Origin of the sequence: Streptomyces fuscichromogenes, from assembly GCF_014645815.1 — a bacterium.
Lineage (GTDB): Bacteria > Actinomycetota > Actinomycetes > Streptomycetales > Streptomycetaceae > Streptomyces > Streptomyces fuscichromogenes.
Genome location: NZ_BMML01000002.1, coordinates 711450 through 793696, shown reverse-complemented (window position 1 = coordinate 793696; position 82247 = coordinate 711450). Strand labels below are relative to the sequence as shown.

The 82247-nt window shown below is 72.0% G+C and carries 66 protein-coding genes (1 of these 66 only partly in view); 41 read left to right on the top strand and 25 right to left on the bottom strand.

Features of this window, described 5'->3' with window-relative positions; genetic code table 11:
* Window positions 1-146: 146 nt before the first annotated feature.
* On the bottom strand, window positions 147-641 hold the full coding sequence (locus IEZ11_RS07140) for a DUF3145 domain-containing protein (protein ID WP_093503479.1): 495 nt from the start codon (window positions 639-641) through the stop codon (window positions 147-149).
* Window positions 642-891: 250 nt separating this feature from the next.
* Here IEZ11_RS07140 and IEZ11_RS07135 point away from each other — a divergent pair, with 250 nt between their 5' ends.
* The 3 genes from IEZ11_RS07135 (at window position 892) to IEZ11_RS07125 (ending at window position 4292) form a co-directional block, all read left to right on the top strand.
* Complete coding sequence (locus IEZ11_RS07135; RefSeq protein WP_189261713.1) at window positions 892-1791, top strand: SGNH/GDSL hydrolase family protein; 900 nt, start codon at window positions 892-894, stop codon at window positions 1789-1791.
* 35 nt (window positions 1792-1826) lie between these two features.
* On the top strand, window positions 1827-2798 hold the full coding sequence (locus IEZ11_RS07130) for an aldose epimerase family protein (protein ID WP_189261712.1): 972 nt from the start codon (window positions 1827-1829) through the stop codon (window positions 2796-2798).
* A gap of 252 nt (window positions 2799-3050) precedes the next feature.
* Window positions 3051-4292: a pyroglutamyl-peptidase I gene (locus tag IEZ11_RS07125; protein ID WP_189261711.1), complete on the top strand. Its 1242-nt coding sequence runs from the start codon at window positions 3051-3053 to the stop codon at window positions 4290-4292.
* Here the strand turns inward: IEZ11_RS07125 and IEZ11_RS07120 are convergent.
* Window positions 4282-5073 carry an EI24 domain-containing protein gene (locus IEZ11_RS07120; RefSeq protein WP_189261710.1) on the bottom strand — a complete coding sequence of 264 codons (792 nt, stop codon included), beginning with the start codon at window positions 5071-5073 and terminating at the stop codon, window positions 4282-4284. The genes IEZ11_RS07125 and IEZ11_RS07120 overlap by 11 nt on opposite strands.
* Before the next feature lie 183 nt (window positions 5074-5256).
* Here IEZ11_RS07120 and IEZ11_RS07115 point away from each other — a divergent pair, with 183 nt between their 5' ends.
* The gene (locus IEZ11_RS07115; protein ID WP_189261709.1) at window positions 5257-6417 is read left to right on the top strand and encodes a serine hydrolase domain-containing protein; all 1161 of its coding nucleotides are present in this window, start codon (window positions 5257-5259) and stop codon (window positions 6415-6417) included.
* Between the two features lie 171 nt (window positions 6418-6588).
* Here IEZ11_RS07115 and IEZ11_RS07110 read toward each other — a convergent pair whose 3' ends face one another.
* Entirely contained in the window at window positions 6589-7587 is a 999-nt protein-coding gene (locus IEZ11_RS07110) for an NADP-dependent oxidoreductase (RefSeq protein ID WP_189261708.1), read from the bottom strand.
* Window positions 7588-7677: 90 nt separating this feature from the next.
* On the opposite strand from IEZ11_RS07110, the gene IEZ11_RS07105 reads away from it, so the two are divergent.
* A complete protein-coding gene (locus IEZ11_RS07105; protein WP_189261707.1) occupies window positions 7678-8127 on the top strand; it encodes a MarR family winged helix-turn-helix transcriptional regulator in 450 nt (149 codons plus the stop codon).
* Window positions 8128-8174: 47 nt separating this feature from the next.
* Here the strand turns inward: IEZ11_RS07105 and IEZ11_RS07100 are convergent, their stop codons facing one another.
* Together IEZ11_RS07100 and IEZ11_RS07095 are read right to left on the bottom strand one after the other, a co-directional pair.
* Entirely contained in the window at window positions 8175-8648 is a 474-nt protein-coding gene (locus IEZ11_RS07100; RefSeq protein WP_189261706.1) for a carboxymuconolactone decarboxylase family protein, read from the bottom strand.
* Between the two features lie 194 nt (window positions 8649-8842).
* The gene (locus IEZ11_RS07095) at window positions 8843-9664 is read right to left on the bottom strand and encodes an SCO2400 family protein (protein WP_189261705.1); all 822 of its coding nucleotides are present in this window, start codon (window positions 9662-9664) and stop codon (window positions 8843-8845) included.
* Between the two features lie 201 nt (window positions 9665-9865).
* Here IEZ11_RS07095 and IEZ11_RS07090 point away from each other — a divergent pair, with 201 nt between their 5' ends.
* From IEZ11_RS07090 to IEZ11_RS07055, 8 genes are all read left to right on the top strand, one after another.
* Window positions 9866-11023 (top strand): mandelate racemase/muconate lactonizing enzyme family protein, encoded by a 1158-nt coding sequence (locus tag IEZ11_RS07090; protein ID WP_189261704.1) that lies wholly within the window; start codon window positions 9866-9868, stop codon window positions 11021-11023.
* The gene (locus IEZ11_RS07085; protein ID WP_189261703.1) at window positions 11020-12027 is read left to right on the top strand and encodes a zinc-dependent alcohol dehydrogenase; all 1008 of its coding nucleotides are present in this window, start codon (window positions 11020-11022) and stop codon (window positions 12025-12027) included. The genes IEZ11_RS07090 and IEZ11_RS07085 overlap by 4 nt, the downstream gene beginning before the upstream one ends.
* A gap of 113 nt (window positions 12028-12140) precedes the next feature.
* Window positions 12141-13118: a hypothetical protein gene (locus IEZ11_RS07080; protein ID WP_189261702.1), complete on the top strand. Its 978-nt coding sequence runs from the start codon at window positions 12141-12143 to the stop codon at window positions 13116-13118.
* A gap of 121 nt (window positions 13119-13239) precedes the next feature.
* On the top strand, window positions 13240-14349 hold the full coding sequence (chvE, locus tag IEZ11_RS07075) for a multiple monosaccharide ABC transporter substrate-binding protein (RefSeq protein WP_189261701.1): 1110 nt from the start codon (window positions 13240-13242) through the stop codon (window positions 14347-14349).
* A 32-nt stretch (window positions 14350-14381) separates the two neighbouring features.
* Window positions 14382-15932 carry a multiple monosaccharide ABC transporter ATP-binding protein gene (gene mmsA, locus IEZ11_RS07070; RefSeq protein WP_189261700.1) on the top strand — a complete coding sequence of 517 codons (1551 nt, stop codon included), beginning with the start codon at window positions 14382-14384 and terminating at the stop codon, window positions 15930-15932.
* On the top strand, window positions 15929-17173 hold the full coding sequence (mmsB, locus tag IEZ11_RS07065) for a multiple monosaccharide ABC transporter permease (protein ID WP_189261699.1): 1245 nt from the start codon (window positions 15929-15931) through the stop codon (window positions 17171-17173). The genes mmsA and mmsB overlap by 4 nt, the downstream gene beginning before the upstream one ends.
* Window positions 17174-17226: 53 nt before the next feature.
* Window positions 17227-18381: an aldose epimerase family protein gene (locus tag IEZ11_RS07060; RefSeq protein ID WP_189261698.1), complete on the top strand. Its 1155-nt coding sequence runs from the start codon at window positions 17227-17229 to the stop codon at window positions 18379-18381.
* 196 nt (window positions 18382-18577) lie between these two features.
* Window positions 18578-20260, top strand: a complete 1683-nt coding sequence (locus tag IEZ11_RS07055) for a pyridoxal phosphate-dependent aminotransferase (RefSeq protein WP_189261697.1) — start codon at window positions 18578-18580, stop codon at window positions 20258-20260.
* Window positions 20261-20502: 242 nt separating this feature from the next.
* Here the strand turns inward: IEZ11_RS07055 and IEZ11_RS07050 are convergent, their stop codons facing one another.
* The 3 genes from IEZ11_RS07050 to IEZ11_RS07040 all read right to left on the bottom strand — a co-directional run bounded on the left by IEZ11_RS07050 (window position 20503) and on the right by IEZ11_RS07040 (window position 24635).
* Window positions 20503-22113: a methyltransferase gene (locus tag IEZ11_RS07050; RefSeq protein ID WP_189261696.1), complete on the bottom strand. Its 1611-nt coding sequence runs from the start codon at window positions 22111-22113 to the stop codon at window positions 20503-20505.
* Window positions 22114-22169: 56 nt separating this feature from the next.
* Window positions 22170-23411 carry a 4-hydroxybenzoate 3-monooxygenase gene (locus tag IEZ11_RS07045; RefSeq protein ID WP_189261695.1) on the bottom strand — a complete coding sequence of 414 codons (1242 nt, stop codon included), beginning with the start codon at window positions 23409-23411 and terminating at the stop codon, window positions 22170-22172.
* 303 nt (window positions 23412-23714) lie between these two features.
* Window positions 23715-24635, bottom strand: a complete 921-nt coding sequence (locus IEZ11_RS07040; protein WP_189261694.1) for a UTP--glucose-1-phosphate uridylyltransferase — start codon at window positions 24633-24635, stop codon at window positions 23715-23717.
* Window positions 24636-24903: 268 nt separating this feature from the next.
* On the opposite strand from IEZ11_RS07040, the gene IEZ11_RS07035 reads away from it, so the two are divergent.
* A complete protein-coding gene (locus tag IEZ11_RS07035) occupies window positions 24904-25662 on the top strand; it encodes an intradiol ring-cleavage dioxygenase (RefSeq protein WP_189261693.1) in 759 nt (252 codons plus the stop codon).
* 54 nt (window positions 25663-25716) lie between these two features.
* Here the strand turns inward: IEZ11_RS07035 and IEZ11_RS07030 are convergent, their stop codons facing one another.
* Window positions 25717-26181 carry an ATP-binding protein gene (locus tag IEZ11_RS07030; protein ID WP_189261692.1) on the bottom strand — a complete coding sequence of 155 codons (465 nt, stop codon included), beginning with the start codon at window positions 26179-26181 and terminating at the stop codon, window positions 25717-25719.
* Here IEZ11_RS07030 and IEZ11_RS07025 point away from each other — a divergent pair.
* From IEZ11_RS07025 to IEZ11_RS07010, 4 genes are all read left to right on the top strand, one after another.
* A complete protein-coding gene (locus IEZ11_RS07025) occupies window positions 26180-27133 on the top strand; it encodes a helix-turn-helix domain-containing protein (protein ID WP_189261691.1) in 954 nt (317 codons plus the stop codon). The genes IEZ11_RS07030 and IEZ11_RS07025 overlap by 2 nt on opposite strands.
* Window positions 27130-27432 (top strand): DUF397 domain-containing protein, encoded by a 303-nt coding sequence (locus IEZ11_RS07020; RefSeq protein WP_189261690.1) that lies wholly within the window; start codon window positions 27130-27132, stop codon window positions 27430-27432. The genes IEZ11_RS07025 and IEZ11_RS07020 overlap by 4 nt, the downstream gene beginning before the upstream one ends.
* A 317-nt stretch (window positions 27433-27749) precedes the next feature.
* A complete protein-coding gene (locus tag IEZ11_RS07015) occupies window positions 27750-28289 on the top strand; it encodes a hypothetical protein (RefSeq protein ID WP_189261689.1) in 540 nt (179 codons plus the stop codon).
* Between the two features lie 50 nt (window positions 28290-28339).
* Complete coding sequence (locus tag IEZ11_RS07010) at window positions 28340-29107, top strand: transposase (RefSeq protein ID WP_189261688.1); 768 nt, start codon at window positions 28340-28342, stop codon at window positions 29105-29107.
* A gap of 13 nt (window positions 29108-29120) precedes the next feature.
* Here IEZ11_RS07010 and IEZ11_RS07005 read toward each other — a convergent pair whose 3' ends face one another.
* Together IEZ11_RS07005 and IEZ11_RS07000 are read right to left on the bottom strand one after the other, a co-directional pair.
* Complete coding sequence (locus IEZ11_RS07005; RefSeq protein WP_308426459.1) at window positions 29121-29774, bottom strand: hypothetical protein; 654 nt, start codon at window positions 29772-29774, stop codon at window positions 29121-29123.
* Between the two features lie 592 nt (window positions 29775-30366).
* Window positions 30367-31386: a WD40 repeat domain-containing protein gene (locus tag IEZ11_RS07000; RefSeq protein WP_189261687.1), complete on the bottom strand. Its 1020-nt coding sequence runs from the start codon at window positions 31384-31386 to the stop codon at window positions 30367-30369.
* 823 nt (window positions 31387-32209) lie between these two features.
* On the opposite strand from IEZ11_RS07000, the gene IEZ11_RS06995 reads away from it, so the two are divergent.
* Window positions 32210-33196, top strand: coding sequence for a GlxA family transcriptional regulator (locus tag IEZ11_RS06995; protein ID WP_189261686.1), 987 nt, complete (start codon window positions 32210-32212; stop codon window positions 33194-33196).
* 70 nt (window positions 33197-33266) lie between these two features.
* On the opposite strand, the gene IEZ11_RS06990 is transcribed toward IEZ11_RS06995, so the two are convergent.
* Window positions 33267-33935 carry a DUF4360 domain-containing protein gene (locus IEZ11_RS06990; RefSeq protein WP_189261685.1) on the bottom strand — a complete coding sequence of 223 codons (669 nt, stop codon included), beginning with the start codon at window positions 33933-33935 and terminating at the stop codon, window positions 33267-33269.
* A 182-nt stretch (window positions 33936-34117) separates the two neighbouring features.
* Entirely contained in the window at window positions 34118-34576 is a 459-nt protein-coding gene (locus IEZ11_RS06985) for an RrF2 family transcriptional regulator (protein ID WP_189261684.1), read from the bottom strand.
* A 73-nt stretch (window positions 34577-34649) separates the two neighbouring features.
* On the opposite strand from IEZ11_RS06985, the gene IEZ11_RS06980 reads away from it, so the two are divergent.
* Window positions 34650-37652: a glycoside hydrolase family 35 protein gene (locus IEZ11_RS06980; protein ID WP_189261683.1), complete on the top strand. Its 3003-nt coding sequence runs from the start codon at window positions 34650-34652 to the stop codon at window positions 37650-37652.
* A 53-nt stretch (window positions 37653-37705) separates the two neighbouring features.
* Here IEZ11_RS06980 and arfA read toward each other — a convergent pair whose 3' ends face one another.
* Window positions 37706-39217: an arabinosylfuranosidase ArfA gene (gene arfA / locus IEZ11_RS06975; protein ID WP_189261682.1), complete on the bottom strand. Its 1512-nt coding sequence runs from the start codon at window positions 39215-39217 to the stop codon at window positions 37706-37708.
* A gap of 324 nt (window positions 39218-39541) precedes the next feature.
* On the opposite strand from arfA, the gene IEZ11_RS06970 reads away from it, so the two are divergent.
* The 3 genes from IEZ11_RS06970 to IEZ11_RS06960 are packed head-to-tail and all read left to right on the top strand — an operon-like array spanning window position 39542 to window position 42793.
* On the top strand, window positions 39542-40165 hold the full coding sequence (locus IEZ11_RS06970) for a toxin-antitoxin system, toxin component family protein (RefSeq protein ID WP_189261681.1): 624 nt from the start codon (window positions 39542-39544) through the stop codon (window positions 40163-40165).
* A complete protein-coding gene (locus tag IEZ11_RS06965) occupies window positions 40162-41397 on the top strand; it encodes an MAB_1171c family putative transporter (protein WP_373294842.1) in 1236 nt (411 codons plus the stop codon). The genes IEZ11_RS06970 and IEZ11_RS06965 overlap by 4 nt, the downstream gene beginning before the upstream one ends.
* Window positions 41390-42793, top strand: coding sequence for an NAD(P)/FAD-dependent oxidoreductase (locus IEZ11_RS06960; RefSeq protein ID WP_189261680.1), 1404 nt, complete (start codon window positions 41390-41392; stop codon window positions 42791-42793). The genes IEZ11_RS06965 and IEZ11_RS06960 overlap by 8 nt, the downstream gene beginning before the upstream one ends.
* A 146-nt stretch (window positions 42794-42939) precedes the next feature.
* Here IEZ11_RS06960 and IEZ11_RS06955 read toward each other — a convergent pair whose 3' ends face one another.
* Window positions 42940-43791, bottom strand: a complete 852-nt coding sequence (locus tag IEZ11_RS06955; protein ID WP_189261679.1) for an SMP-30/gluconolactonase/LRE family protein — start codon at window positions 43789-43791, stop codon at window positions 42940-42942.
* Complete coding sequence (locus tag IEZ11_RS06950) at window positions 43788-44561, bottom strand: IclR family transcriptional regulator (RefSeq protein ID WP_189261678.1); 774 nt, start codon at window positions 44559-44561, stop codon at window positions 43788-43790. The genes IEZ11_RS06955 and IEZ11_RS06950 overlap by 4 nt, the downstream gene beginning before the upstream one ends.
* Window positions 44562-44737: 176 nt before the next feature.
* On the opposite strand from IEZ11_RS06950, the gene IEZ11_RS06945 reads away from it, so the two are divergent.
* On the top strand, window positions 44738-45313 hold the full coding sequence (locus tag IEZ11_RS06945) for a hypothetical protein (RefSeq protein WP_229712835.1): 576 nt from the start codon (window positions 44738-44740) through the stop codon (window positions 45311-45313).
* On the opposite strand, the gene IEZ11_RS06940 is transcribed toward IEZ11_RS06945, so the two are convergent.
* Entirely contained in the window at window positions 45294-46166 is an 873-nt protein-coding gene (locus IEZ11_RS06940; RefSeq protein WP_189261676.1) for an ATP-grasp domain-containing protein, read from the bottom strand. The genes IEZ11_RS06945 and IEZ11_RS06940 overlap by 20 nt on opposite strands.
* Before the next feature lie 126 nt (window positions 46167-46292).
* On the opposite strand from IEZ11_RS06940, the gene IEZ11_RS06935 reads away from it, so the two are divergent.
* From IEZ11_RS06935 to IEZ11_RS06890, 10 genes are all read left to right on the top strand, one after another.
* Entirely contained in the window at window positions 46293-47372 is a 1080-nt protein-coding gene (locus IEZ11_RS06935) for a MerR family transcriptional regulator (RefSeq protein ID WP_189261675.1), read from the top strand.
* Window positions 47373-47607: 235 nt separating this feature from the next.
* On the top strand, window positions 47608-48219 hold the full coding sequence (locus IEZ11_RS06930) for a class I SAM-dependent methyltransferase (RefSeq protein ID WP_189261674.1): 612 nt from the start codon (window positions 47608-47610) through the stop codon (window positions 48217-48219).
* A 101-nt stretch (window positions 48220-48320) separates the two neighbouring features.
* A complete protein-coding gene (locus IEZ11_RS06925; RefSeq protein WP_189261673.1) occupies window positions 48321-49796 on the top strand; it encodes an acyl-CoA synthetase in 1476 nt (491 codons plus the stop codon).
* Window positions 49797-49872: 76 nt separating this feature from the next.
* Window positions 49873-51204, top strand: coding sequence for a carboxyl transferase domain-containing protein (locus tag IEZ11_RS06920; protein ID WP_229712848.1), 1332 nt, complete (start codon window positions 49873-49875; stop codon window positions 51202-51204).
* 116 nt (window positions 51205-51320) lie between these two features.
* Window positions 51321-51701 carry a CU044_2847 family protein gene (locus tag IEZ11_RS06915; protein WP_189261671.1) on the top strand — a complete coding sequence of 127 codons (381 nt, stop codon included), beginning with the start codon at window positions 51321-51323 and terminating at the stop codon, window positions 51699-51701.
* Window positions 51698-53365: a VMAP-C domain-containing protein gene (locus IEZ11_RS06910; protein ID WP_189261670.1), complete on the top strand. Its 1668-nt coding sequence runs from the start codon at window positions 51698-51700 to the stop codon at window positions 53363-53365. Before IEZ11_RS06915 ends, IEZ11_RS06910 begins: the two co-directional genes overlap by 4 nt.
* Window positions 53366-53397: 32 nt before the next feature.
* Window positions 53398-54423 carry an AAA family ATPase gene (locus tag IEZ11_RS06905; protein ID WP_189261669.1) on the top strand — a complete coding sequence of 342 codons (1026 nt, stop codon included), beginning with the start codon at window positions 53398-53400 and terminating at the stop codon, window positions 54421-54423.
* A complete protein-coding gene (locus IEZ11_RS06900; protein WP_189261668.1) occupies window positions 54413-59554 on the top strand; it encodes an SAV_2336 N-terminal domain-related protein in 5142 nt (1713 codons plus the stop codon). The genes IEZ11_RS06905 and IEZ11_RS06900 overlap by 11 nt, the downstream gene beginning before the upstream one ends.
* Before the next feature lie 137 nt (window positions 59555-59691).
* Window positions 59692-60729 (top strand): rod shape-determining protein, encoded by a 1038-nt coding sequence (locus IEZ11_RS06895; protein ID WP_189261667.1) that lies wholly within the window; start codon window positions 59692-59694, stop codon window positions 60727-60729.
* Between the two features lie 124 nt (window positions 60730-60853).
* Entirely contained in the window at window positions 60854-61390 is a 537-nt protein-coding gene (locus IEZ11_RS06890) for a hypothetical protein (protein ID WP_229712834.1), read from the top strand.
* Between the two features lie 73 nt (window positions 61391-61463).
* Here IEZ11_RS06890 and IEZ11_RS06885 read toward each other — a convergent pair whose 3' ends face one another.
* Window positions 61464-62381: a DUF4231 domain-containing protein gene (locus IEZ11_RS06885; protein WP_189261666.1), complete on the bottom strand. Its 918-nt coding sequence runs from the start codon at window positions 62379-62381 to the stop codon at window positions 61464-61466.
* Window positions 62382-62641: 260 nt separating this feature from the next.
* On the opposite strand from IEZ11_RS06885, the gene IEZ11_RS06880 reads away from it, so the two are divergent.
* The 5 genes from IEZ11_RS06880 to fxsT all read left to right on the top strand — a co-directional run bounded on the left by IEZ11_RS06880 (window position 62642) and on the right by fxsT (window position 71248).
* The gene (locus IEZ11_RS06880; RefSeq protein ID WP_189261665.1) at window positions 62642-62821 is read left to right on the top strand and encodes a hypothetical protein; all 180 of its coding nucleotides are present in this window, start codon (window positions 62642-62644) and stop codon (window positions 62819-62821) included.
* Between the two features lie 159 nt (window positions 62822-62980).
* Window positions 62981-65131 carry a radical SAM/SPASM protein FxsBH, inactivated beta-hydroxylase extension form gene (gene fxsBH / locus IEZ11_RS06875; RefSeq protein ID WP_189261664.1) on the top strand — a complete coding sequence of 717 codons (2151 nt, stop codon included), beginning with the start codon at window positions 62981-62983 and terminating at the stop codon, window positions 65129-65131.
* Window positions 65128-65910 carry an AAC(3) family N-acetyltransferase gene (locus IEZ11_RS06870; RefSeq protein WP_229712833.1) on the top strand — a complete coding sequence of 261 codons (783 nt, stop codon included), beginning with the start codon at window positions 65128-65130 and terminating at the stop codon, window positions 65908-65910. Before fxsBH ends, IEZ11_RS06870 begins: the two co-directional genes overlap by 4 nt.
* 113 nt (window positions 65911-66023) lie before the next feature.
* Window positions 66024-67325: a TIR-like protein FxsC gene (locus IEZ11_RS06865; RefSeq protein ID WP_189261663.1), complete on the top strand. Its 1302-nt coding sequence runs from the start codon at window positions 66024-66026 to the stop codon at window positions 67323-67325.
* Window positions 67322-71248, top strand: coding sequence for an FxSxx-COOH system tetratricopeptide repeat protein (fxsT, locus tag IEZ11_RS06860; protein WP_189261662.1), 3927 nt, complete (start codon window positions 67322-67324; stop codon window positions 71246-71248). Before IEZ11_RS06865 ends, fxsT begins: the two co-directional genes overlap by 4 nt.
* A 24-nt stretch (window positions 71249-71272) precedes the next feature.
* Here fxsT and IEZ11_RS06855 read toward each other — a convergent pair whose 3' ends face one another.
* Entirely contained in the window at window positions 71273-72151 is an 879-nt protein-coding gene (locus IEZ11_RS06855) for an alpha/beta fold hydrolase (protein ID WP_189261661.1), read from the bottom strand.
* Window positions 72152-72315: 164 nt separating this feature from the next.
* Window positions 72316-73248 carry an anti-sigma factor RsbA family regulatory protein gene (locus IEZ11_RS06850; RefSeq protein WP_189261660.1) on the bottom strand — a complete coding sequence of 311 codons (933 nt, stop codon included), beginning with the start codon at window positions 73246-73248 and terminating at the stop codon, window positions 72316-72318.
* A 543-nt stretch (window positions 73249-73791) separates the two neighbouring features.
* Here IEZ11_RS06850 and IEZ11_RS06845 point away from each other — a divergent pair.
* A complete protein-coding gene (locus tag IEZ11_RS06845) occupies window positions 73792-74955 on the top strand; it encodes an FG-GAP repeat domain-containing protein (RefSeq protein ID WP_189261659.1) in 1164 nt (387 codons plus the stop codon).
* A gap of 4 nt (window positions 74956-74959) precedes the next feature.
* Here the strand turns inward: IEZ11_RS06845 and IEZ11_RS06840 are convergent, their stop codons facing one another.
* The 5 genes from IEZ11_RS06840 to IEZ11_RS06820 all read right to left on the bottom strand — a co-directional run bounded on the left by IEZ11_RS06840 (window position 74960) and on the right by IEZ11_RS06820 (window position 81289).
* Window positions 74960-76894, bottom strand: a complete 1935-nt coding sequence (locus IEZ11_RS06840) for a hypothetical protein (protein ID WP_229712832.1) — start codon at window positions 76892-76894, stop codon at window positions 74960-74962.
* A gap of 145 nt (window positions 76895-77039) precedes the next feature.
* Window positions 77040-78845 (bottom strand): HEXXH motif domain-containing protein, encoded by a 1806-nt coding sequence (locus IEZ11_RS06835; RefSeq protein WP_189261658.1) that lies wholly within the window; start codon window positions 78843-78845, stop codon window positions 77040-77042.
* Between the two features lie 22 nt (window positions 78846-78867).
* Window positions 78868-79047, bottom strand: coding sequence for a hypothetical protein (locus tag IEZ11_RS06830; RefSeq protein WP_189261657.1), 180 nt, complete (start codon window positions 79045-79047; stop codon window positions 78868-78870).
* Between the two features lie 77 nt (window positions 79048-79124).
* The gene (locus IEZ11_RS06825; protein ID WP_189261656.1) at window positions 79125-80234 is read right to left on the bottom strand and encodes an effector-associated domain 2-containing protein; all 1110 of its coding nucleotides are present in this window, start codon (window positions 80232-80234) and stop codon (window positions 79125-79127) included.
* Complete coding sequence (locus tag IEZ11_RS06820) at window positions 80231-81289, bottom strand: RBBP9/YdeN family alpha/beta hydrolase (RefSeq protein ID WP_229712831.1); 1059 nt, start codon at window positions 81287-81289, stop codon at window positions 80231-80233. Before IEZ11_RS06820 ends, IEZ11_RS06825 begins: the two co-directional genes overlap by 4 nt.
* Before the next feature lie 295 nt (window positions 81290-81584).
* Here IEZ11_RS06820 and IEZ11_RS06815 point away from each other — a divergent pair, with 295 nt between their 5' ends.
* A protein-coding gene (locus IEZ11_RS06815; protein WP_189261655.1) for a cation:proton antiporter crosses the window boundary here: on the top strand, window positions 81585-82247 show its start. 669 nt of this gene lie beyond the right edge of the window; the window shows 663 of its 1332 coding nt (coding positions 1-663); its start codon is at window positions 81585-81587; its stop codon lies off the right edge, out of view.

Genomic DNA, 82247 nt, shown 5'->3' with positions numbered 1-82247 from the left:
CAGACGCTCGACCATCAACACACAGCCAGGCTACCGGTATCGCCAAATGAGATGACCTCTAAAAGAAAGGGCGCCGCAGAGCGCCCCGTAAGGGGCGCGGGGAACTGCGCGAGCAACCACGACGGCGCCGCAGTCGGCATCCGGCGTCAGACCACCTGGTGGAGCCACCTCACCGGGGCGCCCTCGCCCGCGTAGCGGAACGGCTCCAGTTCGTCGTCCCACGGCTTGCCCAGCAGCTTGGCGATCTCGGCCTCCAGGGCCGTCTCGCCGCGCTGTGAGCGGGTCAGGGCGGCCCGCAGGCGGTCCTCCGGGATCAGGATGTCCCCGTGGATCCCGGTGACCGCGTGGAAGATGCCGAGGTCGGGGGTGCAGCTGTAGCGCTCGCCCTCGGCCTTCGCGCAGGGCTCGGCCGTGACCTCGAAGCGGAGCAGGTGCCAGCCGCGCAGCGCGGACGCCAGTTTGGAGGCCGTGCCGACCTCGCCCTGCCAGGAGAACTCGGAGCGCCAGGTGCCGGGGGCGGCCGGCTGGCGGATCCAGTCGAGGTTGACGCGCGTGCCGAGCACCCCGGCGACGGCCCACTCGACGTGCGGGCACAGCGCGCGCGGCGCGGAGTGCACGTACAGAACTCCACGTGTCGTCACCGGAACCTCCGGGCAGAGCGGGACATCTTGCTGGCTGGCTGGCGGCAGTGGCACGACGGCCGCGTTGATGGCGAGGCTACCGTGCGGCGGAGCAAGGAGTGTGACGTACCGTCCGTCCCACAGCCAGGAACCCCCGCCATTCACCCAGGGGGACGCTTGTACGGGGGTCGTCCGTTGCAGGCGCGGGGCGGGAACTCCCGCGCGTTGTTATGAAGGGGGACGAACCGGCCGAGGAGAGGACCGACGGGGTATGCGCAAGCAGCGACGCCGGCGTTCGCGTGCCCTGGTGGGCACCGTCGCCGTCACCGCCGCGCTGGGGGTGGCCGGATGCGACGTCCTGGGCGGCTCCTCCGGCACGACCGGCAGCGAGAAGACCCGGGCCTCCCGGGCCGTGCAGGTGTGGGACCGCAGCCCGGCGTCCATCGCGGCCGTCGGCGACTCCGTCACGCGTGGCTTCGACGCCTGCACGGTGCTGTCGGACTGCCCGGAGGTGTCCTGGGCGACCGGCACCAGCGACCAGGTGGACAGTCTGGCGGTACGGCTGCTGGGGCGGGCGGGGGCGGCCGACCACAGCTGGAACTACGCGGTGACCGGCGCCCGGATGGCCGACCTGTCGGACCAGATGGCCGAAGCGGTGGTGCACAGGCCGCAGTTGGTGACGGTGATGGCGGGGGCCAACGACGCCTGTCGTACGTCGGTGCGGGCGATGACCTCGGTGGCGGACTTCCGCGCCCAGTTCGAGGACGCGCTGGGCACCCTGCGCAAGGCGCTGCCGAAGACCCAGGTGTACGTGTCCAGCGTGCCGAATCTGAAGCGGCTGTGGTCCGAGGGGCGGACCAACCCGCTGGGCAAGCAGATCTGGAAGCTGGGCATCTGCCCCTCGATGCTGGCCGACGCGGACGATCTGACCAGCGTGGCGACCCTGCGCCGGGACAAGGTGCAGCAGCGGGTCGAGGAGTACAACAAGGTGCTGGCGGAGGTCTGTGCCAAGGACCGGCGGTGCCGTTTCGACGGCGGGGCGGTGTACGCGTACCGCTTCGGGACCGGTCAGCTCAGTCGCTGGGACTGGTTCCATCCGAGCACCGACGGCCAGTCGAAACTCGCGGCGATCGCCTACCGGACCATCACCGCGAAGGACCCGGTGGACTAGATCCGTGGACTAGACCCTTGGCTTAGGGTTTCCCCATGAGCGAACTTTTCGGCACACTTTCCGACGGCACCGAGGTGCACCGCTGGACGCTGGAGCGCGCGGGGACCCGGGTGCGGGTGCTGTCGTACGGCGGGATCGTGCAGTCGGTCGAGGTCCCGGACCGGACCGGGCGGACGGCGGACGTGGTCCTGGGGTTCGCCGGCCTGGACGGCTACCTGGAGAACCCGGGGCCGTACTTCGGCGCCCTGGTCGGCCGGTACGCCAACCGGATCGCCGGGGCCCGCTTCCCGCTGGACGGCGTGACCTACGCCCTGGAGCCGAACAACGCGCCCAACTCCCTGCACGGCGGCGCCCACGGTTTCGACAAGCGGGTGTGGGAGGTGACGGCCGTCGAGCACGGGGTGCGGCTGTCCCGGGTGAGTCCGCACGGGGAGGAGGGGTTCCCGGGGCGGCTGACGGTCACCGCGACCTACGTACTGGACCAGGCGGGCGCGCTGCACATCTCCTACGAGGCGGTCACCGACGCGCCGACCGTCGTGAACCTCACCAACCACAGCTACTTCAACCTGGCCGGCTCCGGGAACGCGGTCGGCCAGGAACTGCGGATCGCCGCCTCGCGCTACACCCCCGTCGACGGTGACCTGATCCCGACCGGGGTCCTGGAGGACGTCGACGGCTCCCGCTTCGACTTCCGTACGGCCCGCAAGGTCGGCTCCGGCTACGACCACAACCTCGTCCTCGACAAGGGGGTGACGGCGGCCCCGGTCGAGATCGCCGAGCTGCACGACCCGGCGTCCGGCCGCACCCTCACCGTGGCCACCACCGAACCCGGCATCCAGCTCTACACCGCCGAGCACCTGACCGGCCCGTTCGCCCCCGGCGACGGCGTCGCCCTGGAGACCCAGCACTTCCCGGACTCCCCCAACCGCCCGGAGTTCCCCCGCACCCGGCTGGATCCGGGCGCGGTGTACCGCTCGGAGACGGTGTACGGCTTCGGGGTGCGCTGACCGCGGGCGTCCGCAAGCCCCGGCCCAGGGGTCAGGTCCCGGACCGGGGCTGCTCGAAGGGGACTCGTCCCGGCACCGACCTTAGCCGTGGCCATACGGCCGCGGCCGGTGCGGGAGCGCTCCACCGCGATCTCGTACGAACCCTTCACAAACGCCCACGCCCCACGAGCACCATGGCACAGACCACTTCCGACAGGCGATACTGCGGCCGTCCGGCACCACGCACCCCACTGCGACGGAAGGCCAACTCCCTTGAGTTCCCTACGTGTTCGGATCGGCGTCCTGGGAATCGTGCTGCTGGCCGGGGCACTGGCCCCCGGCCCGGCACAGGCCGCGACCGCCCCCGTCCCCTCCCCCACCGTCGAGGAACAGCGACTCGACCAGGCGGTGCCGCAGGAGATACTCCGGCGGTCCGGGTTCGACGACGTGACGCCGGCGTTCGTACGGGCGCTGGAGAACGCCCGCTCCTACCCGCAGGCCCGGCGGATCGTCGTACGGGAGGGCACCGCGTTGTGGCGGCGGGCCGTGGACCGGGCGCAGGGGCGCGGGCCCGCCCGGGGGGATCTGAGCCGGGACGACGACCGGCCGCTGTACTGGGCCCGGCTCGGGATGACCCGGGAAGTGCGCACCTGGGGCCCGGGGTTCGGGGTCAGTGACCGGCAGCGGGCGGCCCTGCTGGACGTGCTGGAGCGGACCTCGCGCGGGCAGACCGACATCCGGTATCCCGGCAAGGGCGTCCGGCGGATACTCGTCACCGGGTTCGACCCGTTCACGCTGGACCGGGACATCCGGATCTCCAACCCGTCCGGGGCGAGCGCGCTGGCCCTGGACGGCACGGTGATCGAGACCTCCGAGGGGCCCGCGCGGGTCGAGACGGCCGTGTTCCCGGTGCGCTGGGACGACTTCGCGGCGGGGATGGTGGAGCGGACGCTGCGGCCGTACCTGCCGAAGGTGGACCTGTTCACGACCGTGAGCCAGGGGCGGGTCGGGCGGTTCGACGTGGAGCGGACGAACGGGGCGTGGCGGGGCGGCTACCCCGACAACGAGAACCTGGGCAGCACCGGGACCGTCCCGGTCGGCGACCCGGCCTCGCAGCCGCAGTGGACGACCACGACCCTGCCGTACGCCGCGATCGTGGCGGCGGGCACGGGGCGCTTCCCGGTGTACGACCACACCGAGGTGACCGAGATACCCGCGGGAGGGACCGACCCCGTCGTACGGGCGGACGGGCCCACCGCCGGGTCGACGGCGCGGGCCGGAGGCGGCGGGAACTACCTCTCCAACGAGATCGCCTACCGGGCCACCCTGCTGCGCGACCGCCTCGGACTGCACGACACGCTGCCGGGCGGGCATGTGCACACGCCGGTGCTGCAGTTCGGCGCCGGGAACACCACGGAGGTGACCGACCCGGAGTTCGTGCGCAACCGGGTGGACATCATCGACCAGGTGCGGGCGATCGTGACCGTGGCGGCGGACGCGAGCTTCAGGAGGTGACCGGCTGGTCCGCGTCCTGCGCGTCCTCGGCCGCCGTCTCCTCGCCCAGCAGGTCGCGGGCGAGGAGGGTGGCGCCCGCGACCGCGCCCGGCATCAGGAACACCGCGACGAACGGCACCAGGAAGGCCAGGCCCAGCGGGGTCCCGAAACCCCACACCAGGGTCTTGCGGGAGCGCAGCAGGGCGAGCCGGGCGCGCAGGTCGACGCCCCGGCGCTGGAGGGCGACGGCGGCGAGTTCCTCGGTGAGGAAGAAGCCGGTCACGAAGAAGCCGACGACGGGTACGGCGGTCTGCCCGACGAGGGGCAGGAAGCCTAGGGCGAAGAGCAGCAGGCCCCAGAGGCAGGCCCGGACCAGGACGCGCAGGCTGTCCCGGGCCGAGATCCACAGCTCGCGCCAGAACGGCAGCCCGGACTCGGGCGCGGTGCCGTCGGGCGAGACGTCCGCGTCGACCTTCTCGGAGAGGTTCTCGTAGAACGGCTGGCCGATCAGCAGCGTCACCGCGGTGAAGGTGAGAACGGCCAGCAGGAGGCCGAGGGCGAACAGCACGGCGGTGAGGAAGCCCCGGAAGAGGCCGAGCCAGGGGCTGGACCAGTCGTCGGCGAACGGGGTGGCCCAGCCGACGAAGTCCTCCCCCCATATCGCGAGGGCGAGCAGGGCCCCCGTGTAGAGGACGAGGGTGATCAGGCCGGGCAGCAGACCGAAACCGAACTGCTTGCCGTGCCGGCCGACCCACCGCTGGCCCTTGAGGAGATATCCGAAACCCGCCCCGAGATCACGCATGGCGAAAACTTTACCGGGGCGCGCGCCGGGCGCAGTGGCGTCGGGGACGCCCCCTGTGGCGCTGTTGAGTCGAACGGGTACGTCTCGCCGTACCGATCTCAGGAACCGGCAGACAGTTCGCCCAGGTGGGTAGGGCGTTGTTCACAGTGGGAGCTGCTTGCGCGGCTCGGTTGAGGAGAACGGATGACGCAGGAGATCACCGTCCAGGGCACGGTCGCGGAGGGCTTCGAAGCGGTGCGCGAGGAGTTCGCCACCTTCGTCGCCGGCGAACCGGCCGACTACGAGGGGCAGTTGTGCGCGTACGTCCACGGCCGGCGGGTCGTCGACCTGTGGGCCGGCGAGGGGGCCGGCGGGGACTCCCTGTACGGCGTGTTCTCGTCCACCAAGGGGGCGGCGCATCTGGTCGTGGCGATGCTGGTGCAGGACGGCACACTGGAGCTGGACCGCAAGGTCACCTACTACTGGCCGGAGTTCGGCGCCGAGGGCAAGGGGACGCTGACCCTGCGGGAGCTGGTCGCGCACCGGGCGGGCCTGGTCGGCACCGACACCGGGTTCAGCTCGCAGGAGCTGGCCGACGACCGGGCGATGGCGGAACGTCTGGCCGACCAGCGGCCGTTCTGGCGCCCCGGCACGGCCTTCGGCTACCACGCGCTCGTCATCGGCGCGCTCACCGGTGAGGTGGTACGGCGCGCGACCGGCCGTACCCTCCAGGACGTGTACGAGGAGCGGGTCCGGGCACCGTACGGCCTCGACTTCTTCCTGGGCCTGCCGACCGCCCACGAGCCGCGTTTCCGCACCACCCTGCCGATGCGGCCGACCCCCGAGCAGCAGACCCTGCTCGGCTCCCTGCCGTCCGGACCGCAGACCCTGGCCGGGATCGCCTTCAACGAGCACGCGGCCGAACCCACGGACCTGACGGCCCTCCCCAACGACCGGCTGGTCCGCGCCAAGGGACCGGCGTCCTTCGGCGGGGTGGCGTCGGCGCGCGGCCTGGCCGGGATGTACGCGGCCCTGCTCAGCGAGATCGACGGCGAGGCCCCGCTGCTGAAGGAGGACACGGTCGCGGAGTTCGGCCAGTTCCACTCGGTGGGGTACGACCTGGTGGCCCGGACCCACAGGTCGTACGGCCTGGGCTTCCAGGCGACGGCGGACGTCTGGCACCCGTTCCTGGGGGCGGGCACGATCGGCCACAGCGGAGCGGCGGGCTCCCAGGCGTTCGCGGACCCGAGGAGCGGGGTCGCCTACGGCTACACGCGCCGAAGGTTCGCGTTTCCCGGCGGGGCCGCACCGGAGAACGACCGCCTGGCGAGGGCCGTCCACGAGGCGGCACGCGAAACGCGCTGAGCGCCACCCACCCAAGGGGCGCGGGGAACTGAGCGACCAGCCACGAAGCACCCGCACCCGGCACTGATCCGGCACCCGGCACACGAGAGGCCGCACCCCACGTCCAAGGGTGCGGCCTCCGCAGAGCGCAACGAGCCGACCGGACCGGCGTCACGCGGCGGCGTCAGCGCGTCAGAGCTTGACGACCATCTTGCCGGTGTTGTCCCCGCGCAGGACCCCTAGGAACGCCTCCACGTTGTTCTCGATGCCCTCGACGACCGTCTCGCCGTACTTCAGCTGTCCGGAAGCCACCCAGGGGCCGACCTCGGCGACGAACTGCGGCTGGAGGTCGTAGTGGTCGCCGACCAGGAAGCCCTCGATCCGGCCGCGGGTCTGGATGAGGCGGGCGAGGTTCTTCGGGCCGGGGACCGGCTCGGTGCTGTTGTAGGCGGAGATCATGCCGCAGACCGCGATCCGGCCGTCCCGGTTCAGCTGGCCGATGGCGGCCTCCAGGTGGTCGCCGCCGACGTTGTCGAAGTAGACGTCGATGCCGTCCGGGGCGGCCTCGCGCAGCTGCTGGGCGACCGAGCCGTTCTTGTAGTTGAAGGCCGCGTCGAAGCCGTACTCCTCGACCAGCAGCTTGACCTTGTCGTCGGAGCCGGCCGAGCCGATCACCCGCGAGGCGCCCTTGAGCTTCGCGATCTGGCCGACCTGGCTGCCGACCGCGCCGGCCGCGCCGGAGACGAAGACCGCGTCGCCCTCCTTGAAGGAGGCGGTGCGCAGCAGGCCCGCGTAGGCGGTGAGGCCGGTCATGCCGAGCACGCCGAGGTACGTCGACAGGGGCGCGGCCGCCGCGTCGACCTTGACGGCGTTCTTCGCGTCCACGACCGCGTACTCGCGCCAGCCGAGGAAGTGCAGGACGTGGTCGCCGACCGCGATGCCCTCGGCGTTCGACTCGACGACCTCGCCGACCGCGCCGCCCTGCATGACCTTGCCCAGCTCGAAGGGGGGGATGTACGACTTCGCGGTACTCATCCGGCCGCGCATGTACGGGTCGACGGAGAGGTACTTGTTCCGTACCAGCACCTGCCCCTCGCCCGGCGTGCGGACCTCCGCCTCGACCAGGGCGAAGTCCTCGGGCTTCGGCCAGCCGACGGGACGGCTCTGGAGGTGCCACTCGCGGTTGATCATGACATGCGCCTTTCCGAAATACTTCAGTACCTGAAACAACCATGCTCCTGAATATTTCAGGATGTCAAGTAACGGGGTATCCTGGAGTTCATGTCCACCCCACAGTCCAGCCCAGCGAAGCCCCGCCGCCCCGACGCCCTGACCCTTGACGTCGTCGAGCTCATCGGGGACGTCGTGGCCCGTTTCTACGCGGACTACGAGGAGGCGGCCGGCGAGCACGCCCTCACCGGGGCGCAGGCGCGGCTGCTCAGCCTGCTGTCGCTGGAGCCGCTGCCGATGCGCAAGCTGGCGCAGAAGCTGAAGTGCGAGCCGTCCAACGTGACGGGGATAGTGGACCGGCTGGAGGCGCGCGGCCTCGTGGAGCGGCGGCCCGACCCGGCGGACCGCCGGGTGAAGCTGGCCGCGGCGACGGACGAGGGCCGCCGGGTCGCCCGCGACCTGCGCGACGGGCTGCGCTTCGCGCGCGAGCCGCTGGCCGGACTGTCGGACGAGGAGCGGCTGTCGCTGCGGGATCTGCTGCGGCGGATGCTGACGGCGTGAACGCCGAGAGGGCCGGCCCGTGACGGCGCCGGCCCCCTTCCGGAGAGTTACGCGAACCGGCCGGGCCGGTAGTCGCCGGCCTGGACCTGGAAGATGACGTTCAGCCGGTTGAAGGCGTTGATGACGGCGATGGTCGCCACGATCGCGATCAGCTGGTCGTCGTCGTAGTGCTTGGCCGCGTTCTCCCAGACCTCGTCCGGCACACCGCCCGCCGCGTCGGCGATCCGGCTGCCCTGCTCGGCCAGGTCCAGGGCCGCGCGCTCGGCCTCGGTGAACACGGTGGCCTCGCGCCAGGCGGCGACCAGGTGGAGGCGCTGCTGGGTCTCGCCGGCGGCGGCCGCGTCCTTGGTGTGCATGTCGAGGCAGTAGCCGCAGCCGTTGATCTGGCTGGCGCGGATCTTCACGAGCTCCAGGGTGGCCGGGGACACCCCCGCCTCCGCGGTGACCGCGCCCGCGGCGACGAAGTGCTTGACGAGCTTGTTCGTGAGGGGGCTGGCGAAGAGGTTCAGACGGGCTTCCATGGTGTGCTCCCTGTGGTGTCTCCCAGTGGGTTGCACACCTGTGACGGAGCGGGCGCGTCGAATGTGACAGGTTTGCTGGATTTGCTTTGGCGGTGGTTCGGGTGCGGGCCGGTGGGGGCTGGTCGCGCCCACGCGGCGGAGCCGCACATCGACACAGCCCCGCGCCCCTGCGGGGCGCGTTCAAGGGGCCCCGTCTACGTGCACCACCACAAGAACCGGTTGCACGTCTGGCTCGGCGAGGGATCCGGGGTCGGGTCCGAGGTCGTCGGGTCCGCCGCCGGGGTCGAGGGCGAGGTGGCCGCCGAGGTGGTCGCCGGGGCCGTCACCACGCCCGAGCCCGTCGTCGCCGACTGGGCCGACGGGTTCTTCGGGGACGCCGACGGCGAGTCGGACGCCCTGTCCTTCGAGGAGGACGGGGACGGTGACGCGGAGGGGTCGGCCGCGGCGGAGCCCGCCGCGCCGGACGCGGTGTCCGGGGGCTGGGCGGTGGTGCCCGGCGAGGCCGTCGACGTACCGCCGTCGGCCGTGCTGCCGCCCGCGGCCGCGTCCGGGGTCGTGAACGGTATGGCGTCCGTGCCGAGTTCGGCGAGGCTCAGGCCGCCCGCCGCCAGCACGCACGCCGCGGTCACCAGCAGGACCCTGCGGCGCCGCCGGCGATGGGCCGCGGCCTTGCGGTCGCGACGGCTTCCGTCGGGGCCGGACGGCTCCTCGGGATCCTCGGCGGGGCCCTCGGCGGCGCGCCCCCGGCTCCGGTCGCCGCGCCCGCGCGCCGCCCGCCGCCGATCGGCCCGGCCGCCTGCCGGTGCCTCGTCGTCCCCGTCGTCCCCGGCGCTCTCGTCACCGTCGTCGCCCGCACCGCCGTACCCGTCGGCGCCGGACTCCGGCTCCGCGTACGTCGCCGCATCCGGCGCAACCTGTCCCGGGGCGGACGCGCGTAGCGTTTCGACCGGTGTGCCGCACCCCGGGCAGGCGAGGGCGCCGTTGAGGTGCCGTCGGCACGGGTAGCAGAAGTCCATGACGCGGGAAGACTAGGTTCCCCACGGGTCACATAACCAGCCGCCTCTGTGAAGGTTCTGTGGGGGACCGAAAAACCTATCGCAAGCCTTGCCGAAACCGTTACCTGTTCGACCCATTGACACCTCCGCCGCCCCGTCCTTACTGTCACGCCAGCATTTCGAACGTGTGACGAAATCTCGAACAGCTGAAGGGCAACCGCCGTGCGCATCACCGGAATCAGCACACACGTGGTCGGGACGCCGTGGCGCAACCTGACCTACGTCCAGGTGCACACCGACGAAGGGATCACCGGAGTCGGCGAGACCCGGATGCTCGGTCACACCGACGCGCTGATCGGCTACCTCCGGGAGGCCGAGACCAACCACATTCTCGGTTCGGACCCGTTCGCCGTGGAAGACCTCGTACGCCGGATGAAGTACGGCGACTACGGCCGTGCGGGTGAGATCGTCATGTCCGGCATCGCCGTCATCGAGATGGCCTGCTGGGACATCAAGGGCAAGGCGCTGGGCGTGCCGGTGTGGCAGCTGCTCGGCGGGAAGGTCACCGACAAGGTCAAGGCGTACGCCAACGGCTGGTACACCACCGAGCGGACCCCGGAGGCCTATCACAAGGCCGCCCAGCAGGTCATGGAGCGCGGGTACAAGGCGCTGAAGATCGACCCGTTCGGCACCGGGCACTTCGAGCTGGACCACGAGCAGACCCTGTACGCCGTGTCCCTCATCGAGGCCGTGCGGGACGCCATCGGGCCGGACGCCGAGCTGATGCTGGAGATGCACGGCCGCTTCTCGCCCTCGACCGCGGTACGTCTGGTGCGCGAGCTGGCGCCCTTCAAGCCGGCCTGGCTGGAGGAGCCCTGCCCGCCGGAGAACCTGAAGGCGCTGGAGAAGGTCGCCGCCAAGGTGGACATCCCGGTCGCCACCGGCGAGCGCATCCACGACCGCATCGAGTTCCGCGAGCTCTTCGAGAGCCAGGCCGTGGACATCATCCAGCCGGACGTCGGCCACATCGGCGGCATCTGGGAGACCCGCAAGCTCGCCGCCACCGCCGAGACCCACTACGTCCTGGTCGCCCCGCACAACGTCGGCGGCTCGGTGCTCACCGCCGCCTCCCTCCAGGTCGGGTTCACCTCCCCGAACTTCAAGATCCTGGAGCACTTCAACGACTTCGCCGACGCCGAGATCAAGAAGGTGGTCAAGGGCGCGCCGGAGGTCGTGGACGGGTACTTCCACCTCTCGGACGCGCCGGGGCTCGGGGTCGAGTTCGACGCCGACGCGGCCGCCGAGTTCCCGCAGCAGCAGGCCCGGTTCGACCTGTGGGCCGAGGGCTGGGAGCAGCGCAAGCCGAAGGGCACGAAGTGAGCGCGTCCCAGGTCGTCGTCGAGGCGCCGGGCGTGCACCGGGTCGAGGCGCACACGCCCCGCGAGCCCGGCCCCGGCGAGGCGCTGGTCGCCGTGCACGCGGTCGGGATTTGCGGAAGCGACCGTGAGGTGTACCAGGGGAACCGGCCCGAGGGGTATGTGCGGTACCCGCTGACACCCGGCCACGAGTGGTCGGGGACCGTGTCCGCGGTGGGCCCCGGGGTGCCCGTCTCGCTCGTCGGCCGCAAGGTCGTCGGCGAGGGCTTCCGGAACTGCCAGGTGTGCGACCGCTGCCACGCCGGCGAGACCACCCTGTGCACCGACGGCTACGAGGAGACCGGCTTCACCCAGCCGGGCGCCATGGCCACCACCCTCACCCTCCCGGCCCGCCTGCTGCACGCCCTGCCGGACGACGCCGACCTCACGGCGGCCGCGCTCCTGGAGCCCGCCGCCTGTATCGCGGCGGCCGCGCTGAAGGGCAACGCGCAGCCGGGCGAGCGGGTCGCGGTGGTCGGCACCGGGACGCTCGGCATGTTCGCCGTGCAGTTCCTGAAGGCGATCTCGCCGGGTGAACTGCTGGTCGTCGGCACGCGCAACGACCGGGAGGCGCTCTCCCGGCAGTTCGGTGCCAGCGACTTCCGCACCAGGGACCAGGAACTGCCCGACGATTTCGACGTCGTGATCGAGACCGCCGGGTCCGCGTCCGCCGCGCGCACCGCCGCCTCCCTGCTCAGGCGCGGCGGACGCCTGGTCCTGACCGGTATCCCGGCCGCCGGCGCCGAGGGACTGGACCCGACCGACCTGGTCGTACGGCAACTGGAGGTGCACACCGTCTTCGGGGCACCGCCGGACGCCTGGTCGCACACGGTCCGCGTCTTCGGGGCCGGTCTCCTCGACCCGCTCCCGCTGGTCACGCACGAGCTGCCGCTGACCGAGTTCCCCCAGGCCATCGAGCTGGTGGGGGCCGGTGATCCGAAGGTGGGCAAGGTGCTGCTCCGCCCCTAGTCGTACGCCGGCCGCGGCGTGCCCTGACCTCGCCGTGGCCGGCGTACCACCAAGTCCTTTCTCTGCCCCGAGCCGCGAACCTTGTCCGAAATACCGAACACGAAGGACAGCTTGTGACCACCGACGCTTCCGTCACGGCGGCCCGCCGACCCGGTGAGCAGGCACTCACCGCGCTCGGCCTGGGCGCGCCCGCCCTCGACCCCGCCGACGCCTCCGCCCACAGCTTCCCCGGCGGCGGCAAGTGGCGCACCGAAGTCCCCTCCTGCGAGGGGCCCGAGGCGCTGGCCGTCGTTCTCAAGGAGTCCTCCCGGCTGGACGTGCCGATCCACCGGATCAGCCAGGGCAGCGGCGTGTGGATGCTCACCGACGCCGAGATCACCGAGATGGTCGAGGCGACGAACGAACGGGACATCGAGCTCTGCCTGTTCACCGGTCCGCGCGGCACCTGGGACATCGGCGGCTCGGTGCGGTCCGACTCGCGGGGCGCCGGGCTGCGCGCCCGGGGCCACGACGCGGTCGCGGGCTGCGTCGAGGACGCGGTCCGGGCGACGGAGCTGGGCGTCAAGTGCCTGCTCGTCGCCGACGAGGGCGTGCTGTGGACGCTGCACCGGGCCCGGCAGGCCGGGATCATCCCGGCGGACACCACGCTGAAGGTGTCCGCGCTGATCGGGCCGGTCAACCCGGCCTCGTACTCGGTCTTCGAGCACCTCGGCGCCGACTCGGTCAACGTCCCCAGCGACCTGACGCTCGATCACCTCACCGAGATCCGCCGGGTGTCCGGCGCCCCCATGGACATGTACATCGAGGCCCCCGACGACCTCGGCGGCTACATCCGGATGTACGAGGTCGCCGAACTGATCCGGCGCGGCGCCCCGATCTACCTGAAGTTCGGCCTCTCCAGGGCGCCCGGCATCTACCCGTGGGGCACCCATCTGCGGGACGTGACCCTGGACACCGCGCGGGAGCGGGTGCGGCGTGGACGGCTGGCGCTGGACCTGCTCGCCCGGCACGGGGCGGACGGGGACATGGCGCCGCTGGGCTCGCGGCTGCCGGGGGCGCTCAACCGCTTCCCCACCGAGGGTTCCGCCTGATGAACGTGGGTGACTGCGGGTCCGCCGCGGCAGATCGCGCAGTTCCCCGCGCCCCTGAAGGGGCGCCTCGACCGACCTTGCTTGAAACATCTCAACGACGAGAAGAACAGGGACCGATCACATGCGCACTCGTAGAAGCGCCCTTACCCTCATAGCCGGGGCCGCCTCGCTCGCCCTCACGCTGTCCGCCTGCGGGCAGAGCAGCGACGGTGGCAGCAAGACCGAGAGTGGCAGCGCCAAGGGCGGCACCATCGGCATCGCCATGCCGACCAAGTCGTCCGAGCGCTGGATCAACGACGGCAACAACGTCGTCAAGAACCTGACGGCCAAGGGCTACAAGACCAAGCTGGTCTACGGCGAGGACGACCCGGACACCCAGGTCTCGCAGATCGAGAACCTGATCACGCAGGGCGTCAAGGGCCTGATCATCGCGGCCATCGACAACAAGTCCCTGAACAACGTGCTCCAGGAGGCCGCGGACGCCAACATCCCGGTCATCGCCTACGACCGGCTGATCCTCGGCACCAAGAACGTCGACTACTACGCGTCCTTCGACAACACCAAGGTCGGTGTCGAGCAGGGCACGTACATCGTGCACAAGCTGGGCCTCGACGCCGGCAAGAAGGGCCCGTTCAACATCGAGCTGTTCGCCGGCTCGAACGACGACAACAACACCAAGTACTTCTTCAACGGTGCGATGAGCGTGCTCCAGCCGTACATCGACAAGAAGGAGCTGGTGGTCAAGTCCGGTCAGACCGCGCTGAACAAGGTCACCACGCTGCGCTGGGACGGTGCGACCGCGCAGTCCCGGATGGAGGACATCCTCACCTCCTCCTACAAGTCAGCCAAGGTCGACGCGGTGCTCTCGCCGTACGACGGCATCTCGATCGGCATCATCGCCGCGCTGAAGTCGGACGGCTACGGCTCCAGCAGCCAGCCGCTGCCGGTCATCACCGGTCAGGACGCCGAGCTGGCCTCGGTGAAGTCGATCATCGCGGGCGAGCAGACGCAGACCGTCTACAAGGACACCCGGCAGCTCGCCAAGGTCGCCTCGACCATGATCGACGACGTCCTGAACAAGAAGAAGCCGCAGACGAACGACACCACGACGTACGACAACGGCTCCAAGGTCGTCCCCGCGTACCTGCTGCAGCCGGTGAGCGTCGACAAGACCAACTACGAGGACGTCCTGGTCAAGGGCGGTTACTACACCGACGCCGAGCTCAAGTAACCGCCACTCCCTACTGATTGGAAGGCACGACCATGGCGGGACCCGTCCTGGAAATGCGCTCGATCGTCAAGACCTTTCCCGGCGTCAAGGCGCTGTCGGACGTCACACTGACCGTCCGCCAGGGCGAGGTCCACGCCATCTGCGGGGAGAACGGCGCCGGCAAGTCGACCCTGATGAAGGTCCTCTCCGGCGTCCATCCGCACGGCAGTTACCAGGGTGAGATCCTCTTCGAGGGGGAGCCCTGCGCGTTCGGTGACATCCGCGCCAGCGAGCAGCGCGGCATCGTCATCATCCACCAGGAGCTGGCGCTGTCGCCGTATCTCTCGCTGGCGGAGAACATCTTCCTCGGCAACGAACACGCCAAGGGCGGGTTCATCGACTGGCGGGAGACCCTGCGGCACGCCACCCAACTGCTGCGCCGGGTGGGTCTGGACGACCATCCGGAGACCCGCGTCACCGACATCGGCGTGGGCAAGCAGCAGTTGGTGGAGATCGCGAAGGCGCTGTCGAAGAAGGTGAAGCTGCTCATCCTGGATGAGCCGACCGCCGCCCTGAACGACGAGGACAGCGGCAAACTCCTGGACCTGATCCTGGAGTTGAAGAACCAGGGCATCACCTCGATCATCATCTCGCACAAGCTCAACGAGATCCGCCGGGTCGCCGACTCGGTGACGATCATCCGGGACGGGCACTCCATCGAGACCCTCGACGTGAAGTCGAAGGAGACGACGGAGGAGCGGATCATCGCGGGCATGGTGGGCCGCGACCTGGACCACCGCTTCCCGGAGCGGACCGCCTACGAGGGCGAGAAGGACGCGGCGCCGGCCCTGGAGATCCGCGACTGGACCGTGCGGCACCCGATCGACCAGGAGCGCAAGGTCGTCGACGACGTGTCGATCCACGTGAGGCGCGGCGAGATCGTCGGCATCGCGGGCCTGATGGGCGCCGGCCGCACCGAACTCGCGATGAGCGTCTTCGGGCGGACCTACGGCCGCTACGCCGGCGGCACGGTCCTCAAGGACGGCACCGAGATCCGTACCAAGTCGGTCGCGGAGGCGGTCGGGCACGGCATCGCGTACGTCACCGAGGACCGCAAGCACTACGGCCTCAACCTGATCGACACCATCAACCGCAACATCTCGCTGACCGCGCTGGAGAAGGTCGCCCGGCGCGGGATCGTGGACGAGCACGAGGAGCGGCAGGTCTCCGAGGGCTACCGCACGTCCATGAACATCAAGGCGCCGACGGTCTTCGAGCCGGTGGGCAAGCTGTCGGGCGGCAACCAGCAGAAGGTCGTCCTCAGCAAGTGGATCTTCGCGGGTCCGGACGTGCTGATCCTGGACGAGCCGACCCGCGGGATCGACGTGGGCGCCAAGTACGAGATCTACACGGTCATCGACCAGCTCGCCGCCCAGGGCAAGGCGGTCGTCTTCATCTCCTCCGAGCTGCCCGAACTGCTCGGCATGTGCGACCGCATCTACACCATGGCCGCGGGCCGCCTGACCGGTGAGGTGCCCAGGGCCGAGGCCACGCAGGAAGTGCTGATGCGCCATATGACGAAGGACAAAGAGGTATCGCGATGAGCACGGATGTCACCGCCAAGAGCCCGGCGCCCGCGCCGCCGGGCAAGAGCGGATCGGCCGCCGGCGGGAGCCTGATCCGGCTGGTGCTCGACGGACTGCGCCGCAACATGCGCCAGTACGGCATGCTGATCGCGCTCGGTCTGATCGTCGCCCTGTTCGCGGTGTGGACCGACGGGGACCTGCTGCTGCCGCGCAACGTCTCCAACCTGGTCCTGCAGAACAGCTACATCCTGATCCTCGCCATCGGCATGATGATGGTGATCATCGCCGGGCACATCGACCTGTCGGTCGGCTCGCTGACCGCGTTCGTGGGCGCCTTCGCGGCCGTCCTGACGGTCAACCACGGGGTGCCGTGGCCGGTGGCGCTGCTCCTGTGCCTGGCCATGGGGGCGGTGGCCGGCGCGGTGCAGGGCGTGTTCATCGCCTATCTCGGCATACCGTCGTTCATCGTCACCCTCGCCGGGATGCTGCTCTTCCGCGGGCTCACCGAGATCCTGCTCCAGGGCCAGACCATCGGTCCGTTCCCGAACGGCCTGCAGAACCTGGGCAACGGCTTCCTGCCCGAGGTGGGCCCGCACACCAACTACCACAACATCACGCTGCTGCTGGGCATCGTGCTGATCGCCGCCGTGGTCTGGCAGGAGTTCCGCGACCGCCGCCGCCAGCAGGAGTTCTCCCTGGACGTGCTGCCCACCCGGCTCTTCCTGGTGAAGCTGGTCGCGCTGGGCGCCGCGATCCTCGTCCTCACGCTGCTGCTGGCCAGCTACAAGGGTGCCCCGATCGTCCTGATCGTGCTGGGCGCGCTGGTCGTCGGCTACGGCTACGTGATGCGCAACGCGGTCTTCGGCCGGCACATCTACGCGATCGGCGGCAACCTGCCGGCGGCCAAGCTGTCCGGCGTCAAGGACAAGAAGGTCACCTTCTACGTCTTCCTCAACATGGGCGTGCTCGCGGCCCTGGCCGGTCTGGTGGTAGCGGCCCGGCTGAACGCGGCCTCGCCGAAGGCGGGCGACGGCTTCGAACTGGAGGCGATCGCCTCCTCGTTCATCGGCGGCGCCTCCATGAGCGGCGGTGTCGGCACCATCCTCGGTGCCATCATCGGCGGCCTCGTCCTCGGCGTGCTGAACAACGGCATGAACCTCCTCAGCGTCGGCACCGACTGGCAGCAGGTCATCAAGGGCCTCGCCCTGCTGGTGGCGGTCGGATTCGACGTGTGGAACAAGCGCAAGTCCGGTTCGTAGTCAGCGCGGGCCCCGCCGGAAGGCGGGGCCCCTCCTATTTGCAGGAGCCGCACATGGAACTGAACAGACGCACGGTCATCGCAGGCGCGGCAGCCGCCGGTATCGCCGCCACCACCCTCGGCACAGGGACCGCCGAGGCCGCCTCGGGAGGCAGGAAGCCGGTGAAGGAGCCCTTCGGGAAGCTCGCCGACGGCACCAAGATCTACCGCTGGTCGCTGGAGAACGGCGGCACCCGGCTGAAGGTCCTCAACTGGGGCGGTGTCGTCCAGACCCTGGAACTCCCGGACCGCCGGGGCCACTACGCCAACGTCGCCCTGGGCTTCGACAACATCGACGACTACGTCGCCAAGACCCCGTACTTCGGCGCCCTGATCGGCCGCTACGGCAACCGCATCGCCAAGGGCCAGTTCACCCTCGACGGCAAGAGCTACCAGCTCTCCGTCAACGACGGTGTGAACAGCCTGCACGGCGGCACCCAGGGCTTCGACAAGCACGTCTGGGACGTCGAGCCGTTCGTCAAGGGCTCCGACGTCGGCCTCGTCCTGCACTACACCAGCGTCGACGGCGAGATGGGCTACCCGGGCACCCTCAAGGCGAAGGTGACGTACACGCTCACCAAGCGCGGCGAGTGGATCATCGACTACCAGGCCACCACCGACAAGGCCACGGTCGTCAACCTCACCAGCCACGTCTACTGGAACCTGGCCGGCGAGGGCAGCGGGACGATCGAGGACCACGAGCTGACCATCCCGGCGGGGCGGTACACGCCGACGGACTCCGGCCTGATCCCCACCGGTGAGCTGGCCACCGTCCGCGGCACCCCGTTCGACTTCCGTGAGACGAAGACGATCGGCCGGGACATCCGGGCCGGGCACGTGCAGCAGGTGCAGGCCAAGGGCTTCGACCACAACTGGGTGCTGGACAAGGGCATCACCGCGAAGCCCGAGCACGTGGCCACGCTGCGCGACCCGCGCTCCGGCCGCACCCTGAAGATCGCCAGCGACCAGCCGGGGCTCCAGTTCTACTCCGGCAACTTCCTGGACGGGACGCTGACGGGCACGGGCGGGCGGACGTACCGGCAGGGCGACGCGCTGTGCCTGGAGACCCAGCACTTCCCCGACTCGCCGAACCACAGCAACTTCCCGTCGACGGTGCTCCGGCCGGGGCAGGTCTACAGGACGCGGACGGTTCACACGTTCGACGCCTGAGACGACGTGGGCGCGGCCGGTAAGGGGCCGGTCGCGCCCACGTTGGGGGCGAAACGTAAACTCACAATTTTTTCACACCGATTGAACGGCGCCGCCCCCGTATCCGTACTGGATGGCGGCCCGTGCTCCCCCGCGCGGGCCGCCCAGAACGACGGGCCCGAACGTCCCCATCGGGCCCGCCTCATACGGAGGTTCAATGGCCGGCAGCGTCACCTCGTTGTTCCGCAGCGGTGCCCACAGCCCGTCGATGGCGGCGCTGACCCGCGAGGGGGGCGACGGAACCGGCCCGGTCGACTTCTGCATACCCTGCAACCCGTACTTCCCCACCCCGGCCATGATGGAAACGATGGCCGCCCGGCTGAAGGACATCGTCACCTTCTACCCGAGCAGCGCCGACACCATCACCGCCGAGCTGTGCCAGCTCCTCCAGCTCCCCCCGCAGGCCGTGGCCATGGGCAACGGGTCCACCGAGCTGATCACCTGGATCGACCACCTGCTGGTCCGCGAGTCCCTCGCCATCCCCGTCCCCACCTTCGGCCGCTGGACCGACCAGCCGATGGAGACCGGCAAGCGCGTCGACATGTTCCCGCTCCAGGAGTCCAACGGCTTCGCCCTGGACCTCGCGCAGTACGCCGACTTCATCCGCAAGCGGGGCACCAAGGTCGCCGTCATCTGCAACCCCAACAACCCCGACGGCGGGTTCCTGCACAAGCAGCAGCTGGTGCAGTTCATGGACGCCATGGCCGACCTGGACCTGATCGTCATCGACGAGTCGTTCCTGGAGTTCGCCGACGCCGAGGCCGAGCCCAGCGTCGTGCAGGAGGCCATGCTGCGGCCGAACGTCATCGTGCTGCGCAGCCTCGGCAAGAACTTCGGCCTGCACGGCATCCGCTTCGGCTACATGGTCGCCAACCCCTCGCTGGCCGGCAAGGTCCGTTCGATGCTCCCGAAGTGGAACCTCAACGCCTTCGCCGAGTACGTCGTCTTCATGCTCAAGGAGCACGGCACCGAGTACGCGCAGAGCCTGCTCCAGGTGCGCCGTGACCGTCTGGAGATGGCCAGCCAGCTGTCCCTGCTGCCCGGCCTGACGGTCTACCCCTCGCAGGGCAACTTCCTCTTCGTGCGCCTTCCCGTCGGCGCCGAGGGCACCGTGGTGCGGGACCGGATGCTCACCGAGCACCGGATCCTGGTCCGCGAGTGCGGCAACAAGATCGGATCCTCCAGCCGCTTCCTGCGTCTCGTGGTGCGCCCCGAGGTGGACGTGCGTCGCCTGGTGTCCGCCATGGAGCAAGTCCTCTACGGGACCAGGAGGGGAGCCGCCGTACCCGAGCTGAGCACCGGGACCAGCTACAGCTCGGGTACGGCGGCGGTGGACCGGCTGGTGAGCGAGACCAACGGGGCGGGCATGCAGCTCGCGCAGGCCGTCGGCGCGATGTCCGCTCCGGGACTCGCCGCCGCTCCCGCCGCCGGCGTCGGCATGCCGCTCCCCGTCGCCGCGCAGCAGGGCGGTGCCGGGATGCCGATGCCGGCGGCAGCCATGCAGATGCAGCAGCCTCAGCAGCAGCCGATGATGGCGCAGATGGCGCCGGTGGCTCAGATGGCCCCGGTGACGCAGATGCCGCAGGCCCCGGCCCCCATGCAGGCGCCGGCCATGGCTCAGATGCCCATGCAGATGCAGATGCCGACCCCGGTCCCGGCTCCCGCGCCGGCCGGGCCCACGCCGCCCGGGGTACCGGCCCGGGGTGGACTGACGGCCGCGCAGGTACGGGGGATGACGGCACCCGCGCCGCCGGCACCGAACCTGGCCCCGGCCCCGGCCACCGGCTGGCCGAACGCGCAGAGCTGGCCCAACGCGGCGGGAATGGGCCAGGCCGGCTAGTTCCCGCAGGGGTGCGGCGTACGCGGCCGGGTGCGGCACCGTCGTGGCTGGTCGCGCAGTCCCCCGCGCCCCTTTCGGGGCGCTTGATCCACGGGGGTACGGGACGCCTGGCCGGTCGCGCGGTTCCCTGCGCTCCTGAAGGGGCGTTCGTGCAACCCCCCTGTCTTTTGGGGGCGCGGGGAACTGCGCGATCAGCCCCCACCGGCCCGCGGTGGACGAACCGTGCGGCCAGCGGGGCGCGGTCAGAGCCGCACGGCGTGCAGGAGTGCGGCTCCGAGGGGGAGGGGGTGGCTGGACGTCGGCTTGAAGCCGGTCTCCGTCAGCAGGCGCCCGTAGTGGGCCTCCTCCCGCTCCCGGCCGCCCACGTTGCACAGCATGTGGATGTCCCAGGCCGCCGCCGTGTCGCCGGGCAGCAGGCGCTCCACGACCAGCAGGCGGCTGCCCTCGCGCATCGCCGCCGCGCAGCGGCGCAGGATGGTCAGGCAGCGTTCGTCGTCCCAGTCGTGCAGGACGCGGGACAGGAGGTAGACGTCGCCGTCGGCCGGGACGGAGTCGGTGAAGTCGCCCTCGACGAAGGTGCAGCGGCCGGCCAGGTCGGCCAGGTGGGAGCGGGCCGCCGCCAGGGCCTCGGGGCGTTCCAGCAGGACGCCGTCCAGGTGTCCGTGGGCCCGCAGCACCCGGCCCAGCAGCGCGCCGTTGCCGCCGCCGACGTCCACCACGCGTCGTACGCCGGAGAAGTCGACCAGGTCCGGCACCGGCGTGAACATCTCCGCGCTCGCCGCCATCGACCGGTGGAAGAGGTCACCGAGTTCGGGGTGCTCGGCGAAGTGCCGGAAGTGGTGCTTGCCGAAGCGCTGGGCGAAAGCTTCCTGCCCAGTGCTGACGGCGTACGGGAGCCCCGCGAAGGAGTCGTAGAAGGGGCCGCCGTAGAGCAGTGCGAGGGGGTGGAGGGAGTGCTCGGTACCGGTGCGCAGGGGCTCGCCGAGGGCCGTGAGGCGGTGGGTGCCGTCGGGCGAGGACGTCACCAGGCCCAGGGTCGCGAGGTAGCGCAGGAGGCGCTGCAGGGCGTCGGGGTCGGTGTCGGTGAGGGTCGCGAGGGCGGTGGTGTCCAGGGCGGGGTGGCCGGCCAGGTGGTCGGCGATGCCCAGCTCGGCCATGGTGCGGACGGCCTGGGTGGCCCAGGCGCCGGTCATGACGCGGAGAAGGGCGAGGGCGGGGTCGGGGAGGGGTTCCTGGCGGCCGGGCAGGCGGAGCTCGAAGCGCAGGTGGCCGGCGGTGCGGAAGTAGAGGACGGTGACGTTCTCGTGGTTGTTGTAGCCGCCGCCGTCCGGGACCGCGCCGCCGCGTTCCGTCAGCAGGGTGCGCAGGCCCGCGGGGATCACCCGGCCCGGCGCGGTCACCGCGAAGGCGTGGTGGGACTCGTGCTCCGTGGCGCGTTCGTCGGCGGCGACGGCCTCCAGCGGGGAGCCGGGCGGCACCGGCAGCGCGAAGATCTCCACGCTCCGTCCGGCCACGGGCACGTGCACGATCCCGACCGGGCTGTCGCCGACCGCGGCGCCGTAGCGCCGGGCCAGCCGCCCGCGCACCACCACGCTCGGTGCGACCGGGCCCGGGTCGAGACCGGCGCCGCGCAGTTCGTCACGGAGCCCGTCGAGGGAGGCGGGGAAGACCAGGACGGCGGTGTGGTCGTAGCCGAGGTGACGGGCGGCGTCGGTCCGCTCGTCGGCCGTCAGGCCGGGCAGCAGCCCGGCGAGGACCTGGTCCGTGTCGTGGTCGCGGACGTGCTCGGCCGCGCGCCGGATCCGGGTCAGGTCGGTTTCCGTCAGACATGCCTGTACGACGGAGAGGTTCATGAAGAATTCCCGGTGATCGTGGGGCAGGAAGAACCGGGGACGATGGGCCCCGGGGGTCAGATGCCGGTGTAGTTCTCGGCGAAGAAGTCCTGGTGCGTGCGGGAGGTCCGCAGGCTCTCCAGGCGGGCGTACTGCAGGGCACGCCCGTAGCGGGCCGCGTCGCCTTCGCCGGTACCGGAGTCGGTGCCGGAGTCGGTGCCGGTGCCGGAGTCGGTGCCCTCGCGGTGCGGGTCGGCCGGGCCGTGCAGCAGGCCGCTCATCCAGTGCGAGAACTCATGGGCGCGCCAGACGCGGGGCAGGCAGTCGGCGGCGTACCGGGCGAGGCCGGTCCGGTCGCCGTGCGCCAGGGCCCCTTCCAGGGCGCGGGCCAGCAACTCGGCCTGGAGCACGGCGAGATTGGCGCCCTTGGCGGCCGAGGGGCTGATGAGTCCGGCCGCGTCGCCGGCCAGCCACAGCCGTCCGGCGCCCGGGGACTCCAGGACGTCGGAGCGCAGGTCGACGACCGCCTTCTCCAGGACGGGACCGTGGCGCAGCGGCCCGAACTCGGCGGTCCGCAGCCGGGTCGCCAGTTCCGCCCAGATCCGGTCCTCGCTCCAGTCGGCGGGATCGGTGCCGCGCGGGCACTGGAGGTAGTAGCGGGTGACGGTGGCGGTCCGCGCCATGTGACCGGCGAACCCGCGCTCGTGCAGGGCGTATCCGACCGCCTCCAGGCTGGGCGGGGCGGCGGCCAGCACGGCCAGCCAGGAGACCCCGTGGTCCCAGCGGGCGGTCCGGGTGCCGCGGGCCGTCAGTGCGGCGCGGCCGGTCCCCCGGTGTCCGTCGCAGCCGGCGACGTACCGCCCGGTGACGTCCGCGCCGCCGCGCACCCGTACCCGTACCCGGCCCCCGGCGGCATCCTCGGCCACCTCCTCGGCCTCGGCTCCGAAACGGATCTCACCGCCGCGCCGCAGGTACTCGGCGATCAGGTCCCGTACGAGCTCCTGCTGGGGGTAGACGGTGTGCGGCTCGCCGAGGCCCGACTTGCCGTAGTCCAGGGTGAATTCACCGCGGTCGCTGCGGAACAGGCAGCTGGTGTGGGTCTTCCCCCGGGCCAGCAGGCCGGCCGCCAGGCCGTGCTCCGTCAGCACGCGTACGGAGTGGGCGGCGAGGAATCCGGCACGGGCCCGGCCCTCCACCGCGACGCGGTCGCGCCGCTCCAGGATCACGCAGTCGATGCCGCGGTCCAGCAGCAGGTTCCCCAGCACGAGCCCTGCCGGGCCGGCGCCGAGGATCACTACACCGACCTGTGCTGTTGCCATGCCCCACCCCTGGAGTTGCCCTCTGTCCAGAAGGTTTCATATCAGCCCAATCACCAGCACAAGCCGCAGAAGCGGACTAATTACCCCTAAAGGGTTGCCGGGATGGCGGGAGCCGCCGGAAATCAGGCGGAGAACCAGGGGAAAACAGAGCGGTGCCCGTCCGCATCGAGATACGGACGGGCACCGGATCGAGCGCCGGGCAGGCCTTGCACCTGCATTTCCCCGCAGGAAGCGGAGCGTCTTTCCTTGGACCACCAACGCAGCACCAGCCACCGTGAGTTGCGGCGACCAGCTCGATAACGATCATACCGTACGCCGCGCCTCGCCCTGCCCCTCGTCGAGCCTGCTGACCAGACCGCGCAGCACGGGCCCGTACTCGGGGTGCGCGAGGGCGAAGGCCATCTGGGCGACCAGGTAGTCGGCGGGGTTGCCGGTGTCGTACCAACGGCCCTGGATGACCTGCCCGTACACGGCCCGGCTGGCGGCGTAGGCGTTGATGGCGTCGGTCAGGTAGACCTCGCCGGTGCGGTGCTCGTACCAGCGGCGGGTCTGCTCGCGCAGCTCGTCGATGATGCCGGGGGTGACGACGTAGCCGCCGATGGCCGCGTACGGCGACGGCGCGTCGGCGGGCGCGGGCTTCTCGACCAGGCCGGTGATGCGCAGTTGGCCGTCGCCGAGGTCCTCCTTGACCATGGGCACGCCGTAGCGCTGGGAGTCGGCGGAGTCCATCGGCAGCAGGGCCAGCACCGGGCAGCCGGTCTGCTCGTAGGCCCGGATCAGCTGCTGGGCGCGGGGCACCTCGGCGACGAACACGTCGTCGGGCCAGAGCACGAGGACGGGCTCGTCGCCGAACGAGCGGGCGGCGTTCAGCACGGGGGTGCCGTTGCCGTACGGGCCGTACTGGTCGAGGTAGGTGATGTGCCCCCTGCGGGCCAGCTCGGCGACCTCCTCGACGGCGTCCGCGTAGGCCGTCTTCCCGTCGCGGCGCAACTGCTCGACGAGCCCCGGATTGGGCCGGAAATGGTCCTGGATCAGGCTCTTGCCGCCCGAGACGACGATGGTGATGTCGGTGATGCCCGAGTCCACCAGCTCGCGCACGGTGTGCTCGATCACCGGTTTGTCGCCGACCGGGAGCATCTCCTTCGGCGTGGCCTTGGTCAGGGGCAGCAGGCGGGAGCCCAGTCCGGCGGCCGGGATCACGGCCCTGCGGATCGTCGGGGACATCAGGTCTCTCTCGGTCGGACGGCATGCGGTACGCGGACGCTACCAACGGACTCTGTGGCGTCCGGGAGCCGGCCGCCTTCGAGGCCGAATCCGGCGCGACGGCGACGGCGACGCGTGCGGGGTACGGCCCATGCGCGACCGTCCGTCCGTCGTCCGCACTGTCGAACAGCGACGGTCGATCCGACTGTCCGAACCGACGACTTGACGGATGCTCACTTTACGGAACTGACAGCCTGCCGACAGACACCGTTCCTACGGTGCCGTGTCCATGACAGACACCTCAGATGGCGCCCGCCCCGTCGGCCGCCGTACCGTACTCGTCGCCACCGGAACGACCGCCGCCGCCCTGGCCGTAGGCGCAGCGGTCTCGACCGAGGCCCCCGCGGCCGCCGCCGCCCCCGACCTCCGGCCGGCCGCCGCGGCGGCGGTCTGCACCCTCACGGAGGAGATGACCGAAGGCCCCTACTACCTCGACGGCGCGCTGGTCCGCACCGACATCACCGAGGGCAAGTCGGGCATCACGCTCAAGCTCGCCCTCACCGTCGTCAACTCCGCCTGCACCGTCATCCCCAACGCGCTGGTGGAGATCTGGCACTGCGACGCGCTCGGCGAGTACTCCGGCTACGTCGGCAACAACGGCCACAACGAGTCCGACGACGGCACCTTCCTGCGCGGCGGTGTGCTCACCAACTCCAGCGGCGTCGCCAACATCACCACCATCTACCCGGGTTGGTACCGGGGCCGCTGCATCCACATCCACGTGAAGGTCCACACGGGCGTCACCCTCACCTCGGACGGCTCCTTCACCGGCGGGTCGACCCTGCACACCGGCCAGCTCTTCATCAACGAGAGCATCACGACCGCGGTCGCGGCGGTCTCGCCCTACTCGACCAACACGGTCACCCGCACCACGCTCGCCCAGGACGGGATCTACGACGACGGGGGCGCCTCCTCGGGCCTCCTGACCGTCACCGGCTCCACCACCGCCGGCTACACCGGCACGCTCACCCTCGGCGTCTCCGGCTGACGCACCCGGGCCCCGGGGGACGACGAGGTGCGCGCCCGTCCCCCGGGGCCCGGTTCAGGGTCTGCGACGCGGTGGCAGGTCCACCTCGGCCCGTACGGTCTTGCCCGGTGCGCCGTCGCGGTCCCGCTCCAGCACCTCCCACCGATCGGCCAGCGCGTCCACGAGCACGAGCCCGCGCCCACCGGCGTCCAGCGGCCCCGACGGCCGCAGGTCCCGGGGGCCGGGCGGCCGCCGTTCGGCCCGGGTGTCGCTGACCTCGACCCGCACGCTCCCCGTCACCACCGAGAGCCGCAGCTCGAAGTCCCGCCCCGGCACCCGCCCGTGCGTCACGGCATTCGCGGCCAGCTCGGCAACGATCACCTCCACTTTGTCGATCACCTCCGCCGCCGCGAACCGGCCACCCCACGCGTGGAGTTGAGCGACGGCGAGATGCCTCGCGAGCCGGGCACCACGCGGGGTGCCACTGAGCCGCTGGGCGAGTGTTCGACTGACGGTGACGACGGTGGGAGGTGCGTCCATGCCCCCAATCTGGCGCCTGGAGCAGGCAGTTCTCCAGGTGGGAGCCGTGTACGCCGGCCCCGCGTACGCGGTCACCGACTGGACCGTACCGGTGACCGAACGTCACCATGGCGAGCGGGAGGTGGCCTACGTGGGCGATGGAGCGGAGCCGGAGTCGTCGGACAGTCTGCGGACCTTCGGGGCGGTGGTCCAGGCGTTGCGCGAACACGCCGGGCTGAGCAGGGAGGAGTTCGGCGAACGGGTGCGGTTCTCGAAACACACGGTGGCATCGGTGGAGCTGGGCCGCCGCATGCCGGACGAGTCCTTCGTGGAGGCGGCGGAACAGGCCCTCGGCAACACGGGGGCCTTACGGCGGGCGGCGGGACATGTGGCTCGGCAGCCGGGGTTGGCGGCGTGGTTTCGGCGGTGGGCGCGGATGGAGGCTTCGGCGATCACGCTGTACACGTACGAATGCCGTTTGCTTCCAGGGCTGTTACAGACGGAGGCATACGCGCGGACGTTGTTCACCCAGCAACTGCCGCCGCTGGACGACGAACAGATCGAAGCGCAGTGGCTGGCCCGAGCCGACCGGCAGCGACTACTGCGCGGGCGCCCCAACACTGCGTTCAGCTTCATCCTGGAGGAGGGGGTGTTCCTGCGCCGGACGGGTGGAGCGGAGGTCGCCAGGGAACTCATCGATCACGTACTGCGGCTGGCGGAGCTGCGGAACGTCGAGATCCAGGTCATGCCCACGGTACGGGAGTCACACGCGGGGCTCGACGGTCCCGTGCAGCTTATGGAGTCCCCGGAGAACAAGTGGTTCGCCTATTGCGAAGGGCAACGCGGCGGTCTGCTCGTGTCCGACCCGAAGGAAGTGAGCATCCTCCAGCAGCGCTATGCCAGGATGCGCTCACAGGCCCTTACGCTGGAAGACTCCCGGAGCCTGTTGCAGCGGATGCGAGGGGACCTATGAGCACCAGCAACCTGTCGTGGTTCAAGAGCAGTTACAGCAGTGGCGGCGACGGCGACTGCGTCGAAGTCGCCCTCTCCTGGCACAAGTCGAGCTACAGCAGCGCCTCCGGCGACAACTGCGTCGAGGTGTCCCTCTCCTGGCCCAAGTCGGTCTACAGCATCGGCGGTTCCGGCGACTGCGTCGACGTCGGCACCCGCCCCGCCACCATCCACATCCGCGACTCGAAGAACCGCCAGGGCCCCCAGCTCACCGTCTCCCCGGACGCCTGGGCCGGCTTCCTCACGCACGCCGGAAGGTGACAGTACGCGGAGCAGCGTTCGACCGGCCTCTGTCCACCACTGCCCACTCGCCTTCGGACCCTCCCGCCGACGGGCGCCATCGCGACGCCGACCCCGGGCGCGACGCAGGGCGTACGTAGGGCCCTACCAATGGGCTGTCCCGCAACGATCAAGAAGCCCTCGCTCGCGGACACACGGCCGTGAGTGGAGACCGTGCGCCGCACCGAGTCGGCATGAGGTTCGTTCGCTGAGCCCGGGAAAACCGTTGGACCCGTTAGCGGGGGGGCGTCATAGGGTTCGGGGCGCGGTGATGCGGTCGGTCGGCGAGGGAACGGTGGATGGCGGGACTGTACGAGATCTGGCAGCGGGCAGAGGTGGCGCGCAGGCTCGATGTGTTGTCGGGCTTCGTCGCGATGTGCGTGGCGGGGGACGACGACGCGCGACGTCGTCTCGCCCAGTTGGTTGCCGGCGCGGAGGCGGCCCTCTCCGCCTCGCCCCCGGATGTGGTGGTCGCCTCGGAGTACCTGGACGAACTCGTCTGCTGGGCTGACACGGAGTGGGCCGATCACCCCTATCGTCCCGTGGAAGCCCGGCCTGACGAGGCCGACCGCCAGACGCGTGACTACGCGAAGGATCTCCGGCACGCTGCACTCCCGGTCCGTATCCGGGACGAGATGGGCCGCATCGAACTCAGTCTTGAGGTGGGGTTCCTGGCCTTGTGTCGGCAACCGGGGTTGGGCTGTCGGATCCGCCAGGACATCTTCTACGTCGCCGGGCGTGCCGCGATGGCCCTCGACCTCGGGCACTTGGAAGCGGCAGAGCGGGAGATCCGGCGCATGGAACAGGTGGGTTCCGTGGAGCCAGGGGAGAGCCGCTGAGGCTGATTCGCGGCTTTCCGAGGTCCACAGGTGTGGAACGATCTCTTCACGTGGCTGGTGTGATCACGGCATCGGAACCGCATTGGATAGCCCCGTTCAGCGGGCTGCAACGTCGCGACTTCCGCAGACTGATCGCCATGTTGCGCCGAGAAGGTGCTGAGCTGACTCGTCGAGGGCGTCCCTGGTCACTGCCGCTGGAAGACCGGGTACTGCTGGTCACCGCGTACTGGCGGACCAACCTGACACTGCGCCAGCTTGCCCCACTGTTCGGCATCTCCAAGTCAGCTGCCGACCGCATCATCGACCACGTTGGGCCGTTGCTGGCACTCAAGCAACGGCAGCGCTTCCGCGTCGGCACCGTACTCATCGTGGACGGCACCCTGGTCCCCATTCGCGACCACACGGTCGCGGAGCAGTCGAAGAACTATCGGTACTCCACCAATCACCAGGTCGTCATCGACGCCGGCACCCGTCTGGTCGTCGTGGTCGGCCGCCCACTGCCGCGCAACCGCAACGACTGCAAGGCGTGGGCCGAGTCCGGCGCCGAAGCCGCTGTCGGACGAACACTGACGATGGCCGACGGCGGCTACCTGGGCACCGGGCTCGTGATGCCGCACCGGCGGCGCAAGGGTGTGGAATTGCCTGCCTGGAAGCAAGCCCACAACAAGTCTCACAAACAGGTGCGAGCCCGCGTCGAGCATGTCTTCGCCCGTATGAAGGAATGGAAGATCCTCCGCGACTGCCGTCTCAAAGGCGACGGTGTGTACCACGCCATGCTCGGCATCGCTCGCCTGCACAACCTTGCGCTCACCGGGTAAGCGAAGACGGGTCTCAGGCAGGCCGGCCTGCGGCCAGCAGCGGGGGCGGCGTATGCCGGGGCCACGGTGCGCCGACCTGCTGCGACGCGGCGGACCGGAACGCTTCGGCCAGGATGCTTCCCGGATACGTGCCGAACACCGGGTACTTCCATCGGTAGTAGCAGTCCCAGTAGCTCACCACGCGCCGCTCCGTCCGAGCGAAGAACGAAGGGTTGCGGGCGATGAACTCCCCATATAGGCCACACTCGGAGGAGTTGGGGACATCGAGTCCGGGGAGCCCCTTGCGGATCACCTCCAGGATCTCCACAACGTACTCGCCGGCCAGCTGCACCACGAACGGGGCCACCCATGGCTCCCTTGAAGCCACGATCCGTCCGAGACGGCGCTGGCGAACCCTGCCGTCACTGTGCCGGGAGTACAAACAATGCAAGATCAGCTGCTGAGTCCCGGTGAGGGAACCCTCCATGTCAGCGTCCGGCTCGCCATGGTAGATCCGTGAGGGGATGGTGACCGTCTCGCCCTGCACCTCAACGCGGAAGGGCTCAACCGGCGAGACCGCGGCGAAGGGCATGACAGCCAGAACACTCTGCACGTCCCCGGCAAGCCGAGACGGGAACGCCGCCATCAGGACATCAGAACCATTCGACAAAGCCCGAGACTGCTGCACAGCTCCAGAGTAGGCGGGCAGCTTCCGAACCTCGGCCGCCCCGCCCCTCACGACTGTGTACCAGAGCCATCCCCTGCCGTTACAGGACAGCCCTAAGCCGACGCGGCGCCCTCGGTGTCAAACACCCCAGAAGCCCTGCCGGAAAGAAGTCCGGCAGGGCTATCAGCTCTCATGGACACACCACTTCTACAGCACATTGCCAACCGCCCACACCTGGTCAAGGCGAGGGCGGCAAGTATAGCAAAAGAACCGGATGGAATCCTAACCAATCGGGCGGGCGGCCCTTAGGCTTCCGTCACCATTGAGTACTACTTTGATGCCATAGGCCCTATTGGAGGCCAGTCCGCAACTCTGCATCTCGCCCAGAATCCCGACACCATCAGGTCCAGCATTGACCCCACCCTGGTAGACGTATCCATCACGTTCGCCATTTTCCTGCGCCGGATTGTTCTTAACGACCTTCTGAATCCATTGCTGGACGTTCCAACCCTTTCCAATGAATGCACCCTTCGCTCTTGGATCGCACAAATCACCGCCGATACGATGCCAGTCAACGCCGCGCGCCGTTGAGGCAGTCGCTGGAAGTATCAAATCATCCCGACAGGGAATAGACGATAATCTCACCCTGCACTGTACCGACCGCAATAAACGCGCTCCCGTCGACCTGATCAAAGGCGGTGATCGACACCCCAGAAAGCGGGAAATCTATCCTCTCACCCGTATACGCATGCCACGTTCGAATGATTCCCTGGTTTCCCGCAGCGAAAAGCAGTGGAATACCTCCGGGACAAGCGGTGGCCAAACGATGTACGTCCACCCCGGTCGCCAGCGGATTGCCGACACGTTCGCCCGTCTCCCCATCCCAGCGGAAAATATCGCCAGTAGCATCGCTCGAAGCGAACAGACTCCTGCCATCAACCATACCCAGACAGGAAATCGCTTTCACCGCAGAGGTATGCCCTTTGATCGGAAGCCCGATGGGGGCGCCGGTGGTTGCGTCCCACCGCCTCAGATAACCGGCATCATCTCCGGATACGATGACAGCCTCTTGCGCCGACCGGCGAACGAGCCCCACAGTCAGCACGGAAGAAGTGTGACCAAGTAGCGGCGCTCCCAATTCTTCGCCGCTCGCGATGTCCCACCGATAGACGGCGCAATTTTGGCCGGCACCTAGAAGTGCTGCACGGCCGTCCGGAAATGCGGCTACTTCCATGCCCCAAATCGTAGTAGATTCGAGGCATTCCAATGGTTCCCCGGTGAGGGCATTCCAACGCTCGACGCCTTCCTCTGTCGATACGGCCAGAATGCATTGCCCTCCCGAGAGCCCGGCAAGAACCGCGCTATTATAGCCCGGAAGCTCTTCCGTGGAGCACCACAACGATGCAAAGTTGCCGAGATCCCACCGATTAATTTCGGGCGTCCCGCCCGATATCGAGATGAGGACATCCGCCCCGTTACCGCCGGCCACCGCTAGTGGAAGCACCGCGTTCGAGTATCCCGTCTCGACGGTCAACACCTCAACTGCTCTCACCACGAGCCCCCCCTGCAAGCCTGAATCAGAAAAGGCTACCATAAACGCACCCATCGTCAGGCCAGCTGATTGCCTGCTCACTTTTCGACTCCTTCCTCGACCCCCTCTTCGATCATGCCCTGAGGGCTAGCGACCGACCCCAATGAGTCGGTTACCGCCTGCATCGCAGCACCCCGGTTGGGCTTGAGTCCGAGGGATATTCTCGACCTTCTTAGGTATCTCTGGTCCACTACCTCATCACCCAACATGCTATTTGCGTCTTGAAGTTCCGGAGATTCCTGTTTCCCGAGGCCTAGGAATATTGCGAGAGCCTTTGCGCGTGCGGGGCTGCATACGCGAGTGGCGACGTACGCGTTCTGCACCATGGTGATCTTACCGCCCAGATCTGCTCTTTATAGCGCCTCGTTTTCACCATATCTTTCCGCCACCATATCGGCGTGTTCCCCATTCGTTTGGCCTCTCAAAGAGGGTGAACCCGAGCCCACTTCGCTTGAGCCGACCCGCCCTATCCCCACCCTCACCAAAATCGGACACAAGGCACATCGCGAGGAAAGGGGAGGGAACGTGACGCGATCCACCCAGGGAGTTGCTATGGAGAATCAGCTCACCGATCGCCTTCAGCGAGGCGGTTCAATTCCCAGGGCAGGCGAATCATCGGCAAATCGCAAAGAAGCCGAGGTCGATCACGGCCACGAAGAGCACGCGGCACCCCCTTGGCCGCCAACAGCCCGGCCGAGCCCCTCGCGAGCCCACTCGCACGCCGCACGAAGACCCAACAAGGCGCGGCCTGAATGCGCCCTCCCGAAAGAGAAAGAAAACGCAAAGGCGGATCGATGTGAGCACAGTTGATTCACAGCCCGCCCGGGTTCGCGGCGCGATTTTTGTCGACCGATAGAATCGTGCCATGTCTGTAGCCATCGGCTTCCTGCCCGTCCGTCCGCACCGGGTCGTGGTGCTCGCCCTCGACGGGGTCTACCCGTTCGAGCTGGGGATCCCGAACCGGGTGTTCACGTGTGTTCCCGGCGCCTACGACGTGGTGACCTGCGCGGCGACGGAGGACCGCACCGTGGCGACCAACGCCGACTTCACGGTCACCGTCGGGCACGGGCCCGAGGCGCTGGAGAGCGCGGACACGGTGGTCGTGCCGCCCTACGACATGGCGCGGATCGCGCCGGAGCTGCCCGAGCCGGTCGCCGCCGCGCTGGCGCGGATCCGGCCCGGGACCCGGATCGTGTCCATCTGCACGGGCGCGTTCGCGCTCGCGGCGGCCGGGATGCTCGACGGGCGGCCGGCCACGACGCACTGGGCGCTGGCGCCGCGGTTCCGGCGGATGTTCCCCCGGGTCGCCCTGGATCCGGACGTGCTGTTCATCGACGACGGGGATGTCCTGACCTCGGCCGGGGCGGCCTCCGGCGTCGACGTGTGCCTGCACGTGGTGCGCTCCGACCACGGCAGCGCGGTCGCCAACAGCGTGGCCCGGCAGTGTGTCGTACCGCCGTGGCGGGAGGGCGGCCAGGCGCAGTACATCGACCTGCCGGTGCCGGAAGAGGGCGCCACCGGTACCGCGGCCACCCGGGCATGGGCCCTGGAGAACCTGGAACGGCCGCTCGCGCTGGCGGAGTTGGCCGAGCATGCCCGGATGAGCCGGCGCACCTTCGCCCGCCGGTTCCAGGAGGAGACCGGGACCAGCCCGGGGCGCTGGCTGATCCAGCAGCGGGTACGACGGGCCCGCGACCTCCTGGAGACCAGCGAGCTGTCGGTCGACCGCATCGCGGCCGAGGTGGGGTTCGCCACGGGCACGTCGCTGCGGCAGCACCTGCACGCGGCGATCGGCGTCTCCCCGCAGGCGTACCGGAATACGTTCCGGGCCACGGCGGCGGCCAGGGTCTGAGCGAGCGGGGTCCCGTCACCGGCGCGAGGTCCCGTCACCGGGAGGCGTCGCGCCGGGCCGGGCCGGCGGCCTACTTGCCGGGGCACTGCTTCCAGGCGAGGTGGTAGACGGTGCTGATCTCGCCGTCGGTGGAGTCCATGGTCATGAAGCTGACCTTGCCGGGGTTCGCGCTGCCCGCGGTCACCCGCAGCTCGGTGTTGATGTTGAAGTTGCGCTGCACCCCGCAGGGCGCCCAGACCAGCTGGGCCCAGTCGGTGGTGTCGGTGGCCTGCCAGTTGTCGTCGTAGGGCCCGCTGAAGGGGTGGCTCGCGGCGGCCGTGTTGGACGAGCCCTGGAAGTAGTACGAGGCGCGCTGGGTACCGGTGGCGCCCGGCTGGAGCGAGGCGAAGCCCCGGTAGTCGGCGCTGGCGATGGCGTAGGTGAAACCGCCCGGCACGTGCACGACCAGGTTGAGCTGGCAGTTGCGCCGGAAGGCGGTGGGGTCGGAGGAGCCGCCGGCCTGGGCGAGGTAGGAGCTGTAGGTGACGGTGAAGGCCTCGTTGTCCTCGGACACCGCGACGGCGGTGGTGCCCGCCGGACAGCCGGAGCCGTTGACGGTGGCCACGTTGATGACGATCTTGTCCGGCGGCGGGTCGTCGAACACCGGCGACGACGAGGCGCTGGCCTGCGCGGGCAACCCGGCGGTGAGCAGCGCGGCGAGCGCTCCGCCGAGCAGGAGGCCGTGTCTCCTGGGTCCCATGGTTTCTCCAGTTCGGGTGATTCGAGTGGGGGGTTGCACCCGCGGCCTCCACGGTTCAACTTTGAAGAAACTGTGAGTTTCCTGTGAAGCCCGGGGCGCTCGAATCGTAGGAACCATGGCATGAACCCGTCAGGTCGAACTCCGGCCATTCACACCACCGGATTTCACACCTCACCGAAGACTCAGGGGTTCTCCCAGGCCGCCGGTTCCGCCGCCAGTTCGCGGACCGGATCCGGGAGGGCGTCCGCCGCGATGTCCGCCACGGTGACGCCTTCGAGGATCTTGCGGACGTTGGCACGCAGGGCGATCCACAGGGGCAGCAGCGGCTGGGCGGTGCCGGTGTAGGCCAGACCCGTCGGGCGTTCCCCCCGTACCGAGACGATCGGGCCGTCCACCGCGCGGATCAGGTCCGCGACGGTGATCGCGGACGCCTCCCGCGCCAGCCGGTAGCCGCCGCCCCCGCCACGCCGGCTGTCGACGATCCCGGCACGCCGGAGATCGCCCAGAATGCCCTCCAGGAACTTGTGCGGAATCTCCTGTGCACCGGCGATCTGCTCCGCCTTCACCGGGCCGTCACCCTGCCGTACGGCGAGCTCCAGTACCGCCCGTACCGCGTAATCCGCTCGTGCCGAGATCCTCATGCGTCCATTGTGGGGCGTCCTCCCATGGACAATGGCCGGACCCGCGCCCCGTAAGATCGCCCGGGAGGATCCCTTGGCGCTCAGCAGACGTACCTTCAGTGCCCTCGCCGGCTCGACCGCGCTCGGTTTCGCCCTGGGCGGCAGCGGCGGCCCCGGAGCGCCCGCGGCGTACGCGGCGCGCAGCGTGCCGACCGGGCCCGCCCCGGCCCCGCCGCACGCCGACGGGCAGCGGCACACGATCGGCCACGACCACCACTCCCTTCTCGTCGACGGCCGGCGGCTGGTGGTCTGGTCCGGCGAACTGCACCCCTTCCGGCTCCCGAGCCCGTCCCTGTGGCGGGACGTGCTGGAGAAGATGCGGGCGCACGGCTACAACACGGTCAGCATCTACGTGGCGTGGAACTACCACTCCCCCGCGCCCGGCAGATACGACTTCACCGGCGTCCGCGACCTGGACCTGTTCCTGCGCACGGCCGCCGAGACCGGGCTCTACGTCATCCTGCGCCCCGGCCCCTACATCAACGCCGAGGTCGACGCCGGCGGCTTCCCCGGCTGGCTCACCGCCACCGAGGGCGCCGCCCGCTCCACCGACCCGACCTACCTGGGCCATGTCGACGAGTGGCTGACGGCCGTCAACGGCATCGTGCGCCGCCACCAGTACACGGACGGCGCCGGCAGCGTCCTCCTCTACCAGATCGAGAACGAGTACGACGGCCACGTCGCCGACCCGACCGGCCCCGCCTACATGTCCCACCTGTACCGGAAGGTGCGGGCCGACGGCATCGACGTCCCCCTCTTCCACAACGACAAGGGCCGCAACGGCTACTGGATCCCCGGCTCCTTCGACACCGGCGGCGAGACCGGCAAGTGGCTGTACGGCTTCGACGGCTATCCGTCGCCCTCCCAGCCCCCGCCGGACTGGGGCGACTTCGGGATCGGCGGCCTCAAGGGCGGGGCGACCGCGAGCCCGCGCACGCCGGGGTTCGTGCCGGAGTTCGGGGGCGGCTGGTTCGATCCGTGGGGCGGGGTCGAGTTCGGCGGCAAGGGCTACGCCGAGTCCCGGCGCACCCGGGACGCGGCCTACGAACGCCGCTTCTACCTCACCAACCTCGCCAACGGCCTCACCCTCCACAACGTCTACATGACCTTCGGCGGCACCACCTGGGGCTGGCTGCCGGCCCCGGTCGTCTACACGTCGTACGACTACGGCGCGGCCATCGACGAGGCCCGCAACGTCACGCCGAAGATCGCGCCGATGCACCAGCTCGGCCACCTCCTGCAGCGCGTCCCGGACTTCGCGAAGCTGGACCGCGCGGCCGACGTGCACGTGACCGGGCTGAAGGCGTACCACCTCACCAACCCCGACACCCAGGCACACGTCTACGTCCTGCGCAACGACGGCGCCGACGAGGTCACCTCCACGCTCCGGACGGCCGCCGGGGACGACGTCGAGCTGACCGTCCCGGCCCACGACGCCCGGCTCGTCACCACCGGTCTCTCCCTCGGCAAGCGGAAACTGCGCTACTGCACCGCCCAGCCGATGTTCGTGCTCACCGCCGGCCGCTACGACGTGGCCCTGTTCACCGGCCGGTACGGCGAGATGGCGCACCTGGTGCTGGAATGCCCGAGCGAGCCCTTCGTCCAGCGCCTGGACGCCGAGGCGGCCTGGGTCTACGACCAGGACGTCCTGCACGTCACCGCGCCGCTCGGGCAGGGCGGGCTCACCCGGGTCCTGGTCCAGCGCGGCGAGAGCGACACCCCGCTGCTGCTCCTCTTCGCCGACGACGCGACATCGCTGCGGCTGTTCCCGCGCGACACCCCGTCCGGCACGGTCCTCGTCTACGGCCCGGCACTGCTGCGCCACGCGAAGGTCAGCGGGTCGGTCGTCCAGCTCACCGGGGACACGGTCGGGCCGACCGGCCTGGAGGTCTGGGGCCCCCGCGGGATCACCTCGGTCACCTGGAACGGGCAGCCGGTGCAGACCCGGGTGAGTCTCTCGGAGAGCCTGGTCGCCCTGGCGGACATGCCGGGGGCGCCGCGGCCGGCGCCGCCGGCCCTCACCGGCTGGCGCCGCAAGACCGAGAACCCCGAGTCGGCGGCCGGCTTCGACGACTCGGCGTGGACGGTCGCCGACAAGGTGACGTCGTTCAGCACGACGGCCGTCCCGGCGGACCGGCCGGTGCTCTTCGCCGACGACTACGGCTTCCACTACGGGGACGTCTGGTACCGGGGCCGGGTGGAGGGTGACCTGTCGGACCTGGAGTCGGTCTCCCTCTCCTACAGCACGGGGACCCAGGGCATGCTGATGGCCTGGCTGGACGGGGAGCCGCTGGGCTCGCACCGGATGCCGGTGCCGGACGCGAAGACGGTACGGAAGGGGACCTGGGCCGCGACGGCCGAACTCTCCGTCGCCGAGCTGCACCTGAAGAAGCAGGCGAGGACGCAGACGGAGCGGGAGAGGCGGTCGCATGTGCTGTCCGTGCTGGTACGGCGGATGCAGCACGACATGGACGGCGGGTCGCTGGACACCCACAAGGCGGCCCGCGGGCTGACCGCCGTCTCCTTCAAGGGAGCGTCACCGAAGGCGAGTTGGCGGATCCAGGGGGCCACCGCTCCGGATCCGGTGCGCGGGCCGATGAACAACGGCGGGCTGTACGGGGAGCGGAAGGGGTGGCATCTGCCCGGGTTCGCGGACGGCGGCTGGGAGACGGCCGTCCTTCCGCGCGCCGACCAGGGGATGGGCGTCACCTGGTACCGCACCGGGTTCCGGCTGTCCGTGTCGGCCGGGGTGGACGCGTCGGTGGGGCTGGTGCTGGAGGACGACCCGGCGCGGGCGTACCGGGTGCAGATCTTCTTGAACGGGTGGAATCTCGGGCAGTACGTCAACGACGTGGGGCCGCAGCACACGTTCGTGCTGCCGAGCGGGATCCTGCGGACCCGGGGTGAGAACACGCTGGCGCTGGCCGTGCTCTCGGACGGCACGAGCGAGTTCGGGCCGGGGGTCGTGCGGCTGGAGCTGCTGGGGAGCGCGGCCGGAGGAGTTCCACTGGCTTCGGTGGACTCCCCCGGTCGTTAGCTGCGGGCCGGTGGGGGCTGGTCGCGCAGTTCCCCGCGCCCCCTACGGGGCGCTCACGCCAGTCGAATCACATTCCAGGACAGGGGTTCGAGAACGGCCGTGAGCGTGCCGTCGGTCAGCGTCGTGCCCGCTGCCGGGTGAGGTGCCACCCGCTCCGGTTCCTCCAGGGTGTTGCGGGCGTCCGGGTCCTCGTCGGCCAGGACGCTGTGCTCCGCCACGGACGTCAGGCCGAGTCCGCTCAGGGCGACCTCCAGCGGCAGCGCCTCGGTCCGGCTGCGGTTCACGGCGAAGACCGTGACCGTGCCGTCCTCGGCCCTGACCGCCGTCGCGTGCAGCAGGCTCGTCTCGCCGTACTTCTTCGTGTCGTGCGTCGGTGAGTCCACCCGTACGTCCAGGACCTGGCCCCGGCCGTACCGGGACGCCTGGGCGAAGGGGAAGAAGGTCGTCTGGCGCCAGGCCGGGCCGCCGGGCTCCGTCAGGATCGGGGCGATGACGTTGACCAGCTGGGCCAGGCAGGCGACCGTGACCCGGTCGGCGTGGCGGAGCAGGGCGATGAGGAGGGAGCCGAAGACCACCGCGTCCAGGACGCTGTAGTTGTCCTCCAGGAGGCGGGGGGCCTCGGACCAGTCCCGCGCGGCGGAGTTCTCGATCTCGTGCCACCTCGAGGTGTACCAGACGTTCCACTCGTCGAAGGAGAGGTTGATCTTCTTCTGCGACTTCAGCCTGGCGCCCACGTGGTCGCAGGTGGCGACCACGTTCTCGATGAAGGACTCCATGTCGACGGCGGAGGCCAGGAAGGAGTCGAGGTCGCCGTCCTGGGGCTCGTAGTAGGCGTGCAGGGAGATGTAGTCGACCAGGTCGTACGTCTCCGCGAGGACCGTCGCCTCCCACTCGGCGAAGGTCGGCATGGACTGGCTGGAGGAACCGCAGGCGACCAGTTCCACGGACGGGTCCATCTGGCGCATGGCGCGGGCGGTCTCGGCGGCGATACGGCCGTACTCCTCGGCCGTCTTGTGTCCGGTCTGCCAGGGGCCGTCCATCTCGTTGCCCAGGCACCAGACCTTGATGCCGAAGGGGTCCTTGTCGCCGTGCGCGGCCCGCAGGTCGGAGAGGGCGGTGCCGGAGGGGTGGTTGGCGTACTCCTGGAGTTCCAGGGCCTCGGCCACGCCCCGCGTGCCGAGGTTGATCGCCATCATGGGCTCGGCCTGCGGGCCGACCTTCTTCAGGAAGGAGATGTACTCGGCGAGTCCGAAGCGGTTGGTCTCCGTCGACCGCCAGGCGAGGTCCAGGCGGCGGGGGCGGTCCTCGACCGGGCCGACCGAGTCCTCCCACCTGTAGCCGGAGACGAAGTTGCCGCCGGGGTAGCGGAGGGTGGTGACGCCGAGTTCGCGGACCAGGTCGAGGACGTCCGTACGGAGGCCCTCGGCGTCGGCCGTGGGGTGGGTCGGCTCGAAGATGCCGGTGTAGACACAGCGGCCCAGGTGCTCGACGAAGGAGCCGAACAGACGGGGGTTGACTTCGCCGATGGTGAAGGCGGGGTCGAGGGTGAAGCGGGCGGTGCGCAATGTTCGCCTTTCGGGGGCCTGGTGTTTCGTGGGCGGGTGCGGGTGGCTGGGCGTTCCGTTGTCATCCTCGTCGCCCCTGCCTGTCCTCACCTTCGGGATCCGTCGCACTCGCGACTCTTGTTCGGTATATCGGCTCACGCTCGTAACCCCGAACGGGACCGTAAAATCGAAGCACCCCCGCGTCAATGGGTCCGGCGCGAATTTCATGCATCGGGCAATCGTTCTGTGGTGAACTACCGCTCGAACTGGCGCCCCCGGACGCGTAGTCTCGGACGGGCCGACGCGGCGCGGCGACCGCCGTCGGGGCGGTGCGAAGGGGGAGCGATGGACTTGGCCGGCGCGCGGCACCGGTGGGCCCGGATCGCCGCGAGGCTGCGGCACTCCCGGCCGGACACCCGGGCACGGCGCTCCCGGCCGACCGCGGAGATGCGCCGGCTGACCGCCGCCCTCAGCGCCGCCGTCCGCGCCAGACCCCGGACACCCGCCGGCGTGCGCGAGCTGTGCGGGGCGCTGTGCGCGGAGATGAGCCGCAGACGCGAGGGCCGGCCCGTCGAGCTGCGTTTCGAACGGTTCCCCGACGAGATCGAGGTCACCGGACTCTGGGTGGAGTTCCAGGACTTCGACCTGGTGATCGTCGAGGAGCGCGCCGAGTCCGTCCAGCAACTGGTCATCCTGGGACACGAGTTGTGGCACATGCACGCACGTCACACGCATCATCACGCGGCCGCGGCGCACGCCCTCGCCGGGCGGCCGGGCTGGGACTCCGTCGCCCTGACGGTGGCCGCCCGCAACGGCTCCCGGGAGACCGACGAGGCCGAGGCCGACGACTTCGGGCACCGGCTCGCGGCCGCGCTCCGGTCCTTCCTGCCCGGCCGGGGCGGCGAGGCCCCGCCCGATCCGGTCCAGCGCTCCCTCGGCTACCGCGGGCGTGAAGGCGCCGCGCGGTGACACACCCCCGACTGGCCGAGGGCCCGGCCGCGTTCCTCACCGGGATGTACATCTCCTTCTGGCTCCCGGGCCTGGTGCTGACCGCGGCCCTGGTGATCAAGCTGCCCAGCATCCTCAAACTGTGGCGGGACCCGCTGCTGCGTGCCGTCGGCGGCCTGCTGCTGTTCGCCTGCGCGGTGTTCGCCTTCGCCGCCCCGGCCACCATCTCCTGGACGAACCGGGTCACCGGCGTGCCGAACATCGCGGCACCCCTGGTGTACTCCCTGATCACCGCGTTGTCCGCGTCCTGGCTGCTGCTGGTCGTGCACTGGCGCAACGGCCACACCGACCGCCGGGAGCAGACCCGGCGCGCGACCCGCTGGGTGGTCTGCGTCTACGCGGCCGTGGTGGTCGCCCTGTGGGTGCTGTTCGCGCTCGCCGACGTGCCCGTGGAACAGGTGCGGAACCTGGACACCTACTACGCGAGCACGCCGTTCATGCGCGAGGAGATCCTGCTCTACCTGCTCGCGCACACCGTGGCCTGCACGATCACGACCCGGCTGGTGTGGAACTGGATCCGCACCGACGGCCTGGACGCCTGGCTGCGCTGGGGGCTCAGGTTCCTGGGCATCGGCTACGCGACGAACCTGCTCTTCAGCGCGGCCAAACTGACGGCCGTGGTGGCCCGCTGGACCGGTCACGACCTGGACTGGCTGAACGCCAACATCGCACCGTCGGCCGCCTGCATCGCCGCCACCTTCGTCGCGATCGGGTTCATCGTCCCGCACGCCGGCCAGTACTTCCACGACCGCTGGCTGCTGCGCCGCCAGCACCGCGGCCTGAAACCGCTCGCCCGGCTGCTGCGGCCCGTCGCGGGCGGCCGCGAACCGCTCGCCCTGCGCGCCACCGCCGAGCTGCGCCTGCTCCGCCGCGAGACGTACGTCCGCGACGCGCTGCTGCAGCTGTCCAGGTTCCTCGACGAGAACCTGCGCGGCCGGGCCTACGACGCCGCTCTCGCCCTCGGCCACGAACCCGGCCGGGCCCAGGCCCTGGCCGCCGCCGTGACGATCCTGGAGGCCGTCGAGAGCGGACGGCACGCCCCGGACGACGACGGCGGCACCGGCGAGGCCGACACCTCGTACCTGCTCCAGGAGATCCAGGCCCTCTCCGAGGTCCTGCGCCATCCCGACGAGATCACGGCGGTACGCACCCGCGCGACCGTCCCGGCAGAGAGCATGTCCACGCATGAGTGAACGCCCCTCCCCCGCCAGAGCCGCCGTCGTCCTGGGGGGATCCCACACCGGCATGCTCGCGGCACGGGCCCTGGCCGGCCTCGCCGACCGGGTGGTCGTCGTGGAGCGCGACGAGCTGCCCGCGGCGCCGGGACCCCGCAGGGGGCTTCCACAGGCCCGGCACGGGCACATGCTCTGGTCGGGCGGGGCACGGGCGATGGAGGAGCTGCTGCCGGGCATCGGCGCGCAGCTCCTGGCCGCCGGGGCGCGCCGGGCCCCGGTCACCACGGACATGGTCGTCCTCTCGGCGCACGGCTGGTTCCGGCGCTGGCCCGAGTCCCACCACGTGCTGCTGGCCGGGCGGGACCTGCTGGACGCGACGGTCCGGGCGCGGGTCCTCGCGGACGGGCACGTCGAGGTGGCCGGCGGCACGGAGGTGCTCGGGCTCGCGGGCGGCGCGGCGGCGGTCACCGGGGTCCGGGTGCGGGACCGCGACGGCCGGGAGCGGACCCTCGACGCGGACCTGGTCGTCGACGCCACCGGCCGGGGTTCCGGTGCCCCCCGCTGGCTCGCGGCCCTCGGGCTGCCCGCGCCGGAGCGCCGCGAGGTCGACACCGGTGTCGCCTACGCCAGCCGGCTCTACCTCGCACCCGAGGCGGCCCGCGGCGGCTTCCCGGTGGTCAACGTGCAGCCGGACCCGCGGAACGGCGGCCCCGGCCGGGCGGGCTTCCTGCTGCCCATCGAGGACGGCCGCTGGATCGTCACCCTCAACGGCACCCGCGGGGGCGAACCGACCACCTCCGCCGACGACTTCGTGCCGTTCGCCCGCGAGCGGCTGCGGCACCCGCTCATCGGCGACCTGCTCGCGCGGGCCGAGCCGCTGTCCGACGTCGCCTTCACCCGCGCCACCGTCAACCGCCGGTACTTCTACGAGCGGATGCCGGCCTGGCCCGACAACTTCACGGTCCTCGGCGACGCCCTGGCCGCCTACAACCCCACCTACGGGCACGGACTGGCGGTGGGCGCGCAGAGCGCGCTGCTCCTGCGGGAGCTGACGCGTCGTCACGGCCTCGGCGCGCCCGGCCTGTCCCGTCGCCTCCAGAAGGCGCTGGCCCGGCCGGTCGGGGCGGCCTGGGACCTCGCCGTCGGGCAGGACGTGTTCTATCCGGGGGCGACGGAGGGCGGGCCGACGGCCCGGGACCGGGCGGTGGCCGCGTACGTGAACCGGCTCATGTACACGGCGACCGGGAACGGGCGCATCGCCCGCCGCGTGACGGACGTGACGTCCCTGGAGCGGCGGGCGGAGGTACTGCTGACACCGTCCGTCCTGCTGGCGGCCCTGGCGGGGCCGTCGAAGCCGACCCTGACCGAACCGCCGCTGACCACGGAGGAGCTGAAGCGGGCCGGCCTGCAGTAGCGCCCTCGCGGCAGCGCCCCTTTGGGGGCGCGGGGAACTGCGCGACCACCCCCCACCCGCCCGCGGACGACAGACGGGCCGTATGCCTTCCGCGGCGCCGTCGTGGCTGGTCGCGCAGTTCCCCGCGCCCCTGAAAGGCGGGGCGGTCAGCCCTGGAACGCCGGTTGGGGCAGGCCCTTTCCGGCGTCCGGGATCACCAGCAGGGAGCCCGCCGTCGGATGCGGCCGGTCCAGCCCCACCCGGGCCGTCGTGACGTACAGGTCCGTCAGGTCGGCGCCCCCGAACGCACAGGCCGTCGTGAGCGTGGCGGGAAGCGGGACGACCCGGTCCAGTTCACCCTCCGGTGTGTAACGGCGCACCGCCGCCCCGCCCCACAGCGCCACCCACACACAGCCGTCCGCGTCGACCGTCAGGCCGTCGGGGTGGCCCGCGCCCTCCTCGATCGTCACCAGCGGGCGGCGGTCGACGGGGAGTCCGTCCACGTAGTCGAAGACGTCCACCCGGCGGGTCGGTGTGTCGACGTAGTAGACGCGGCGGCCGTCCGGGCTCCAGCCCGTGCCGTTGCTGACCGTGACGTCCGGCAGCAGCGTGGTCGCCGTGCCGTCGGGCGACACCCGGGACAGCGTGCCGCCCCCGGCCGCCTCGTCGTAGCGCATCGTGCCGGCCCACAGGGTGCCGTCGGGCGCGACGGCCGCGTCGTTGGCGCGACGGCCCGGGACCGGCTCGCGCAGCAGCCAGCGGAACGTGTCGTCGGGGTCGAGGAGACCGACACCGTCCCGGAGGTTGAGGACCAGGCCGCCGGCCGCACGGGGCTTGGCCGCGCCGACGTGCTGTTCGGTGGTGCGGGTGGTACGGCCGCCGGTGGCCGGGTCGTACGTGTGGACTCGCGAGCCCAGGACGTCGATCCATATGAGCCGGCCGGTCGCCGGGTCCCAGGTGGGGCCCTCGCCGAGGGTCGCCTCCGCCGCGACCGCGACCTCGTACGCCGTCGTCGTCATGCCACGCTCCGGTGTCCGAGGCGCTCGGAGAGCTCGGCGGCGCCCTTGGCCGCGAGCTGCTCCAGCTCGCCCTGGCGCTCCTCGCTCCAGCGGATCATCGGAACGGAGATGGACAGCGCCGCGACGACCTGGCCGGTGCGGTCGCGGACCGGGGCGGCGACGCAGGAGACGTCCGGGTTGGACTCGCGGCTCTCCACCGCGATACCGCGCGCCCGGATCTCCACGAGGGCCTCGCGCAGGGCGTCGGGCCCGGTGATGCTGTTCGGGGTCATCGCGACGAGGTCGGCGTCGTCCGGGATGCGCGCGGTCAGCTCGTGCTCGGGCAGCGAGGCCAGCAGCATCTTGCCGACCGAGGTGCAGTGGGCGGGCAGCCGGCGGCCGGCGGCGGAGACCATGCGCACCGCGTGCGTGGAGTCGACCTTGGCGATGTAGATGACGTCGGTGCCTTCGAGGATCGCCACGTGGACGGTCTCGTCGCAGGTCTCGGCGACGGACCGGGCGACCTGCTGGCCCTCGGCGGCCAGGTCGAGCTGCTCGGCGTATCTGCTGCCGAGCTGGTACGGGCGGACGCCGAGCCGGTAACGTCCGGGCTGTCCGGGTACGGGCACGATGTACGACCGGGCGGAGAGCGTGGTCACCAGCTCGTGCACGGTGGTCCGCGGCAGCTGGAGTCTGCGCACTATGTCGGGGGCGGAGAGAGTCCCGTCCCCGTCCAGGAAGAGCTCAAGAATGTCGAGAGCCCGGGTCACGGCAGGCACGAGGCGTCCCACGTCCGGCCCCCTCCCTTGGGTCTAGGCGCCGGATATCGGTGCGGCGCGCGTCGGAGCTGCGGAGCCGTTCGAGATATCAACAGGCGATCGGCATGACGAACACAGGCTAACCATCGGGGATTGTGTGGGCAATGGCCGGGAACCAGCCGGGTGTGCGCGTGTGCACCATGGGTGGCATGCAACTGGACTTCCAGCTGGTGCTGCTGCGCCGCATGGCCGACCACAACCCGGACCTGGTCGAGGACGCCCGGCGCACGCTGGGCGCGTCGATCGCGGACATGCGGGAGGCCAACAGGCGTTGGCAGGCGATGGCCCGCTCGCCCCGCTCCCGCTCGGCGGCGGCCCGGTACCGCTCGGTCCTCGGCCCGCCCCGGTGGGAGACCAGACGCGCCGTCGGTGACCTGGAGTGCGCGGCCTGGCAGTGGCCGCTCCCCCTCTGGCCCACCCTCCGCTTCGAGGTCATGACCGGCCCCGGCGGCGCGGTCTGGAACGAGTGGCTGGTCCGCGCCCCCGACGCCCCGGCCCCGCGGCTGGAGACCCTCGACGACCTGACCCCCTGGTCCTGCACGGTCGACGAGGCCGCCCGCGCCTTCGCCCCCGCCCGCCCCCTGGAGGGCAGCGCCCCGACCCTCCCCCACTACGTGGGGGGACCCCCAGGCCTCACCTTCAAGGTGCCCGACGGCCGTCAGGTGGTCGCCGAGTTCACCTGGGGCCTGCTCCAGCGCACCGCGGTCATCGACGAGCCGCGCTGAGGATCTCCGCGGCCACGGCGTCCGCCGACCCGGGGTGCAGGAACAGGAAGAGGTTCGGCTCGACCAGCTCCAGCTCCATCACCTGCGGCTGCCCGTCCGCCCCGTCGACCAGGTCCACCCGGGCGTACAGCAGCTCGGGCGCGTCCGGTACCGCGGCCAACGCGCGCTCGGCGACGGCGAGTTCGGCCTCGGTCGGGGGCCAGGGCCGGAGCTCCGGGTGGGCGACCTTGTCCGCGTCGTACGCGGTGCCCGGCGTGAGCACGGCCCGCTTGCGGCTGGCGTGCAGCAGCCGCCCGCCGAAGAACTGGAGCGCCCGCTCGCCGCTGACGTCGATCCCGCGGACGTACGGCTGGACCATCGCGGTCAGCCCCTCCTCGTGCATCCGGGCGAGGTGCCGTACGGCCGTCCCGTGCTCGTCGGGCGTGTAGCGGGCGGCGAACCGGGCGCCGGCGCCGAAGGTGGGCTTGACGACGAAGTCGCGGTCGGACGGCAGCTCCACGGGATCGCCGGGCGCCAGATACCGCGTCGGCACGACCGGCACACCGGCCGCCGCGAGGTCGCCGAGATACCGCTTGTCGGCGTTCCACCGCACGACCTCCACCGGATTGGCGATCCGGGTCGCCTTCCCCACCCGCTCCACCCACGGCAGGAACTGCTCGGTGCGCCAGCTGTAGTCCCAGGTGGAGCGGAGGACGACCAGATCGTGAGCGCCCCACTCCACCTCGGGGTCGTCCCACGGGCGGGCGACGGCCTGCGCCCCCGCGGCGGTCAGCGCCGCCAGCAGCACCGGCAGATCCCGGTCCTTGCTCGGTGCCGCGCCGGGGTCATAGGTGGCGAGGGCTATGCGAGGCACGGTGGGACTCCCTTGGCTGACGGCGGCGACGCTCCTTGGCAGGCTAACGGGCACGCTGTTGACCTTCACCTTCGGGCAGGCCCCAGCATCGACGGCGGACGTCGAGGAATGTGAGGTGGAGCCGGTATGGAGTGGCTGACCATCGGGGCCTTCGCGAAGGCCTGCCGGCTGTCGCCGAAGGCGCTGCGGCTGTACGACGAGCTGGAGCTGCTGAAGCCCGCCCGGGTCGACCCGGAGACCGGCTACCGGTACTACGCCGACGCGCAGCTGGAACGCGCCCGGCTGGTGGCCTGGCTGCGGCGGCTCGGCATGCCGCTGGCGCGGATCCGCGAGGTGTGCGCGCTGCCCGCCGACCGGGCCGCCCGGGAGGTACGGGCGTACTGGGCCCGCGTGGAGGCGGAGACCGCCGTACGCCGCGACCTGGCCGTGTTCCTCGTCGACCACCTGTCCGGAGAGTCGAGAAGGGAAACGACGAAGATGCTGGAGTTGCGTTACGCCGCCCACTCGGACCGGGGGCATGTCCGGCCGTCCAACCAGGACACCGCGTACGCGGGGCGCCGGCTGCTGGCCGTCGCCGACGGGTGCGGGCCGGCCGGGGCGTCGGCCAGTGCCGCCGCCGTGGCCGCGCTCAAGCCCCTGGAGGACGCCGAGCTCTCGGCGGGCAACGTGCTGAACCTCCTGGCGGACGCCGTGCATGCGGCGGGTGAGGCCGTGCGCGAGGTGTCGCAGGGCAGTACGGAGGTCGGTACGACGCTCACCGCGCTGCTGTGGACCGGGTCCCGGCTGGCCCTCGTGCACATCGGCGACTCGCGGGCCTATCTGCTGCGGGACGGGGGGCTGTTCCGGATCACGCACGACCACAGCGTGGTGCAGTCGCTGATCGACGAGGGCCGGCTGACGGCGGCGGAGGCGGAGAGCCATCCGCAGCGGATGCTGCTGGCGAAGGCCCTGCCGGGTGGCGCCGCCGACACCCCCGACCTGAAACTGCACGAGGTCCGGGCCGGCGACCGCTACCTGCTCTCCTCGGACGGCCTGACCAGGGCGCTCCCCGACGAACGGATCCGGCACCTGCTGGGCCGGGGCGAGCCGCAGGACGCGGTCCGGGCACTGGTCGAGGCGGCCGACGCGGCGGACGGCACCGACAACGCGAGCGCGGTGGTGGCCGACGTCGTCTCGCCCACCCACCCACCCGTCTCGGTCGGATAAGAAGCCGCGGAGGAGCGGCCTCCGGCCGGAGCGGAAAGCCGCACCGGGCACCCTCCCGTCCCGGCCGGGCAGCGCGCCGGGGAAGAACGGGATCCGGCCGGGCGGAAAGCCCTCCGGCGCTCACGCCCGCCTCCATCCGCGGCGAGGCCGGGCACACCCGCGGGATGGGCGGGCGCTGTCCGCGGGTGTCACGGTCCGGGGTGTGGTCTTCGCTCTGGCCGGTAGAAAGGCCGGCATGACGTTTCGTGGTACCGACGACCATGCCGGGGTTCCCGGGCTGCCTCCGCTTGTTCGGCGGGCTCTCGATGCCGCCCGGGAGCTGGCCTTTCCGTACTCCTGTCGGGCCGAGCAGGGGCGGTTGCTCCAGGTGCTGGCCGGCGGGGTCGGCGGGGGCGGGGGACGGATCGGGGAGACCGGGACCGGCGCGGGGGTGGGGCTCGCCTGGCTGGCGTCGGGGGCCCGGCCCGGGGTGCGGCTCTTCAGCGTGGAGCGGGAGCCGGAGCGGGCCCGGACGGCCGCCGAGGTGTTCCACGACCGGCCCGACACCACCGTGACCTGCGGGGACTGGCAGGACATCGCGGCGTACGGGCCGTTCGAGCTGCTCGTGCTCGACGGCGGCGGGCAGGGGAAGACGCCCGGGGACCCGGCCGCCGACGTCGAGCGGCTGCTGGTCCCCGGCGGCACCGTCGTCGTCGACGACTTCACCCCCTGCGACCGGTGGCCGCCCCGGTTCGGCGGGGACGTCGACCGGGCGCGGCTGCACTGGCTGGAACATCCGGCGCTGCGGGCGGTGGAGATACGGCTCGCCCCCGATCTGTGCACGGTCGTCGGGACGCGGCGCCGGTGAGGGGCGCGGAGCGCGAGTGGGGCGCCGGTGGGGCGCCCGGCGAGGGCGGTGCCTGGTGTAGGAAGGGGCTGTCGGGGTTCCGAACCGTGAGGAGTCGTCGCGTGTCCCTTCTGTTTCCGGTGCTGGTGGACGGTCCGGGCGAGCTGGTGGCCCTCAGGTTCGGTGCGAGGTCGTTGACGTACGGGGAGCTGGCCGCCGCGGCGGGCGCCGTCGCCGCCCGGGTCGAGGACGCCGACCGGGTGGCGGTGTGGGCGACGCCGGAGCTGGAGACGGCCGTCGCCGTCGTCGGCACCCTGCTCGCCGGCCGGGCGGCCGTACCGCTCAACCCGAGGTCGGGTGAGAAGGAACTCGCGCACATCCTCACCGACAGCGCGCCGACGGCCGTCCTGGCCGCGCCCGGCGACCGGCTCCCCTCCGCACTGGCCGGCCTGCCCCGGATCGACGTCGATGTGCGGGCCGTGGGAACGGTGCCCGCGGACCGCACCGACGAGGGCGACCCCGCCCTCGTCGTCTACACCTCCGGCACCACCGGCCCGCCCAAGGGCGCCGTCATCCCGCGCCGGGCGCTCGCCGCCACCCTGGACGCGCTCGCCGACGCCTGGCAGTGGACCGGGGACGACGTGCTGGTGCACGGTCTGCCGCTGTTCCACGTGCACGGGCTCGTGCTCGGGATCCTCGGGCCGCTGCGGCGCGGCGGATCCGTCCGGCACCTCGGGCGGTTCGACACCGAGGGCGTCGCCCGTGAGCTGAACGACGGCGCGACCATGGTCTTCGGCGTCCCGACCATGTACCACCGCATCGCCGAGGCCCTGCCCGCCGACCCCGGGCTGGCGAAGGCGCTCGGCCGGGCCCGGCTGCTGGTCTCCGGCTCGGCCGCGCTGCCCGTCCACGACCATGAGCGGATCGCGGCGGCCACCGGACAGCGGGTCGTCGAGCGGTACGGCATGACGGAGACCCTCATGCTGTGCTCGTCCCGGTGGACACCCCCGGACCCCCGGCCCAGCGTCCGGGCCGACGGGGAGGCGCGGGCGGGGACCGTGGGGGTGCCGCTGCCGGGGGTGGAGCTGCGTCTGGTGGAGGAGGACGGGACCGCGATCGCCGGGTACGACGGGGAGACCGTCGGGGAGATCCAGGTGCGCGGCCCGAACCTGTTCACCGAGTACCTCAACCGGCCCGACGCCACCGCCGCCGCGTTCACCGCCGACGGCTGGTTCCGCACCGGTGACATGGCGGTGCGGGAGGCGGACGGCCATGTGCGGATCGTCGGGCGGAAGGCCACCGACCTGATCAAGAGCGGGGGTTACAAGATCGGGGCCGGTGAGATCGAGAACGCGTTGCTGGAACATCCGGGGGTGCGGGAGGCCGCGGTCACCGGGGAGCCGGACGCGGACCTCGGCGAGCGGGTCGTCGCCTGGATCGTCCCGGCCGACCCGCAGTCGCCGCCGTCCGCCGAGGAGTTGGCGGACCATGTCGCCGGCCGGCTCGCCCCGCACAAGCGCCCCCGCGTCGTCCACCACCTGGACGCCCTCCCCCGCAACGACATGGGGAAGATCATGAAGCGGTCCCTCGGTGCCTGAGCCGACCCCCGGACCGACGCCCCGACCGACGCCCGGAACGCCCCCCGGCCCGACGCCCGAGCGGCTCTCCGCACGCCTGGTCCTCGCCCTCGTCACCGACCCGGGCACCTTCACCGAACTCCCCTACCCGGCACGGCAGTCGCCGCCCGACGGCCCGCTCGCCTGGCCGGGATACGACGCCTCGCGCGCCCGCGCGGCCGAGCGCACCGGCGAGGAGGAGTCCGTCGTCGTCGGCACCGCGCGGGTCGAGGGCACGGCGGCCGTGCTGATCGCCTTCGAGTTCGGCTTCCTCGGCGGCTCGCTGGGGCAGCGGACCGGGGACCGGCTGGAGGCGGCGTACGTGCACGCCCGCGCCCACCGCCTGCCGGTGGTCCCGCTGGTCGCCACCGGCGGCAGCCGGATGCAGGAGGGCATGCTCGCCCTGTCCCAGCTTCAGCGGGTGGCACGGCAGTCGACACTCACCCGGGAGGCGGGGCTGGCGCAGGTCGCCGTCCTGCGCGACCCGACGACCGGCGGCGGCTGGGCCACCCTCGGCGCCGGCGCCGATGTCGTCCTGGCCCTGCCCGGTGCCCAGGTGGGCTTCGCGGGCTCCCGGGTCCGCCCACCGGACGCCGACCCGGCCGCGTACACGGCGGAGGCCCAGCTCGCGGCCGGGGCGGCGGACGCGGTGGTGCCGGTGGCCGAGCTGAGGGCGACGCTCGGACTGTGGCTGCGGCTGCTGACCACCCCGGCCACCACCCCGGCCGACCCGCCGGCCGCCCTCGGCGGCACGACGCTGCCCGCCACCGGCGGGGAGGCCGTCCGGCGCGCCCGCGCCCCGCACCGCCCGCGCGCCGACGCCTACCTGGACGCGTACTTCACCCGCCGGGTCGCCCTGGTCGGCGACCGGTGCGGCGGCGCCGATCCGGACGGCATGCTGTGCGGTTTCGGCGAGCGGGACGGCCGTGCGGTCGCCTTCGCCGCCCAGACCGGGACGCCGACCCGGCCCGCCGGGTACCGCACCGCGGCCCGCCTGATACGGCTCGCGGACCGGCTCGGCATCCCCGTGCTGACCCTCGTCGACACCCCGGGCGCCGCGAACGACGCCGAGGCCGAGCGGCAGGGCGCCGGGGCCGCGATCGCGGAGCTCTTCGGCGAGGTGGCGGCGGCCCGGACGCCGATCACCACCCTCGTCGTCGGGGAGGGCGGCTCGGGCGGCGCGCTGGCGCTGGCCGCGCCCGGCAACACCTGGGCCGCACCGGACAGCTACTTCAGCGTCATAGCGCCGGACCTGGCGGCCGCGATCCTCAAACGCCCCCCGGAACAGGCCGAGAACACCGCCGACCAGCTGCGCATCAGACCCCAGGACCTGGTGGCGCTGGGAGTGGTCCGGGGCGTCGTGGACCCGGTGGACCGTCCCCGGGCCTGAGTTGCGGGACCGGGCGGGTTTCCACCCCGGCGGCAGGACACGGGCGGCCGCCTTCGGTGACAATGGACCGGTTACGGGGGCACAGCGGCGAGTGACACGGGGGAGCGGGCGAAGTCATGGTGAGAATGATGGAGTTCACGACCGAGGACGGCGCCGTCGTCGTCGTGGAGACGGCCGACGGCACCCCCGGCAGCCGTCCCGTCTCGCGCGAGGGCGGCGCGGGCCCGGCGGCGCAGGCCGCCCGTTCCTTCGAGGGCGCGCTGGCCGGCGTGCGGGCGGCCGCCCGGTCCGCGTTGCGGGTCTTCCGGGACGGCACCCTGCAACCCGACTCCGTGGAGCTGGAGTTCGGGGTCAAGCTGACGGCGGAGGCGGGTGCGGTGATCGCCAGGGGAGCGGCGGAGGGGCAGTTGGTGGTCCGGCTGAGCTGGACGTCGGGGCAGGGCGCGCCCCGGCCGGAACCGGCTCCGACGGTCCCGGAGCCCACGCCCGGATCATGAGCCGCGCTGCCTGGCACGCCCGGATCGCGTGCGGGGGCGAGGTGTCCGGGGCCGGCTTCCTCGTCACCTCCCGCACGGTGCTGACCTGCGCGCATGTCGTACGGAACCAGGATCTGGCGCCGTTGACGGTGAGCTTCCCGAACCGCCGGGACCTGGGTGAGCTGACCGCCTCCGTGGCCGTACACGGCGGCTGGACGGGCGGCTGGACCGATCCCGGCGACCTCGCCGTACTCGAACTGGACCGTGAAGTGCCGCTGCAACCGGCCCGGTTCGCGCCGCCGGGGGCCGAGCAGGGCGGGGCGGACCTGGAGGCGTACGGCTTCCCGGACGGCTACGAGGAGGGAGTCCTCGCCCGCTACCGTGCCGTCTCCCGGACGCTGATCGCCGACGAGTGGCTGCAGCTCGAAGCCGCCTCGGCGCACGGGCAGCCGATCGCGCACGGGTTCAGCGGGGCGGCGGTGACCCTGCCGGACGGCCGGGTGGTCGGGATGGTCGCGCAGGTCGCGGGCGAGCCGGGGGTCCTGACCGGGCGGATGCTGCCGACCGAGGTCATGGCACGCTACTGGTACGACCTGGGCGCCCTGGTCCCGGCGCCCGCGACCGGCACGCCGGCCGCCTCGGGGCGGCTGCACGCACTGGTGCGGCGGGCGGAGGCCGCGGCCCTGGACTGCCGGCCCGCACAGCTCTACCGGGACGCGGTGGGCCCGTTCGGCCCGGAGCCGCCTCCGGACGGGTTCGGCTCGCTGCGGCAGGCGGCCGCCTACGTGCAGTGGCAGGTCGACGACCCGGAGGCGGTGCCGAGGTTCGCCGACCGGCTGGCGGGGCTGCTGGAGCCACGGCCGTCCGCGCCGGCGCCGGACTCCGCCTGGGCGCCCATCGTGGTGGAGCTGGAGCACAGTGGCGAGGGCCAGGGGCAGGTCACGGTGCAGGTGTCGGCCTACCGGGAGGGGCGGCGCAGACGCGTGGCCGTGGCCAGGCTGCCGCGCGGGGAGGTACGCGCGTACGTGCAGCGTCGCGTGGACGACGCCTTCGCGCTGCTCGCGCCGGACGCCGAGGCGCTGCTCACCTTCGTACTGCCCCGCGACTGGCTGAACGAGCCGGTCGCGCAGTGGGCGTGCGGCCCCGAGGACGCCACCCCGCTCGGCTGTGCGCACCCGCTGGTCGTGGCCGACCTCTCCCGGCACCGCAGCGCCCGGCTGCGCCACCAACTGGCCCACCGGTGGCGGACGCTGGAGGGGGATCCGGCCCGGACGGTGCTGCACCGGGTCGACTGCGGCAGCCCCGAGCGCCCCCTCGGCCTGCGCAAACGGCTCCGGGACGAGGCCGCCGGCCTGGCGGGGTTCGGCGCACCGCCCGAGGCCGCCCCGGACCGCTTCGAGGCGGGCCTGAACGTGCCGGTGCCGGTCCTGCTGTGGCCACGCACCGGCTGCGCCACCGCCGACCACGCCGGCCCGTGCGCGGGAAGCACCTTCCTGGACGCGCTGAGCCTCTGCGTCGACGGCATACCTCCCACCGAACTCCCGCGCCACATCTGGCGGTTGCGGGAGGAGGCCGCGGCCGACGACGATCCCGAGGGGCACTGGGCGCGGGACGTGCAACTCCTCTGGGACGACCCCCGCTGCTACCCCGAACCGCAGGCCAGCCTGCACACCCCCGTCGCCTAGCCCGCCGCTTCCACTCACGGAGAAGGACCCCCATGCCCCTGTGGCCCGTCTACACCGGTACGAAGGAGCCGCACGACGGCATCACCGAGCTGCCCGCGCCCCCGCCCTGGCGGGCCTTCGACGGCGGCCCGGAACTGGCGACCCCGGCCGAGACCGACGACGCCTCGGCCACCTCACCCGACCGCACCCACCGCGCCGCCACCTACCAGGCGACCGCGCGCACGGTCCAGCTCGTCAACGCGGCCCTCTACCTGCGCCGCCCCCTGCTGGTCACCGGCCCGCCCGGCACCGGCAAGTCCTCCCTCGCGTACTCGGTGGCCCGCGAGCTGAAGCTGGGCCCGGTGCTCCGCTGGAACATCACCAGCCGCAGCACCCTGCACGACGGCCTCTACCAGTACGACCCGCTCTCCCGCCTCTACGCGGCCCGCCAGTCCGCCACCGCCCTCGACCCCGGCGCCCCGGTCCCCGACTCCGGCATCGAGGACCACCTCCGCCTCGGCCCCCTCGGCACCGCCCTCCTGCCCTACGCCCGCCCCCGGGCGCTGCTCATCGACGAGATCGACAAGAGCGACCTCGACCTGCCGAACGACCTGCTCAACGTCCTGGAGGAGGGCCAGTACGAGATCCCGGAACTGGTCCGCGCCGCCCGTCGCTCCCCCGCCGCCGAGGTGATGGTCGACGGCACGGACGAACGCGTCCCCGTGGACCGCGGCCGGGTGCGCTGCCGGGCCTTCCCGTTCGTCGTCCTCACCAGCAACGGCGAGCGCGAGTTCCCGCCGGCCTTCCTGCGCCGCTGCGTCACGCTCCGGCTGCGCCAGCCCGACGACCAGCAGCTCGCCGGTATCGTCCGCGCCCACCTCGGCGAACCGGACGACCGTGCCCGGTCGCTGATCACCCGGTTCCTGTCCCGGGTCGGCGGCGGCGACCTCGCCACCGACCAGCTGCTCAACGCCATCTACCTGGCCCGGTCCTCCGACCTGAGCGCCGAGTCGCTGGACGAACTGGCGGAACAGCTGATGCCGTACCTCGGCGAGGCCACCCGGGCCGATGCCTTCTGACCACCCCGCTCCACTCGCCCGCCTCGCCGACGTCCTGGCGCGGGCGGCGGCCGGCGTGCGTCCGACGCCACGGGAACTGGCCGAACTGCTGTGGCTGGCGGGACAGCTGCCGCGCGAGGGGGACCCGCCGGACCGGCCGGCCGGACCCGAACAGGCGCCGTCCCGGCCGCCGGCCGCGCCGCCACCACCCCCGGACGACCCACCGGAGCCGCCGGAAGCTCCCCCCGCCGGGGACCCGGCCCAGGAACCCGCGCGTGTCCCGCTCCGCCTTCCCGCCACGGCCCCGGTTCCCGGCCCGCACGCCGCACTCCTCGCGCCCGCACCGCCGATGCTGCGCCATCCGCTGGCCCTGCAACGCTCCCTGCGCCCCCTCAGACGCCGTACGGACGCGCCGTACGGCCACCGCCTCGACGAACACGCCACCGCCGACCGCATCGCCCGCCTGGGCGCGGGCCCCGAGTGGTGGCTCCCGGTGCTGCGCCGGGCCCAGGAGCGCTGGCTGCGCCTGAACCTGGTGTACGACGAGGGCCCCACGATGCCGGTCTGGCGCCCGCTGCTGCGCGAACTGCACGCGTCGCTGGCCCAGTCGGGGGTGTTCCGGACGGTGACGGTGCACCGGGCGCGGGCCGACGGTTCGGTCCGCGGTGGTGCGGGGCTGCCGGGTGACGGGCGCACGGTCACGCTCCTGATCAGCGACTGCATGGGCCCGCAGTGGCGGCCGGGAGCGGCGGGGACCCGGTGGTACGGCACGCTGCGGCGCTGGGCGCGGCAGATGCCGCTGGCGGTGGTCCAGCCGCTGCCCGAACACCTGTGGCGCGACACGGCGTTGCCGGCCGTGCCCGGTCTGCTGTCGGCCTCGTTCCCGGCGGCCCCGGCAGCGGCGCTCACCTTCACGCCGTACGAGCAGGGAGCGGTGGGCGGGGCGGCGGACACGTCGTCGGTGCTGCCGGTGCTGGAGGCCGGTCCGCGCTGGCTGGCGAACTGGGCGGGGCTGGTGGCGTCGGCCGGCGGGACCCGGTTCCCGGGGGCGGCGGCGCGGCTGGACGCGCCCGTGCCGGGGGACGCGGGCATCGACCTGGCCCGGCTCTCCGCCGAGGACCTGGTCCTGCGGTTCCGGGCGAGCGCGTCCCCGGAGGCGTTCCGGCTGGCCGGTCATCTGGCGCTCGGGCGCCCTGATCTGCCGGTCATGCGGCTGGTGCAGCGGGCGGTGGAGCCGGAGCCGCGGCCACAGCATCTGGCGGAGGTGATCCTGAGCGGGGTGCTGACGGCGGTGCCGGGTCCGCCGGGCTCGTACGCGTTCCGGCCGGGGGCACGGGACCTGCTGCTGCGCGGCCTGCCACGGGCCGCGCGCAGCAGCACGGGTGAACTGCTGGCCCGGGTGGGAGGGTTGATCGAGGAGCGGGCGGGGTCCTCGCCCGGCGAGTTCCGTGCGGTGGCGGAGGCGGCCGGCGGAACCGCCACGGTTTCCCCGGACTCCCCCGCCGGAGAGGGCGAGCCGTTCGCGACGGTACGGACGGAGAGCCTGCGCCAGCTGGCAGGGGGCACCGACGGGGCGCCGGCCGCGGGGGCGCCCCGAGAGAACGCGGCGACGCGGGGGCCTTCACTGCCGCAGGGACCCTCGGTGCCACAGGAGCCCTCGCTGCCGCCGGGGCCCTCGGTACCGCAGGAGCCCTCGCTGCCGCCGGGGCCCTCGGTACCGCAGGGGACTTCGCTGCCGCCGGGGCCCTCGGTACCGCAGGGGACTTCGCTGCCGCCGGGAACCTCGCTGCCGCCGGGAATTTCGGCACCGCAGGGGTCCTCGGTGCCGCAACAGGGTGCGGTGCCGGGCAGGCCCCACCGGAGGCTCTCCGATCCGCGCGGGGTCGGTGGGCGGTACCGGCCCGCCGTGCGGTTCCTGCCGGACGGTTCCCTCTGGCTGGCGGAGGACGGGGAGACCGACCTGGCGGTGGTGCTCCGGCTGTACCCGCCGTTCACCGACCCGGCCCGGCGGGACGCGTTCCTGCGCGACGCCGAGCGACTGTACGGGGCGGCGCACCGGAACCTCGTCGGTGTCACCGACTTCGACGTGGAGTCCGACAGCTCGGCCTTCCTCGCCATGGAGTACGTGCCCGGAATCCCCCTCAACGCGCTTGCGGCCCCTCCTGGTTACCAGCTGCCCGGCCCCCTGCTGGTGTCGGTCGGCATCCAACTCGCGCAGGCCGTCGGCGCCCTGCACGACGCGGGGGTCGCGCACGGCGGTCTCACCATGTCCCGGGTCATGCTGCTGCCCGACGGCACCGTCAAGCTGGGCGGGTTCGCCCCGGGCCGGGCAGCGGGCGCGGCGGGGCGGGCGCAGGACCTGTCGGCGCTGTGCGAGGTGATGCTGCTCCTGGCCGCGGGGACCGCGCGGCTCACCCCGCCGTTCGCACCGGAACAGCTCCGTCACCTGCCGGAGTCCCTGCGCGAGCGGTACGCGGACGCGCTCACGCTGCTCATGTCCCCGTCACCGGAGTCCGGCCGGGAACGGCTCGCGGACGGCGAGCTGCTGCCGCGCGCCCGGGAGAAGTACCCCGAGCAGCGCTCGTACCGTGTCCTGGGCCCGCTGAGCGTCGAACTCGGCTACGACGCAGTGGACTTCGGCCCCGACGAACGCGCCGCGTTGGCCATGCTGCTGCTGGACCACGGTCGTCAGGTCTCCCGCGACGAACTGCGCAGGGGGCTGTGGAGCCGGGACCAGGAGCCGACGGACGCGGCGCACGCGGTGGACCGGATCGCTTCCCGGCTGCGCCGGACCCTGGGCCCCGGCGTCCTGGCCACGCTGCCCGACGGCTACGCGCTGCACACCAGCGCCGACTATCTGGACCTGGCGTACTGCGAGAGCCTGGAAAGCGCGGCCACCGCACTGGCGGACCAGGGCGACCTACAGGGCGCACGGCACCACCTCGAGACGGCGCTCGGCCTGTGGCACGGCACGGGTGAACCGCTCGCGGACGTCCCCCGCCCCGCCGCCCGCACCGCCCGCTCCCGGCTCCAGCGGCTGCGGCTCGCCCTGCACCGCAAGCTCGCCGAACTCGACCTGGACCTGGGCGAGTACGAACGCGCGGCCCGGCAACTCACCGACCTCGTGCGGAGGTACCCCTCCCGGGAGGATCTGCTGCGGCTGCTGCTGACCGCCCTGCAGCACCTGGGCCGTACGGACGAAGCCCTGGACGCCTACGAGGATTACGAGCTCGCCGGCGGCAGCGATCCGGAACTCCGCTCCATGGGACACGAGTTGCGTGCGGAGCGCGACGAACCGGGCGACGCCGCCGAGTACGAGCCGCCGGCTCCGGAAGCCGGGCCGCACGACGAACCCGAGGGCTCCTTCCCCACCGAGGAGTCACTGCCGTCGCTCTTCGCGAGGGAGGAGGAGGCGGCCGAGTCGGCGGAGACCCCGCTGCCGCAGAACGTGGTGCCGGAGAGCCTGTTCGCGGTGGACGACCCGCTGGCGCAGGAGCAGCCGCCCGACGGCTTCGAGGACGGGTACGACGACGACTACGAGGACGGCCCCTGGGACGGCGAAGAGCCGCCGCCGACTTACCGGACCATCGTTTCCTTCGAGCCGGCCGATCCTCCCCGGGACGCGGACACCGTGCCGGCGCTCGGCCGGGCGGTCACCCGGCTGCTGGCGGCGAGCGGGCTGGCCGCGGCGGCCTACGACCTGTCCGCGCAGGGCAGCGGCTACTCCGTGGCGACCGCGCCGGACGTGTCGGTGCTTCCGCTGGTCTCCGCCACCTGGATGCGGCTCCGGGACGAGCTGGCGGTGCTGGGCGCCGGCCACAGGTGGCTGGTGACGTTCCGCTGCCTCCACGAGGACGGCCGGGCCGAGGCGCCCGACCCGACGGCGGTCCGCCAGGCACTGGACGCCTCGGCCGACCGGCGGGCCGTCATCGCGCTGCCGCAGACACTGCGCGACGAGTGGGACGACGACACCCACCTCACCGACCGGATGATGCCGCTGCTCCGCGGGTCCGGGGCGAGCTGGTACTGGTCCGTGTCGTCGCCCCGGACGGCCCAGGACGGCGTCGTCGGTCCGCCGGCGGTGTCCGGTCCCCACCCGCTGCCTGCCGGGAACCTGTTCCCCGAACCGGCGGGAGAGACCAGGACCGTCGTGTACCAGGGGCCGCGCCGCGAGGATCTCGGCCTCACCCGTGGGCCGGGGGCCATGGGCTACTACGAGGTGGACCTGACCGAACGCCGGCTCCCGCTGGACGTGTCCGAGAGGACGTTCCGCGCGGTCGGCGAGGCGCGGTGGCGCATCACCGACGTGGTCGCGGTGCTGGCCCTGGGCATCCTGGAGACCGTGCCCGACACCGTCGTGAACACCCTGCGCGGGCGGTTGCGCCGGCTGTCGGAGGAGTACCCGCACAGCTACCTGGACCAGGCACGGGCCGAGGTGGGTGACGGGCCGGGGACGGACGCCCCGCGCGGCGTCACCGTCCGCTGGGACCTCGCGCTCACGGCGACCCGCGACTCGTACCCCGCCCCGCTGTTCCGCCCGGACGGCAGGCTCGTCGTCGCGCTGCGGACGGCGGACGCGGTGGTGTTCGGCTTCGACGGCACGCTGACCCGGCTCTTCGTGAACGGCACGACGGAGTGGATCCGGCTCCTGCGGGGATCCCTGCCAAAGGAGCCGGACCGCTTCGACCTCACGCACCAGGTCGACGTCCCGCACGCCCACGAACAGCACGTCGACTCCCCCGGGCTGCGCGACCGGTCGGCGTTGCTGGAGGCCTCGGCCCTGCACTCCGCGGTCCCCGTACCCGACGCCGCCCTGCTGGTCCGGACCCTGGCCGACAAGGGACGGAGACTGGCCCTGGTCACCGACTGCGCGCCGGAGACGGCCCTGGAGTACCTGCGCGGGCAACGGCTGCTGGACTGTCTGGCCGGTGGGGTCCATGGCCGCGACGGACGCCACTCCCCCCTGATGCCCGCCCCGTACGTCGTCGAGCGGGCCCTCGTCAGCCTCGGCGTCCGCCCGGCGGCCGCCCTGCTGATCGGCACCGCCGAGGCCGAGCGGGAGGCGGCCCGGCGGGCGGGTGTCCCGTTCCTGCGGGTCGGCGAGGAGGCCGGTCTCCGTCCGCTCCTGGAAGCCGCCCGCGCGCTGCCCTGACCGCGAACCCCCCGTTCAGCCGCGCCCCGCCCGGCCCCTCCCCGCAGGCGCGCCGCTGTGATCCCCCGGAGGATGCGAAGCAGGCCGCCGACCGGCGGTGCCACCCCATACGGCCCGCGCACTCGGGAGGATCTGCCGTGACCGTCAGTCTGGAGCAGTTGCGCCGCTGCCATTTCGCCGTCGATCTGGGGGCCTCCCGTACCCGGGTGTACGTGAAGGGCCTGGGCCTGGTCGTCGACCAGCCTTCCGTCGCCGCCATGAACACCCGTACCGGTGCGCTGATCGCGGTCGGCGAGTTCGCGGAGAAGATGACGGGCCGTACCCCCGACTACATCCGCGTCGTGCGGCCCATCTCCGGGGGGACGGTCGTCGACATCGAGATCGCCCAGCGCATGCTGCGCCACCTGCTCGGCGACAAGATCCGCCGGTCCCTGCGGCGCAAGGCCCGGCTGCGGGCGGCGGCCTGCGCCCCGCACGACGCCGACCCGCTGGCCCAGCGGGCGATCATCGAGACGCTGGTGGGGCTGGGGGCGAGGCGGGTGGAGCTGGTCGACACGCTGATCGCCGCGGCGGTGGGGTGCGGGCTGCCGGTGGAGCGGCCCGAGGCCAGCATGATCCTCGTCTGCGGGGCCGCCGCCACCCAGGTCGCCGTGCTGTCGCTGGGGTCGATCGTGTGCGCCGAGCGGCTGCCCGTGGGCGGTGAGGCGGTGGACCAGGCGATCGTCCAGTACCTGCGGCACGAGCACGCGCTGATGCTGCCGAACCAGTCGGTCCGGCCCCTGCAGCTGGCCCTGGACGACAACGGCCTCACCCCGTACGGGCCGGCCTCCACCGAGATCCACGGGCGGGACGTGGTCACCGGGCTGGCCCGCAGCGTGCGGGTGAACACGGCCGCCGTACGGGAGGCCGTCCAGACGCCCCTCATGTCCGTGCTGGACGGGATCGGCAAGGTGCTGCGCGACTGCCCGCCCGACCTGGTGGCCGATCTCGCCGACCGGGGCCTCGTGATGGTGGGCGGTTCGGCCCTGCTCCCCGGCTTCGACCAGCTGCTGCGGGAGGCCACCGGCATGCCGGTGCACATCGCGGAGCGGCCGGACGTGTGCGCCGTCCAGGGCATCGGGGCGATGCTGGAGGGCCGGATCGAGCCCCTGGTGCTGGACCCGCTGGCCGCCTGAACGCCCGCCCCGGCCCCGTCCGTCCCCGACGGCCGGACACCGGTGTGAGCCGATGCGCCCCCTGCGCACCTTGGCGCCCCTGGATTAGGGTGGACTCACCGATGGTGACGGGAGGGGACGTTCCGTGACAGCCGATATCACCGAGTACCTCGCCGAGGCGGCAGCGGTCCCCCGCCTCGCCGTCACCCGTGTCGGCGTGACCGGACACCGTGCGATCCCCGCGTCCGTGCTGCCCGCCGTCCGCTCCGCCCTGCGGCGCCAGTTCAGCCGCACCGACGTGGAGCTGGAGGCCCTCAGCTGCCTCGCGGCCGGCGCCGACCAGCTGTTCGCGGACATCGCCCTGGCCCACGGCGTCCCGGTGACGGCCGTGATCCCCGGCATGGACTACGAGGCACACCTGGGCGACGAGGACGTGCGGACCACGTACCGCAGGATCCTGCGGTCCTGTGCGACCCGCGTCGACCTGCCCCTCCAGCCGACGCACGAGCAGGCCTACTTCGCGGCGGGCTGCTGGATCGTGGACCACTGCGACCACCTGATCGCCGTCTGGGACGGCCACCCGGCACGCGGCCTGGGCGGCACCGGCGACGTGGTCGCCTACGCACGACGCAGCGGGGTACCGGTGGCGGTGCTGTGGGAACCAGGCGCCCGCCGAGACTGACACCGCCCGGCCGCGGGGGCCTGGTGAGCCCGCCCGCGGTCGGCGCGGCCCGGGGGAAGCCCGTGAAAGGGTGTCAGGTGCCGAAGCGGACCAGCCATTCCGTGTGGGCCGGGGACATCAGGCGCTCCGTCTCTCCCACCGCCTCGGCCCAGCCCGCCTCCGTCACCGTGGTGGCCATGGCGATCCGGGCCGTCTCCAGGTCCTGTTCGATGAGGGAGTGCGCCTGTGTCAGCGGTCCGTGCCGGCGTACCTCCTGCCAGGCGACGCCCGCCGCGGCGGCCGCGCTGAGCAGCCCCGCGAGGTCCGCGCCGCCGAGCAGGCCGACGGTCCGCAGCAGGGCGGCCGCCAGGGCGAACAGGGTCAGCGCCGCGGTGACGGAGGACCAGCGGGCGGCGGCGCGGTGCGCGCGGGCGGCCCGGTTCTTGTACCAGACGGCCTGTTCCAGGAGCCGGTCGCGCAGGTAGAGGTCCCGGCGGGCCGCGTAGGACTTGGCCCGCTCCGCGCGCATCCGCGGGGTGATCTGGCCCTCGCCCCGCTCCCCGGCCTCGCTGCGGGAGTCCTCCCAGCCGCAGGTGCGCAGCTCGCGCAGGCGTTCTTCGAGCCGCTCGGCGAAGACCGCGTCCGGGTCGGCGACATGGGAGTGGAAGGGCCCGCCGTGCACCATGTACTGCCAGGCCAGCGACTTCAGCAGCTCGGCGGCCGCCCGGTGGGCCTGCCAGTGGGCGCGGGAACGGCGGCGCGAGGTGCTCAGGCCGAGGGCTATCGTCAGCCCGTACAGGACGGCGGCGAGCACCGTCATGACGTGACCCGACGCCTGTTCGGTCAGGACGGCGGCCGCGGTGGCCAGCAGAAGCAGGATCAGATGTGTACGCACCGCCCGGAACGAGTCACTCTGATGGCGTATCGCCCACTGGTCACTCACCTGGAACAGCGGCGGCAGGTCCTGTTCGCCCAGCGTGGTGCCCGGCACAGGTGTGACAGCAGCCCCCATGAACGCCCCCCGAATTACCCGCGCGCCCCCGAAGGCTTTCGCGCGCCCCCGAAAAACCGGCTTGAGAATTCAATGAGGACGGAAAGCCGCTCCTGGCACAAGACGTGCGCAGGGCATTCCTGGTATAGGGTCCGCACCATCGGGACCAGACTCGCTCGACGGTTCGTCATCCCTTGGGCCACCGGGGCCGACCACGACGACGGGACGACACCCGTACCCAGGACCGTTCCCCTCACCCGAACCGGAGCGACGAGACAATCATGATGCTCAGCAAGACGCCCATCAGGGTCACCTCCCCCACTGTCGAGCCGGCCGCCCGACGCAAGCCGCTGGCGGACATCGACCCGTACGGGATCGCCGCGGCGCACATCGCGGGCCGTGTGACCGACGCCGCCGACCCCCGCTCGGGACAGTCGAACGCGTTCAACTCACACCTCTGACCGGGAACGACGGCCCGAGACCGTTCACACGGACGTGGGTGCGCCCGGCGGACACGCCTACCACCCGTGCCCACGTCAGTGCACCGATGGACGTCAACACTCCCACCGTTTAAGTGGTTTGGGCCGCCTCGGGGGTGGGAACTCTGATTGACTGCGTCAGTGACGAGCCAGTCGCCCGACGACCCACCTCTGAGACAGCTGGTCCTCAAGATCCACAGTAGGTGCGATCTGCTCTGTGACCACTGTTACGTGTACCAGCACGCCGATCAGAGCTGGCGGTCCCGCCCGACCTTCATCCGTCCGGAGACCGTGCGCGCCGTCGCCGCCCGGCTGGCCGAGCATGTCAGGGCACGGGCCCTCGAATCCGTCTCGGTGATCCTGCACGGCGGCGAACCCCTGCTGGTCGGCCCGGCCCGGCTGCGGGACATCTGCGCCGAGCTCACCCGCGTCCTCGCCCCGCTGACCTCGCTCGACCTGCGCATGCACACCAACGCGGTCACCCTGAACCGACGGCACCTGGACGTCTGCCGGGAGTTCGGGGTCCAGGTCGGGGTGTCGCTGGACGGCGACCGCGCGGCCAACGACCGGCACCGGCTGGACCGCAGGGGCCGCAGCAGCCACGACCGCGTGGTCCGCGGCATCCGGCTGCTCCAGGAGCCCGAGTACCGTCACCTGTTCAGCGGAGTGCTGTGCACGGTGGACGTGGCGAACGACCCGGTCGCCGTGCACGACGCCCTCACCGAGCTGGCCCCGCCGCGGATCGACTACCTGCTTCCGCACTCCACCTGGGACAGCCCGCCGCCCAACCCGGACCGGGCCGCCACCCCGTACGCCGACTGGCTGCTGGCGGTCTTCGACCGCTGGGAGCAGCAGGGCCGCCCGATGCCGGTGCGGACCTTCGACTCGGTGCTCAGCACACTGCGCGGCGGGCCGCCGCTGACCGAGGCACTGGGGCTGGCGCCCAGCGACCTCGCCGTGATCGAGACGGACGGCGCCTTCGAACAGGCCGACTGGCTCAAGACCGCCTACCCGGGCGCTCCCGAGACCGGGTACGACGTCTTCCGACACGGTTTCACGGAGTTCGCCGCGCACTCCGGTGTCCAGGCCCGGCGGGGCGGCGTCGACGCGCTCAGCGACACCTGCCGCCGCTGTCCGGTGGTGCGGTCCTGCGGCGGCGGTCTGTACGGGCACCGGTACAGCTCGGCGAACGGCTTCGACAACCCCAGTGTCTTCTGCGCCGATCTGCGCTCCCTGGTGGAGGGCATCGCCGACCGGGTCACCGACCGCTCCTTCTCGCCCGCGGTGCTGGGCTCGGCCCGACTCGCCTGGGCGCAGCTGGAGCTGGACCGGGTGCTGCTGCGCCGGGCCCAGGAGCATCTGGCGGCCGAGCCGGACTGGGCCGACGCCTGGCGGCTGCTGCTGGCGCTGGACGCCGACCCGGCGGCCGCCCCCCGCCTGGACGAGGTGCTCGCGCATCCTTATGTGCGCACCGGTCTCCAGCGCTCCCTGCGCGGCCCCGCCGACACGGCCCGGTTCATGTCGTTGGCCGTCGCCGCGGCCCTGCGGGCGGGGGTGGCGGCCACCCTGTCCTGGGACCAGCCCGGCACCCGGCTGCACCTGCCCACCTGGGGCACCTACCGGCTGGACGCCCCCGGCCGGGTCGAGGTCACCGTGGCACCGGACGCCTTCCGGGTACGCGAGGGCGGCGGGACCGGCGGGAGCCGGATCCGTCTCGACGGGGCCCCCGTCTCCGCGCGCTGGCGGCCCGTCGACCGGCTGCCGGTCCAGGACGGCCCGCTGGTCGACGACGCCGACCCCTACCGGGACTGCTTCCCGTTCCCCGTCGCCCCACCGCTCGAATGCGGTGAGTTCGCCGAACGCATGGCCCGCGCCTACGAGTTGCTGGGGAAGGACGCGCCGGCCCGGCAGCGCGACCCGGACGTGTTCCGGCCCACCGTCCTCACCCCGCTGCAGGCGGGCAGCGGTCTGGCGCTCGGCGGCCACGGGTTCGGGGCGCTGGGCGTGGCGGTCGACGTGACCCCCGAGGAGTTCGCCCGGGAACTCCCCCGCATCGGCCGCCGGGCCCGCCTCACCGCGCTGCGCGAGACGGCCGACCTGCACCGGCCGGGCAGCCCCGCGGGCGCCCTGCTGGACCGGGCGGACGACGGGCTGGGCCGGGCGGCACATGCGGAGGCGGCCCGCGCGCTCACCGCGCTCACCCTGCTGCCGGAGTCCGAACTCACGGCGACCGGGGCCGTGTTGGTGGCCCGGCTGTGGTCGCAGTGGACCAGCGTCTGCGAGGCACCATGACCGAAGTGGCACAGTCGGCGGAACTGGGCGGCCTGCTGCGCTCGTTGGGCGTCCGGCGGGGCGGGGTGCTGATGGTGCACGCCTCGCTGAGCGGCACCGGGGTCGCCCCGGAGTCGGTCCGGGACGCGCTGCGTGGCGCGCTCGGCGCCGAGGGCACCCTGGTCGTGCCCACGTTCACGCCGGAGAACTCCGACACCTCGCGGGCCTACCGGGAGGCCGTCGCGGGCATGAGCGAGGCGGAGGCGGCCCAGTACCGCGGGACGATGCCGCCGTTCGACCCGGACGCCAGCGGGTGCCCGACGATGGGGGCGCTCGCCGAGTGCGTGTGGTCGACGCACGGGGCGGTACGCAGTGCGCATCCGCAGACCTCGCTGGCCGGACTCGGGCCGCGGGCACGGCAGTTGCTCCGCCGCCACCCGCGCCGCAGCCATCTCGGCAGGCTCTCCCCGATGCGCGGGCTGTACGCCGCCGACGCCCAGATCCTGCTGCTGCGGGTCGGGTTCGAGGTGTGCAGCGCGTTCCACTACGCCGAGTACCTCATGCGCCCCAGGCCGCCCCGGCGTACGTACCGGTGCGTGGTGGGCGACAAGGGAAACTGGGTCCGGTACCGCGATCTCGCCCTGGACGACAGCGACTTCGGGGAGATCGGCGCCCGGCTGCCGCGCCGCATGGTCGCCGAGGCGGAGTGGGCCTCGCGGACGGTGGTGCTCTGCTCCATGCGGGACGTGGTGGGCCACGCCAGGGGCCAGATGTCTCGATATCGACGGGCTTTGGCCTGAAAACAGTGAACCGGAAACGGCGTCCGTCGGGCACATTGTTGAGTCCGGCGGAGGCACGCACCGGCGACGGGGACGGTCCGGCGGCTTGCCGACGGGCAGGGGGACGCGCGGACATGGGGGACTGGGTGCAGGATCGGGTTCCGGACAACCGGCCCTATTTCTTCCTGTCGTACGCCCACACCCCGCAGTGGGGTCCGGACAGCGGGGACCCCGACCACTGGGTGCGGGTCCTGTTCAACGACCTGTCCAGCCACATCATGGCGCTCACCGACCTGCCCGCGGGGTCACCGGCCGGGTTCATGGACCGGGAGATGCGGTCCGGGGAGGGCTGGCCCGAGAAGCTGAGCGAGAACCTCGCCGCCTGCCGGGTGTTCGTGCCGCTGTTCTCTCCGCGCTACTTCTCCAGCGAGATGTGCGGCCGCGAGTGGTACGCCTTCCACGAACGGATGCTGAACGCCCGGACCACCGGGACGGCCACCGCCTCGGCCATCGTGGCCGCCCTGTGGACCCGCGTCGACATGCGCGAACTCCCGGACTCCGTACGGCACATCCATGTCGAGGACGTGTCCTCGGGCGGGCGGTACCTGAACAACGGGATCTACGGGCTGATCAAGCTCAGCCGGCTGCGCGACGAGTACGACGAGACCGTGTTCGGCCTCGCCGAGCGGATCGTGCAGGCGGCCGGCGAGTCCCAGCTGCCGCGCGGACGCCCCCGGGACTACGAGAGCACCCCGAGCGCCTTCAAACCGCGTGGCACCGGACCCCGGCACATCCGGCTGACGGTGGCCGCTCCCACCGAGGACTCCGTGCCCGACCACCGCGACACCGGGCCGTACGGGGACGACGCGCTGGACTGGAACCCGTACCAGACCGAGTCCACGCGAGCGCTGTCCGCGCATGCCGAGGAGCTGATCCGCTCCCTGGACTACCGGGTGACCGTCGCCGCCTTCGACGACGAGCCCCCCGGGGAGGAACCGCAGCCGTCCGGGGACCGGCAGCCCGGCATCCTGCTCGTGGACCAGTGGGCGCTGACCGACGAGGAGCGCCGGGGCAGACTGAAGACGTTCGACGCGTACGCCCGCCCGTGGGTGAGCGCGATCGTGCCGCGCTGCCGGACGGACCTGCAGAACCACGGGGAGCAGGGGCGCCGGCTCGCCGAGGAGCTGGAGCGGGTGATGCCGACGATCCTGGAGCGGGCCCGGCGCGGCGACACCCGGATCGCCGTCAACGGCGTCCCCACGCTCAAGTCCTTCACCAGGGTGCTGCCCGAGGTGGTCGCCTACACGACCCGGCAGTTCCTGAAGAACGCGGAGGTCCGACTGCCGCCGGGCCCGCACGTCCCCAGACCCCGTCTGGCGGACCCCTACCCGCCGTCCGACCCGGACACGGGAGACGACCCCGGAGGAGAGGCATGACGGCCGCAAGGGACGGACGCATCATCACCTTCTACTCGTACAAGGGCGGCACCGGGCGGACGATGGCGCTCGCCAACACGGCGTGGATCCTGGCCGCCAACGGCAAACGCGTGCTCGCCGTGGACTGGGACCTGGAGGCCCCGGGGCTGGATCGTTTCTTCCACCCGTTCCTGGACCCCAACGTGCTCGCCGCCACCGGGGGCGTCCTCAACATCCTCCAGGACTACGCCTGGGCGGCGACGGACGGCATCAGCCGCACCGGCCCCTGGCACCTGGAGTTCGCGGACGTCGAACAGCACGCCGTCTCGCTCTCCCCCGAACGGCAGGGGCTCGGCTTCGAGAACGGCGGCTCGCTCGACTTCCTCTCCGCGGGAAAGCAGTTCCGCGCCTACTCGGGCACGGCGTCCTCGCTGGAGTGGGACAACTTCTACGACCGGCTCGGCGGCGGCATGTTCCTGGAGGCGCTGCGCGACAGCATGAAGCGGTCCTACGACTACGTCCTGATCGACTCGCGCACCGGGCGGTCGGACACCGCGGACATCTGCACCCTGCAGATGCCCGACCTCCTCGTCGACTGCTTCACCTTCAGCGACCAGGCCCTGGACGGCGCCGCCGACGTGGCGTACAGCGTCGGTGACGAACACCGCAAGCGGCGGATCCGGGTGCTGCCCGTGCCGATGCGCGTCGACGACGGCGAGAAGGACAAGGTCGAGGCGGGCCGCGCGGTGGCCCGGACGAAGTTCGCCGGACTCCCCAAGGGACCGGACGGGGAGCGGCTGAGCGCCGACGAGGTCACCGCCTACTGGGGCAGCGTCGAAATACCGTACAAGCCCTACTACGCGTACGAGGAGACGCTCGCCGTCGTCGGGGACAAGAAGGGCGACCCGAAGTCGCTGCTGTCCGCGTTCGAGCGGCTCACCGCCTTCGTGACCGACAACGAGGTCACCGCGCTGCCGCAGATCCCGGACCAGGTGCGGCTGCGCTGCCGGGACGCGTTCATCCGGCGGCGGCCGCAGACCTCCGAGACGCGGGTGGCGATCGCCTACGCGGCGGAGAACCGGATGTGGGCCGACTGGGTCGAGTCGCTGCTGAAACGGGCGGGCTGCACCGTCACCCTGCACGACCTGGCGGGCGGTCCGATCGGCAGTCCCGCCCCCGGCAGCCGCGCCCTGGTGCTGTGGTCCAAGGCGCTGTACGACTCCCGGCACACCGAGTTCCTGCTGGCCCCGGCGGCCGGCGACGGGCCGCCGGGATCACTGGTCCCGGTACGGGTCGACGAGGTGCAGCCGCCGGAGTCGTACCAGAACCAGACCGACCTGGTCGACCTGCACGGACTCGACGAAGCGGGATGCGAGGCCGCGCTGCTCAGCGCGCTCGAACTGCCCGCGCAGCTGCCGAAGGGCGGACCGGCGGCGCCCCGGTTCCCCGGCCATGCCCCCGACCACTGGAACGTGCCGCAGCGCAACAGCACCTTCACCGGCCGCGGGTACATCCTCGAAAAGGTACGGGAGCAGCTGCGCAGCGGCATGACGACCGTGCTGCCCCAGCACCAGGCGTTGTTCGGGATGGGCGGGGTCGGCAAGACGCAGATCGCCCTGGAGTACGTGCACCGGTTCGGCGCCGACTACGACCTGGTGTGGTGGGTGCCGGCCGAGAACGTCGACAACGTGGTGGCCTCGCTCGCCGAACTCGGCTCCCGCATCGGCGCGCCCGGCGGCGAGGACATGGCGCTGGCCAGCAAGGAAACCGTGCGCATGCTCTCCCGGGGCAACCCCACCAAGCGGTGGATCCTCGTCTTCGACAACGCCGACGACCCGGAGGGCCTCGCCGGTTACATGCCCACCACGGGTGGCGGCCACATCCTGGTCACCTCGCGCAACCAGACCTGGTCGGACCGGGGACAGACGCTCCAGGTCGACGTCTTCCAGCGGCAGGAGAGCGTCGACCACCTGTCCCGGCGCGCCCCGGGGCTCAGCCGGACGGAGGCCGACCAGGTCGCCGAGGCCGTCGGCGACCTGCCGCTGGCGGTGGAGCAGGCCGGCGCCTGGCTGGCCGAGACCGCCATGCCCACGGCCGAGTACCTGCGCCGTCTCACCGAGGAGACCGCCGCGGTGATGGGGCTCAACCAGCCCTCGGACTACCCCGAGACGGTGGCCGCCACCTGGAACATCTCCATCGAGCGGCTCCGGGAGCGCTCGCCCGCCTCGGTCCGGCTGCTGCAGCTGTGCGCGTTCCTCGCCGCCGAGCCGATCTCCTCGGAACTGCTCTACGACAGCGACGAGATGCTCGCCGCCCTCCGCCTGACGGAGAGCATGCTGATCGGCCAGCTGGTGCGGGAGATCGGCAAGCTCGCGCTGGCCAAGGTCGACCAGATCTCCCGCTCGATCCAGGTGCACCGCCTGGTGCAGGCGGTGATCCGCTCCCAGATGTCGGAGGAGGACCGGCGCGAGGCCCGGCACACGGTGCACGAGATCCTCAGAGGCGCCCGCCCCAAGGGCGACGAACCCACCGACAACCGCGAGAACTGGCCGCAGTTCGACATCATCTGGCCGCATCTGACCGCCTCCGACATCCGCAACTGCACCGAGGCGGAGCCGCGTCGGCTGCTCATCGACCGGGTCCGCTACCTGTGGAAGCGCGGCGAGTTCCCGCGGGCGCAGCGGCTCGCCGAGGAACTCCTCGCCCACTGGAAGGAACCGCTCGGCGAGGACGACGAGCAGTACCTGTACCTGCGCTGCCAGCTCGCCAACGTACTGCGCTCCCAGGGGCTGTACGTCGAGGCGCGGGAGATGGACGACGACGTGCTCGGCCGGCAGCGCCGACGGCTCGGCAACCGGCACCCGCACACGTTCATCACCACCTCCGGCCTCTCCAGCGACCTCGCGGCGCTGGGCGAGTACACCAGGGCGGTGGAACTGGCGAAGGAGGCGCACGACGGCTTCAGCGACCTGTTCTACGAGGCCCACCCGCGCACCCTGAACGCGGCCAACAACCTCGCGCTGGCCCTGCGCATGGTCGGCAGGTACAAGGACGCCCGGCAGATCGACGACGTCACCCTGACCCGGCGCACCCAGGTCCACGGCGCCGATCACATCTACACGCTCTCGTCGGCGGAGAACCTCGGCCGGGACCTGCGCGAGGTCGGCGAGTACAGCGCGTCGGTGGCCGTGCTGTCGCGGGCGTACGAGCAGCACAAGCGGGTGCTCGGCAAGGAGTTCCCGGGCACGTTGCGGTGTGCGAAGTCGCTCGCGGTGTCGCTGCGCCGGGCGGGCGAGCTGGAGGACGCGCGGCGGCTGACGACCGCGACGCTGGAGCAGTACCGCTCGCAGTACACCGAGCCCACCCCGGACTGGCTCGCCTGCGAACTGAACCTGGCCGCCGACCGGTTCGCGGCCGAGGACCCGGAGGGGGCGCGCGACGTCGCCCAGAAGGTGCTCACCGAGTACGTGAAGAAGCCGGGCGAGGCCCACCCCTACACCCAGACCGCGATGAACAACCTCGGCGTCTTCCACTGGGGCTGCGGTGACACCGAGCAGGCCGAGGCGGTGTTCCAGAAGGTGCTGGAGCGCATGACCGAGGTACTGGGCGCCCACCACCCGCACACCCAGTTCTGCTCCGCCAACTACGCCATCGTGCTCGCCGAGAGCGGCCGGCTGGAGGAGGCCTGGGAGCGGGAGCGGCTCAGCATCGACGCACTCCGTGCCGACCTCGGCACCCAGCATCCCGAGGCCCTGGCCGTCGTCAGCAACGGCGCCCTCACGCTGAGCGCCCTCGGCCGCCCGGACGAGGCCCGGACGCTGCGCGAGGAGGCCGTCAGGAAACTGCAGGGGCTGCGCCAGCAGCTCGGCGAGAACAACGGCATCTCCCGCTTCGTCATGGAGGAGCGGCGGGTGTACCGGGACCTGGAGCCGCTGGCCGTGTGAGCGCACGCGGCCGGCGGCCCGCCGTCAGCCCCGCGGTGTCCCCGCCAGCAGCCAGTCCAGTACGTCGGGCAGGGCGCGCAGCGACGCGAAGTGGGCGGCCTTGGGCTCCAGGACGGCCTTGGCGCGCGGAATCCGGGCGGCCAGCCAGGAGAAGTGGGAGGCGGGCGAGAACACGTCCTTCGCGCCGTGCCAGAGCAGTACCGGCACCCCGATGTGCGCCGGGTCGAAACCCCACGGACTGGTCAGCGCGAACGCGTCGTCGATCCAGCCGTACGGCGAGGTGCGCAGCGCCTCGTGGTAGGTGCGCAGCAGCATCGACCGGATGCTGGTGTCGGAGACGATCAGCCGGTCCTCCTCGGTCAGGTCCGCGCGCAGGTCCTCCAGCATCCGTGCCGGGTTGCTGCGGATGACGGCCGAGCGCGGGATGATCCGGGCCGCGTACCGCTCCGGGTCGGTGAAGGCGGTGTGGAACTCCAGGACGTTGAAGGGCGCCATCCCGGCGAACCAGTCGAGCCCCTCGGCGTCCCGGGGCGCGAGCCCCACCAGGGCGGCCGCCCGGGTCACCCGGCCCGGCAGCAGTGCCGCGCAGGCGAGGGCGTGCGGTCCGCCGCCGGAGCGGCCGGCCACCGCGAACCGGCCCAGCCCGAGGGCGTCCGCCACGGCCGCCACGTCCTCGACGGCGTCCACCACCCGCCGCCCCGGCCGGCGGTCCGAGCCGCCGTACCCCGGCCGGTCGAAGCTGATGAGCCGGGCGCCGTGCTGGTACAGGAACATCGGCCGGGGCCGCGGTCCCACCCGGCTCCCCGGCATACCGTGCAGCAGGAACACCGGGCGCCCCCGGGGATCCCCCGACACCTCCACCCGCAGCCGCCGCCCACCCGTCGTCCGCACCAGATCAGGCACCGCCGTGTCCCCCTCCCGCGGCCATGGCCGCGGCCACGTTGCCCGACCATTGCCCGCGGAGCCGGGCCGCGAAACGAACGTGCAGGTCAACCGGCTTGATTCGGGGCGGACTTGAGGAAGGCACCCGACGGCCTGCGCGGTCTTGCCGGGCCGGACGCCGCAGCTCAGCGCAGGAACCAGCACCTGACCGTCGTCCCCTGCGCCCCGGTGTGCACGCGGACCAGGTCGGCGACGAGGTTGACCATGAGCAGGCCGCGGCCGCCGCTGCGGTCACGGGAGGCCGGGCGGCGGCCGGCCAGGGGGTCGGTGAGGTGCCCCTTGTCACGGACCTCGCACACCACCTGCCCGTCCTCGGCCCACACCGCGAGGCTGCCCGACCCTCCGCCGTGCAGCACGCTGTTGGTGGCCAGTTCGGCGACGGCCAGTGTCAGGTCGGCGAGGCGTGCGCCGGTCAGGCCCAGCCGTGCGGCCCGCTCGGCGGCGAGGTGCCGGGCCGCGGAGAGGGAGCCCGCCTCGAAGCGGACCGCCGGGGCGGCGGGCCGGGCCGGCAGGGGTGCGTCGTAACGGGCGAGGACGTCGGCGGGGGCGTAGGCGCGGCTGTCCTGTTCCGGTCCACCGCCGGGGTGGCGCAGGGTGGGGTGGGTGGCGTGGGCGTCGGCGATGGCCCGCGGGTCGAGGCGCCGGACGTCGTACGGGCACAGGACGGTCGCGGTACGGCCCTGGAAGGCGGCGTTGATCAGGGCCTCGTGCTGGACGCAGGCCGGGTACTCGGCGGGCGTGCGGCCGGGCCAGACGGGCTCGCCGACGATGCGGACCCGGCGGCCCGGCGGCTGTGCGTCGGCGAAGTCGTGCAGGACGCCGGGGATGATCCGGCCGGGGTTGCGGCCGGCCTCCCGCATGTCGAGGAAGCGCACCGCCCCGGCGTCGGCGCCGAGCGCGGCCCGGACGAGGCGGAGGTTCTCGGCGGGCACGGCGACGGCCACCGGATCCCCGGCGGCCAGCGCGTCCCGGACGAAGGGCACCGTCCCGGCCAGGTACTCGCCCTCGTCGCGGTAGAACAGGGCGGGGTGGCGGAAGGGGCCGGGCGCGCCGGTCATGCCGACGGCACCGCCCGCCGTACCGGCTCCCCGTTGGTCACGGTGCCCGCCTCCTTGCCCCCGGACCACCCGCGTGCCCCGTGCACGCCGGTCCAAACCGGCCGGCACGGCCACGGATGCGGGGGGGGGAGCCGCGGCCACGGCGCACCCACGCTCCGGACAGCGATCCGGTCTCCCGGTACGGGTTCCCGGCACGAGTCCTGGTACGGGTTCCCGGTACGGGTTCCTAGTACGGCAGGATGCGCCCGGAAGGCGTCCTGCGGTCGATCTCCTGCCCGCGGGGAGCGGGCCGACGAACAACGCGCACGCGAATCCGACCGTCCATGACGCCCTCCTCATGCCGAGCCCTGACCGGTGCCTGCTGTCCGGTAGGAGGGCTCTGCCCCGCCCATGGCAGGTCCAAGCCTGGTGCGGGGCAGCAAAGTTGACGGCCCCCTGCGAAACCACGGTCCCGTGACACGTGGCTCACAGCCGGTGCCCCTAGGTTCCCGTGCCCATGACAGACAACTCCGCCTCGTCCCACGGAAGGACATCCCTTCGGCCATGAGCAAACACAGGAACCGCCGGGCCGCGCGCATCGTGGCCTTCGGAGCCGCCGGTGCCCTGACGGTCGCCGCGGGCGTCACCGCCGTGGCCTCGGCGAGCCAGCCGGCCACGACGACGGCCACCACCTGCTCCTTCACCAGGTCCGACACCTCGGCGAGCACCGGGGACAACCCCCGGCACGTGGTGACCGGCGACCTCGACGGCGACGGGAACGCCGATGTGGTCGCCGCGGACAACGACGCCGACACGGTCTCCGTCCTACTGGGCAACGGCGACGGCACCTTCGGCACGGCCACGGACTACGCCGTGGGCGACAAGCCGTACCAGTCGGTGATTGCCGACTTCGACGCCGACGGCAACCCCGACATCGCCACCGCGGACTTCGACGGCGGCACGGTGAGCGTCCTGCTCGGCAACGGCGACGGCACCTTCGGGACCGCCACCCAGTACACGGTCGGCTCGGGCGCCCGTTCGCTGGTCGCCGGGGACGTCGACGGGGACGGCGACCTGGACATCGCGGTGGCCGAGGAGTCCGCCGGGCGGGTCAACCTGCTGCTGGGCGACGGTGAAGGTGCGTTCACCGTCTCCTCGCAGACGGTGACCGTGACCCGGCCGCACGGACTGGTCCTCACCGACTTCGACGGCGACGGCAACCTGGACGTCGCCACCGCCAGCGTCGCCACCGCGGGCGGGATCAGTGTGGCCCTCGGCAACGGCGACGGGACCTTCGGGGACGTCACCGAGTACAGCAGCGTGCAACGGCTGTACTCGCTCGCCGAGGGCGACTTCGACGGGGACGGCACCACCGACCTGGCCGCCGTCAGCAACGGCTCCGACACCCTGGAGATCTACGCCGGGAACGGCGACGGCACCTTCCAGGACCCGGTCGACTACACCACCTCCGCCCTGCCGGTCGCCGTCAGCTCGGCCGACGTCAACGGCGACGACATCCCCGACGTCCTGGTCTCCTCCCTCAACGGCAGCTCGGTGTCGGTCTACACCGGCACCGCGGGCGGCTCGCTGAGCGAGCTGACCGAACTGCCGGCGGACGGCGCCTACGAGGCGGCCGCCGCCGACGTGACGTCCGACGGCACCACGGACCTGCTGGTGGCGAGCAGCAGCGACGACGCGGTGGACGTGTTCACCGGGTCGTGCGCGTGAGCGGTCAGCCGACGCCGATCGTGATCGCCCCGCTGTAGTCCCCGCCCGGCTCGATGGCGGCCGGCTCCCCGTCGACCGTCATCGAGACCGCGCTCCCGGCCGGCGCGGTCACCGCCGAGTCCGCCGACAGGGTCAGCCTGCTGAGGTACGACGTTCCGGTGACCGTCCACTGCGAGCCGCCGTCGAGGGTGACGACCACCCCGTTGTTGACGACGGGCTGTGCGGTGTTGGTGACATGGCCCAGCTGCGCGTACTCGGCGGAGGTGATGGTGTCGACGGCGTGCCGGGACTCGGACGCCGACAGCACGCCCGTCACCCTCGACCCGGTGAAGCCCAGCACCATGTTCCGGCCGGTGCGCATGGCGTTGTAGAAGTCGCCGGTGAGGGCGATGTCGGTGAAGGCGGCGGAGGAGTCGCTGTCGTGCGCGGCGGTGACGTCCCAGGTGTCGTCCTTCACGGGGTCGTCGACGGGCTCGGTGTAGACGCCGTCGTTCGACCCCGGGTTGTCGGTCTCCATCACCTGGAGGATGACGCCGTTGCCGGGGTCGAGGGCGGCGCCCTCCGAGCCGTCCACGGTGATCGTCGCCCGTACGGCCTTGTCGAGGAAGGTGGTCGCCGCGGTGGTGAGAATCGTCCCGCCGGTGATGTGCAGGGTCCCGGCGCCGTGCCACATCACCCCGAACTGCCTGGAGGTGACGGTGGTGCTCCGCACCGGCAGGGCCGCCAGCTCGTCCTCGCCCAGGCCGAGTTCGAGGTCGGTGTTGAGCTGGGCCACGTCCTCGGTGGTGCTGTCGCCGTAGTACACGGTGCTGTCGGAGGCGCCGATGACGGTGGCGTACGTGCCGACGTCGAGGGTGCAGCCGAGGATCCGCTCCGTCACGTCGCCGTCGGCGAAGGAGCCGTAGCCCTCGTCGCCGAGGTTGCTGATGGTGCAGTTGACCGCGGTGGCCTGGGCACCGGAGACGGAGTCGGTGGAGAAGGCGCCCCAGGTCTCGGAGGCGATGGTGGAGTTGATGTACGTGGCCCTGGTGCCGGTGCCGAGGAGGTTGGTGGCGCGGACGTTGCCGGAGATGCCGAGCCGCCAGGGGACGACGAGCATGTTCGCGCCGCCGGCGAAGACGTAGTCGGAGGGCAGCACGCCGTTCAGGCACTGCACGGCCGAGTTCTTGACGACGACGTTCGCCCCGTCCGCGGCGACCAGCCCGCTGCGCTCCACGCCCTTGTTGGACACGGTGACCCCGTCCAGGACCAGCCGCGTCCCGGATCCGGTGCCGACCAGGGCCGCCCCGTCCCCGACGAAGTCGCAGCGACCGTTGCCGGTGCAGCCGATCACGGTGTCCGTGACCGCGTACGAGGCGCCCTCGGCGACGTAGAAGCCGTCGAAGGCCTCGCCGGTGGAGGTGACGCTCACGCCCTGCGCCGCCGTGTCCGTCACCGTGCCGCCGACCAGCGCCGAGGTGGCGGACTTCGCGGCGACGACACCGTCGGCGGCCACGTACAGCGCCTGGCGCAGGGCGAAGGTGACACCGGCGAAGGCGGCCGGGTTCTGCTCGGCGACCGTGAGCACGATGTCCCCGGTGTACGTCCCCGGGGCGATCGTCGTGCTCGGGGCGAGCGTGGCGGTGAGCACGGAACCGGTCTCCACGCCGTCCACGGTCAGGGTGAGGCCGTAGCCGTCGGGCGCGGCGAGGGTGCCGCCCTCGGCGAGGGTCAGGGCGCCGAGGGCGGTGGTCGTCCCGACCACGTACGTCTCCCCGGCTCCCACGCTGAGCGTGTCGCCCGCGGTGGCCGCGGTCGCCGCGGTCCCCGGGCCCGCCGCGTCCGCCGCCCGCGCGGTGCCGGGGAGCGCCACCGAGCCGGCCCCCGCGGCCGTCAGCGCCACCAGGGCCCGCACCCGGTCCCTCATCGACGGCCGGTACGCCTTGCTTTCTGCTGCCATGAAACGACTCCTCCGCGGTCACGGACGTGCCTGTGGACGGTTCCGGATCGCGGTGCAGTCTGCTCCAACCGCCGCACTACTGTCGACACTTGAGCGAGATTCTCAGGAAACTCGGCCCAGAACAGGACCAGTGTCGACACTCTTCTCAGGCGACCGGGCCGGCGGCCAGCCAGCGGGCGACGTCGCGCGGGTCGGCGGTGGTACCGGTCAGACGGAGTTCGCGGTGCACCGCGCGCGGCAGTTCGGGGCGGTGCAGCAGCGGGCGGGCGCCGAGCGCGAGGACCAGGCCGGTCCAGGCGTCGGCGTCCTCGGGGTCGTCCGCCAGCAGACGGGCGTAGCCGCCGGAGGCGGCGGGGTCCCCGGCGACCAGGGCCCGGTCGGCGGCGGACGGCGCGGGCCGCTGCTCGGCGTCCGGCACCGCGAGGCGCTGGCGGACCAGTCCGGTGCGGGCCTGGGCCCAGGGCGCGGCGAGGTCGGGGACGACGGCGGACGCGGCGATGTGCCCGTCGGCCACGGCACCTGCGGCGAAGGCCCTGGCCAGGGCGCGGACGTCGTCCGGGGCGGGGGTCAGATGCCGGACCCGCCAGCCGGTGCGGTGGTCGGTGGCCACGAACTCGGCCAGCGCGGCGATGTCCGGGCGGATCCGGAGATCCGACCACCAGGCCGGGAGCCGCGCGGCCATGCCCCGCAGGAAGCGCCGCCCGTGCGCGGTCAGGCCCGGGTCCGCGCGCAGGGCGTGGACCGCCTCCTGGGTCTGCCGTCGGCGCAGGGCGAACTCGAACTCCGCCAACGGCCGCCCGGCCGGGGGCACATGGTCCAGGTACCGGCCCCAGAAGTCGGTGATGCCGAGGAAGGCGTAGGCACCCTGGAGCAGGCCGCTGAGCGGACGCGGGTCGTTGCGCCAGGGGGCGTAGTGCCGTTCGGTTCCGCTGTCCCGCTCCAGGGTCAGCAGGTGGAGCAGCGCGCCCAGTTTGGTGTGCTGGAACTCGTGGACCAGGGTGACCGCGAAGCTGACCGGGTCCGGGGGCAGCGAGGAGAGCAGGCCGCCGAAGGCGTCGCTGGAGGAGGCGCTGAGGACCGCCCAGGCCGGCGCCCGGCGTACCCGGCGTACCTCCGCGACGGTGCGCAGCCCCTCGGCCATGGCGGCGGCCGTGCCCGGGTCGCTCTCCGCGAGCAGGTCCAGTGCGCCCGCGAACCGCTCCCGCCAGCGGGCGAGTTCGTCCTTGCCCAGGCGCTGCGGGGGCAGTGGTTCGCTCAGGTCCCGGTAGGGGTCGATGTCGTCGATCCAGAGGGTCATCGGCCGTCCCGGAACATCGGCCCGCAGAGTGCGCAGCCCCTGCCATCCGGGCGCGTCGCCGTCGTGGCTCCCGGGCGGATCGGGCGGACCGACGCACGCACCCCGCGGATCGACCCGCAGCCGGCCTGCCTCGATCACCACCTCCGCGGTCCCCCACCGTGGACGGTCCGGCAGACGGGCCAGCCCGAGAGCGGGGAACATCGCGGTGCCGTCACGCAGCGGCACGGTGGTGCGCAGCGGCAGCCCGGCGCGCAGCGCGGCGACCGCGCACACCGCGTGCAGATGGCCGAGGTCGGTCCAGAGCGGCCCGTCGCCCCAGGCCGTGTGGCTCAGCCGCCGCAGGCCGTGCCCCAGCCAGATGCCGGTCTGGGGATGCATCAGCAGTTCCGCGAAGCCCTCCGGGGCCCGGTGCTGAGCCGCCGTCAGGGTGTCCCACGCGGTGTCCACGGGCGGCAGCGGGCCCAGCGCACCGGGGGTCGCGGCGATGGCGTCGAGCATGCTCCGCAGCAGCAGAAGCCGCCTGCTGTACTCGGTGGTGCGCAGGAAACGCACCGTCTCGGGACCGCCCCGGCCCGCGGCCAGCTCGTTGAAGTACGCCGAGGGTACGAGGTGGTGGTCCGCCCGGGCGGGTGCGGAGCGTGCGTCCGGCTGCACATGTCTCCTTCCGCGGGGTCCCTCAGTCAGCTCGTCCGGGCCCGGGGTCGGTGGCGAAGTTGACCCGGGGCTGTGCGATCTGCCGCAGCAACCGCTCCAGCGCACGCGCGTAGACGTCGGGATTCCGCGACCGGAGGTCGGAGAGGGCGGTGCCGCTCAGGTCGGGCAGTTCGGATCTCATGAATTCCGTGGACGTGTCCATGCGCCATCCCCCTGAGTACGCCCTGTCTCCCGTTGATTTCATGATGACGCATGGACCAGGTGCCGGGAAGGCCGTGATCAGGCCGGAGGGCCCTGCGACCCGGGCGGGAGCCGGCGCGCCGTCCAGTCCTTCAGCTCGCGCTGCGCCAGCGAGCCCGGGTCGAGCACGCCGAGCGCCTCGACGAGGGCGGCCAGTCCTCCCGGATGGAGACGGCAGGTGCGCACGATGCTGATGATGTCGGCCCGTGCCGCGCCCAGCCGGGGGATGGCACCGGCCAGGTCGACGGGGAGCATGCCGATGACGAGCTGCCGTTGGTCACGGTCGGCCAGGGCGGGCCATCCGGCCAGCAGCGCGATGAGCTCGGTCAGGGCGGCGTCGGGGACCGGTTCCGCCCGGCGCCGGGCGGCGGGGAAGTCGTAGTGGCGTACGTCGCCGGTGCCGGACCGGTACCAGAGCGAGGTGGGCCGCTGTCCCCCCTCGGTGAACCCTCCGATCACGGTGTCCGCCAGTGTGCCCATGTCCGGTGGCCAGTTCTCGTCGTCCGAGGCCTCCAGCGCGGCCAGCACGGCCCGGGAGAACGCCCCGGTCCGCAGCACCGGGTCGTTGGCCGCTCGCTGCCCCGGCCCCGAGGCCAGCAGCACGAACTGTTCCCGGCCGGGCAACCGGTCCCCGTGGGACGGGAGTTCACCGGGCAGCGAGCGGACGAGGCCCAGGTCCTCGACGAAGGTCTGACAGGAGTCCACCAGCCAGATCTGGCGCCTGAAGCCGGGCAGGGCGTCGGTGGTGAGGGCGGTCAGCCAGGCGTCCAGGTCGAGGTTGCGTTTGTCGGCGGCGGTGGCGTCGGCGTAGAAGAGCCTGCGGTGTCCCTGCCGGTCGGTGACCCCGTGGCCGCCCCAGACGACGAGGAGCAGGTCGCCCTCCAGCGCGGGCAGCCGGCGGGTCAGCACCTCCTGCACGGCCTCCCGCCCGGCGGGACCGGCGGGCACGTCCACCTCGGGTCCGCCCGTCCCGGGCAGGGCGTCCAGCAGCAGGGAGATGTGGGCCGCGGGCACGCCGCGGCCGCGCAGCCAGGCAGTGAAGCGGCGGGCGTCGGCGGCCGGGCCCGGCAGGTCCCAGGACGGGCCGACGGCGTAGCGTTCCACGCCGACGACGACGGCGTGGGTCCGGTCCGGGCGGGCGGCCGTCACGGCAGCTCCTCGGCGAGGACCCGGTACAGCCCGGGGTTACTCCAGTAGGCGCTGTGGGAGAGCGGGAAGGGCTGACGGCTGTCGAGGGCGATGTCCCGGACCCGGCCGGGGAAGACACCGGCACCGAGGTAGCTGAGCAGGTCCCGGCGGTCGTAGACGTTCAGCCAGGGCGGTACGTGGGCGGGCAGCGGGCTGCCGGGCTCCAGGCTGGGCAGGGCGCCCAGTTCGTAGAGGAAGGGCGCCTGCGAGCCGACCGTGACCAGCAGTTCGACCTGTGGCAGCGGCCGCAGTACCAGCAGGTCCAGCGCGGCTATGCCGCCGAGGCTGTGGGCGAGCAGCACGACCGGCGGCTCGGCCGCGAGCACCGCCTGGGCGACGGCCTCGCGGACCGGGCCGCCGCGGGCCAGGTAGAGCAGCACGTCACCGGCGGCCGGATGGGCCGCGTCGGTGAGCGCCGAACGCCGTCTGACCGCCTGCGCGGAGGCCAGGCCGAGGGCCAGCCGGCCCGTCAGCCGCTTGATCCGCCGGGTCACCGGGCCGCGGTGGGTACCGGGCTCGTCCCCGGTGCCGGAGGGTCCGGGGAGCAGGTCGGCGATCCGGACGACCGCCGCGTCGCGGGCGGTGCCGTCGAAGGCCGGCGCCGGTCCCGGCCGCCCGGTCCGGCGGCGCACCGCCTCGGCCACGAAGGCACGGGCCGGTTCGGCCGTTCCGGTGCCCTCGGCCGGGGCCCGGAGGAAGCGCCGGCAGTCGTCGGTGGTCAGTACGGCGGCCACGGCGGCGGCGAAGTCCTCCGCGATGCCCGCCGCGTCCAGCAGCCCGCGCAGCCGGTCGTCCGCGACGAGCGCCGGGGCCGCCGCCGCGAGGGCCTCGCCCGGCGGCCGGGCACCCGGTGCCAGTTCGGTCCCGGCGGTGGATTCCCGGGTGAGCAGGCGCAGTTCCAGCAGTGGGTCCAGATAAAGAAGTCCCCAGAATTCGACGTCCTCGTCGAGGTCCTGCTCCAGTGCGCCGGAGGCGCCCGCGCGCGGTAATTCACGCCCCGTCCCGTACCCCGGCACGGAAATACCGTTCGAATGCAGTACCGATCCGGCAGTTCCTCCCCAATAACAGGAAGATATGCGGACTTCAGGCCGTAACGGCAGCAATCCTTCCCGTACGAGTTCCACGGTTCCGCTGAATCCCGGCTCCCGCACGCCGGTGCCATGTACGAATAAGACCGTCGTCACCGCCGACCCCCCGCTCCAGAACGGCATATTCCAAGCGCACGCAACAATAGGTCAGTTGCCCCTACACCGGCTACACTGTGTGTGAAAAATGCCACAGAGTGCGGCACTTGCCCGAAGGGGGATGCCGGTGAGCACCGACTCCACTGTCACTCATGTCGTCGCAGCTCTCGCGGTGGTGATCGCAGCCTCCACAGCCCTGGGAGCGGCGGCCCGCAAGCTGCACCAGCCCTCGGTCATCGGGCAGTTATTCGCCGGCATCGCCCTCGGTCCCAGTCTGCTGGGCCTGGCCCCCGGAGGGGTGTACCAAACCCTCTTCCCGGACGAGATCAAGCCAATTCTGACTTCCGTGGCGCAGGTCGCGCTGGTGCTCTTCCTCTTCGCGGTCGGTTATGAACTCGACCTCGGGCAGCTGCGCAATCGGGGCACGGTGACCACCGTCTCGCTGAGCGGGTTCGCGATTCCCATGCTGATGGGAGCCGGCATCGTCCTGCTCTTTACCGGAGGTTTCCGGTCCGCCAACGGCGGGCATCCGGTCGACGCGACATTCACCCTCTATATGGCGGTCGCCCTGTCCATCACGGCGGTTCCCGTGCTGGCGAGCATCATCCGGGACCAGGGGCTGGCCGGCACCCGTCCCGCCACGATCGCGATGGCCGCCGCCGGTGTCATCGACGCGCTGAGCTGGCCGGTGCTGGCCGTCGCCCTGATCGGCGGCGAGAACGGCTCGCTGCGCACCTGGACCGTCAAGGTGGCGCTGCTGGCGGTCTACGTGGTGGTGATGTTCGCCGTC

Bases quoted from the DNA above. Each gene is read 5' to 3' on its own strand.
- IEZ11_RS07135 (WP_189261713.1), top strand. From the start codon at position 892: ATGCGCAAGCAGCGACGCCGGCGTTCGCGTGCCCTGGTGGGCACCGTC.
- IEZ11_RS07130 (WP_189261712.1), top strand. From the start codon at position 1,827: ATGAGCGAACTTTTCGGCACACTTTCCGACGGCACCGAGGTGCACCGC.
- IEZ11_RS07120 (WP_189261710.1), bottom strand. From the start codon at position 5,073: ATGCGTGATCTCGGGGCGGGTTTCGGATATCTCCTCAAGGGCCAGCGG.
- IEZ11_RS07115 (WP_189261709.1), top strand. From the start codon at position 5,257: ATGACGCAGGAGATCACCGTCCAGGGCACGGTCGCGGAGGGCTTCGAA.
- IEZ11_RS07110 (WP_189261708.1), bottom strand. From the start codon at position 7,587: ATGATCAACCGCGAGTGGCACCTCCAGAGCCGTCCCGTCGGCTGGCCG.
- IEZ11_RS07105 (WP_189261707.1), top strand. From the start codon at position 7,678: ATGTCCACCCCACAGTCCAGCCCAGCGAAGCCCCGCCGCCCCGACGCC.
- IEZ11_RS07100 (WP_189261706.1), bottom strand. From the start codon at position 8,648: ATGGAAGCCCGTCTGAACCTCTTCGCCAGCCCCCTCACGAACAAGCTC.
- IEZ11_RS07095 (WP_189261705.1), bottom strand. From the start codon at position 9,664: ATGGACTTCTGCTACCCGTGCCGACGGCACCTCAACGGCGCCCTCGCC.
- chvE (WP_189261701.1), top strand. From the start codon at position 13,240: ATGCGCACTCGTAGAAGCGCCCTTACCCTCATAGCCGGGGCCGCCTCG.
- mmsA (WP_189261700.1), top strand. From the start codon at position 14,382: ATGGCGGGACCCGTCCTGGAAATGCGCTCGATCGTCAAGACCTTTCCC.
- mmsB (WP_189261699.1), top strand. From the start codon at position 15,929: ATGAGCACGGATGTCACCGCCAAGAGCCCGGCGCCCGCGCCGCCGGGC.
- IEZ11_RS07060 (WP_189261698.1), top strand. From the start codon at position 17,227: ATGGAACTGAACAGACGCACGGTCATCGCAGGCGCGGCAGCCGCCGGT.
- IEZ11_RS07055 (WP_189261697.1), top strand. From the start codon at position 18,578: ATGGCCGGCAGCGTCACCTCGTTGTTCCGCAGCGGTGCCCACAGCCCG.
- IEZ11_RS07050 (WP_189261696.1), bottom strand. From the start codon at position 22,113: ATGAACCTCTCCGTCGTACAGGCATGTCTGACGGAAACCGACCTGACC.
- IEZ11_RS07045 (WP_189261695.1), bottom strand. From the start codon at position 23,411: ATGGCAACAGCACAGGTCGGTGTAGTGATCCTCGGCGCCGGCCCGGCA.
- IEZ11_RS07040 (WP_189261694.1), bottom strand. From the start codon at position 24,635: ATGTCCCCGACGATCCGCAGGGCCGTGATCCCGGCCGCCGGACTGGGC.
- IEZ11_RS07035 (WP_189261693.1), top strand. From the start codon at position 24,904: ATGACAGACACCTCAGATGGCGCCCGCCCCGTCGGCCGCCGTACCGTA.
- IEZ11_RS07025 (WP_189261691.1), top strand. From the start codon at position 26,180: ATGCCCCCAATCTGGCGCCTGGAGCAGGCAGTTCTCCAGGTGGGAGCC.
- IEZ11_RS07030 (WP_189261692.1), bottom strand. From the start codon at position 26,181: ATGGACGCACCTCCCACCGTCGTCACCGTCAGTCGAACACTCGCCCAG.
- IEZ11_RS07020 (WP_189261690.1), top strand. From the start codon at position 27,130: ATGAGCACCAGCAACCTGTCGTGGTTCAAGAGCAGTTACAGCAGTGGC.
- IEZ11_RS07015 (WP_189261689.1), top strand. From the start codon at position 27,750: ATGGCGGGACTGTACGAGATCTGGCAGCGGGCAGAGGTGGCGCGCAGG.
- IEZ11_RS06995 (WP_189261686.1), top strand. From the start codon at position 32,210: ATGTCTGTAGCCATCGGCTTCCTGCCCGTCCGTCCGCACCGGGTCGTG.
- IEZ11_RS06990 (WP_189261685.1), bottom strand. From the start codon at position 33,935: ATGGGACCCAGGAGACACGGCCTCCTGCTCGGCGGAGCGCTCGCCGCG.
- IEZ11_RS06985 (WP_189261684.1), bottom strand. From the start codon at position 34,576: ATGAGGATCTCGGCACGAGCGGATTACGCGGTACGGGCGGTACTGGAG.
- IEZ11_RS06970 (WP_189261681.1), top strand. From the start codon at position 39,542: ATGGACTTGGCCGGCGCGCGGCACCGGTGGGCCCGGATCGCCGCGAGG.
- IEZ11_RS06960 (WP_189261680.1), top strand. From the start codon at position 41,390: ATGAGTGAACGCCCCTCCCCCGCCAGAGCCGCCGTCGTCCTGGGGGGA.
- IEZ11_RS06955 (WP_189261679.1), bottom strand. From the start codon at position 43,791: ATGACGACGACGGCGTACGAGGTCGCGGTCGCGGCGGAGGCGACCCTC.
- IEZ11_RS06945 (WP_229712835.1), top strand. From the start codon at position 44,738: ATGCAACTGGACTTCCAGCTGGTGCTGCTGCGCCGCATGGCCGACCAC.
- IEZ11_RS06935 (WP_189261675.1), top strand. From the start codon at position 46,293: ATGGAGTGGCTGACCATCGGGGCCTTCGCGAAGGCCTGCCGGCTGTCG.
- IEZ11_RS06930 (WP_189261674.1), top strand. From the start codon at position 47,608: ATGACGTTTCGTGGTACCGACGACCATGCCGGGGTTCCCGGGCTGCCT.
- IEZ11_RS06915 (WP_189261671.1), top strand. From the start codon at position 51,321: ATGGTGAGAATGATGGAGTTCACGACCGAGGACGGCGCCGTCGTCGTC.
- IEZ11_RS06910 (WP_189261670.1), top strand. From the start codon at position 51,698: ATGAGCCGCGCTGCCTGGCACGCCCGGATCGCGTGCGGGGGCGAGGTG.
- IEZ11_RS06905 (WP_189261669.1), top strand. From the start codon at position 53,398: ATGCCCCTGTGGCCCGTCTACACCGGTACGAAGGAGCCGCACGACGGC.
- IEZ11_RS06900 (WP_189261668.1), top strand. From the start codon at position 54,413: ATGCCTTCTGACCACCCCGCTCCACTCGCCCGCCTCGCCGACGTCCTG.
- IEZ11_RS06885 (WP_189261666.1), bottom strand. From the start codon at position 62,381: ATGGGGGCTGCTGTCACACCTGTGCCGGGCACCACGCTGGGCGAACAG.
- IEZ11_RS06880 (WP_189261665.1), top strand. From the start codon at position 62,642: ATGATGCTCAGCAAGACGCCCATCAGGGTCACCTCCCCCACTGTCGAG.
- IEZ11_RS06870 (WP_229712833.1), top strand. From the start codon at position 65,128: ATGACCGAAGTGGCACAGTCGGCGGAACTGGGCGGCCTGCTGCGCTCG.
- IEZ11_RS06865 (WP_189261663.1), top strand. From the start codon at position 66,024: ATGGGGGACTGGGTGCAGGATCGGGTTCCGGACAACCGGCCCTATTTC.
- fxsT (WP_189261662.1), top strand. From the start codon at position 67,322: ATGACGGCCGCAAGGGACGGACGCATCATCACCTTCTACTCGTACAAG.
- IEZ11_RS06850 (WP_189261660.1), bottom strand. From the start codon at position 73,248: ATGACCGGCGCGCCCGGCCCCTTCCGCCACCCCGCCCTGTTCTACCGC.
- IEZ11_RS06845 (WP_189261659.1), top strand. From the start codon at position 73,792: ATGAGCAAACACAGGAACCGCCGGGCCGCGCGCATCGTGGCCTTCGGA.
- IEZ11_RS06840 (WP_229712832.1), bottom strand. From the start codon at position 76,894: ATGGCAGCAGAAAGCAAGGCGTACCGGCCGTCGATGAGGGACCGGGTG.
- IEZ11_RS06830 (WP_189261657.1), bottom strand. From the start codon at position 79,047: ATGGACACGTCCACGGAATTCATGAGATCCGAACTGCCCGACCTGAGC.